General features: G+C 67.8%; 106 protein-coding genes, 1 tRNA gene and 2 pseudogenes (1 of these 109 only partly in view). 51 read left to right on the top strand and 58 right to left on the bottom strand.

Going from position 1 to position 114,608, the window contains the following annotated elements; translation table 11 throughout:
• Nucleotides 1–124 precede the first annotated feature (124 nt).
• A complete protein-coding gene (locus PW843_14340; protein ID MDE1147777.1) occupies nt 125–1,108 on the top strand; it encodes an AraC family transcriptional regulator in 984 nt (327 codons plus the stop codon).
• On the opposite strand, the gene PW843_14335 is transcribed toward PW843_14340, so the two are convergent.
• Nucleotides 1,105–2,013: a LysR family transcriptional regulator gene (locus PW843_14335; protein ID MDE1147776.1), complete on the bottom strand. Its 909-nt coding sequence runs from the start codon at nt 2,011–2,013 to the stop codon at nt 1,105–1,107. The genes PW843_14340 and PW843_14335 overlap by 4 nt on opposite strands.
• 126 nt (nt 2,014–2,139) lie before the next feature.
• On the opposite strand from PW843_14335, the gene PW843_14330 reads away from it, so the two are divergent.
• Both PW843_14330 and PW843_14325 read left to right on the top strand, forming a co-directional pair.
• On the top strand, nt 2,140–3,663 hold the full coding sequence (locus PW843_14330) for an MFS transporter (GenBank protein MDE1147775.1): 1,524 nt from the start codon (nt 2,140–2,142) through the stop codon (nt 3,661–3,663).
• A 122-nt stretch (nt 3,664–3,785) separates the two neighbouring features.
• Entirely contained in the window at nt 3,786–4,784 is a 999-nt protein-coding gene (locus tag PW843_14325) for an MBL fold metallo-hydrolase (GenBank protein ID MDE1147774.1), read from the top strand.
• A gap of 55 nt (nt 4,785–4,839) precedes the next feature.
• On the opposite strand, the gene PW843_14320 is transcribed toward PW843_14325, so the two are convergent.
• The 11 genes from PW843_14320 to eno form a co-directional block, all read right to left on the bottom strand.
• The gene (locus tag PW843_14320) at nt 4,840–6,954 is read right to left on the bottom strand and encodes a S9 family peptidase (protein MDE1147773.1); all 2,115 of its coding nucleotides are present in this window, start codon (nt 6,952–6,954) and stop codon (nt 4,840–4,842) included.
• 106 nt (nt 6,955–7,060) lie between these two features.
• Complete coding sequence (locus tag PW843_14315; GenBank protein MDE1147772.1) at nt 7,061–7,498, bottom strand: hypothetical protein; 438 nt, start codon at nt 7,496–7,498, stop codon at nt 7,061–7,063.
• 2 nt (nt 7,499–7,500) lie between these two features.
• Entirely contained in the window at nt 7,501–7,758 is a 258-nt protein-coding gene (locus PW843_14310) for a type II toxin-antitoxin system Phd/YefM family antitoxin (GenBank protein ID MDE1147771.1), read from the bottom strand.
• Between the two features lie 103 nt (nt 7,759–7,861).
• Nucleotides 7,862–8,323 carry a type II toxin-antitoxin system RatA family toxin gene (locus PW843_14305; protein MDE1147770.1) on the bottom strand — a complete coding sequence of 154 codons (462 nt, stop codon included), beginning with the start codon at nt 8,321–8,323 and terminating at the stop codon, nt 7,862–7,864.
• A 5-nt stretch (nt 8,324–8,328) separates the two neighbouring features.
• Entirely contained in the window at nt 8,329–9,300 is a 972-nt protein-coding gene (lipA, locus tag PW843_14300; protein ID MDE1147769.1) for a lipoyl synthase, read from the bottom strand.
• Nucleotides 9,301–9,575: 275 nt separating this feature from the next.
• Nucleotides 9,576–10,976 (bottom strand): dihydrolipoyl dehydrogenase, encoded by a 1,401-nt coding sequence (gene lpdA, locus PW843_14295; GenBank protein ID MDE1147768.1) that lies wholly within the window; start codon nt 10,974–10,976, stop codon nt 9,576–9,578.
• Between the two features lie 132 nt (nt 10,977–11,108).
• Entirely contained in the window at nt 11,109–12,428 is a 1,320-nt protein-coding gene (locus PW843_14290; protein MDE1147767.1) for a pyruvate dehydrogenase complex dihydrolipoamide acetyltransferase, read from the bottom strand.
• Between the two features lie 102 nt (nt 12,429–12,530).
• Nucleotides 12,531–13,919 (bottom strand): pyruvate dehydrogenase complex E1 component subunit beta, encoded by a 1,389-nt coding sequence (locus PW843_14285; GenBank protein MDE1147766.1) that lies wholly within the window; start codon nt 13,917–13,919, stop codon nt 12,531–12,533.
• Nucleotides 13,920–13,941: 22 nt separating this feature from the next.
• Nucleotides 13,942–14,952, bottom strand: coding sequence for a pyruvate dehydrogenase (acetyl-transferring) E1 component subunit alpha (gene pdhA, locus PW843_14280; protein ID MDE1147765.1), 1,011 nt, complete (start codon nt 14,950–14,952; stop codon nt 13,942–13,944).
• A gap of 166 nt (nt 14,953–15,118) precedes the next feature.
• Nucleotides 15,119–15,499 carry a septum formation initiator family protein gene (locus tag PW843_14275; protein ID MDE1147764.1) on the bottom strand — a complete coding sequence of 127 codons (381 nt, stop codon included), beginning with the start codon at nt 15,497–15,499 and terminating at the stop codon, nt 15,119–15,121.
• A 195-nt stretch (nt 15,500–15,694) separates the two neighbouring features.
• Nucleotides 15,695–16,975 carry a phosphopyruvate hydratase gene (eno, locus tag PW843_14270; protein MDE1147763.1) on the bottom strand — a complete coding sequence of 427 codons (1,281 nt, stop codon included), beginning with the start codon at nt 16,973–16,975 and terminating at the stop codon, nt 15,695–15,697.
• 243 nt (nt 16,976–17,218) lie between these two features.
• Here eno and PW843_14265 point away from each other — a divergent pair, with 243 nt between their 5' ends.
• A complete protein-coding gene (locus PW843_14265) occupies nt 17,219–18,868 on the top strand; it encodes a hypothetical protein (GenBank protein MDE1147762.1) in 1,650 nt (549 codons plus the stop codon).
• Between the two features lie 64 nt (nt 18,869–18,932).
• On the opposite strand, the gene kdsA is transcribed toward PW843_14265, so the two are convergent.
• From kdsA to tpiA, 4 genes are all read right to left on the bottom strand, one after another.
• Nucleotides 18,933–19,772 (bottom strand): 3-deoxy-8-phosphooctulonate synthase, encoded by an 840-nt coding sequence (gene kdsA, locus PW843_14260; protein MDE1147761.1) that lies wholly within the window; start codon nt 19,770–19,772, stop codon nt 18,933–18,935.
• Nucleotides 19,773–19,845: 73 nt separating this feature from the next.
• Nucleotides 19,846–21,477: a CTP synthase gene (locus PW843_14255; GenBank protein ID MDE1147760.1), complete on the bottom strand. Its 1,632-nt coding sequence runs from the start codon at nt 21,475–21,477 to the stop codon at nt 19,846–19,848.
• A gap of 104 nt (nt 21,478–21,581) precedes the next feature.
• The gene (gene secG / locus PW843_14250) at nt 21,582–22,010 is read right to left on the bottom strand and encodes a preprotein translocase subunit SecG (GenBank protein MDE1147759.1); all 429 of its coding nucleotides are present in this window, start codon (nt 22,008–22,010) and stop codon (nt 21,582–21,584) included.
• Nucleotides 22,011–22,136: 126 nt separating this feature from the next.
• Nucleotides 22,137–22,886: a triose-phosphate isomerase gene (gene tpiA, locus PW843_14245; protein MDE1147758.1), complete on the bottom strand. Its 750-nt coding sequence runs from the start codon at nt 22,884–22,886 to the stop codon at nt 22,137–22,139.
• Between the two features lie 317 nt (nt 22,887–23,203).
• Here tpiA and PW843_14240 point away from each other — a divergent pair, with 317 nt between their 5' ends.
• Together PW843_14240 and trpE are read left to right on the top strand one after the other, a co-directional pair.
• The gene (locus tag PW843_14240; GenBank protein ID MDE1147757.1) at nt 23,204–25,087 is read left to right on the top strand and encodes a SurA N-terminal domain-containing protein; all 1,884 of its coding nucleotides are present in this window, start codon (nt 23,204–23,206) and stop codon (nt 25,085–25,087) included.
• Between the two features lie 84 nt (nt 25,088–25,171).
• A pseudogene (gene trpE / locus PW843_14235) lies at nt 25,172–26,699 on the top strand (anthranilate synthase component I).
• Nucleotides 26,700–26,786: 87 nt separating this feature from the next.
• On the opposite strand, the gene PW843_14230 reads toward trpE, so the two are convergent.
• Nucleotides 26,787–28,100 (bottom strand): SGNH/GDSL hydrolase family protein, encoded by a 1,314-nt coding sequence (locus PW843_14230; GenBank protein ID MDE1147756.1) that lies wholly within the window; start codon nt 28,098–28,100, stop codon nt 26,787–26,789.
• Nucleotides 28,101–28,221: 121 nt separating this feature from the next.
• Here PW843_14230 and PW843_14225 point away from each other — a divergent pair, with 121 nt between their 5' ends.
• On the top strand, nt 28,222–29,235 hold the full coding sequence (locus PW843_14225; protein MDE1147755.1) for a LysR substrate-binding domain-containing protein: 1,014 nt from the start codon (nt 28,222–28,224) through the stop codon (nt 29,233–29,235).
• An 11-nt stretch (nt 29,236–29,246) separates the two neighbouring features.
• Here PW843_14225 and PW843_14220 read toward each other — a convergent pair whose 3' ends face one another.
• The 4 genes from PW843_14220 to PW843_14205 all read right to left on the bottom strand — a co-directional run bounded on the left by PW843_14220 (nt 29,247) and on the right by PW843_14205 (nt 31,764).
• Nucleotides 29,247–29,627, bottom strand: coding sequence for a hypothetical protein (locus PW843_14220; GenBank protein MDE1147754.1), 381 nt, complete (start codon nt 29,625–29,627; stop codon nt 29,247–29,249).
• Nucleotides 29,628–29,715: 88 nt separating this feature from the next.
• Nucleotides 29,716–30,255, bottom strand: coding sequence for an NAD(P)H-dependent oxidoreductase (locus tag PW843_14215; protein MDE1147753.1), 540 nt, complete (start codon nt 30,253–30,255; stop codon nt 29,716–29,718).
• Nucleotides 30,256–30,332: 77 nt separating this feature from the next.
• On the bottom strand, nt 30,333–30,536 hold the full coding sequence (locus tag PW843_14210; protein ID MDE1147752.1) for a heavy-metal-associated domain-containing protein: 204 nt from the start codon (nt 30,534–30,536) through the stop codon (nt 30,333–30,335).
• 121 nt (nt 30,537–30,657) lie between these two features.
• Entirely contained in the window at nt 30,658–31,764 is a 1,107-nt protein-coding gene (locus PW843_14205; protein MDE1147751.1) for a divergent polysaccharide deacetylase family protein, read from the bottom strand.
• Nucleotides 31,765–32,023: 259 nt separating this feature from the next.
• Between PW843_14205 and PW843_14200 the strand changes: the two genes are divergently transcribed.
• The 6 genes and pseudogenes from PW843_14200 to lexA all read left to right on the top strand — a co-directional run bounded on the left by PW843_14200 (nt 32,024) and on the right by lexA (nt 37,112).
• Nucleotides 32,024–32,644: an aminodeoxychorismate/anthranilate synthase component II gene (locus PW843_14200; GenBank protein ID MDE1147750.1), complete on the top strand. Its 621-nt coding sequence runs from the start codon at nt 32,024–32,026 to the stop codon at nt 32,642–32,644.
• Nucleotides 32,641–33,702 (top strand): anthranilate phosphoribosyltransferase, encoded by a 1,062-nt coding sequence (trpD, locus tag PW843_14195; protein MDE1147749.1) that lies wholly within the window; start codon nt 32,641–32,643, stop codon nt 33,700–33,702. Before PW843_14200 ends, trpD begins: the two co-directional genes overlap by 4 nt.
• A complete protein-coding gene (trpC, locus tag PW843_14190; protein MDE1147748.1) occupies nt 33,699–34,520 on the top strand; it encodes an indole-3-glycerol phosphate synthase TrpC in 822 nt (273 codons plus the stop codon). The genes trpD and trpC overlap by 4 nt, the downstream gene beginning before the upstream one ends.
• A gap of 5 nt (nt 34,521–34,525) precedes the next feature.
• Entirely contained in the window at nt 34,526–35,017 is a 492-nt protein-coding gene (gene moaC, locus PW843_14185) for a cyclic pyranopterin monophosphate synthase MoaC (protein MDE1147747.1), read from the top strand.
• A 13-nt stretch (nt 35,018–35,030) separates the two neighbouring features.
• Nucleotides 35,031–36,233: a molybdopterin molybdotransferase MoeA gene (locus PW843_14180; protein ID MDE1147746.1), complete on the top strand. Its 1,203-nt coding sequence runs from the start codon at nt 35,031–35,033 to the stop codon at nt 36,231–36,233.
• Between the two features lie 162 nt (nt 36,234–36,395).
• Nucleotides 36,396–37,112 (top strand): annotated as a pseudogene (lexA, locus tag PW843_14175) (transcriptional repressor LexA).
• Between the two features lie 51 nt (nt 37,113–37,163).
• Here the strand turns inward: lexA and PW843_14170 are convergent.
• The gene (locus PW843_14170) at nt 37,164–39,200 is read right to left on the bottom strand and encodes a ComEC/Rec2 family competence protein (GenBank protein MDE1147745.1); all 2,037 of its coding nucleotides are present in this window, start codon (nt 39,198–39,200) and stop codon (nt 37,164–37,166) included.
• A 460-nt stretch (nt 39,201–39,660) separates the two neighbouring features.
• Between PW843_14170 and gltX the strand changes: the two genes are divergently transcribed.
• The 4 genes from gltX (at nt 39,661) to PW843_14150 (ending at nt 43,656) form a co-directional block, all read left to right on the top strand.
• A complete protein-coding gene (gene gltX / locus PW843_14165; protein MDE1147744.1) occupies nt 39,661–41,067 on the top strand; it encodes a glutamate--tRNA ligase in 1,407 nt (468 codons plus the stop codon).
• Nucleotides 41,068–41,179: 112 nt separating this feature from the next.
• Nucleotides 41,180–42,499, top strand: coding sequence for a citrate synthase (gene gltA / locus PW843_14160; protein ID MDE1147743.1), 1,320 nt, complete (start codon nt 41,180–41,182; stop codon nt 42,497–42,499).
• Between the two features lie 27 nt (nt 42,500–42,526).
• Nucleotides 42,527–42,748, top strand: a complete 222-nt coding sequence (locus tag PW843_14155) for a hypothetical protein (GenBank protein ID MDE1147742.1) — start codon at nt 42,527–42,529, stop codon at nt 42,746–42,748.
• A gap of 179 nt (nt 42,749–42,927) precedes the next feature.
• Nucleotides 42,928–43,656 (top strand): 2-phosphosulfolactate phosphatase, encoded by a 729-nt coding sequence (locus PW843_14150; protein ID MDE1147741.1) that lies wholly within the window; start codon nt 42,928–42,930, stop codon nt 43,654–43,656.
• Here PW843_14150 and PW843_14145 read toward each other — a convergent pair.
• Nucleotides 43,634–44,539: a LysR family transcriptional regulator gene (locus PW843_14145; GenBank protein MDE1147740.1), complete on the bottom strand. Its 906-nt coding sequence runs from the start codon at nt 44,537–44,539 to the stop codon at nt 43,634–43,636. The genes PW843_14150 and PW843_14145 overlap by 23 nt on opposite strands.
• A gap of 102 nt (nt 44,540–44,641) precedes the next feature.
• Here PW843_14145 and PW843_14140 point away from each other — a divergent pair, with 102 nt between their 5' ends.
• Entirely contained in the window at nt 44,642–45,529 is an 888-nt protein-coding gene (locus PW843_14140) for an aldo/keto reductase family oxidoreductase (GenBank protein MDE1147739.1), read from the top strand.
• A gap of 165 nt (nt 45,530–45,694) precedes the next feature.
• Here PW843_14140 and PW843_14135 read toward each other — a convergent pair whose 3' ends face one another.
• A complete protein-coding gene (locus tag PW843_14135; protein ID MDE1147738.1) occupies nt 45,695–47,125 on the bottom strand; it encodes a PLP-dependent aminotransferase family protein in 1,431 nt (476 codons plus the stop codon).
• 109 nt (nt 47,126–47,234) lie between these two features.
• On the opposite strand from PW843_14135, the gene PW843_14130 reads away from it, so the two are divergent.
• Nucleotides 47,235–48,143 (top strand): DMT family transporter, encoded by a 909-nt coding sequence (locus PW843_14130; GenBank protein ID MDE1147737.1) that lies wholly within the window; start codon nt 47,235–47,237, stop codon nt 48,141–48,143.
• Here PW843_14130 and PW843_14125 read toward each other — a convergent pair.
• The 16 genes from PW843_14125 to rpsB all read right to left on the bottom strand — a co-directional run bounded on the left by PW843_14125 (nt 48,140) and on the right by rpsB (nt 64,636).
• Complete coding sequence (locus PW843_14125; GenBank protein MDE1147736.1) at nt 48,140–49,309, bottom strand: phage tail sheath C-terminal domain-containing protein; 1,170 nt, start codon at nt 49,307–49,309, stop codon at nt 48,140–48,142. The two genes, PW843_14130 and PW843_14125, sit on opposite strands and share 4 nt — an antisense overlap.
• A 52-nt stretch (nt 49,310–49,361) precedes the next feature.
• Nucleotides 49,362–50,543: a lipid-A-disaccharide synthase gene (gene lpxB, locus PW843_14120; protein ID MDE1147735.1), complete on the bottom strand. Its 1,182-nt coding sequence runs from the start codon at nt 50,541–50,543 to the stop codon at nt 49,362–49,364.
• Nucleotides 50,540–51,370 carry a UDP-2,3-diacylglucosamine diphosphatase LpxI gene (lpxI, locus tag PW843_14115; GenBank protein ID MDE1147734.1) on the bottom strand — a complete coding sequence of 277 codons (831 nt, stop codon included), beginning with the start codon at nt 51,368–51,370 and terminating at the stop codon, nt 50,540–50,542. Before lpxI ends, lpxB begins: the two co-directional genes overlap by 4 nt.
• A complete protein-coding gene (gene lpxA, locus PW843_14110; protein MDE1147733.1) occupies nt 51,370–52,170 on the bottom strand; it encodes an acyl-ACP--UDP-N-acetylglucosamine O-acyltransferase in 801 nt (266 codons plus the stop codon). Before lpxA ends, lpxI begins: the two co-directional genes overlap by 1 nt.
• 12 nt (nt 52,171–52,182) lie before the next feature.
• Nucleotides 52,183–52,677, bottom strand: a complete 495-nt coding sequence (gene fabZ / locus PW843_14105; protein MDE1147732.1) for a 3-hydroxyacyl-ACP dehydratase FabZ — start codon at nt 52,675–52,677, stop codon at nt 52,183–52,185.
• Nucleotides 52,649–53,692, bottom strand: a complete 1,044-nt coding sequence (gene lpxD / locus PW843_14100) for a UDP-3-O-(3-hydroxymyristoyl)glucosamine N-acyltransferase (protein ID MDE1147731.1) — start codon at nt 53,690–53,692, stop codon at nt 52,649–52,651. Before lpxD ends, fabZ begins: the two co-directional genes overlap by 29 nt.
• Nucleotides 53,693–53,747: 55 nt before the next feature.
• Nucleotides 53,748–54,404 carry an OmpH family outer membrane protein gene (locus PW843_14095; GenBank protein ID MDE1147730.1) on the bottom strand — a complete coding sequence of 219 codons (657 nt, stop codon included), beginning with the start codon at nt 54,402–54,404 and terminating at the stop codon, nt 53,748–53,750.
• A 21-nt stretch (nt 54,405–54,425) separates the two neighbouring features.
• Nucleotides 54,426–56,756, bottom strand: a complete 2,331-nt coding sequence (bamA, locus tag PW843_14090; protein MDE1147729.1) for an outer membrane protein assembly factor BamA — start codon at nt 56,754–56,756, stop codon at nt 54,426–54,428.
• 13 nt (nt 56,757–56,769) lie between these two features.
• Nucleotides 56,770–57,912, bottom strand: a complete 1,143-nt coding sequence (rseP, locus tag PW843_14085; protein MDE1147728.1) for an RIP metalloprotease RseP — start codon at nt 57,910–57,912, stop codon at nt 56,770–56,772.
• 202 nt (nt 57,913–58,114) lie between these two features.
• Nucleotides 58,115–59,326, bottom strand: a complete 1,212-nt coding sequence (locus tag PW843_14080; protein ID MDE1147727.1) for a 1-deoxy-D-xylulose-5-phosphate reductoisomerase — start codon at nt 59,324–59,326, stop codon at nt 58,115–58,117.
• Nucleotides 59,317–60,069 carry a phosphatidate cytidylyltransferase gene (locus tag PW843_14075; protein ID MDE1147726.1) on the bottom strand — a complete coding sequence of 251 codons (753 nt, stop codon included), beginning with the start codon at nt 60,067–60,069 and terminating at the stop codon, nt 59,317–59,319. Before PW843_14075 ends, PW843_14080 begins: the two co-directional genes overlap by 10 nt.
• A gap of 119 nt (nt 60,070–60,188) precedes the next feature.
• Complete coding sequence (locus tag PW843_14070; protein MDE1147725.1) at nt 60,189–60,926, bottom strand: isoprenyl transferase; 738 nt, start codon at nt 60,924–60,926, stop codon at nt 60,189–60,191.
• Nucleotides 60,927–60,998: 72 nt separating this feature from the next.
• Complete coding sequence (gene frr / locus PW843_14065; protein MDE1147724.1) at nt 60,999–61,556, bottom strand: ribosome recycling factor; 558 nt, start codon at nt 61,554–61,556, stop codon at nt 60,999–61,001.
• A 2-nt stretch (nt 61,557–61,558) separates the two neighbouring features.
• On the bottom strand, nt 61,559–62,281 hold the full coding sequence (gene pyrH, locus PW843_14060) for a UMP kinase (GenBank protein MDE1147723.1): 723 nt from the start codon (nt 62,279–62,281) through the stop codon (nt 61,559–61,561).
• A gap of 379 nt (nt 62,282–62,660) precedes the next feature.
• Complete coding sequence (gene tsf, locus PW843_14055) at nt 62,661–63,578, bottom strand: translation elongation factor Ts (protein ID MDE1147722.1); 918 nt, start codon at nt 63,576–63,578, stop codon at nt 62,661–62,663.
• A 272-nt stretch (nt 63,579–63,850) separates the two neighbouring features.
• Nucleotides 63,851–64,636, bottom strand: coding sequence for a 30S ribosomal protein S2 (gene rpsB, locus PW843_14050; protein MDE1147721.1), 786 nt, complete (start codon nt 64,634–64,636; stop codon nt 63,851–63,853).
• Between the two features lie 259 nt (nt 64,637–64,895).
• Between rpsB and PW843_14045 the strand changes: the two genes are divergently transcribed.
• Nucleotides 64,896–65,486: a hypothetical protein gene (locus PW843_14045; GenBank protein ID MDE1147720.1), complete on the top strand. Its 591-nt coding sequence runs from the start codon at nt 64,896–64,898 to the stop codon at nt 65,484–65,486.
• 7 nt (nt 65,487–65,493) lie between these two features.
• Here PW843_14045 and PW843_14040 read toward each other — a convergent pair whose 3' ends face one another.
• A complete protein-coding gene (locus tag PW843_14040; GenBank protein MDE1147719.1) occupies nt 65,494–66,399 on the bottom strand; it encodes a LysR family transcriptional regulator in 906 nt (301 codons plus the stop codon).
• Between the two features lie 105 nt (nt 66,400–66,504).
• Between PW843_14040 and PW843_14035 the strand changes: the two genes are divergently transcribed.
• From PW843_14035 to PW843_14025, 3 genes are all read left to right on the top strand, one after another.
• Nucleotides 66,505–67,296: an N-acyl homoserine lactonase family protein gene (locus tag PW843_14035; protein MDE1147718.1), complete on the top strand. Its 792-nt coding sequence runs from the start codon at nt 66,505–66,507 to the stop codon at nt 67,294–67,296.
• 174 nt (nt 67,297–67,470) lie between these two features.
• Nucleotides 67,471–67,725, top strand: a complete 255-nt coding sequence (locus PW843_14030) for an addiction module antitoxin (GenBank protein ID MDE1147717.1) — start codon at nt 67,471–67,473, stop codon at nt 67,723–67,725.
• Between the two features lie 5 nt (nt 67,726–67,730).
• Entirely contained in the window at nt 67,731–68,045 is a 315-nt protein-coding gene (locus tag PW843_14025; protein MDE1147716.1) for a type II toxin-antitoxin system RelE/ParE family toxin, read from the top strand.
• A 52-nt stretch (nt 68,046–68,097) separates the two neighbouring features.
• Here the strand turns inward: PW843_14025 and PW843_14020 are convergent, their stop codons facing one another.
• A complete protein-coding gene (locus PW843_14020) occupies nt 68,098–69,678 on the bottom strand; it encodes an ABC-F family ATP-binding cassette domain-containing protein (GenBank protein ID MDE1147715.1) in 1,581 nt (526 codons plus the stop codon).
• 187 nt (nt 69,679–69,865) lie between these two features.
• On the opposite strand from PW843_14020, the gene PW843_14015 reads away from it, so the two are divergent.
• Nucleotides 69,866–69,955 (top strand) — tRNA-Ser (locus PW843_14015).
• Nucleotides 69,956–70,193: 238 nt separating this feature from the next.
• On the top strand, nt 70,194–71,321 hold the full coding sequence (locus tag PW843_14010) for a membrane dipeptidase (GenBank protein MDE1147714.1): 1,128 nt from the start codon (nt 70,194–70,196) through the stop codon (nt 71,319–71,321).
• Nucleotides 71,322–71,371: 50 nt separating this feature from the next.
• Here PW843_14010 and PW843_14005 read toward each other — a convergent pair whose 3' ends face one another.
• Complete coding sequence (locus tag PW843_14005; protein ID MDE1147713.1) at nt 71,372–72,112, bottom strand: SDR family oxidoreductase; 741 nt, start codon at nt 72,110–72,112, stop codon at nt 71,372–71,374.
• The gene (locus tag PW843_14000) at nt 72,109–73,008 is read right to left on the bottom strand and encodes an SDR family oxidoreductase (GenBank protein ID MDE1147712.1); all 900 of its coding nucleotides are present in this window, start codon (nt 73,006–73,008) and stop codon (nt 72,109–72,111) included. The genes PW843_14005 and PW843_14000 overlap by 4 nt, the downstream gene beginning before the upstream one ends.
• 94 nt (nt 73,009–73,102) lie before the next feature.
• On the opposite strand from PW843_14000, the gene PW843_13995 reads away from it, so the two are divergent.
• From PW843_13995 to PW843_13975, 5 genes are all read left to right on the top strand, one after another.
• Nucleotides 73,103–73,939, top strand: coding sequence for a helix-turn-helix transcriptional regulator (locus PW843_13995; protein ID MDE1147711.1), 837 nt, complete (start codon nt 73,103–73,105; stop codon nt 73,937–73,939).
• Between the two features lie 265 nt (nt 73,940–74,204).
• The gene (locus PW843_13990) at nt 74,205–74,660 is read left to right on the top strand and encodes a MarR family transcriptional regulator (GenBank protein ID MDE1147710.1); all 456 of its coding nucleotides are present in this window, start codon (nt 74,205–74,207) and stop codon (nt 74,658–74,660) included.
• A 28-nt stretch (nt 74,661–74,688) separates the two neighbouring features.
• Nucleotides 74,689–75,246: an isochorismatase family protein gene (locus PW843_13985; GenBank protein ID MDE1147709.1), complete on the top strand. Its 558-nt coding sequence runs from the start codon at nt 74,689–74,691 to the stop codon at nt 75,244–75,246.
• 3 nt (nt 75,247–75,249) lie between these two features.
• Entirely contained in the window at nt 75,250–75,585 is a 336-nt protein-coding gene (locus PW843_13980) for a hypothetical protein (GenBank protein ID MDE1147708.1), read from the top strand.
• Between the two features lie 6 nt (nt 75,586–75,591).
• Complete coding sequence (locus PW843_13975) at nt 75,592–76,857, top strand: MFS transporter (GenBank protein MDE1147707.1); 1,266 nt, start codon at nt 75,592–75,594, stop codon at nt 76,855–76,857.
• Here the strand turns inward: PW843_13975 and PW843_13970 are convergent.
• On the bottom strand, nt 76,854–77,750 hold the full coding sequence (locus PW843_13970) for an SDR family oxidoreductase (protein ID MDE1147706.1): 897 nt from the start codon (nt 77,748–77,750) through the stop codon (nt 76,854–76,856). The genes PW843_13975 and PW843_13970 overlap by 4 nt on opposite strands.
• A gap of 371 nt (nt 77,751–78,121) precedes the next feature.
• On the opposite strand from PW843_13970, the gene PW843_13965 reads away from it, so the two are divergent.
• On the top strand, nt 78,122–78,859 hold the full coding sequence (locus PW843_13965; protein ID MDE1147705.1) for an AraC family transcriptional regulator: 738 nt from the start codon (nt 78,122–78,124) through the stop codon (nt 78,857–78,859).
• Between the two features lie 139 nt (nt 78,860–78,998).
• Here the strand turns inward: PW843_13965 and glsA are convergent, their stop codons facing one another.
• Complete coding sequence (gene glsA, locus PW843_13960; GenBank protein MDE1147704.1) at nt 78,999–80,039, bottom strand: glutaminase A; 1,041 nt, start codon at nt 80,037–80,039, stop codon at nt 78,999–79,001.
• A gap of 195 nt (nt 80,040–80,234) precedes the next feature.
• Here glsA and PW843_13955 point away from each other — a divergent pair, with 195 nt between their 5' ends.
• Both PW843_13955 and PW843_13950 read left to right on the top strand, forming a co-directional pair.
• On the top strand, nt 80,235–81,950 hold the full coding sequence (locus PW843_13955) for a molecular chaperone HscC (GenBank protein MDE1147703.1): 1,716 nt from the start codon (nt 80,235–80,237) through the stop codon (nt 81,948–81,950).
• Between the two features lie 14 nt (nt 81,951–81,964).
• Complete coding sequence (locus PW843_13950) at nt 81,965–83,668, top strand: hypothetical protein (GenBank protein MDE1147702.1); 1,704 nt, start codon at nt 81,965–81,967, stop codon at nt 83,666–83,668.
• Nucleotides 83,669–83,823: 155 nt separating this feature from the next.
• Here PW843_13950 and PW843_13945 read toward each other — a convergent pair whose 3' ends face one another.
• Nucleotides 83,824–84,606 carry an MFS transporter gene (locus PW843_13945; protein ID MDE1147701.1) on the bottom strand — a complete coding sequence of 261 codons (783 nt, stop codon included), beginning with the start codon at nt 84,604–84,606 and terminating at the stop codon, nt 83,824–83,826.
• Here PW843_13945 and PW843_13940 point away from each other — a divergent pair.
• Together PW843_13940 and PW843_13935 are read left to right on the top strand one after the other, a co-directional pair.
• On the top strand, nt 84,578–85,099 hold the full coding sequence (locus PW843_13940; GenBank protein ID MDE1147700.1) for a hypothetical protein: 522 nt from the start codon (nt 84,578–84,580) through the stop codon (nt 85,097–85,099). The two genes, PW843_13945 and PW843_13940, sit on opposite strands and share 29 nt — an antisense overlap.
• Nucleotides 85,100–85,120: 21 nt before the next feature.
• Nucleotides 85,121–85,570, top strand: coding sequence for a helix-turn-helix domain-containing protein (locus tag PW843_13935; protein ID MDE1147699.1), 450 nt, complete (start codon nt 85,121–85,123; stop codon nt 85,568–85,570).
• Between the two features lie 167 nt (nt 85,571–85,737).
• On the opposite strand, the gene PW843_13930 is transcribed toward PW843_13935, so the two are convergent.
• A complete protein-coding gene (locus PW843_13930; GenBank protein ID MDE1147698.1) occupies nt 85,738–86,145 on the bottom strand; it encodes a DUF2000 family protein in 408 nt (135 codons plus the stop codon).
• Between the two features lie 22 nt (nt 86,146–86,167).
• Between PW843_13930 and PW843_13925 the strand changes: the two genes are divergently transcribed.
• Nucleotides 86,168–87,088 carry an AraC family transcriptional regulator gene (locus PW843_13925; protein MDE1147697.1) on the top strand — a complete coding sequence of 307 codons (921 nt, stop codon included), beginning with the start codon at nt 86,168–86,170 and terminating at the stop codon, nt 87,086–87,088.
• On the opposite strand, the gene PW843_13920 is transcribed toward PW843_13925, so the two are convergent.
• Both PW843_13920 and PW843_13915 read right to left on the bottom strand, forming a co-directional pair.
• The gene (locus PW843_13920) at nt 87,064–87,666 is read right to left on the bottom strand and encodes a hypothetical protein (GenBank protein MDE1147696.1); all 603 of its coding nucleotides are present in this window, start codon (nt 87,664–87,666) and stop codon (nt 87,064–87,066) included. The two genes, PW843_13925 and PW843_13920, sit on opposite strands and share 25 nt — an antisense overlap.
• Nucleotides 87,667–87,689: 23 nt before the next feature.
• Nucleotides 87,690–88,316 (bottom strand): LysE family translocator, encoded by a 627-nt coding sequence (locus tag PW843_13915; GenBank protein ID MDE1147695.1) that lies wholly within the window; start codon nt 88,314–88,316, stop codon nt 87,690–87,692.
• A gap of 112 nt (nt 88,317–88,428) precedes the next feature.
• Here PW843_13915 and PW843_13910 point away from each other — a divergent pair, with 112 nt between their 5' ends.
• Entirely contained in the window at nt 88,429–88,827 is a 399-nt protein-coding gene (locus tag PW843_13910) for a DCC1-like thiol-disulfide oxidoreductase family protein (protein ID MDE1147694.1), read from the top strand.
• Nucleotides 88,828–88,861: 34 nt separating this feature from the next.
• Here PW843_13910 and PW843_13905 read toward each other — a convergent pair whose 3' ends face one another.
• From PW843_13905 to PW843_13895, 3 genes are all read right to left on the bottom strand, one after another.
• Nucleotides 88,862–91,090 (bottom strand): molybdopterin-dependent oxidoreductase, encoded by a 2,229-nt coding sequence (locus PW843_13905; GenBank protein ID MDE1147693.1) that lies wholly within the window; start codon nt 91,088–91,090, stop codon nt 88,862–88,864.
• A gap of 118 nt (nt 91,091–91,208) precedes the next feature.
• Complete coding sequence (locus PW843_13900) at nt 91,209–91,601, bottom strand: RidA family protein (protein MDE1147692.1); 393 nt, start codon at nt 91,599–91,601, stop codon at nt 91,209–91,211.
• 123 nt (nt 91,602–91,724) lie between these two features.
• A complete protein-coding gene (locus tag PW843_13895) occupies nt 91,725–92,981 on the bottom strand; it encodes a YdcF family protein (protein ID MDE1147691.1) in 1,257 nt (418 codons plus the stop codon).
• A 185-nt stretch (nt 92,982–93,166) separates the two neighbouring features.
• Between PW843_13895 and PW843_13890 the strand changes: the two genes are divergently transcribed.
• The 3 genes from PW843_13890 (at nt 93,167) to PW843_13880 (ending at nt 97,076) form a co-directional block, all read left to right on the top strand.
• The gene (locus tag PW843_13890; GenBank protein ID MDE1147690.1) at nt 93,167–95,908 is read left to right on the top strand and encodes a M1 family metallopeptidase; all 2,742 of its coding nucleotides are present in this window, start codon (nt 93,167–93,169) and stop codon (nt 95,906–95,908) included.
• 250 nt (nt 95,909–96,158) lie between these two features.
• Nucleotides 96,159–96,527, top strand: coding sequence for a response regulator (locus tag PW843_13885; protein MDE1147689.1), 369 nt, complete (start codon nt 96,159–96,161; stop codon nt 96,525–96,527).
• A gap of 288 nt (nt 96,528–96,815) precedes the next feature.
• Nucleotides 96,816–97,076 (top strand): hypothetical protein, encoded by a 261-nt coding sequence (locus tag PW843_13880; GenBank protein ID MDE1147688.1) that lies wholly within the window; start codon nt 96,816–96,818, stop codon nt 97,074–97,076.
• A 243-nt stretch (nt 97,077–97,319) separates the two neighbouring features.
• On the opposite strand, the gene PW843_13875 is transcribed toward PW843_13880, so the two are convergent.
• The gene (locus tag PW843_13875; protein ID MDE1147687.1) at nt 97,320–97,718 is read right to left on the bottom strand and encodes an acyl-CoA thioesterase; all 399 of its coding nucleotides are present in this window, start codon (nt 97,716–97,718) and stop codon (nt 97,320–97,322) included.
• Nucleotides 97,719–97,853: 135 nt separating this feature from the next.
• Here PW843_13875 and parE point away from each other — a divergent pair, with 135 nt between their 5' ends.
• Entirely contained in the window at nt 97,854–99,842 is a 1,989-nt protein-coding gene (gene parE / locus PW843_13870; protein MDE1147686.1) for a DNA topoisomerase IV subunit B, read from the top strand.
• Between the two features lie 199 nt (nt 99,843–100,041).
• Here the strand turns inward: parE and PW843_13865 are convergent, their stop codons facing one another.
• Nucleotides 100,042–100,182 (bottom strand): hypothetical protein, encoded by a 141-nt coding sequence (locus tag PW843_13865; protein MDE1147685.1) that lies wholly within the window; start codon nt 100,180–100,182, stop codon nt 100,042–100,044.
• Between the two features lie 164 nt (nt 100,183–100,346).
• Complete coding sequence (locus PW843_13860; GenBank protein ID MDE1147684.1) at nt 100,347–101,105, bottom strand: alpha/beta fold hydrolase; 759 nt, start codon at nt 101,103–101,105, stop codon at nt 100,347–100,349.
• A 340-nt stretch (nt 101,106–101,445) separates the two neighbouring features.
• On the opposite strand from PW843_13860, the gene PW843_13855 reads away from it, so the two are divergent.
• The 5 genes from PW843_13855 (at nt 101,446) to PW843_13835 (ending at nt 107,340) form a co-directional block, all read left to right on the top strand.
• A complete protein-coding gene (locus tag PW843_13855; GenBank protein ID MDE1147683.1) occupies nt 101,446–103,095 on the top strand; it encodes a DEAD/DEAH box helicase in 1,650 nt (549 codons plus the stop codon).
• Nucleotides 103,096–103,101: 6 nt separating this feature from the next.
• Nucleotides 103,102–103,344, top strand: coding sequence for an Lrp/AsnC ligand binding domain-containing protein (locus tag PW843_13850; GenBank protein ID MDE1147682.1), 243 nt, complete (start codon nt 103,102–103,104; stop codon nt 103,342–103,344).
• Between the two features lie 199 nt (nt 103,345–103,543).
• On the top strand, nt 103,544–105,814 hold the full coding sequence (gene lptD, locus PW843_13845) for an LPS assembly protein LptD (protein MDE1147681.1): 2,271 nt from the start codon (nt 103,544–103,546) through the stop codon (nt 105,812–105,814).
• Between the two features lie 120 nt (nt 105,815–105,934).
• Nucleotides 105,935–106,480, top strand: coding sequence for a glutathione peroxidase (locus PW843_13840; protein MDE1147680.1), 546 nt, complete (start codon nt 105,935–105,937; stop codon nt 106,478–106,480).
• Between the two features lie 134 nt (nt 106,481–106,614).
• Complete coding sequence (locus tag PW843_13835; protein MDE1147679.1) at nt 106,615–107,340, top strand: hypothetical protein; 726 nt, start codon at nt 106,615–106,617, stop codon at nt 107,338–107,340.
• 6 nt (nt 107,341–107,346) lie between these two features.
• On the opposite strand, the gene PW843_13830 is transcribed toward PW843_13835, so the two are convergent.
• Nucleotides 107,347–109,755: a YdbH domain-containing protein gene (locus PW843_13830; protein ID MDE1147678.1), complete on the bottom strand. Its 2,409-nt coding sequence runs from the start codon at nt 109,753–109,755 to the stop codon at nt 107,347–107,349.
• Between the two features lie 342 nt (nt 109,756–110,097).
• Between PW843_13830 and PW843_13825 the strand changes: the two genes are divergently transcribed.
• The 5 genes from PW843_13825 (at nt 110,098) to flgH (ending at nt 114,173) form a co-directional block, all read left to right on the top strand.
• The gene (locus tag PW843_13825) at nt 110,098–110,574 is read left to right on the top strand and encodes a peptidylprolyl isomerase (protein ID MDE1147677.1); all 477 of its coding nucleotides are present in this window, start codon (nt 110,098–110,100) and stop codon (nt 110,572–110,574) included.
• Between the two features lie 285 nt (nt 110,575–110,859).
• Nucleotides 110,860–111,579: a flagellar basal-body rod protein FlgF gene (gene flgF, locus PW843_13820; GenBank protein ID MDE1147676.1), complete on the top strand. Its 720-nt coding sequence runs from the start codon at nt 110,860–110,862 to the stop codon at nt 111,577–111,579.
• Between the two features lie 26 nt (nt 111,580–111,605).
• Complete coding sequence (flgG, locus tag PW843_13815; protein MDE1147675.1) at nt 111,606–112,391, top strand: flagellar basal-body rod protein FlgG; 786 nt, start codon at nt 111,606–111,608, stop codon at nt 112,389–112,391.
• 25 nt (nt 112,392–112,416) lie between these two features.
• Nucleotides 112,417–113,406, top strand: coding sequence for a flagellar basal body P-ring formation chaperone FlgA (gene flgA, locus PW843_13810; protein MDE1147674.1), 990 nt, complete (start codon nt 112,417–112,419; stop codon nt 113,404–113,406).
• A gap of 11 nt (nt 113,407–113,417) precedes the next feature.
• On the top strand, nt 113,418–114,173 hold the full coding sequence (gene flgH, locus PW843_13805) for a flagellar basal body L-ring protein FlgH (GenBank protein ID MDE1147673.1): 756 nt from the start codon (nt 113,418–113,420) through the stop codon (nt 114,171–114,173).
• Between the two features lie 232 nt (nt 114,174–114,405).
• Here the strand turns inward: flgH and dksA are convergent, their stop codons facing one another.
• Nucleotides 114,406–114,608: the final stretch of an RNA polymerase-binding protein DksA gene (gene dksA / locus PW843_13800; GenBank protein ID MDE1147672.1), read on the bottom strand. The gene runs 217 nt beyond the window's last position; only the last 203 of its 420 coding nucleotides appear in the window; its start codon lies beyond the right edge, outside the window; its stop codon occupies nt 114,406–114,408.

The raw sequence follows: 114,608 nt of genomic DNA, 5'->3' as shown, positions 1-114,608 counted from the left end.
CAAAATCCGCGATACGGCGATATGTTTGCAGGTATGCATCAAATTGTCGCAGGGGGAAACGGCGGGCGCCACAGCTGAACGCCGGATGCTTGAAAGCCCGCCTTTTCGGCGCGATGATTCCGGAATGCACACCGATCCCTTCTCCGACATCCTGAACCTGGCCAACGCCCGCTCCGTCGTATCGGGTACGCTCAGCGCCGGCCGGGGCTGGTCCATCCGTTTCCGGCCACCGGACAAGATCAAGTTCTTCGCCATCGTCGAAGGCGGCTGCTGGCTGCGGGTAGAAGAGGCCGGCGCGGAGCCTGTCCGCGTGGACCCCATCCGCATAGAGCAGGGCGACGTGCTGCTGGTCAGCCGCCGCCCCATCGTGCTGGCCGACGATCCGGTCCTGCCCCCCATCGACGCCACCGATTTCTATGCCGGCCTGCGCGCCGACCCGACCCGGCGCGCGCACCTGGGCGAAGGCGACGGCTTCATGCTGCTGGGCGGGCATGTGGAGATCGACCCCGCCAACGGCGCCTTCCTGGCGGATATCCTGCCCGCCCTGATCCTGGTCCGCGCCTCGGCGCCGGAGGCCACCACCCTGCGCTGGCTGCTGGATGAGCTGGCACGGGAGCGCCGGCAGGGCAAACCCGGATCGGACCTGGCGTCCACACAGCTGGCACAGCTGGTGTTCATCCAGATCCTGCGAACGCAGCTGGAACGATCCAACGCCGCTGCGCATGAGGCGGCGTCGCCCCTGGCCGCCGGCTGGCTGCGCGCCCTGGGCGACGCCCACCTGGCACCGGCCCTGCGCCTGATGCACGGTGAGCCCGGGCGAAGCTGGCAGTTGGCGGAACTGGCCAAGGCCGCCGCCATGTCACGCACCAGTTTCGCCGTGCATTTCAAGGCGGTGGCCGGGGTGGCGCCCTTGACCTACCTGACGGAATGGCGCATGCGCCTGGCCCAGCGCGCCCTGCGGGATGAGACCACGCCGGTGTCCACCCTGGCGCTGAACCTGGGCTACACGTCGGAAAGCGCGTTCAGCAACGCCTTCAAGCGGGTCACCGGCACGGCGCCCAAGCGCTATCGCGCCCTGGCCCGCGCCCCCGAAACACCGGCCACCTAGGCAACCGGCACCGACAGGTCCAGGACCGGCGGCAACAGGCGGGCCGCCAGGAAATCCACGAAGGCCGACACCTTGGGCGCCAGATGCGGGCTGGCCGGCCAGACGGCGCGGAAGACCACCGCCGGGTTGTCGCAATCCGCCAGCACGATACGCAGACGGCCATCGGCCAACAGGCCACGGACGGCGAAATCGGGCACGCAGGCGATGCCCAGCCCTTGAACCGCCACATGCACCAGGGTGTCGATGCTGTTGGCCACCAGGGTCACCGGCAGTTCCGGCCCCACCCCCTCGCCCAATTGCGGCCAGCGCTGCCGCTTGCCGGTGCTGGGAAAGCGGTAGTGCAGACAGGCATGATTCACCAGATCCGCCGGCGTGCGGGGCAGGCCTGTCCGCGCGAAATAATCCGGCGCGCCCACCAGCAGCAGGCGGGTGCTGCCGAGGCGCCGGGCGCGCAGGCGGCTGTCGGTCAGCTCGCCACTGCGCACCACCACGTCGTAGCCCTCCTCGACCACGTCAACGATGCGGTCGGTGAAATCCAGATCCAGGGTGATTTCCGGATAACGCCGCATGAAGTCAGGCAGGATGGGCCGGAACAGTTCCCCCACCAGGGGGAAGCTGACACGCAGCCGGCCGCGCGGCGCGGCCTGCGTATGCGACAGTTCCAGTTCCGCCGCCTCGATCTCCCCCAATATGCGGCGGCAGCGTTCCAGGAACAGCAGCCCCTCCGCCGTCAGGCTCAGGCTGCGGGTGCTGCGGTGGAACAGGCGCACGGCCAGCCGCTCCTCCAGCCGCGCGATGCTCTTACCCACGGCGGAGGCGGAGATGCCCAGCAGCCGGCCGGCGGCCACAAAGCTGCGCGCCTCCGCCACCTGCACGAAGACGGTGAAGGCGCTGACACTGTCCATGGGGCATTCCTTCGCGGATCAAATTCAGGACTGTTTTATCCGTTATGTTCGGAATTAGCGCCTGTTTTTCCGGTATTAGGCCACCCCCTAGGCTAGCGGCGTTCCCTGCCCTTGCCGGATGCCGACATGTCCTTCCCTTCCCGATCCTTCACAAAGTGGCTGATCCTGTTGTCCGCCTGCCTGACGGCGGTGCTGATCCCGCTCTGCTTCACCGGGCCGGCCGTGGCCCTGCCCGCCATCCATGCGGCGCTGGGCGGTGGACCGGTCGCGCTAAACTGGGTGGTCAACGGCTACATCCTGACCTATGGCGGCGCCATGCTGGCGGTGGGCAGCCTGGCCGACACCTATGGCCGCAAGCGCGTCTGGCTGGCCGGCCTGGCGGCCTTCGCCGCCGTCACCACCGCCATCCCTTATGCGCCCAACGTGTTGACCTTGGATTTCCTGCGCCTGGCGCAAGGCCTGGCGGGGTCGGCTGCCTTCGCTGGCGCCATGGCGGCCCTGACCCAGGAATTCAGCGGCCCCGCCCGCACCCGGGTGTTCAGCCTGCTGGGCACCACCTTCGGCCTGGGCCTGGCCTTCGGGCCGTTGCTGGCCGGCGCCCTGGTCCAGGGTTTCGGCTGGCATGCCGTCTTCCAGGTGCCGGCCGCCCTGTCGGTCCTATCCCTGCTGCTGACCTGGATGTGCGCGCACGAGACGCGCGATCCCGGCGCCAGCGGCCTGGACTGGTCGGGCGCCCTGACCTTCACCGGCGCCCTGACCCTGTTCACCCACGCCCTGCTGCAGGCGCCGGAGGACGGCTGGTCCGCCCCCAACGTGGTGGCCGAACTGGTGGCCTCCGCCCTCATGCTGGCCGCCTTCGTGGGCGTGGAGCGGCGGCGGGCACGCCCCATGCTGGACCTCAGCCTGTTCGCCGACTTGCGTTTCGTCGGCGTGCAGTTCCTGGCCGCCAGCCCGGCCTTCGCCTATGTCGTGCTGATCATCCTGCTGCCGGCCCGGTTCATCGGTGTGGAGGGCTACAGCCCCTTGGCCGCCGGGCGCCTGATGATCGCCCTGTCCCTGCCGCTGCTGGTGGTGCCCTTCCTGGCGGCGTTGGCCGCGCGCTGGGTCACCGCCGGCGCGCTGTCCGGCCTGGGCCTGCTGATCGCGGCGGCGGGCCTGCTGTGGCTGGGCGGCAGCCTGTCCGCCGGTGGCGGCGCCTTGGTGCCCATGGCAGCCATCGGGATCGGCATCGGCCTGCCCTGGGGCCTGATGGACGGCCTGGCGGTCGGTGTGGCGCCCAAGGAACGGGCGGGCATGGCGGCCGGCATCTTCAACGCCGTGCGGGTGGCGGGCGACGGCATCGCCATCGCCGTGGCCGGTGCCCTGCTGGCGGCCTTCCTGCACACCGGCCTGGTGCACGCCGGTGCCACCGGCGACCTGACCCTGGCCGCCAACCGCGCGGTGCTGGGCGATCTGGGCCCCCTGGCCGGCACCCTGCCCAGCCCGATGGGCGCGCGGGCGTTGTATGATGGTGCCTTCGCCCGGCTGCTGGACGTGCTGGCCGCCATCGCCGCCGTCACGGCGTTGATCGTCTTCGCGGCCCTGGGCCGGGTGCGGGCCCATGACATGGCGACGGAGGCTGAATTGGTGGAAGAGGCGGTCCAGGCGTGATGCCGCATGATGCTTGAGGCGCATCGCAAGGGGCGTTGCACCCACCTATCGGGTGGCATCATAGTCGGGGCACGGCGGCAACCAAGCCGCCGGCCCGCCTTGCCTTCCCGGAGTTGCCTGACATGACCCCGCGTTCCCTCGCCCTGGCCTTGACGCTGGCCACCAGCCCGCTGACGCTGGCACCCGGCATTGCCCAGGCCGCCGCCCCGCAGGTCAAGACCCAGGCACCCGGTTACTACCGCGTGATGCTGGGCGATTTCGAGATCACGGCCCTGTCGGACGGCATCGGCAGCTTCCCCATGGACACCATGCTGCCCAACGTGGCGCCGGACAAGGTGCGGGCGGCGCTGGCCCGCAACCATCAGGCGACACCGGTGGAAACCTCCATCAACGCCTTCCTGGTCAACACCGGCAGCCAACTGATCCTGGTGGACACCGGCGTGGGCAACAACATCCCCAAGGCCGGCGGCCGCCTGCTGACGGCCCTGAAAGCGGCGGGCTACACGCCCGACCAGGTGGACGCGGTGCTGGTCACCCACCTGCATCCCGACCATGTCGGCGGCCTGACCGGTGCCGACGGCAAACCCGCCTTCGCCAACGCCACCGTCTATATCAGTGCGGAGGAACAGGGCTATTGGCTGAACGCGGCCGCCGAGGCCAAGGTGGCGGAGGGCAAGCGCGGCGGCTTCAAGGTGGCGCATGCCGCCCTGGACCCCTACGCCGCCGCCGGCCGCCTGAAAACCTTTGAAGGGGCCACCACCCTGTTCCCCGGCATCACCACCGTGCCCGCCCACGGCCATACGCCGGGCCACACCTTCTATGCCGCCGAAAGCCAGGGACAGAAGATGCTGTTCTGGGGCGACACCGTGCATGTCGCGGCGGTCCAGTTCGACAACCCGGCCGCCGTCATCGTGTTCGACAGCGACAACAAGGCCGCCGCCGCCGAACGCGCGAGCGTGTTCGCCGACGCCGCCAAACAGGGCTATTGGGTGGCCGCCGCCCACATCTCCTTCCCCGGCATTGGCCATGTGCGGACCAAGGACGCAACCGACGGCAAGGTGGACGCCAAGAGTTATGTCTGGCTGCCGGCGCAGTACAGCGTGGCGGGGCTGACGCCGTAAGGCCGCGCCATCAGGGAAAAAGGGGCCGAGCCCACCAGCCCGGCCCCTTCCCCAATCAGTTCTTCAGGTACTTCGCCAGCCAGCCCTCGACCTCCTCATAGAAGTGACGGCTGTCTTCGGGCTTTGTGATCCAGTGCCAGGCGTCGGGCCAGACCAGCAGGCGGCTGGGGACGTGCTGGTGCTGTAGGGTGGCCCAGGCCTCCAGCGTGTTGCCGATGGGCACGCGGAAGTCGCGTTCGCCCACGCTCATCAGCATGGGCGTCTTCCAGTTGGCGCCGTAGGTGATGGGGCTTTGGTCGCGCCAGACGGGGTTGCCTTCCCAGGGCGGGCCGCCGTTGTTCAGTTCGCGGTTATAGATGCTGTCGCTTTCGCCCCACTGGGTGGTCAGGTCGACCTCGCCGGCGTGGCTGACCAGGCAGCGGTAGCGGGTGGTGGTGGCCTCCAGCCAGTTGGTCAGGTGGCCGCCGTAGCTGGCGCCGCCGGCGCATTGGCGGGTGGCGTCGATGAAGGGGAAGCGCCGGATGGCCTCGTCCGCCGCCTGGTTGATCTCCTCCGCCGGGCCCTTCAGCGGGTCCAGCTTGATGGCCTGGGCGAAGGCCTCGCCAAAACCGGTGGAGCCGGTGTAGTCGGTCATCAGCAGGACGTAACCGCCGGCCGCCAGCAGGTGATAGTTCCAGCGCAGCCCCACCTGGTCGGGGTTGTTGCTGGCCGCCCCACCGTGGATGAAGACGAACAGCGGGTACTTCTTGGCGGGATCGAAGTTGGGCGGCAGCACGATCATGCTGTGGATGGTGCGGCCGGCCGCGTTCACGGTGGTGAAGTGCTGGGGCGGCGCCCAGTCGATGCCGGCGGCGATGGCGGTGTCGATGTTGGTCAGGTTGGTATGGCTGCCCTTCGCCCCATCATGCGCGCCCGGATCGATCTTCACGATTTCCGCCGGGTTCACCGAACTGCCGTACTGCGCCACCAGTTCCAACTTGCCGGACTTGGGCAGCGACAGGGCGGTGTAGCCGCCGATCTTGGGCTGGGCCACCAGCGTGGGCTTACCGCCCTCGGTCGGCACGCTGTACAGGTTCTCCCCCGCCGATTCCGGCGCCAGGAAATAGACCGTGCGGCTGTCGGGGGAGATGGCGAAGTGGCTGGGCTCCCGGTCGAAGTCCTTGGCGACCAGCGTGGCCGCCCCGCCGGCCGGCCACGCTACCTTACTCAGGCGCGACAGGTTGTAGACCTCCGCCGTTTCCGGCGCGTAGGTGAAATAGAGGCTCTTGCCGTCCGGGCTGAAGGCGGCATGGCCGTACTCACCGCCCTGGCCCGTGATCTCCCTGGGCTCCGCGCCACCAGTCGCCGGCATGCGGTAGAGGTGGTGGTGCACGTGGGCGAAGGCGGCGTCCCAGCGCTGCAAGGTCGCCTGGAAGATGATTTCGCCACCATCCGGACTCCAGATCGGGGCCAGGGAGACGCTGCTCTCCCCCTGCACGCCGCTGAAGCCGTCGGTGTGGGCGAAGGCGGTGGGGCTCAGGACATCGCGGGCAACGGCGCCCGGCAGCAGGTCCTGCACCATCACCGTCGGCTGCTTGTCATCCAGCCATTCGTTCCAATAGCGGACGGGGAAATGCTCATAGGTGCGGACGTTGTATTTGCGCGCCTTGTGGTCCGCCGCAATCTTCTTGTTGGCGTCATCATCCGTGGCCCCGGGGAAGACGCGGCTCTCGAACAGGATGGCCTTGCCGTCGGGGCGCCATTGCGGATGGCTGGCGCCGGTGGACAGGGTGGTGACACGGTGCGCCTCGCCGCCCTGGGCCAGGTCCAGGATGTAGATCTGCTCGGCCTCATCCCCCTCGCGCTTGGCGGTGAAGGCGATGCTGCCGCTGTCGGGCGACCAGGCGGCGTCGCTCTCCCCGCCCTTGGTGTTGGTCAGGCGACGGGGTGCGCCGCCGCCGTCGGCCGGCACCAGCCACAGGTCGGTGACGGCCTTGTCCGTCTCGTACGACGGCTCCACCATCGAGAACAGCACCCACTTGCCATTGGGGCTGGTGATGGGCGCGCCGACGCGCTTCATCATCCACAGGGTCTCATGCGTGATCGGCTTTTTCTCAATCGCCTGGGCCGAAGCCCCCAGCGCCCCGAAAGCGCAACCCGCCAACAGCGCGCCCGCCAAGACGCGCGTCACAGAATCCCTCATCTCTACCCCTGCCTGCTTATGTTCCCCGCGTTGGGGGAAGCTTAGCAGGGCGGGCGGGGATCATCAAAATTTAAGCCGGGGTTAAACCAATGACCTATTCGGTACGACGCACCACAGCACTGCGACGCGCCTTCAGTAAGGCACCGAATTTCCGGAGGATGGTTTCCATCAACGCATAAGGCAGCCGCCCGTAAGCGACGCTGGCTGCGTCACCGCCCCGCAAAGGCCGTAGGTCCGGGCCCGGCCAAACGAAGCGGTTAGCTTCTGTCAGCACCACCCAGGACCGACCAGCGTCCAGTCCCAGGCGCTGTTTGGTGCCAGGGGGAATTTCAACGGCATGTTCGGGATCATTGGGCAGTGTGTGGGTAATCGGCAGGACCGTCACCACCTCGTCGCCATCTTCCGTGGTCGTCACAAGAACGACGGCGCAAGGCCGATCCTTGACGCCTTCATCTTGACCGCGCAGGTGTTCCTGCCGCCAAAGATAACTGTAACGCAGCACAAGGCCCTGCGTGGGCTTTGGAAGCGCCACTCTCAGGGAAGCATTTCGGCGTCGAACGCCTTGGTTTCCGGATCAAGACGCGATTTCTCCAGCGCCTCGATATCCGCGTCCGTGAAATCGTCAAGCCCCAGGACCTGCCGGTCGCGGCGCTTGAGGCGAGCATATTCCTCAGTGGAGATCAGAACAGTAAAGTCCCGCCCCTCACGGGTGACGGCCACCGGTTCGCGCAAGGCGATGTCCTGGTAGCGCGTAACGTCACGCTGAAAATCCGCGACCGACACCTTCAGCATCACCGTCACTCCATCCACTCGCTTCGCGCAGCTTATGCGATTTGCGCGGAACCATCAAATGAGCGGACGAGGGCGGCGCGTCAACCAGACCGCATCGGCAACCTCAAACAGCCCCCACCGGCTTCCCCCCCGGCGCACCATACAGCTGGTGCGCCCGGGCCTCGAAGGCGGCGACCATGCGGCGGACGGCTTCGCCGAACAGGGCGCCGATGATCTTTTGCAAGATCAGGTTGCGGAACTCGAAATCCACGTAGAAGTCGATCAGGCAACCCTCGGGGTGCGGCTCGAAAATCCAGTGGTTGTTCAGATGGTGGAAGGGGCCGTCGGTGTATTCCACGTCGATGCGCAAGCCGGGCTCATCCAGCGTCACCTTGGAGGTGAACTTCTCCCGCACCATCTTGAAGCCGATCACCAGATCGGCCCAGATGACGTTGCCCTCGCGGCGGCGGATGCGCGCCGCCACGGCCCAGGGCAGGAATTCCGGGTACTTCTCCACTTCCGCCACCAGGCGGAACAGCTGCTCCGGCGTATACGGCAGGACGCGCTTTTCGGCGTGCGTGGGCATACGGCTTACTCGGCGGCTTCGATAGAGGCCGGGGCGGGCTTGGCCAGGCCCAGCTTGGCCTCGCGGGCCTCGCGCAGCTTCACAAAGTCGTCGCCGGCATGGTGGCTGCTGCGCGTCAGGGGCGAGCTGGAGACCATCAGGAAGCCCTTGCCGCGGGCCAGCGTGGCGTAGCTGGCGAACTCGTCCGGGGTAACGAAGCGGTCCACCGGCGCGTGCTTGGGCGTGGGCGCCAGGTACTGGCCGATGGTGATGAAGTCCCCGTCCGCCGCGCGCAGATCGTCCATCACCTGCCCCACCTCTTCCCGCGTCTCGCCCAGGCCGACCATGATGCCGGACTTGGTGAAGATGCTGGGGTCCAGCTCACGCACCCGCGACAGCAGGGACAGCGAGGTGAAATAGCGGGCCCCCGGCCGGATGGTCGGGTACAGGCGCGGCACGGTTTCCAGATTGTGGTTGAACACGTCGGGACGCGCCTCCACCACCGTTTCGATGCCGCCCGGCTTCTTCATGAAGTCGGGCGTCAGCACCTCGATGGTCACGCCCGGCGCCTGGCGGCGGATGGAGCGGATGGTCTGGGCGAAGTGGGCCGCACCACCGTCGGGCAGGTCGTCACGGTCGACGGAGGTGACGACCACGTGCTGCAGCTTCATGCGGGCCACGGCCTCACCCACATTGTCGGGCTCATGCGGGTCCAGCAGGTCCGGACGGCCGGTCGCCACGTTGCAGAAGGCGCAGGCGCGGGTGCAGACAGCGCCCAGGATCATGAAGGTGGCGTGGCGCTGCTTCCAGCATTCGCCGATGTTGGGGCAGGCCGCCTCCTCACACACCGTGTTCAGCTTCAGGCCGCGCATCAGGTTGCGCGTCTCATTGAACACACCCCCGGCCGGCGCCTTGACGCGCAACCACTCCGGCTTGCGCTGGACGGGGTTGTCCGGGCGGCTCTGCTTTTCGGGATGGCGGATCTTGTCGGCGGTCATGGGCGGCACTGCCTTGGGAAAAGGTGTTCCTGAAACATAAGGGGGCCGGAGCGGAAGGCCAAGTGCGCCGGGCGAACCCCACGCATGCACCCACCCCGCTCCAGCCCCCGATATCAAAACCCTGGCTCCGGGCACCATGCCAACGGCATGAGATTATGCCTCATGCCGTTGTAGGACGCGACCGCGTCCGCCGCAGCTTTCCGGAGAGCGTAGCGGACCGGAAAGCGAGGAAGCCCAAGCGGCCGGATGGCCGCGCCCGGCGCCTGAGGGAACGCTTAATAATGAATGGCGCGGCCGTAGGCGGCCAGCACCGATTCATGCATCATTTCCGACAGGGTCGGGTGGGCGAAGATGGTGTGCATCAGTTCGGCCTCGGTGGTTTCCAAGGTCTTGCCGATGACATAGCCCTGGATCAGCTCCGTCACCTCGGCCCCCACCATGTGGGCGCCCAGCAGCTCGCCGGTCTTGGCGTCGAACACCGTCTTCACCAGGCCCTCGGCCTCACCCAAGGCGATGGCCTTGCCGTTGCCGATGAAGGGGAAGCGGCCGACCTTGACCTCGTAACCGGCCGCCTTGGCCTTGGCTTCGGTCAGGCCGACGCTGGCCACCTGCGGGTTGCAGTAGGTGCAGCCCGGGATGTTCAGTTTGTCCATCGGGTGCACGTCCTTCACCCCGGCGATCTTCTCCACGCAGATCACGCCTTCGTGGCTGGCCTTGTGGGCCAGCCAGGGGGCGCCGGCCACGTCGCCGATGGCGTAGACGCCCGGCTCATCCGTGCGCAAATAGCCGTCGGTCACGATGTGGCCGCGGTCCAGCTTCACCTTGGTGTTTTCCAGCCCGATGTTCTCGGTGTTGGCCTGGATGCCCACAGCGGTGATGACGCGTTCCACCGTCAGGGTTTCCACCTTGCCGCCGATCTCGATATGGGCGGTGACGGTGGTGGCACCCTTGTCCAGCTTGGTGACCTTGCCGCCGGTGATGATCTTCATCCCCTGCTTTTCGAACTGCTTGCGCGCGAAGGCGGAGATTTCCTCATCCTCCACCGGCATGACGCGGTCCATGACCTCCACCACCGTCACTTCGGCGCCCAGGGTGCGGAAGAAGCTGGCGAATTCGATGCCGATGGCGCCGGAGCCCACGACCAGCAGCGACTTCGGCATGGTGTCGGGGACCAGGGCCTCCTTGTACGACCACACGAACTTGCCGTCAGGCTCCAGCCCCGGCAGGGACCGGGCGCGGGCACCGGTGGCGATGATGATGTGCTTGGCCGACAGGGTCTGGCTGGTGCCGTCCTTGGCCGTCACGGTGACCTTGCCGCCACCGGCCAGTTTGCCGGTGCCGTCGAACACCGGCACCTTGTTCTTCTTCAGCAGGCCCTTCACGCCGGCGGACAGCTGGTTCGCCACCTGGCGCGAGCGCTTCACCACCTTGGGCAGGTCGAAGCCGATGGCGCCGGCCGTCAGGCCGTAGGCGTCGGCGTGCTTCATGTAGCCGTAGATCTCGGCGGAGCGCAGCAGCGCCTTGGTCGGGATGCAGCCCCAGTTCAGGCAGATGCCGCCCAGGTGCTCACGCTCCACCACCGCGGCCTTCAGGCCCAGCTGCGCGGCGCGGATGGCGGCGACATAACCGCCGGGGCCGGCGCCCAGGAGCAGCACGTCGAATTCGGTATCGGCCATTTCGGTCTTCCCTTCAAAAGGCGCCGGGCCCGCCCAACCGAGGGGCGCCCGCCCTGCGCTTTTGGTCAAATCACGGGGGGCTAGAAAAGGATGCCCCTGGAAGCCGGGGCGCCAGCTTCCAGGGGAAACGCATCACAGCATCAGGGTGATGGGGTCTTCGATCAGCTTCTTCAGCACCTGCAAGTACTTGGCGCCGACAGCACCGTCGACCGAGCGGTGATCCACCGTCAGCGTCAGGCTCATCACCGTGGCGACGGCGAGCGCGTCGCCCTTCACCACCGGCCGCTTCTCACCGGCACCCACGGACAGGATGCAGCTTTGCGGCGGGTTGATGATGGAGGTGAAGCTCTTGATCCCGAACATGCCCAGGTTGGACACGCTGAAGGTGCCGCCCTGGAATTCCTCGGGCTTCAGCTTGCCTTCCTTGGCCTTGGCGGCCAGGGACTTCACCTCGGCGGAGATGGTGGCCAGGCCCTTCTGGTCGGCGTTCTTCACGATGGGGGTGATCAGGCCGCCATCGGTCGCCACGGCGACGGAGACGTCCACGCCCTCATACTGAAGGATGCCGTCCTCATGCCAGGAGACGTTGGCCTCCGGCACCTTGCGCAGGGCCACGGCCACGGCCTTGATCACGAAATCGTTGACCGAGACCTTCTCGCCCGACTTCTCGTTCAGCTGGGCGCGCAGGGACAGCAGGGCGTCGATCTCGCAATCGACCGACAGGCCGAAGTGCGGGATGGTCTGCCAGGCTTCGGTCAGGCGCTTGGCGATGGTCTTGCGCATGCCGGTGTTGGGCAGGACCTTGTACTTCATGCCCAGCTTGTCGGCCAAAGCCTTGGCGTCGATGCCCTTGGGCGCGGCGGCGGCAGCGACCGGCGCCGGGGCAGCGGCCGGAGCGGCGACGGCGGGGGCCGCGGCTGCCTTGGCGGCCCCACCCTTCAGCGCGGACTCGACGTCGGCCTTGACGATGCGGCCGGACGGGCCAGTGCCGCTGACCTTGGACAGATCCAGGCCCGACTGGGCGGCCATGCGGCGGGCCAGCGGGCTGGCGAACACGCGGTCGCCGGTGTGCGCCGGGGCGGCGGCGGGAGCAGCGGCCGGCGCGGGCGCCGCCTCGCTCTTGGCCGGGGCGGCGGGTGCCGCTTCAGCCTTGGCCGGCGCCGGGGCGGCGGCGGGCTTCGGCGCCGCGTTCAGGGCGTCGGCACTCTCGCCTTCCTCAAGCAGGATGGCGATCTTGGCGTTCACGGGCACGGCGTCGGTGCCCTCGGCCACCAGGATCTTGCCCAGTGTGCCTTCGTCCACGGCCTCCACTTCCATGGTGGCCTTGTCGGTCTCGATCTCGGCGATCACGTCGCCCGCCTTGATCGTGTCGCCTTCCTTCTTCACCCACTTCGCCAGCTTGCCCTCGGTCATCGTGGGCGACAGGGCCGGCATCAGGATATCGATCGGCATGGGTTTGATCTCCCCCAGGGGGCCGGCCGGATGCGGCGGCGCCCCAAATCACGAACGGATGCGGTGGGGGGCGCCCCTAACGGGAGGCGCCCCCCGGCCCGGTTAGCGGTACAGCACGGCCTTGGCGGCGGTGACGACGTCATCCACCTGCGGCAGGGCCAGCTTTTCCAGGTTGGCGGCGTAGGGCATGGGCACGTCCTTGCCGTGCACACGCACCACCGGCGCATCCAGGTAGTCGAAGGCGTGTTCCATCATGATCGCGGACATTTCCGCGCCGATGCCGGCGAAGGGCCAGCCCTCTTCCACCGAGACCAGGCGGTTGGTCTTCTTCACGCTTTCCACGATGGTGTGGACATCCAGCGGACGGATGGAGCGCAGGTTGATGACCTCCGCGCTGATCCCCTGCTCCGCCAGCTTCTCGGCGGCGGCGAGCGCCATGCCCACCTGCAGCGAGAAGGCGGTGATGGTCACGTCCGTGCCGGCGCGTTCGATCTTGGCGCGGCCGATCGGAACGATGAATTCCGGATCGGTCGGCACTTCGAAGTGCTGGCCGTATAGGATCTCGTTCTCCAGGAACACCACGGGGTTCGGGTCGCGGATGGCGGCCTTCAGCAGACCCTTGGCATCGGCCGCGCTATAGGGCGACACCACCTTCAGGCCCGGGATGTGGGCGTACCAGCTGCTGTATTCCTGGCTGTGCTGCGCACCCACGCGGGCGGCGGCACCGTTGGGACCGCGGAACACGATGGGGCAGCCCATCTGGCCACCGGACATGTAGCGCGTCTTGGCGGCGGAGTTGATGATGTGGTCGATGGCCTGCATCGAGAAGTTGAAGGTCATGAACTCCACGATGGGGCGCAGGCCGCCGAAGGCCGCCCCCACCGCCAGGCCGGCGAAGCCGTGCTCGGTGATCGGCGTGTCGATCACGCGGTCGGCGCCGAACTCCTGCAGCAGGCCCTGGGTCACCTTGTAGGCGCCCTGGTATTCCGCCACTTCCTCGCCCATGACGAAGACGTTGGTGTCGCGGCGCATTTCCTCGGCCATGGCGTCGCGCAGGGCCTCGCGCACCGTCATGCTCTGGGTCGATTTGAAGAAGCGGTCCTCGTCGGACGGCGGCGGGGCCACCGGGGCCGACACCGCCGGGGCGGCGGGGACGGTCGCGGGGGCGGCGGCCGGAGCCGGGGCGGCCTCGGCCTTCGGGGCCGGGGCGGCTTCCGCCTTGGGCGCGGTCACGGCGCTGGCGTCCTCGCCCTCACCGGCCAGCAGGGCGATAGCGGTGTTCACGGCCACGGCCTCGGTGCCTTCCGGCACCAGGATCTTGGCCAGCGTGCCTTCGTCGACCGCTTCCACTTCCATGGTGGCCTTGTCGGTTTCGATCTCGGCGATGACGTCACCGGCCTTGATCGTGTCGCCTTCCTTCTTGACCCACTTGGCAAGCTTGCCTTCGGTCATGGTCGGGGACAGGGCCGGCATCAGGATATCGATGGGCATTTCTTAATTCTCCGGCGCGCGATCAGGCTTCGACGAGGATGTCGGTCCACAGCTCCGACACATCGGGTTCGGGGCTGTTGGTCGCGAAGTCGGCGGCATCGGTGACGATGGCCTTCACGTCGCGATCAATGACCTTCAGGCTTTCTTCATCGGCGTAGCTCTTCTCGAACAACCGCGCCTTCAGGTGGTCGATGCAGTCGTATTCCGACCGCATCTTGTTGACCTCTTCCTTGGTGCGGTACTTGGCCGGATCGGACATGGAGTGGCCGCGATAGCGGTAGGTCTTCATCTCCAGGATCATCGGGCCGTTGCCGCCGCGGACATAGGCCACGGCCTCGTCGGCGGCCTTCTTGACCTCCAGCACGTCCATGCCGTTCACTTGGCGGCCCGGGATGCCGTAGGCGCTGCCGCGCAGGTACAGCTCACCGGCCGAGGCGCGCTGCTGCGAGGTGCCCATGGCGTACTTGTTGTTCTCGATGACGTAGATCACCGGAAGCTTCCACAGGGCGGCCATGTTGAAGGACTCATAGACCTGGCCCTGGTTGATGGCGCCGTCGCCCAGGTAGCAGACGTCGATGCAGCCGTCCTTCTTGTACTTGTGCGCGAAACCCAGGCCGGTGCCGATGGGCGTCTGGGCAGCGACGATGCCGTGGCCGCCGTAGAAGTTCTTCTCGCGCGAGAACATGTGCATCGAGCCGCCCTTCCCCTTGGAATAGCCGCCCGCGCGCCCGGTCAGTTCCGCCATCACGCCCCGGCTTTCCATGCCGCAGGCCAGCATGTGGCCGTGGTCACGGTAGCTGGTGATGACGCTGTCGCCCGGCAGCTGTGCTGCCTGCATGCCCACCACCACGGCCTCCTGGCCGATGTACAGGTGGCAGAAACCGCCGATCAGGCCCATGCCATACAGCTGGCCGGCCTTTTCCTCGAAACGGCGGATCAGCAGCATCTGCTTGTAGTATTGGAGGAGTTCCTCCTGGGTCGGCTCCGGCGCTGCGTTCTCAGCGGGCTTGGCACGGCGTCTGGTCGTGGCCACTAGCTTCTCCCTTGGATGCGTGGGCGTGTTTTCCTCGAGGCCGGGTCGGCCGGCACGGGATCACTGCTAACCGCAAGCGCAGCGCAATGCAAGGAGTGTGCACTGCAACATATTGCTTCATAAGGATTATTTAAGATTAACCTGGATCGGGTTAATCGAAGGATTTTCAGCGGTTTAGGTTGTTCTGACCGCCGTCACCCTTGTCTTCCTGCGGGGCAGGCTTGCCCGGAAGAAGGATCACCAAATCATCAGGGCGGGTGAAATCCAGCACCTTGCGCGCCTCTTCCTCCAGCATGTCGGGGTCGAGGTTGTCGGGGCGCAACAGGCGGGCGCGACGCTCCATGGCCTCGCGCTCATCCCGGACCTGGTCCAGGGTGGCCTTGGCCTCCGTCACCTGCGTCTGCAATTGGGTCAACGCCATCAGCCCGCGTTCGCCCTGCACGGTGTGATAGGCGAAATAGGCGACGACGGACGCCCCCACCACAGGTCCAACAACCTGGCGCAGGGCGCGATTCAACGCGGAACGGAAGGAACGGGCACCAATCATGATCCCCATGGTTCCACAAGGGTTCCGCAACCGTCAAATGGAAAGCGGCATCTAGTCTGCGTGCCGCATTAAATTCATCGTATTCCGACGTGCGGCTTCACCGAACTCTACTACAAGGCAAAGAAAAAGGGGTGGAAGCACAGCCCCCACCCCACTTTCAGCCTATACCGGCCGAGGCCGGAACGATGCCCGGATTCAGCCGCGCTTCAGCGCGCCGCGGCCCGGGAACACAGCGGCCAGGTCCAGCGCCTCTTCGATACGAATCAGCTGGTTGTACTTGGCGATCCGGTCGGAACGCGACAGCGAGCCGGTCTTGATCTGGCCGCAGTTGGTGGCGACGGCCAGGTCGGCGATGGTGGAATCCTCGGTCTCGCCCGAGCGGTGCGACATGACGGCGGTGTAGCCGGCACTCTGGGCGATGCGCACGGCCTCCAGCGTCTCGGTCAGGCTACCGATCTGGTTGACCTTGACGAGGATGGAGTTGGCGACCCCCTGCTTGATGCCGTCGGTCAGGCGGAGCGGGTTGGTGACGAACAGATCGTCGCCCACCAGTTGCACCCTGGACCCGATGGCGTCGGTCAGGGCCTTCCAGCCGGCCCAGTCATCCTCGGCCATGCCGTCTTCGATGGAGACGATGGGGTAGCGGCCGGCCAGGTCGGCCCAGTAGCGGACCATGGCTTCGGGGTCCAGGGTCTTGTTCTCGCCGGCCAGCACGTACTTGCCGTCCTTGAAGAACTCGGTGGAGGCGGCGTCCAGCGCCAGCACCACGTCCTCGCCCGGCTTGTAGCCCGCCGCCTCGATGGCCTTCATGATGAAGGACAGGGCGTCGTCGGTGGAAGCGAGGTTGGGGGCGAAGCCGCCCTCGTCACCCACGTTGGTGTTGTGGCCGGCGTCCTTCAGCTTCTTCTTCAGGGCGTGGAAAATCTCGGCCCCGATGCGGATGGCGTCGGCGCAGCTTTCCGCACCCACCGGCATCACCATGAATTCCTGGATGTCGATGGGGTTGTCGGCGTGGGCGCCGCCGTTGATGATGTTCATCATCGGCACCGGCAGGATGCGGGCGTTGGTGCCGCCGACATAGCGGTACAGCGGCAGGTCCAGTTCCTCGGCCGACGCCTTGGCCACGGCCAGCGACACGCCCAGGATGGCGTTGGCGCCCAGGCGGGCCTTGTTGGGCGTGCCGTCCAGTTCGATCATGGCGGTGTCGATCAGCACCTGGTCGGTGGACTCCAGGCCGCCGATGGTGTCGAAGATCTCGGTGTTGATCGATTCGACGGCCTTCAGCACGCCCTTGCCCAGGTACCGGGACTTGTCGCCGTCGCGCAGTTCCACAGCCTCATGCGCACCGGTGGAGGCGCCCGAGGGCACGGCGGCGCGGCCGAAGGCGCCGGATTCCAGCCGAACGTCAACCTCGACCGTCGGGTTCCCCCGGCTGTCGAGAATCTGGCGGCCCTGAATATCGATGATCGCGGACATGGGTTTCTTCCCCTCGGGTGCGTCGTGACGGCGTATGCGTCGTGGCGTGACGGTGCCCGTCATAGCCTTTAGCGGCCACCCCAGGCAAGACGGCAGGCGCCGTATCGCTTATGTCCGTTTGAGGGCCGGGGCTGTAACGCGACACACCGGACGCGGGGCTGGACTCATCCGATAAGGGAAATCTACGTTGCCAGCCCTCCGTGGGAATGAATAATCGCAATATTGCCATTGTGGAGATCACCCTTGCCGCACCCTGCCCCGTGCCGTTTCCCGCGCCTGGTCTGGGCCGCCCTGATCCTGCTTCCAGGGGCCTGCGCCACGGCCCATGACAGCAACGGCGCGATCGGTTTCGGCGCCCCAGACTTCTACGGTCATTTGACGAACCGGGCCGAGGTGCAGGCCCAATCGGTCACGGAAGCGACCACCGTCGAGTTGGCGGTGGACATCGACCCAGCAGGTCGGATCACCACCGTGACGGCCCCGGCGATACGCCACGCCTATGGGATGGATTGGCCACAGAACGCCGAGGCCCCAGCCGTCAAGGCCGCCCTCTCCGCCGCCAGACACTGGCGCTTGCGACCCTTCTTGTACCGGAACCACCCGGTGGCAGCGCAATCCAAGGTCCCGGTGCGGGTCCTGCCACCCGAGCATTGGGACCAACCGGATGCCGCTTTCCCCGATGTGGACGGTTCCAAGCTGCGCATCAGCCTGAGCCGCAGGGTGGGCGGACTGGACCTGGGCGGCGGTTACACGGTCACGGTGGCGGGGGATGGACACCTCGTCTTCGAAAGCGCCGCGCGTCCCGACCTCACCGTATTCAACGGCCGCGCCTTATTGCCGCGTGCCCTGTTCCTGCCCGGCCGGCATGAAGACCGTATCGACCCCGCCATGGTCCAGGCCCTGGTGACGCGATTCCAGGCGGCGCGTTTCTTCGGCCTGGCACCAGAGTACAAAGCCCGGCAGCGCGAGGCATCGACCGTCACCCTTACCGTGGACACCGGCCATGGCAGCAAGACGGTGGTCGACCAGGTTGGCCGGGAGATGGGCTTGCCCCAAGCCGTGAAAGATCTGGAGGACGAGGTGGATCGCGTCGCCGGCACGGCGCGCTGGACCGGGGGAGCACCCGGCCTGGTCGATTGGCTGACTGGCGACGGTTTTGATTTCACGTCGGACACCGCCGCCGTCATCGCCGTCAGCGACTACGGCGGAAATGCCGAGACCACGATCCTACAACTGATGGACCGTGGCCTGGATCTGGAGAAGACGGCGGTGGATGGACCGTCGAAGGCCAATCCCGTGGGCGCCATGCTCATGAGCCAAGCCCTATCCAAGGGGCAAACGGCCGTCTTCACCCGTCTTGCCGCCCTCGGCTGGTTGGCGCGGCTGGCCCCCGGCGAAGCCAACCGCAGTTTCGCCTGGGGCGCCGCCGGCTGTAATGGCCAGTTCGCCCGGATGGTCACGGCGGCGGGCCTGCCAGTTGATGCACCAGCCACAACGCTGGGCGCGGGCGACAACGCGACGGCACTCATAGCGCTGGCGTCCAGTCATCATTGCCGGACGGCGCAAGATCGGCTGGAGACGGCGGCCCAATTGCTGGCGTTGGGCGCCGACCCCAATCGGCGCGACAGCGAGGGCCGTACCGCCTTGTTCCGGATAAATGATTTGGACTTGCTGGAACTGCTGCTGGTGCATGGCGCCGACCCGGCGCTTCAGGACAAAACGGGGCGCGGCGCCGTTCTGTACGCCACGAAAGACGCCGTGACGCTGCGCCTGCTGGAAGCCGGCGCCAAACCGGATGGCCGCGACACCGAAGGCCATATCCTGGCAGAGCGCGCGGCACGGTATGAGATGCCGGCCACCGCCCGCTGGCTGGCGACCCACGGCCAGAAATAAAAACGCCGGCGGCAGGTCACCCCGCCGCCGGCGTCATCACTCAATCTCTAGCCGAAGCGCCCAATCAGAAGATCGGGTTGGCCTTGGCGATACGGTCGATGGCGACCATGGTTTCCAGCAGGGCCGGCAGATCCTTCAGGTGCACCATATTGGGGCCGTCGCTGGGGGCGCAGTCGGGGTTCTCGTGCGTCTCCATGAAGACCGCACCCACGCCCACCGCCAAGGCGGCGCGGGCCAGGACCGGCACGAACTCGCGCTGGCCGCCGCTGGTGGTGCCCTGCCCGCCCGGCTGCTGCACCGAATGGGTGGCGTCCATCACCACCGGATAGCCGGTCTGCGCCATGATGGGCAGGCTGCGCATATCACTGACCAGCGTGTTGTAGCCGAAGCTGGCCCCACGCTCGCACAGCAGGATGTTCTCGTTGCCGGTGGAGGCGATCTTGGCCGCCACGTTCTTCATGTCCCAGGGCGCCAGGAACTGGCCCTTCTTCACGTTGACGACCTTACCGGTCTCACCGGCGGCCAGCAGCAGGTCGGTCTGGCGGCAGAGGAAAGCCGGGATCTGCAGCACGTCCACCGCCTCGGCCACCGGCGCGCACTGTTCGGCCGTGTGCACGTCGGTCAGGACGGGGCAGCCGAACTTCTCACGCACCTCGGCCAGGATGGGCAGGCTCTTGTCCATGCCCAGGCCGCGCGCGGTGCTGACGGAGGTGCGGTTCGCCTTGTCGAAGCTGGTCTTGTAGACCAGGCCGATGCCCAGCTTGCCGGTGATCTCCACCAGGGCGCTGCTCATCTCCATCGCGTGGTCGCGGCTTTCAAGCTGGCAGGGGCCGGCGATCAGGGTGAAGGGCCGGTCGTTCGCCACTTCCAGGGCGCCGATGCGGACGGTGCGGATATCAGTCATGGTACGGCTCCTAAAACCAAAAGGCCGCCGCTACGGTGCGGCGGCCCCTGGGGACTTGTACGGGCGCCCCTGCTTAAACCAGCCGGCTCTGCTCGATGGCGGCACGGATGAAGCTGGTGAACAGCGGGTGCGGCTCGAACGGCTTGGACTTCAGCTCCGGATGGAACTGCACGCCGATGAACCACGGGTGCGACGGGATTTCCACGATCTCGGGCAACTCACCATCCGGCGACAGGCCGGAGAACTTCAGACCCACCTGCTCCAGCTGGTCCTTGTAGGTGATGTTGACCTCATACCGGTGGCGGTGACGCTCCTCGATATGGTTGGCGCCATAGACTTCCGCAACCTTGGTGCCCGGCAGCAACTGGCAGGCATAGGCGCCCAGCCGCATGGTGCCGCCCAGGTCGCCATCGGCGCCGCGCTTCTCGGTGTCGTTGCCGCGCACCCATTCGGTCATCAGGCCGACCACGGGATGCTTGTACTTGTGCCCGAACTCGGACGAGCCGGCGTCGTCCAGGCCCGCCAGGTGGCGGCTGGCCTCGATCACCGCCATCTGCATGCCGAAGCAGATGCCGAAATAGGGCACGTTGCGCTCACGCGCAAACTGGGCCGCGCGGATCTTGCCTTCCGAGCCGCGCTCGCCGAAGCCACCGGGAACCAGGATGCCGTGCACCCCTTCCAGCCGCTGGACAGCGCCGCCACCCTCGAAGATTTCGCTATCGATCCAGTCCAGCTTGACCTTGACGTTGTTGGCGATGCCGCCGTGCGTCAGGGCCTCGGCCAGCGACTTGTAGCTGTCCAGCAGGCTGGTGTACTTGCCGACCACGGCGATGGTGACCTCGCCCTCCGGCTGGCGGACGCGCGCGGCGATCTCCTTCCAGCGGGTCAGGTCCGGCGCCTCATCGGCCGGCAGCCCGAAGTAGCGCAGCACCTGCTCGTCGAAGCCCTGCTCATGATAGCTGACCGGCACGTGGTAGATGGTATCCACGTCCAGGGCCGCGATCACGCGTTCCTGCCGGATGTTGCAGAACAGCGCGATCTTGCGCCGCTCGTTCTCCGGGATCTCACGGTCCGACCGGCACAGCAGGATGGACGGCTGGATGCCGACCGACAGCAGTTCCTTCACCGAGTGCTGGGTGGGCTTGGTCTTCAGCTCACCCGCCGACGGGATGTAGGGCAGCAGGGTCAGGTGGATGAACAGCGCCTTTTCCGAGCCGAGGTCGTTGCTCAGCTGGCGGATGGCCTCCAGGAAGGGTGTGCTTTCGATGTCGCCGACGGTGCCGCCGATCTCACACAGGATGAAATCCTCATCCTTCACGTCGCCCAGGATGAATTCCTTGATGGCGTCGGTGACGTGCGGGATGACCTGCACCGTGGCGCCCAGGTAGTCGCCGCGGCGCTCCTTGGCGATCACGTTGGAATAGATGCGGCCGGTGGTGATGTTGTCCGTCTGCCGGGCCGAAACGCCGGTGAAGCGTTCGTAATGGCCCAGGTCCAGGTCGGTCTCCGCCCCGTCGTCGGTCACGAACACCTCACCATGCTGGTAAGGGCTCATGGTGCCGGGATCGACGTTCAGGTAGGGGTCGAGCTTGCGCAGGCGGACCTTGTAGCCACGGGCCTGGAGCAATGCACCCAGTGCAGCCGACGCCAGTCCCTTGCCCAAGGAAGAGACCACACCGCCGGTGATGAAAATGAAGCGCGTCATGGAAGCCTAGTTTCGCTAAAGCCCGCATGTCGGGCCAACGCGAATGCGCGGGCCCCCGAATTGAAAGAGGCGGCTTTCGCCGCCTCCGTTAGTGTCGCCTGCCTTTACTGGCCGGACGGTACTTTGGGCTCGCCGGAGGCGGGAGCCGGAGCGGCAGGTGCCGTGGAGGGCGCCGGCTGCTGGTCCTGGGCCGCCGGGGCGGCCGGCTGATCGCCGGTGGGCACGGCACCCGGCGCCGCGGGTGCGGGCGTGGCGGGGGCGGAGACCGGGGCGGCCGGCAGCTTGTCGAACACCGAATCGTGACGGGTCTGGGCGCGGTTCAGCAGGGCCAGCACCAGGCTGGTCACCAGGAAGGCGCCGAACAGGATGGAGGTGGTGCGGGTCAGCAGGTTGGCGCTGCCCCGGGCTGTCATGAAGCCGCCCATGGTGCCGCCGCCCATGCCCAGGCCACCGCCTTCGGAGCGCTGGACCAGGACGACACCGACCAGCGCGATGCCGATCAGAATGTGCAAAACCAGGACGACGGTGGACATCTAAGCAGCAACCCTATCCAGCAAGCCAAACGCGGCAATGGCAAAACACGAGATGACCGGCCGCCCCCCAAGGTGGAGGCGGCCGGCCGTCACGGGCATCTCTTTACCTAGTCCGAACCCGGGGCGCTAGCGGCAAGTTTCCGCGATGGCCCAGAATTCGTCCGCCTTCAAACTGGCCCCGCCCACCAGGGCACCGTCCACATCGTCGATGTGAAGCAGGCTGGCCGCGTTCTCAGGCTTAACGGAACCGCCATATAAGATGCGCACGGCGTCCGGTTGATCAACCAGCGTTGCCAGCCGACGCCTGATCATGGAATGCATGGCTGCCACGTCGCGGGGCGTGGGTGTGCGCCCCGTGCCGATGGCCCAGACGGGCTCATACGCCACCACCGTGTTGGCCGCGGTGGCCCCGGTGGGCACAGACTCGTCCACCATGCGGGCGATGACGTCCAGGGCGCGGCCGGCGTCGCGCTCCGCCTCCGTCTCGCCGACGCAGACGATGGCGACCAGCCCCGCCTGGTGGGCGGCGGCGGCCTTGCCCTTCACCTCGGCACTCAACTCACCATGCTGCTGGCGGCGTTCCGAATGGCCGACGATGACATGGGTGCAGCCCAAATCGGCCAGCATGGGCGCGCCGATGTCCCCGGTGTGGGGGCCCGACGCCTTGCCGTGGCAATCCTGGCCGCCCACCGACACCGGCGCGTCGGAGACCGCCTGGGCCACGGTATGCAGCAGGGTGGCCGGCGGACACAGCAGCATGTCGAAGCGGACCTCCCCCGCCCCCAGCATGCGGCCGGCCAGGTCGGCGGCCAACGCCATGCCGTCCTGGCGCAGGCCGTTCATCTTCCAATTACCGACAATGAATTTGCGGCGCATTTCGTTTGTTCTCCCCGAGTTTAACGCACTCAAAAAAGGGAACGTCCGCGCGGGGGCCTTTTATGGTTGGGCGGCCCGCCTTGTCACGCACGTCCCCGTCGTCATGCTGTAACAGTACAAAGAGGGCATTTCCATGATTCCAGCCCCCTAATGGGCGGAGACGGCCGGCGGAACCGCATGCGCGCCGGCGGGCGAACCATCTATTGCCGCCCCCCCTGCCTCCTTCTATGATGCCGCGCCCTGACGGGAGGGTGGGGAGCGGCGCCAAGTGCCCGAACCCCGCCCAAAGTGGCCATTTCGCAAGACGCAGCAGGCACATGCTTCAGTTCATCCGCAAATTCTCGGGCTCGTGGTTTTCCAAGATCCTGTTCGTCGTCCTGATCATCTGTTTCGGGATTTGGGGCGTCGGCCGGGTCGGCACCACGGTCAGTGATCAAGCTGTGGCACGGGTCGGCAGCACCGAAATCTCGCCCGAGGACGTGGACCGCGCCTTCAAGCAGCAGGTCAGCCGCCTGCGCCAGTCCATGGGGCCGGACCTCACCAACGACCAGGCCAAGCAGATGGGCCTGATGCGCAGCGCGCTGCAGGATGAGATCCAGCGCGCGCTGATCAAGGAGGCCACGCACGACTTCGGCCTGCGCGTCTCGGAAGAGGCCGCCGCCCAGAAGATCGCCGACATGCCGGTGTTCAAGGGCAAGACCGGGCAGTTCGATCCCATGATGATGCGGATGCTGCTGGCCCAGAACAACCTGACCGAAGAGCAGGTCGTCGCCGAGGTGCGCGAGGACATGGCCCGCACCGAGGTGACGGAGGCCCTGGCCGCCGGCGTGCAGGTGCCGGCCCAGATGGCCCGCGACATCGTGCGTTACCGGGGTGAGGAACGGGGGGCCGAGACCCTGTTCGTGGCCGACAAGTCCATGCCCGACCCGGGCACCCCGGACCAGAAGGCGCTGGAGGATTTCCATAAGGCCCAGGCCGTCCGCTACACCGCCCCGGAATACCGCGCCCTGACGGTGGCCACCCTGTCCACCGACGCCATCGCCAAGGCCGAGGATGTCAGCGACGACGATCTGAAGAAGGCGTACGAGGCCCGCACGGCCGAGTTCGTGAAGCCCGAACACCGCGACGTGGACCAGGTGCTGGTGGACAGCCAGGAGCAGGCGCAGAAGATCGCCAAGGCCGCCGCGGCCGGCAAGTCGCTGGCCGACGCCGCCAAGGAAGCCGGCGCCACCACCCTGCCCCTGGCCGGCGTGACCAAGGCAGAACTGCCGGCGGAACTGCAGGACGTGGCCTTCAGCCTGCCGCAGGGCAAGGTGTCGGACCCCGTGCACAGCGGCTTCGGCTGGCACGTCATCGCCATCACCAAGATCGTGCCCGGCAGCACCCAGACCCTGGATGAGGTCAAGGCCAAGCTGGTGGAACAGGTGAAGGCCGAGCGCGCCACCGACCAGCTGTACGACCTGTCCAACAAGATGGACGACGCCCTGTCGGGCGGCGCCTCGCTGGATGAGGCCGCCCAGAAGGCGGGTGCGGCGATCGTCAAGATCCCAGCGGTGGACAAGGAAGGCAAGGACCCGGCCGGCAAGCCGGTGACCACGGTGCCGGCCCTGGCCAAGGTGGTGCAGACCGCCTTCACCGTCGCCACCGGTGAGAACAGCAACATGATCGAGGGCGAGCGCAACAAGAGCTACTTCGCCGTGCGCGTCGACAGCATCCAGGCCCCGGCCGTGCGCCCGCTGGACCAGATCAAGGACCAGGTGGTCGCCGACTGGAAGGCGTCCAAGCGCAGCGAGGCCGCACAGGCCAAGGCCAAGGCCATTGTGGAGAAGCTGAAGGCCGGCACCCCGGCCGACCAGGTGGCAAAGGACATGGGCGCCGTCTACACGCGCCAGCCGCCGGTGGGCCGCACCCCGCCCAAGGATGTCGGCATGCCGGCCCAGCTGATCGACACCCTGTTCACCCTGAAGGTGGGTGAGGTCACCAGTGCGGCCGCCACCGACGGCCAGATGGTCGCGCGCCTGGCCGCCGTGGTGGCCATGCCCGAGCCGCTGATGAACCAGCAGACCACCATCGCCCAGAAGCAGCTGCGCGATGGTGTCGCCGGCGATCTCTACTTCCAGTTCATGGATGCCCTGCGCCAGCGCTATCGCATCACCGAGAACCGGACGCTGGTCCAGCGGCTGGAACAGACCCAGCCCTGATCCCGACAGCCCTCACGTGAAGGCGGCCCTGGCAACGGGGCCGCCTTCATCCGCCTTACGAACCATCCCAGGAGTTATCGCCCCGTGACCCCCTTCCCCGATGAGACGGCCTTCGGCACGGCGTATGCCGCGGGCCAGGCACAGGTCGTCTGGACTCGGCTGGTCAGCGATCTGGAAACGCCCGTCGCCGCCATGCTGAAGCTGGCGCAGGGACGGCCCCATTCCTTCCTGCTGGAATCCGTCACCGGCGGGTCCGTGCGCGGCCGCTATTCCCTGATCGGCCTGAAGCCCGACCTCATCTGGAAGACCAAGGGCGCCCACGCCTGGATCAACCGCAACGCCGCGGCCGATCCGGCGACGTTCGAACCGGTGGCATCCGCCCCGCTGAAGGCCCTGGCCGAGGTGCTGGAAGAAAGCCGCATCGACCTGCCGGCGGACCTGCCGCCCATGTCGGCCGGGCTGTTCGGCTATCTGGGTTACGACATGGTCCGGCAGATGGAAAAGCTGCCGGAGAAGCAACCAGGACGCGCTGGGGGTGGAGGACGCCGTCCTCATCCGCCCCACCCTCATGGCCATCTTCGACAGCATCGAGAACGTGGTCACCCTGGTGACGCCGGTGCGGCCCCAGGCCGGCGTGTCGGCGGACGATGCCTACCTGGCCGCCCGGGAGCGCCTGGCCGAGGCCGTGGCCGACCTGGACCGGCCGCTGGCCGTCAGCCATGACGCCCAGGCGGACGTGACGGCCCTGCCCGATCCGTCGTCCAACATCAGCCGCGCCGACTATCACGCCATGGTGGAGAAGGCGAAGGAGTACATCCGCGCCGGCGACATCTTCCAGGTGGTGCCCAGCCAGCGCTTCTCCGTCCCCTTCGCGCTGCCGCCCTTCGCCCTGTATCGGGCGCTGCGCCGCATCAACCCCTCGCCCTTCCTGTTCTTCCTGGATTTCGGCGACATCAGCGTCGTGGGCTCCAGCCCCGAGATCCTGGTGCGGCTGCGCGACGACACCGTCACCATCCGCCCCATCGCCGGCACCCGCCGCCGCGGCAAGACCCCGGCGGAGGACAAGGAGCTTGAGGCCGACCTGCTGGCCGACCCCAAGGAACTGTCCGAGCATCTGATGCTGCTGGACCTGGGCCGCAACGACGTGGGCCGGGTGGCCGAGGTCGGCACCGTCACGGTGACCGAGCGCTATACCATCGAGCATTACTCCCACGTGATGCACATCGTCTCCAACGTCGAGGGCAAGCTGGACAAGTCCCGCTTCGACGCCATCGACGCCCTGGTGGGCGGCTTCCCCGCCGGCACCGTCTCGGGCGCGCCCAAGGTGCGGGCGATGGAGATCATCGAGGAACTGGAGAGTGTGCGCCGCGGCATCTACGGCGGCTGCATCGGCTATTTCGCCGCCAACGGCACCATGGACACCTGCATCGCGCTACGCACCGCCGTCATCAAGGACGGCGTCATGCACGTCCAGGCCGGCGGCGGCGTGGTCGCCGACAGCGATCCGGAAGCCGAGTACCAGGAGACGGTGAACAAGGCCAAGGCCCTGTTCAAGGCCGCCGAGGAGGCCGTGCGCTACGCCCAGGAAAAGCGCTCGACGCGGAATATCTGAAGTCGGTTTGCAATCGATAAAAAAGGGCGGTCCGCTGGGGCCGCCCTTTTTCATTTCACGATGCCTCCAGCCCGGCGTTGCGCTGGACTACTTTGAGGTGTCGCCGTCACCGCTGGACATGGCTTCGACTCCTGGCAGCAGCGCTTCGAGATCGACGGCATCCGCCATCGCTCGGTTACCCTCATCGCCAGGGTGCAGATGGTCGCCGGAATCAAAGCGCGCGGCAATCTGGATCGGATGGGCGGAATCGCGCAAGGCCGCGTCGAAATCGATCACAGCGTCGAATATGCCGCTCCGGCGAATCCAATCGTTCACCCGCTGGCGCAGGGCATCCTTGTCGGGGTGGTAGTAGTTGTCCAGCGGCGTTCCGGGCAATGCGCCCTTGAAGGGCGTCAGCGTGGTGCCGATCACGCGCACGCCTCGCGCATGAGCCTGTTCCACCAGTTGCCGGTAGCCTGCCGTCAGCGCATCCAGCGTGGGGCGTGAGGCATTCGGCGCGAATGCAGTGCCCGGCCAGGAAATGTCGTTGATGCCCAGCATCACGATGACGCTTTGCACGCCAGGCTGGGTCAGCACGTCGCGCTCCAGTCGCGCCATCGCGTTGACACCCATGCCGTCGGACAGCAAGCGCGCGCCGGAGATGCCCGCATTGACGACAGCCACGCCGTGCGGGGCCAGCCGGGCAGCCAGGAAGTCCGGCCAGCGGCTGTCCTGGTCGAGGCTGGCGGTCGCGCCATCGGTGATGGAATCGCCCAGCACCACGACTGCCCGCGCGGCCTGTTCGGTTTCGACCTGGATTCCCGTCAGCAGCGGACGGGCCGTGGTGCTCTGTATCGCATCATCGGCTTTCGCCCATGCCACGCTCGACGTTTGGTCGCCGGGCGCGATCCAGCCCGTCTGGCGGCCGTCCCAATGGAAGGTGCGCACGGGTGTCGCATTCGGCAGATGGATGCTGATCGTGACCTGTGCAAGCGCCGGCACCGGCAAGGCCACGGGATCGCTGACCAGCGACGCACCAGGAAGAATCGTTGCCAGTTCCCGCCCGCCGAAGGTCACCGGCCGCAGGCTGTCAGTGGCGATCGCACCGTTTGCGGCCGGCCGTGCGAGGGTGGCCTTGCCCACAACGATGGGCTCGCGACCGTAGGTGTTGGACAATACGATGCGCAGGCGTTGCCCGCCCAGGCTGATGCGCGCCACCTGGCGCACAGTCTGGTCATGCAGTACCGGCGGGAGGTTGGTGGGAAACAGAAAATCCGATCCCCAGGTCGGTTGCGGGCTGGCCTGCCAAGTTGCCGCCCAAGCGGACGTGGCCGCCATCGCAGGTACGGCGGGCAAGGCTGCGCTTGCCGTAACCGCCAAGGTCAGCATGGCTGAAGCGGAAGCCCTGGAAAGGGACTTCATGGGTTTCCCCTTTAGTGAATTGAAGAACTGTTTGTTGGGGAATTATGAATTGGAGGATTGTGTTGGTGTAGACTGGCCGGCGGAACATCATTTGTGAGTTCATCTCATCAAGGGAATGGTCATGGCCCGCCTGGAAGTGAACCGATCCGGCGAACTGGAAGTGTTCGTGCGGGTCATCGAACTGGGGGGGTTCTCCGCCGCCGCCCGCGTTTGCGGCATGACGCCGTCGGCCGTCAGCAAGCTGGTCGCACGGCTGGAACAGCGCCTGGGTGCGCGGCTGGTAAATCGCTCCACCCGCCAGTTCCAACTCACAGCCGAAGGCTGTGCGTTCTACGAGCGTGGCGTGCGCATCTTGGCCGACCTGGCCGAAGCTGAACGTCGCGCCAGCGAACACACGGCGCCGCGTGGCCGCTTGCGCGTGAACGCCAACGTGCCGTTCGGTCATCACTTCCTGTTACCTCTGGTGCCCGAATTTCTGGAGCGCCATCCCGATGTGACCCTGGATATCGTGCTGACCGACGAAGTCGTCGACATCCTGGAGCAGCGCGCCGACGTGGCCGTGCGTGCCGGCCCTCTGAAAAGCTCGACCCTGGTGGCACGCAAGCTGGGGGCCACGCGCATGGTGATCGTTGGGGCGCCAAGCTACCTGGCACGTCATGGCACGCCCGCCACGCCGGAGGAATTGCTGGCACACAACCGCTTGGGTGCGAACTATGTGCGGGCGCAACCCGGCTGGCCGCTGCGTCATGCGGGCGACGATGTCGTGCTGCCAGTGACCGGCAACGCCCAAGCCAGTGACGGCGAGGCAGTGCACCGGCTGGCCCTGGCAGGACTTGGGCTGGTACGTCTGGCGGCTTTCCAGGTGCGTGACGACATTGCCGCGGGCCGCCTGCTGCCTGTGCTTGAAGACTGCAATCCGGGCGATGCTGAGGAAGTCCACGCTGTCTATGTCGGTCAAGGTGGCTACTTGCCGCTGCGTGTTCGGGCCTTCCTGGACTTTTTGGGCCGAACAGGTGAACATTGGACAAGGCCAGGTGGACACTTGAAATGGACGGTTGCGCAACAGCCCAATAATCTTCAAACGCCGGCAATTACTTATCGTTGCGGCAAAAAAAGCGACAGGGAGAAATCATAGCCCGCCGGCGTTCAGGTCGGCGTGAACTCCGATGGATTGCGCTGGAGCATCGCCTCGAAACGCTCAAACAACAGTTCATCCGTGAAGGTGGCGTAATAACGCCCGTCCAGCTTCTCTTCCCATGGCCCCAGGTCCTCCCCGGAATCCAGGGCGGCCTTCGCTTCATTGAAGAGGTCAACGGCATCACCGAGACCAAAATATTGATAGGCGGCCAAGGCATCCTCCACCTCATCAGGCTCATAGTGCTCAATGGCGTGGAAGACGCCGCCGTTCATGATCAGGCCGTGGAATTCCATCATGAGGTCCAGTGCCCAGTCCCCCGGCTTGAAAGAAGCCAATTCACTTTCGGCGGCGCGGAACCATATGGCGCGTGCCTTGCTCAACTCAGACATAGCCCCCTCCTCCCTGCTTCGTCGCCAAGTTGCCATTTTGGCAACAGTGGCGTCAAGGCGGCATGATCCGGCTTCACGGGTCAGGGCATCAAGCCGCTTGCCCCTGCGCCAACGCCGCCAACGCGCCCCGCAGCGGTTCCGCGAACACTGCATCAGCCGCAATGCCTGCGGCGTCCGCCGTGCTGCCCAGCAGGGGCACGTCGACGCAAGCGTCCTCCACTAGCACGGCGGACATGGTGGTCAGGATTTCGCGCAGGGCCGCCTGGGCATGGGCCGCGCGGGGACTGGCGTTGATCAGGGCGACGCGCTTGCCGGGGAACTCCACCCCGCTGACCAGCCAGTCCAGCGCGTTCTTCATCACGCCGGGCACGCCGTGGGCGTATTCCGGGCAGGCGATCAGCAGGGCGTCCGCCTCCTCCACCGCCGTGCGCAGGTCCTGGGCGATGGGCGGCACCGGACTGCCTTCCTGGCCGGTGTCGTCCAGGTCGGGGTTATAGTGCGGCAGGTTGCCCAGGCCGTCGTAGAGGCGGACCTCCACCCCCTCAGGCGCCAGCAGCTTCACGGCGCGCAGGGCGGCGGTGTTGGTGGAGCCGGCCCGCAGGCTGCCGGATATGGCCAGGATACGCATGGAATTCACACCAGGGCAGGGCGAAACAGGTCACCCGGTCCGATGACGCCCGGACGGGAGGCTGCCTTCCCCCCGACTCAGGCCGGACCGACGAAATCGAAACCCGCGTCCTCGACGGCGGTCCGGACCTGCTCCGCACCGGCGGGGCCCGTCACCGTGACCACGCCGGCACCCAGGTCCACCGCCACCTCGGCACCGGGACTGTTGGCCTGGATGGCCTTGGTCACCGACCGGGCGCAGCCCTGGCAGGTCATGCCGTCGACTCGATACGCGTTGCCCATGGTACGCTCCATTATTGGCAAAACAGTCGGTTTATCTGTGGTTAATGAACAGGTTTTAAGATTCGGACTCTTGGCGGGCCGCCGCCATGCGCCAGGTCACATGCGGCCATAAATCCTGGTGTCATGTCCCGCCCGGCGCCGGAGGCACCACAGCCGTCAGCGGCACCAGGGTGAAGCCCTTGGCCTGCAAGGTCGGCAGCCAGTGTTCCAGCGCCGTCAGGGTCACGTCGTGCGGGTGGCCGATGGCGATGGCCGTGCCGTGGCGGCGGGCCACCTCCTCCGTCCTTTCCAGCATGGCCTGCACCGCCTTGGGCGACTGGTCGTCGTCCAGGAAAACGTCGCGGCTGACGATGGGCAGGTGCAGGCGGGCGGCGATCTCCGGCCCCTTGGTGGTCGGGGCCGTGCGGCTGTCCAGGAACATCAGGCCGCGACGCTGCAGTTCCTCCAGCACGATGGCCAGCTTGCCCTCGTCCGAGGTGAAGCGGCTGCCCATGTGGTTGTTGATGCCGACATAACCGTCGAAGGCGGCCAGGTCGGCCGTCAGCCGCCGCTGTATCTCCTCATCGCTGAGCTTCGTGGTCAGGGCGCCGGGGCCGGGATCCGCGTTGCCCATGGGTTCCATCGGCACGTGCACGATCAGCTCATGACCCGCCGCCTTCGCGGCATGCGTCTGTTCCGCCAGGTCATGGGCATAGGGCAGCCAGGCGGTGGTGACCGGCCCCGGCAGGCGCACGGCGCGGGCGCTGCGCGGCCTGTCCAGGCCCAGATCGTCGATCACCAGCACGATGCGCGGGTGCGGCCCGGTGATGGGCGCCGGCAGGGCGTTGCGCCGCCAGGCGGCGGGGCCGGCCTTGTGCGGTTCCGCCGTAACCGGCGGCTCGGGCTTGGGTTCCACCTGCGCTGGCGGCAGAACCGGCACGGCGGGCGCCTCCGCCACCTGGGGGCTGGCGGCGGCATGCGCCGGCGGATGCGGGGCCGCACCCGGCGGGCGCGGGCCGGTGCCGGGCTTGGCCTCCGGCGCCACGGCGACGGCGGGATGGCGATGGTCCTTGCCGGCGAAATAGGCGCCGGCCAGCACCACGATGGCAGTCAGGCCAACGATGCCGGCCAGTTGGCCGCGGCTGAGCGTGACCTTGGCGGCCTTGCGCTTGCGCGCCGCCGGCCGGCGCTTGGCCGGGCGCGGCTTGGGCCGGCCTTGCGGCGGCGGCGGCGTGACACGGCCGGCCATCAGCGGGGACCTGGAATGCTGCCGGACGCGAAAACGGAAAGGCCCATACCCCGATCTTCCTTAGAATCAGCTGAGAACCAGTACTGCTACAGCGGGCGGCCGCCTGACAACCGGCTAGGGGATATATGCCCACGCTTGTGCCCCTATGCGCCAACCGCACGGGGCGGCCACCCCCATTACGGTTGCCCTGCCCGCGCGGCGCGGACTACTGTAAGCCACCGTTTGTTGTCCAATTAACGCCTTGACCGGGTCCCAGATCATGCTGCTGCTCATCGATAATTACGATAGCTTCACGTACAATCTCGTCCATTACATCGGCGAACTGGGCGCCGATGTCGCGGTCTGGCGTAACAACACCCTCACCGTGGCCGACGCCCTGGCGATGAAGCCCGAGGCCATCGTGCTGTCGCCCGGCCCCTGCGATCCCGACAAGGCCGGCATCTGCCTGCCCCTGATCGCCGCCGCCGCCGAGCAGCGCATCCCCCTGTTCGGCGTCTGCCTGGGCCACCAGGCCATCGGCCAGGCCTTCGGCGGCCGCGTCGTGCGGGCGCCCGTGCCCATGCACGGCAAGGTCAGCCAAGTGTACCATGAGGGCCGGGGCGTCATGGCCGGCCTGCCCACGCCGTTCAACGCCACCCGCTATCATTCCCTGATCGTGGAGCGTGAGACGCTGCCGGCGGAGCTGGAATCCGTGGCGTGGATCCAGGACGGCCGCGACGACGGCATGATCATGGCGCTGCGCCACCGCACCCTGCCCATCCACGGCGTCCAGTTCCATCCCGAGAGCATCGCGTCCGACCATGGCCACACGATCCTGGCGACCTTCCTGGATCTGGCCGGCGTGTCGCGCAGCCCCCGCGTGACCGGCGCCGCCGCATGACCGGCGACATCGGCGACATGAAGGCGCTGCTCGGCCGGGTGGCCGAGGGCAAGTCCCTGTCCGAAGACCAGGCCCTGGCCGCCTTCGACATCATCATGTCCGGCAATGCCACCCCGTCGCAGATGGGGGGCTTCCTGATGGCGCTGCGCGTGCGCGGCGAAACGGTGGATGAGATCGCGGGTGCCGTGCGTGCCCTGCGCGGGCGCGCGGCGCGCATCGACTGCCCCCCCGGCACCATCGACACCTGCGGCACCGGCGGCGACGCCAGCGGCACCTACAACATCTCCACCGCCGTGGCCTTCGTGCTGGCCGCCTGCGGCGTGCCGGTGGCCAAGCACGGCAACCGCGCGCTGTCGTCCAAGTCAGGCGCGGCCGACGTGCTGGGCCAGTTGGGCGTGAATGTGGAGGCGGAGCTTGAGGCCGTGCGCAACGCCCTGTGGCAGGAGGGGATCACCTTCCTGATGGCCACGCGCCACCACGGCGCCATGCGCAACGTCGGCCCGACGCGCGTGGAACTGGGCACCCGCACCATCTTCAACCTGACCGGCCCCCTGTCCAATCCGGCCGACGCCAAGCGCCAGCTGATGGGCGTGTTCGCCGAGCGCTGGGTGGAACCGCTGGCCCAGGTACTGAACCGCCTGGGCACGGACGTCGCCTGGGTGGTGAACGGCGAGGATGGGCTGGATGAAATCACCACCACCGGTGCCACCGCCGTCGCCGAACTGCGGCACGGGACCATCCGTCGTTTCACGGTGACGCCGGAGGATGCCGGCCTGCCCCGCGCCGATGCCGCCGCCTTGAAGGGCGGCGACGCGGTGGAGAACGCGCGTGCACTGCGCGCCGTGCTGGCGGGGGAACGCGGCGCCTACCGTGACATTGTTCTGATCAATGCCGCCGCCGCCTTGATCGTGGCCGACAAGGTCGCCACCCTGCCTGACGGCGTCGCCCAGGCGGCCCACGCCCTGGATGATGGCCGGGCCGCCGCCAAGCTGGCGGCCCTGGTCAGCCACTGCCCGCTGCCCCCGGCGGCGGATGTTAGCGAAGGAGCGCACCCATGACGGGCGCATATGAAGACGTCCTGGCCCGCATCTGCGCCGACAAGCGCGAGCATATCGCGGCGGCCAAGGCCGCCCGTTCCCTGGCCGAGGTGGAAAATGCCGCCCGTGACGCCAGCCCGACGCGGGGTTTCGCCCGCGCGCTGGCGGCCAAGGTGGATGCCGGCCTCTATGCCCTGATCGCGGAGATCAAGAAGGCCAGCCCCAGCAAGGGCCTGATCCGGGCGGATTTCGATCCGCCGGCCCTGGCCCGGGCCTATCAGGCCGGTGGTGCCGCCTGCCTGTCGGTGCTGACCGACGTGCCCTATTTCCAGGGGGCGGATGAATTCCTGGTGGCGGCGCGTGCTGCCTGCGACCTGCCGGTGCTGCGCAAGGACTTCATGCTGGACACCTATCAGGTGGCCGAGGCCCGCGCCCTGGGTGCGGACTGCATCCTGCTGATCATGGCGGCACTGGACGACGCCCAGGCGCTGGAACTGTACGATGCCGCGACCCACTGGGGCATGGATGTGCTGATCGAGGTGCACGACAGGGCGGAGATGGCGCGCGCCCTGGACCTGCCGGGGGGGCTGCTGGGCATCAACAACCGCAACCTGAAGACCCTGACCATCGACCTGGCCACCACCGAGTTGCTGGCCGGCATGGTGCCGCCGGGCCGCCACCTGGTGGCGGAAAGCGGCCTGTACCATCCGCAGGATCTGCTGCGCATGGAGATCGTGGGCGCCCGCCGTTTCCTGGTGGGCGAATCCCTGATGCGCCAGCAGGACGTTGCCGCCGCCACCCGCGCCCTGTTGGGCCTGGACACGGCGCAGGTGGCGTGAACGCCATGTCGGACAAGGCGGGCTTCACCCATTTCGACGCCGCCGGCCGGGCGGTGATGGTCGATGTCTCCGACAAGGCGGAGACGGAACGGGTGGCCACGGCGCGCGGCCTGGTGACCATGAAGCCGGAAACCCTGGCCCTGATCCAGGCCGGGCAGATGGGCAAGGGCGATGTCCTGGGGGTCGCCCGCCTGGCCGGCATCATGGCGGCCAAGCGCACGCCCGACCTGATCCCGCTGTGCCACCCCCTGGCGCTGACCAAGGTGACGGTGGACCTGATCTGCCTGCCCGACCGCGACGCGGTGGAGATCGAGGCCACGGCCAAGCTGAAGGGCCGCACCGGCGTGGAGATGGAGGCGCTGACCGCCGTCAGCGTGGCGGCCCTGACCCTCTATGACATGTGCAAGGCCGTGGACAAGGGCATGGTCATCGGTGACATCCGCCTGATCGCCAAGGATGGGGGCAAAAGCGGCCCCTACCGCGCCGAAACCACGTGAGGCCAACCTATCCATGATTCCCGTCAGCGAGGCCCTGGAGCGCATCCTGTCCCACTTCCAGCCCCTGGGCGGCGAGATGGTGGGCGTGGGGGAGGCCTTGGGCCGCGTGCTGGCGACCGACGTGGTGGCGCGGGTGACCCAGCCGCCGGCGGCCGTGTCGGCCATGGACGGCTGGGCGGTGCGCGGCGCCGATATCGCCGCCCTGCCCGCCACGCTGACCCGCATCGGTGAGGCGCCGGCCGGCCGGCCCTACGCCGGCACGGTCGGGCCCGGCCAGGCGGTGCGCCTGTTCACCGGCAGCGTCATGCCCGCGGGCGCCGACACCGTGGTGCTGCAGGAGGATTGCGACGATCTGGGCGGCGAGGTCCGCGTGCGCGAGGGCACGCCCGGCCGTTGGGTGCGGGCCGCCGGCCTGGACTTCACCGCCGGATCCGTCGGCCTGCGCGCCGGCCGCCGTCTGACCGTGCGCGACGTGGCCCTGGCCGCCGCCATGAACCACCCCTTCCTGACGGTGCGACGGCAGCCGCGCATCGCCATCCTGGCCACGGGCGATGAGGTGGTGATGCCGGGGGAACCGCTGGGCCCCGGCCAGATCGTCAGCAGCAACGGCCTGGCGCTGGCGGCCCTGGTGCGCCGGCACGGCGGCATCCCGGTCAACCTGGGCATCGCCCCCGACAATGCCGACGCCCTGGCCACGCTGAGCCAAGGTGCCGCCGGCACCGACCTGCTGGTCACCACCGGCGGCGCCTCCGTGGGGGAATACGACCTGGTGCGCAAGGTACTGGATGCCCAGGGCCTGGTTCTCGATTTCTGGAAGATCGCCATGCGGCCGGGCAAGCCGCTGATGTTCGGTCGCATGGGCGCCACGCCGGTGCTGGGCCTGCCAGGCAATCCTGTCTCCAGCCTGGTGTGCGCCACCTTGTTCCTGGTGCCGGTGCTGCGCCGCCTGCAAGGGCTGGAGCCGGCGGTGAGGCCCACGGCCCGCGCCGTGCTGGCAGCCCCCCTGCCGGCCAATGATCGGCGGCAGGACTACCTGCGCGCCACCCTGGCCCCCGGCGAAGGCGGCGGCCCGCCCCTGGCGGCCCCGTTCCGGCAGCAGGACAGTTCCATGCTGAGTCGCCTGGCGGCGGCGGATTGCCTGATCATCCGCGCGCCCCACGCCCCGGCCGCGGTGGCGGGCGATGGGGTGGACATCCTGCCGCTGGACGATATTTAGCCCCGCATCCCCCGAGGAACACCGCGAACGCCAAAAAAGCGTCATGGTCTGGTGGTTTTTCATCGCAGGTCCTTGACGCCGGCCGTGAACCAAAATAGAACATGGCAAGTACGTTTCGGGTTTGTTCCATATATAGCGGCTCGACACGCCGAAGGGGGCGATATGCTGACGCGCAAGCAACAGGAGCTTTTGCTGTACATCCACCAGCATCTGGGTGATGGCGGCGTCTCCCCTTCATTCGATGAGATGAAGGATGCCTTGGGCCTGAAATCCAAGTCGGGCATCCACCGCCTGATCACCGGTCTGGAGGAGCGCGGCTTCATCCGCCGCCTGCCCCACCGCGCCCGCGCGCTGGAGGTGCTGCGCCTGCCCGACCAGGTGACGGCGCCGGCGCCCAAGAGGGTCGCCGCTCCGGCGGTCGCGGCGGAGGTGGAGCCCCGCTTCAAGCCCAGCAACGTCATCAAGGGCGAGTTCGGCCTGACCGGGCGCGATCCCGGCGACGCCGTGGGCTCCGTCAGCCTGCCGCTGTACGGCCGCATCGCCGCCGGCCTGCCCATCGAGGCCATGCGCGACAGCGGCAACAGCATCGACATCCCGGTTTCCATGCTGGGCATCGGGGAGCATTACGCGCTCGAGGTCGCCGGCGACAGTATGGTGGAGGCCGGCATCCACGACGGCGACACCGTCATCATCCAGCGCTGCGAGACGGCGGAGAACGGCGCCATCGTCGTGGCCCTGGTGGATGCCGCTGAGGTGACGCTGAAGCGCCTGCGTCGCAAGAACAACTCCATCGCCCTGGAGCCGGCCAACCCCGCCTATGAAACGCGGGTGTTCGGCGCCGACCGGGTGCGGGTGCAGGGCCGGTTGGTGGGCGTTGTTCCGCCGGTACTGAGCCCTCTCTTGTTCTCTTCAGAATCAGCGGCTCTGGGATCAGTCCCAGGGCCGTTTGCTTTCCGGATCATGCACGGTTTCCACGCGGATGGTGCCCCGACCGAAATACAGGGCGTGCGCACCCTTGGCCGCCAGCACATCCGGCCCGATGACGCGCGGGGCGTCACAGCCGGACGCCGGCACGCGGGAGATCACCAGGTCGGCGTTGTCGCAGTCCTCCGCCAGGGCGTCGCGGGTCCAGGCGATGGCGACCAGCCGCCCGTCCGGCCGGGCAAGGTCGCGACGGTCGTCATGGTAGAGGTCGGGATGATAGAGGCATCCCAGGCTGTCGCAACGCAGGCTGCCGTCGTCCGTGCCCACGGTGGGCCAGGTGGGTGGGCGGCCCTCGCCCCCATCGCGCTTGCCCCAGGTTTCCACGCCGAAGCCGCCGCCCCGGTCCGACGACAGCCACAGCTTGCCGCCGCCATCGCGCACCGCCACCATGGTGCCGCCGCCTGACACCACCATGTCCGGCCGGGGGGTGAACGGCACCAGCAGGCAGCCCAGGGCGATGGGAACCAGCCCCCACAGGCGCCAGCGGCGGCGCCATAGCATCAGCCACAGGCCGCCCGCCACCATCAGGCCGAAGGCGCCACCGGACAGGGCGGCGCTGTGCAGGCTGGCGCCGGGCAGCGCCGCCGTGATCCGCGCCGTCCACAGGATGCCCTGGCAGCCCCAGCCGATCATGTCGATGATCCAGCCCTCCAGGTGGAAGGGCATAGCGACATAGGCGACCAGGCACAGCGGCATGATCCACAGTTCGGTGATGGGAATGCCGATCAGGTTGGCCAGCACGCCGTAATTGGCCACCTGCTGGAAGTGGTAGAGGCAGAACGGCATGGTGGCGACGGTGGCCACCACCGAGGTCAGGCACAGCCCGCCCACGAACATCACGGCGCGCCGGACCCAGCCACCGTCCTTGCGCCACCGGGCCATGGGGCCGCGCAGCACCTCGTACGTGCTGATGAGGGCGAGCACGGCGCCGAAACTCATCTGGAAACTGGGGCCCGGCAACTGCTCCGGCTGGTACAGCAGGCACAGGACCCCGGCCACGGCGATGGCGCGGGGGCTGAGGACCGACCGCTCCGCCAGGATGGCCGCCATGGCCAGCGCCGTCATGAGGACGGAGCGCAGGGTGGGCACCTGCGCGCCCACCAGCATCATGTAGCCCAGGGTGGCCAGGATGGCGAAGGCGGCGGCGTACTTCTTGATGGGATGGCGCAGCGCCAGGCCTTCCCACAGCGCCATGGCCGCCCGCGCCAGGAAATAGAACAGCGCCGCCACCAGGCTGATGTGCAGGCCGGAGATCGACAGGATGTGCTGCAGGCCCGAGACCCGCATGGCCTGAAGATCATCGGGTGGAATGCCGGTCTGCTCCCCGTTCAGCAGGGCGATGGCGATCATGGCCGGCGCGCCGGACAGGCGCGCGGCCACGCGTTCGGCGATCAGCTCACGCACCGCCACCACCCGGTCGTTGATCCAGCCCAGGGGGCCGACCGGTGCGGCACTGACCAATTCCGGTGTCTTGAACGCAAACCCGACGGCGCCGATGCCCTGGTAGAAGGCGGAACGGCGGAAATCATAGGCGCCCGGTTCCGGGCTGTCGGGCGGCGGGCGCAGGGCCGCCAGGATGCGCACCCGCGCGCCCGCCGCCGGGGCCGCGTCGCTGGGCCGCAGGCGGATGCGTACGGCCGGCGGCGTCTCCATCACGGCCAGGCGGGGAATGTGGGGATCGGCCAGGGTGACGCGTACACCCCGGTCCAGCCGCTCGATATTGGCCACCCGCCCCTCCACCGGCACGGGGCCGAGCGGGCGTTGCAGGATGGGGGTGGACAGCCAGGTGGTGCGGGCCTGCACGACCGTGAAGCCCGTGCCCAAAGCCAGCAGGCAGGCCAGGAACAGCCGCAGGGGCAGGCGTTCGCCCGCCAGTCGCCAGAGCCCGAAAACCCCCAGGGTGAAGAGCAGCCCGGCCCAGGGCGGCGGTTCCAGCGGCAGGCCGAAGTACAGGGCGATGCCGGCGCCAATGAAGACGGGCACCCAAAGGGCCCAACGTTCCTGCTCATCCACCAAAATGACATACGCTGATGTCACAATGCTGAACAACGCGGCGAGCACACGATGTGTGACGCTCATCACATCTGAAGGCGGTAAGCCGGCGCAGGTTTCGCTCCGCCCAGTAGCCAAATACGGCAGGCCCTCAGCGTCCCAGCCCTCTCCCTGGTAGCTTCCCGGCGTTGGATCCGGGGCCCTGCCAGTTCTGTTCGCGGGGTCCGCCTCAGGGTGCATCTTGGTTCCGGGTGTGCTATCTCAGCGGCTTCGCATCCTGGTGATGCGCCCTTGGCGGCTCTTCCGAACCGCCGGCCCCAATCACCAGCTATCTCGATATTCGCGCCGTGTCGTCAACCTTTGGATGACAGCCGCCCGGGAAATTCCCCGGCGACGTCCCAAGGCAGGGTGACGAAGCGGCGCCTGCCGCCCGCCGGAGAGTGCGTCTGTCATGAGTGTCGTCACCCGTTTCGCCCCGTCCCCCACCGGCTTCCTGCACATCGGCGGCGCCCGTACCGCCCTGTTCAACTGGCTGTACGCCCGCCACCACGGCGGCACCTTCCTGCTGCGCATCGAGGATACCGACCGGGCGCGTTCCACCCAGGCGGCGGTGGACGCCATCATCGACGGCCTGTCCTGGCTGGGCCTGACCTGGGACGGCGACGCCGTCAGCCAGTTCGAGCGGCGCGAGCGCCATGCCGAAGTGGCGCGGACCATGCTGGCCCAGGGCCACGCCTATCATTGCTATTGCTCGCCGGAAGAGCTGGAGACGATGCGGGAGCAGCAGAAGGCCGCCGGCCTGCCCCTGCGCTACGACGGCCGCTGGCGCGACCGCGACGCGTCGGAGGCGCCGGCCGGTGTCGCCCCCGTCATCCGCCTGAAGGCCCCGCGTGAGGGCGAGACCGTGCTGCAGGACAAGGTGCAGGGCGAGGTGCGGGTGCAGAACAGCCAGTTGGACGACATGGTGCTGCTGCGCGCCGACGGTACGCCCACGTACATGCTGTCGGTGGTGGTGGACGACCAGGACATGGGCGTGACCCAGGTGATCCGCGGCGACGACCACCTGACCAACACCTTCCGCCAGCTTCAGATCTATCACGCCATGGGCTGGACGCCGCCGGACTTCGCCCATATCCCGCTGATCCACGGCCCCGATGGCGCCAAGCTCAGCAAGCGCCACGGCGCCTTGGGGGCCGAGGCCTACCGCGACCTGGGCTATCTGCCCGAGGCGCTGCGCAACTACCTGCTGCGCCTGGGCTGGAGCCACGGCGATGACGAGATCATCAGCACCGAGGACGCGCTGGCCTGGTTCAACCTGGAGGGCATCGGCCGGTCGCCCTCGCGCATGGACTACGCCAAGCTGGACAACCTGAACGGCCACTACATCCGCCTGGCCGACGACAACCGCCTGGTGGACCTGATCGGCCCCCGATTGGTCACGGCGCTGGGGCGTGCGTTAAACGACGCCGATCGCGACCTGCTGCGCCGCGCCATGCCGGGCCTGAAGGCGCGGGCCAAGACCCTGGTGGAACTCGGCGCGGGCGCACAGTTTTATATCACCGCCCATCCCCTTCCGCTGGATGAGAAGGCCGCCCAGCTTTTGTCCGGCGAGGCCCGGGCCCAGCTGGCGGTGATCGCCAGCCGGTTTGCCGACGCGTCCGACTGGACCGCGCCGACCCTGGAAGGGATCGTGCGCGCCTTCGCCGAGGAGACGGGCCTGAAGCTGGGCAAAGTCGCCCAGCCGCTGCGCGCCGCCCTCTCGGGATCCACCGTCTCGCCGCCGATTTTCGAGGTGGCGGAAGTGCTGGGCCGGGATGAGACCCTGGCCCGTATCGGCGATGTCGCAGGGGGTGTTTAAGGCCCCCGGCCATCATTGCCTTCGGCGGTGCGGGACACTACACTCCGCACCGCGTCATAAGGATCAATAAGGGGCAGAGGGCCCCGCTCCGTAAGAACAAGGACGTGCCGAAATGAGCGATACGACGACACCGGCGGCCGAAAAGAAAACGGTCACCCTCACCGACAACCAAACCGGTAAGTCTTTTGATTTCCCGGTCATGCACGGCACGACCGGTCCCGACGTGGTCGACATCCGCAAGCTCTACGCCGAGACGGGGTACTTCACCTACGACCCCGGCTTCACCTCCACGGGTAGCTGCGAGTCCAAGATCACTTTCATCGACGGCGACAAGGGTATTTTGCTGCACCGCGGCTACCCGATTGAGCAGCTGGCCGACAAGAGCGACTTCATGGAAGTCTGCTACCTGATGCTGCACGGCGAACTGCCGAACGCCAAGGCGAAGGTCGAGTTCGAACGCTCCATCACCTACCACACCATGGTGCATGAGCAGCTGTCGCAGTTCTTCCGCGGCTTCCGTCGCGACGCGCACCCGATGGCCGTCATGTGCGGCGTGGTCGGCGCCCTGTCCGCCTTCTACCACGACAGCACCGACATCGAGGATCCGCGCCAGCGCATGGTGGCGTCGCACCGCCTGATCGCGAAGATGCCGACCCTGGCCGCCATGGCCTACAAGTACTCGATCGGCCAGCCCTTCGTGTACCCGCGCAACGACCTGGGTTATGCTGAGAACTTCCTCAACATGACCTTCGGCGTCCCCTGCGAGCCGTACAAGATCAACCCGGTCATCGCCAAGGCGATGGACAAGATCTTCATCCTGCACGCCGATCACGAGCAGAACGCCTCCACCTCCACGGTGCGTCTGGCGGGCTCCTCCGGCGCCAACCCGTTCGCCTGTATCGCCGCCGGCATCGCCTGCCTGTGGGGCCCCGCCCATGGCGGCGCCAATGAGGCCGTGCTGAAGATGCTGGCGGAAATCGGCCACAAGGACCGGATCCCCGAGTTCATCGCCCGCGCCAAGGACAAGAACGACAGCTTCCGCCTCATGGGCTTCGGCCACCGGGTCTACAAGAACTACGACCCGCGCGCCAAGGTCATGCAGCAGACCTGCAAGGAAGTCCTGTCCGAACTGGGCATCAAGGACGACCCGCTGCTGGACATCGCGGTGGAGCTGGAGCGCATCGCGCTGGAAGACCCGTACTTCGTCGAGAAGAAGCTGTACCCGAACGTCGACTTCTACTCGGGCATCATCCTGAAGGCCATCGGCTTCCCGACCAGCATGTTCACCGTGCTGTTCGCCCTGGCCCGCACCGTGGGCTGGATCGCCCAGTGGCAGGAAATGATCGCCGACACCTCGCAGAAGATCGGCCGCCCGCGTCAGCTGTACACCGGCGCCACCAGCCGCGACTACGTCCCGGTCGACAAGCGCTAATCGGCTACAGGAAAGGCGGACAGGATTATGGAGCGGGTTTATCCCAGCAATGGCGATAACGGGGCCGGACGCGACCGGTCCCAACCCCGCGCCCGCATCCTGGCCGCCCGATCCCTGGAAGGGCCGCCACCGGCCAACGACAACCCCGTCCCTGCGGGACGCCGGTTGAAGCGTCTGGCCGTGATGGTCTTTGTCACCCTGGGTGCCGTCCTGGGCATCGCGGCCACCGTGGTGTCCATGCTGCACTGAAGGCCGCCGGGTCTCATGATAAGGGAAAGGCCGCCTGGGCAACCGGGCGGCCTTTTTCTTGAGGCCGCGCGTCATATAACAATGCTGTCAATGCCATCACTGCTAGCATACACCCTGGCGCGACTTCGGCAGCGTACGTGCCTTGACACCCTCCGTATGCCCTGATGTCAGGAGTACGCATGCAGACCGTACACAGCGAATGGGGTCTGGCCGGGGTGGAAACCCTACGCAGCCATGTCGGCGTCCTGGTGATCGTCGATGTGTTGTCGTTTTCCACCGCCGTCGATATCGCCGTCGGGCGGGGCGGCATCATTTTCCCCTTTCCCTATGGCGATGCGGAGGCAGCCCACGCGGCAGCGTCGGGCCGCAACGCCATTCTGGCGTCGCCCCGAAACGCTGGTGGTGGCCAGTTCAGCTTGTCACCCCGTTCTCTTCTCGACCTTCAGGCAGGGACGCGGCTGATGCTGCCATCGCCCAACGGGTCGCGCCTATCGCTGGCGGGCGGTACGGTCATCGTGTTGGCCGGATGCCTGCGCAACGCCGCCGCCGTGGCGGTCGAGGCACGACGGCTGGCGAATGGCGCCGACATCGGCGTGATCCCGGCGGGGGAACGCTGGTCCGACGGCAGCCTGCGCCCGGCCATTGAAGACCTACTGGGTGCCGGCGCCATTATCGACGCACTGGATTTGCCCCTGACGCCCGAAGCGCGCGTGGCACGCGACGCCTGGCGTGCCGCCGTCCCTGACTTGGACGCCATCATCCGTGGCTGCCGTTCGGGCCAGGAACTGATCGGCTGGGGTTACGCCGACGATGTGGGCCTAGCCCTGGCTGTCGGGACCAGCGATCTCGCGCCCATCCTGCGCGACGGCGCCTATCAGCCTCCCCCTACCAAGTCCCTTGCGCCCTGACGAAATCGACGAACGCGCGCAACGGCGGCGGCACCAGGCGCCGTCCGGGGTAATAGAGGAACGGCCCGGAGAAGCGCAGCCACCAGGGTTCCAGGACGGGCTCCAGGGCGCCGCTGGCGAAATGGGGGCGCAGCCAATCCTCGAACAGGACGACGATGCCCGTGCCGGCGATGGCGGCATCGACGGCCAGGTCGGTGGCGCCGCCCAGTTCCACCAGCAGGGGCCCGGTGGGTTCCACCAGCACCGTCTCGCCGTCGCGTTCGAACTCCCAAGGGTGGACCGCCCGGCCGGAAAAGCGGCCGCGCAGGCAGGCATGCCGCAACAGGTCGCTGGGATGGTCCGGCCGGCCGCGGCGGTCCAGGTAGGCGGGCGATGCCGCCGCGGCGTAACGCTGGACGCGCGGACCGATGGGGACGGCGATCATGTCCTGCTCCAGCCGGTCATCATAGCGGATGCCGGCGTCGCATCCGGCGGCCAGCACATCGACGAAGCCCTCCTCGGCCATCACCTCCAGCCGGATATCGGGATAGGCCGCCAGGAAGGGCGGGACGATGCGGGGCAGCACCAGCCGCGCCGCACTGACCGGCACATTGAGGCGCAGGGAACCGGCGGGCCGGCCGCGAAAGCCGTCCATCCCATCCAATGCCGCCTCCACCTCCGTCAGGGCGGGACCCAACCGCTCCAGCAGGCGTTCGCCGGCTTCGGTGGGAACGACGCTGCGGGTGGTGCGGTTCAGCAGGCGGACGCCCAACTGGGCCTCCAGCCGGCGCATCGCCTCGCTCAAGGCCGAGGGGCTCATGCCGCTGGCGCGGGCGCCCTCGCGGAAACCGCCGGCGCGCGCCACCACGACGAAGGCGTTCAGGTCACTCAGGTCGGCTTTCATTGTTCGCCTTTCCGCACAGCCCGTACCGATCTTCGCCGATTATCGTGCAGGGCGACAATGGGCATATGAGGCATCCCCCCTAGCCTCCGGAGAGTGATCCCCATGTCCACCCCATCCCATACCGCTCAGCCCGGCACGGCCCTACTGGGCGACCTGACGGTGAAGCGCCTGGGCTACGGCGCCATGCAACTGGCCGGCCCCGGCGTGTTCGGGCCGCCCAAGGACCGCCAGGCCGCCTTGGCCGTGCTGCGCGCCGCGGTCGAGGCCGGCGTGAACCACCTCGACACCAGCGACTTCTATGGCCCGCATATCACCAACCAGCTGATCCGGGAGGCCCTGCACCCCTATACCGACGACCTGGTCATCGTCACCAAGATCGGCGCGCGGCGCGGTGCGGACGGTTCCTGGCTGCCGGCGTTCTCGCGTGAGGAACTGATCCAGGCGGTGCATGACAACCTGCGCAACCTGGGCCTGGACGTGCTGGATGTTGTCAACTTCCGCTGCATGCTTGAGGTCCACCACCCGGTGGAGGGCTCCATCGAGGAACAACTGAGCGTGCTGGCCGACCTGCAGCGCCAGGGCCTGATCCGCCACATCGGGCTCAGCAACGTCACGGCCACCCAGGTGGCGGAGGGGCGCCGCATCGCCCCCATCGTCTGCGTGCAGAACCTGTACAACCTGGCGCATCGTGCCGACGATGCCTTTATCGACGCCCTGGGCCGGGACGGCATCGCCTACGTCCCGTTCTTCCCGCTGGGCGGGTTCACCCCCCTGCAATCCTCCGCCCTGTCCGACGTGGCCGCCCGCCTGAACGCCACGCCGATGCAGGTGGCGCTGGCCTGGCTGCTGCAACGCGCGCCCAACCTGCTGCTGATCCCCGGCACCTCCTCGGTCGCGCACCTGAAGGAGAACCTGGCGGCCGGCCAATTGTCGCTGCCGGCCGATGCCGTCGCGGCGCTGGACCAGGTGGGCGGCATGGCCACCGCCTGAACCGGAAGGTTGGCCCGCGCTTGAATCAGTAGCCCTCAATCGCCGGGCGCCGGCATCCGCCGGCTTGGGCTTCCTCGGTTTCCAGTCCACTACGTTCCCCGGAAACCTGCGGCGGCCCCAGTCGGGGCCTACAGCGGCACGAGCCCAAGCCTCGTGCCGCTGGTGTCACGCTCCCAGCGCGCGGGCCAGCACCTCAAAGATGCGGGGCGCGTCGCACTGGGCGACGTTGAAGCGCAAAAAGCCGTCGGCGCTGCCCGTCAGGCTGAAGACATCGCCCGGGGCCAGCACCACGCCCTGCTCCAGGGCGCGGCGCGCCACAGCGACGGAGGACGCGCCGGGTGGCAGGGCGGCCCACAGGAACATGCCGCCGCGCGGCTCCGTCCAGGGCCGCAGGCCGAGATCCTCCAGCCGCCGCACCGTCCGCGCCATGGCGCCGGCCAAGCGGCCGCGCACCCCGTCCATATGCCGGCGGTAGCTGCCGTCGGTCAGCAGTTGATGGACCAGGCGCGGATTGATGGCGGCGTTGCCGAAGGCCGTGGCCAGCTTCACATCGGCCATGCCCTGTACCCAATCCTCCCGCGCCGCGATGTAGCCGCAGCGGATTGACGCCGACAGGGTCTTGGAAAAGCTGCCGATATGGATCACCCGCTCCAGCCCATCGAAAGCGGCCAGGCGCGGCGACGGCTCCCCCTCGAAATCGCTGAAGATGTCATCCTCGACGATCAGGATGTCGTGGGCGGCCGCACAGGTCAGCAGTTTGTGCGCCACGGGTGCCGCCAGGCTGGCCCCGGTGGGGTTGTGCAGGGCAGCGTTGGTGATGTAGAGGCGGGGCCGGTGGGTGGCGGCGGCTGCCGCGAATGCCGCGACGTCCGGTCCGGTCGGGGTGTAGGGCACCGGCACCGCACGGGCGCGATGGGCCGCCACCACGGCCTTGAAGTTGAAATAACAGGGATCGTCCAGCAGGACGGTGTCGCCCGGTTCCAGCAGATAGCGGCACACCAGGTCGATCGCCTGGCTACCGCTGTCGGTCAGCAGGATTTGGCGGGGTTGCGCCGGGATGCCGCGCGTGGCGAAGCGGTCGGCCAGATGCCGGCGCAAGGGCTCGAATCCCAGCGGCGTGTCGTATTCCAGCAGGGCGGCGGCCGGTGCCCGCGCCAGGGCGCGCAACGCCCGGCGGATGGCGGGATCGGGCATCCAGTCGGCCGGCAGCCAGCCGCAACCCGGCTTCAGCAACCCATCCCCCGGCTCCAGCGCCTGGCGCATCAGCCACAGCGGGTCCACCGCGCGGTCCGGCGGCGGCTCCGTCCCGCCCAGGCCCGTCCCCATCAGCGCCAGGGGTGCCGCCCGCTTGGCGACGTAGAAGCCGGACCCCGGCCGGGCCGCCAGCACGCCTTCCGCCACCAGTCGGTCATACGCCTCCACCACCGTGGATTTGGACACCCCCATCCGGTAGGCCATGGCACGGATGGACGGCGCCTTGGCGCCGGGTGCCAGCAGGCGCCCCTCCACCCGGCCCTGGATATCCGCCATCACGGTTTCCACCAGGGTACGGGCGGTAAGGGTTTCGGGGTCGGGCAACGCCGTCTGTATTGCCATTTGGACCAGCACAGTTTGGTAAAACTGTACTGTACCATACCTTGTGATCCGCCTCACCCCGCCCCAGCATGGGGGCCGCCCAGATGATGACGACGGACGCCTTCCCCAAATGACCGACATGACGGCCCCTGCCCCCCTCCTGCCGACCCGCACCAGCCGACAGACGGCGGCCGGCCTGGCCTATGGCCTGGTGGCGGTCATCATCTTCAGCGGCAGCCTGCCGATCACCAAGATGGCGCTGATCGGGCTGGACGCCGTGTTCGTCAGCCTGGCGCGCGCCGCCCTGGCCGGCATCGGCGCCGTCGTCCTGCTGACGGTGCTACGCCCGCGCCGGCCACGCCGGGCCGACCTGGCCGGCCTGATGGTGGTGGCCTTGGGCGTGGTGCTGGGCTTTCCCCTGCTGACGGCATTGGCCATGCGCTGGATGCCATCGACCCACGCCATCGTGTTCAGCGGCCTGCTGCCCATCGCCACGGCGGTGTTCGGCGCCCTGCGCGGCGGTGACCGGCCCCGGCCGGCGTTTTGGGTGTTCTCCATCGCCGGTGCCGCCGCCATCACCCTCTACGCCGTGGCCCAGGGCGGGGGCGGCCTGGCGCCCGGTGACGGGCTGATGCTGCTGGCCATCACCGTCTGCGGCCTGGCCTATGCGGAGGGCGCCCGCCTGTCCCGCCACCTGGGCGGCTGGCCGGTGATCTGCTGGGCGCTGGTGCTGGCCCTGCCGGTGATGGGGCCGCTGGCCGTCGCCACCATGCCGCAGGACTGGCACGCCGTGCCCCTGCCCGCCTGGCTGGCGCTGGGCTACGTCACCCTGTTCAGCATGCTGATCGGCTTTTTCTTCTGGTACCACGCCCTGTCGCTGGGCGGCACGGCGGCGGTGGGGCAGGTCCAGTTGCTGCAGCCCTTCTTCAGCTTCGGCCTGGCGGCCATCCTGCTGGGCGAGCCCGTGGGCATGTCGCTGCTGGGCACCGCCGCCCTGGTATTGCTGTGCGTGGCCGGCACGAAGCGCTACGCGCGTTAAGCAAGCGCCGCGTCGGCCGTGCGCAGGGTGATGGTCATCAGCAGGAACTCCGCCGGGCGGATGGGGGCGATGCCCACCACGGCACGGCACAGGCCCCGGTCGCGGTCCTCCTGCGTGGTGGTGCTGAGGTCGCAGCGCAGGAAATAACCCTGGTCGGGCCGCGTGCCGGTGAAGGCGCCCTGCTGGCGCAGCCCTTCCAGGAACGCCGTCCCGGTGGTCGTCAGGCGCTTCCACAGATCGGCGCCGTTGGCCTCGACCGCCGCCCAGGCCCAGCCGCGCGCCAGGCTGGTCTCCACATGCAGCGCCAGGCGGCGCAGGGCGATCTGCCGCCATTCGCTGCCCGCACCCGCCAGCGTGCGCCCGCCCCAGGGAACGGCGCCATAGCGGGGAAACACGGCCAGGGCGTTGATGCCGGCCCCGGTCAGCGCCGCCATGTCCGACGTGCCCAGGCGGGCCGACAGGTCCAGGCTGTGCGGGAAGGGAAAATCCGTGCCCGCCGGCGTGTGCCAAAGCCCGGCGTTGCGGTCGTTGGTGGCATAAAGGCCGGCGACGGCGGCGCCCGGACCAACGCGCCGGCGCCCCTCCGGCCGCGTCGGATCAGGCACCATCAGGTCGGGGAAATAGAGGGCCACATTGGCATAGCGCGGGCCGGTCAGCCCCCGCGCCCACTGCAAGGCCGCCGGGATATCGGCCACGTCCCGTGGCAAATCGGCGATCAGGAACAGCCCCCGCCGATCACAATGGTCCGCGACCAGGCCCAGCGCCTCCGCCCCCACGGATGGGGCCAGGGCCCGCAGTTCCGGCAGGTGGACAAGGTCGTAATTCTCCGCCGCGTCCAGCGTGGACAGGCCAGCCATCAACTGGTCCACCGCCGAGGGACCGTCAACCGAGGCCAGCTGGTTCACCACCCAGGCGGCGGTACCGCCCTGGGCGAAGAACTGGGCCACCGCCAGGGCGGTGTCGCTGGTCAGGGCGCCGAACTGGGAGAGGAAAACAGCCAGGCTGGTGACACGGACGGGGCGGCCCACTGGTCCCTGCGCCAAGGGCCCCAGGAAAGCGGGAACACCGCTGGGCAGGCCCTGAACCGCCACCGGTTCCGGCCCCCGCTCCGCGATCGGAACACCCGGGAACGCCACGTCAGGCAACGCCGCCAGTGCTTCCGCCATACCCGCCCCCGATCAGGTGCCGATCCCGACTGTCCGGGATGGCTGCGGTATTCTAATCGTCTTCCCGGGCGCGCGCATGGATGACACGCATTACCACTTCCGCAGCACGCCGACTGGGGGGGGTATCGCCCTGTCCCAGCCAGGCCGCCACCTCGGCCACGCCTTCGATCTGCTCCTGGCGGGCGGCCGGGTCGTCCAGCAGGCGGCCCAGCGCCTCCGCCAGGCGTGAGGGGCGGCATTCGTCCTGCAGCAGTTCCGGCACCAGCATGCGGTTCAGCATGATGTTCACCAGATTGACGAAGCGCACCTTGATCAGCCCGCGATACAGGCGGTAGGTCAGCGGGTGGATGCGATAGGCGATGACCGCCGGCAGGCGGGCCAGCGCCAGTTCCAGCGCCACGGTGCCGGATGCGGCCAGGGCTGCCTCGCTGGCGGCGAAAGCGTCGTACTTGGCCTGGTCGCCCTCAACCACCACCGTCGGCAGGGGCCAGTCCTTCACGGCGTCGCGCACCAGGGCCAGGGTGGCGGGCACCGTGGGCACGGCCGCCACCAGGCGCGGCAGGCGCGGCGCCAGGATTTCCAGCGCGGCCTTGAAGTCGGGCAGCAGCTTGGTGACCTCGCTGCGCCGGCTGCCCGGCAGGATGGTCACGACGCGGCAGTCGCTTTCCAGGTTGTGCTCGACACGGAAACGGTCGGGATCGCCAGCATCCGCGCCGCTTTCCACGATGGGATGGCCGACGAAGCTGCAATCCAGCCCCACCTTCTCGAAATAAGGCGGCTCGAACGGCAGCAGGGCCAGCAGATGGTCCAGGAACTTGGCGATCTTGCCCGCACGGCCCGGCCGCCAGGCCCACACCGTGGGCGCCACGTAATGGATCAGGGGGATGCTGGGGTCGGCCTTCTTCACCTTGCGCGCCACGCGGAAGCAGAAGTCCGGCGCGTCGATGGTGACGACGGCGGCCGGCTTCATCTCCAGGATGGCCTCTTCCGTCTCCTTCATGCGGCGCAGCAGACTGGGCAGCTTGGGCAGCAGTTCGGCCAGGCCGAACAGGGCCAGTTCCTCCATGGGAAACAGGCTTTTCAGGCCCTGGGCCTTCATGCGTTCCCCGCCCACACCGGCGAAGCGGATGGCGCCGGCCGTTTCCTGCTTCAGGGCCAGCATCAGCCGCCCGCCCAGCACGTCGCCCGACGGTTCGCCGGCGACCAGGAAGACCAGCGGCACGTCGTCGTTCATACCGTCTCCGTAACGATGCCGGTGACGAAGAGGCCGGCGGCATCAGCCGCCTTGGCCACCTGGTCCCGGCCCAGGGTCAGGGTGCCGCCCGCCTCCACCGCGATGCCGCGGAAGCCGTGGGCGGCGGCACGTTCCACCGTAGTAACGCCGATGGTGGGCAAATCCAGGCGGATATCCTGCTGCGGCTTGCGCACTTTCACCAGGATGGGGCCAGGGCCGTCGCGGCGCAGGGTGCCACAGCGCTCGATCAGGGCGTCGGTGCCCTCAATGGCCTCGACCCCCAGCACCAGCCCCTGCTGCACCACCACCGACTGGCCCACGTCCAGCAGGCCTAGCGTACGGGCGACGGCGGCACCGTGCGCGATGTCGGCCTCGGCGGCGGCGTCGGGCGCCAGGGCGCCCAGGGGCCCGGCCGGGCTCAGCAAGCCCTGCACCAGATCCTGCACCGCCACGACGTGGAAGCCCTCTTCCTCCAGGGTGGTGACCAGGGCGCGCAGCAGGCCGTCATCGCCCAGCGCCTTGGCACCGATGCGGGCGAAGAACTTGGCGGCGAACCAGTCGGGACGCATCTCCGCCAGACTGGGCCGGCGCACGCGGCCGGCCAGCACGATCTCGCCCACCCCTTCGGCCCGCAGGCGGTCCAGGATGGCGCCGGCGGCACCGATGCGGAATCCGGCCTGGGGGATGTCGACCGGCACGGCAGCACCCTGGCCGTCCAGGGTCACCACGAACAGCGGGCGCCCCACCGCCCGGCAAGTCTCGATCAGGCGCCCCGGCAGGTCACCGCCGCCGGCCAGTATCCCCAGTTTTACGGGGGTGTCCGGCATCAGCGGGGCTGGCACAGCGGGCGCCCGGTGCGGCTGCGGATGAAGGCCAGGACCTCCCCCACCACCGGCGCCGGGTGGGCGCTTTCCACGGCGGCCATGCGGTCCACCAAGGTGCCGGCATCACCGAAGATGCCATCGAAGGCGGTGCGCAGCGCCTGGATATCCTCACGCGAGAAACCGCGGCGGGTCAGCCCCACCAGGTTCAGCCCCGCCAGGTGCGCGCGCTCCCCCTTCACCAGACCGTAGGGAATGACGTCGTTCTCCACGCCCGACATGCCGCCGATCATGGCGTGGGCGCCGATGCGCACCCATTGCAGCACGGCCGACAGGCCGCCCAGGATGGCATGGTCCCCCACCTCGACATGGCCGCCCAGGGTGGCGTTGTTGGCCATGATGACATGGTCGCCGACGATGCAGTCATGGCCCACATGGGTGGACACCATGAACAGGCAATTGTCGCCGATGCGGGTCACCATGCCGCCGCCTTCCGTGCCGATGTTCATCGTCACGTGTTCACGGATGCGGTTGTTGCGGCCGATGATCAGCTGCGACGGCTCCCCCTGGTACTTCAGGTCCTGGGGGACCTGGCCGATGGAGGCGAACGGGAAGATGACCGTGCCGTCGCCCACCTGGGTACGGCCCTCGACCACGACATGGCTTTTCAGTTCAACGCCGTCGCCCAGCGTGACGTGAGGGCCCACCACGCAGAACGGACCGACGCGCACGCCGGCCCCGATCCTGGCGGCCGGGTCGACCACGGCGGTCGGATGGATAAAGGTCTCGGCTACGGAGGCGCTCATCACGAATAAGACCTAGTTTTCCGTCACGATCATGGCGGTATAGATCGACTGGGCGCACAGCTGGCCATCGACCCAGGCCTCGCCCGTGAACTTCCACACGTTGCGGCGGTTCTGGACCTTCTTGACCTTGATCTCGACGCGGTCACCCGGCACCACCGGGCGGCGGAACTTCGCCTCCTCGATGGACATGAAGTAGACCAGCCTGTCTCCGGCCGACTGTCCCAGGCTGTGCATGACCAGCACGGCCGAGGTCTGGGCCATGGCTTCCACGATCATCACGCCCGGCATCACCGGCCGCTTCGGGAAGTGACCGGCAAAAAAAGGTTCGTTGATCGTGACGTTCTTGATGCCCGTGCAGCTCTCACCCGTCACGATGTCGATGACCTTGTCGATCAACAGCATGGGATAACGATGCGGGATCATGTCCATGATCTGCAGGATGTCCAGATCGGGCACCTTCACGGGAACCTTCTGATCTTCAGTCGTCACGTCCGTCACCTTGTCCATTCTTTCCCCGCACCAGGCGCCCGAGGGCGGCCACCTGGCGCAGCCACTGGCGCATGGGAACGGCTGGCGAACCGCCGACCTTCTCCCCGGGTTCCACATCCCGCATGACACCGCTCTGTGCCGCGATCTGCGCGCCCGCGCCTATTTTCAAATGCCCCGTCACACCGGCCTGCGCGGCCAGCACGACATGATGGTCCAACCGCGTACTGCCCGAAATCCCCGCCTGGGCCACGATGACGCAGCCGGCACCGAGTTGGACGTTGTGCCCGATTTGCACCAAATTATCAATCATGCAGCCCCGGCCGATGACCGTATCGGGCCCCGCCCCCCGGTCAACGGTGGCGTTGGCGCCGATTTCCACGTCATCCTCGATGATGACCCGGCCCAGCTGCGGCACACGCACGTGGCCAGCCAGGTCCATGGCGAAGCCGAAACCGTCCTGGCCGATGCGGGCACCGGGGTAGATGGTGACCCGCGAGCCGACGATGCAATGGGTGAGCGAGACATTGGCGCCGATCACGCTGCCGTCGCCGACCACCACCCGGGCGCCGATGGTGGCGTTGGCGGCGATGCGGCAACCGGCGCCGATCACCGCCCCCTCTTCCACCACGGCACCGGCGGCGATGTCGGTACCTTCGCCGATCTGGGCGGTGGGATGCACATGCGCGCCGGCACTGACCGCGCCGGACGGCACCGTGGCCGGATAGAAGGCCTGGGCGCATAGCGCGTAGGCCTTGTACGGGTTGCGGGACAGCAGCAGGGCCGTGCCCGCCGGCGCCTTGGCCGCCAAGGCCGGATGCACCACCACGGCGCCGGCCTGGGTCGCCGCGAAGGCGCCCACGTACTTCTTGTTGTCCAGGAAGCTCAGCTGGCTGGCATCGGCGGCGTCCAGCGCCGCCACATCGCTCAGCACGCGGGTCTCATCTGAACCGGGCGCCACCTCCGCACCGGAAATCCGGGCCAGGTCGGCAAGGGTGAAGGGCCCGGCCCGGTTAAAGAAACGGGGATCGGCCATGGAAGGCACCTTTCAGCAGGCAGCGGTCGCCCGGGCGTACCGCCCGGGGCAAGGATCAATCGGGAATATTGACCGTTATCTGCGGTAAAGTTGCGTTCAAACGCAACAGGACGGTGTTGGTGATGTCCAACCCGTCATCCGCCATATAGATGATGTTCGACCGGGGAATGACCAGGGTGTAGCCATTCTCCCGCGCCACATCGCCCACCACATGCACCATGCTGTCGCGCAACTGGGCACTGGCGGCGGCGAAGGCGTTGTCCAGCTGGCGGCGGCGTTCCTGGGTGCGGCGCTGCACCTCGGCCACCTGCTGTTCGAAATCCTTGCGCTTGGCGTCGAAGTCCTCCTGCCCCAGCTTGGTGCGCTGGCTGGCCAGATCCTTTTCCGCCTGCCGCAGCATCTGTTCCTGCTGTGACAATTCCGCCTGGAATTTCTGGGTCTGGATCGCGTCCTGCTGTTTCACGCTCTGCATGGCGGAGCATTTTTCCAGCAGGAACTGCACATCGACCACGGCGATGCTGGTGACGCCCTTCGCAGGCTGGGCGTCGGCGGCCGGGGCCGCCGGCTTGGACGGCGACGCCTTGGGCGCCGCGGCTTGGGCGCAGGGTGCGGTGAAAACGGAAACCCCAAAACCAAGAACGAGGGCCGCCAGGGCGGCCCTCGCACGAAGGTGTGGGACTGGAAGTGTTGAGAGGCGGCGTCCGGACGCCATCTGGTCCTTGTCCTTCCCCGCTTAGAACTGTGAACCGAAGCTGAAGCGGAACTGCTGGATACGGTCGTAGCTGGTCTTCAGCCACGGGTACGCCAGATCGATACGGATGGGACCGAAGGGCGACTTCCACGACACGCCAACGCCGCTGGAGGCGCGCAGCTTGAACTCATCGTGGAAATCGTCGCCGGCCACCGGCACTTCACCGCTCTGGTCCAGGCTGCCCATGTCGGTGAAGACGTGGAAGTCCACGCCCATTTCCTCCGGCAGGCCCAGCGGGAAGGTCAACTCGGCCGTGCCGCGGAACATGCGCTTGCCGCCCAGGGCGTCGTTGGCGCCGTCGGACGAGAAGGCGCGCGGGCCGACACCGGCCACCTGGAAGCCGCGCAACGTGTCGCCGCCCAGGAAGAAACGGTCCTGAATGCGCACGAACTCGCCGCCCAGGCCCAGGATGTAGCCCACTTCGCCTTCGAACTTCAGCACCACGTCGCTGAAGACCGGGAAGTAAATGCCCGAGGTCAGACGGTTGCGCAGGAAGTGCACGCTGCCGCCCAGGCCCGCCACCTGGTTGGTGATGGTGAAGTAGTAGCCCGAGGTGGGCTTCAGGCGGCTGTCACGCGCGTCGAAGGTCAAGGCCGACTGGATGGACGAGGTCGTCGTCGCACCCACCTGCTCCTGCACGAAACGGGTGGTGTCGTAGGTGATGTCGCTGATGTTGGTGTGAGCCAGGGTATAGGTCACCAACTCGCGCAGGCGGTCGGAAATCGGGAAGCCGGCACGGAAATCGATACCCGTGCTGGACATGTCGTAGCTGTAGGACTCTTCCGTCGTGTTGGCGTTACGGTCGGTCCGGAACAAGTCCACGCCCGCGGCCAGATCCCGGTTCATGAAATAGGGATCGGTGTAGGAGACGGTGAATTCCTTGGAGTAGTAGGACCACATCGTCGAGAAACGGATGTCTTGGCCCGTACCCAGGAAATTGCGCTGGCGGATGGAGAAGTCGATCAAAGCACCTTCGGTGGTGGAGTAACCCAGGCCGACCTGGATTTCACCGGTGCTCTGCTCGCTAAGGTCGACCGTCAGCACCGCCTGGTCCGGCGTGCTGCCCTCGCTCGGCTTGATCTTCACGTCGTCGAAGAAGCCCAGATCCTTCACGCGCTGTTCGGAGCGCTTGACCTTGGACGCGTTGAAGGGGTCGCCTTCGGCCAGCAGCAGCTCACGCCGCACCACCTTGTCCAGGGTGATGAGGTTGCCGTTGATGTCGATGCGCTCCACGAACACGCGCGGGCTGGGGCTGATCTCAAAGTGCAGGTCGACGGTCTGCGTGTCGGGGTGGCGTTCCTCATTGGGATCCACCTGCACGAAGGCGTACTGCTGGTCACCCAGCTTGTCCTGCAGCTTGTTGATCGTGCTTTCGATCTTGTCGGCGTTGAACCACTCGCCTTCCTTGGTCTCGATCACCTCGCGCAGGGGCTCGAGATTGATGTCCTTGATGGCGCTGGTCAGTTCGATCTTGCCGAACTTGTACCGCTTGCCCTCGTCCAGGGCCATGGTGATGAAGAACTTCTCACGGTCCGGCGTCAGTTCCGCCACCGACGACATCACGCGGAAATCGGGATAGCCGTTGCGGAAGTAGAAGCGGCGGATCTGTTCCTTGTCATAGGCCAGGCGATCGGGATCGTAGGTGTCGTCGCTGGACAGGAAGCGCCACCAACGCGATTCCTTCGTCACCATGACGTCACGCAGTTCGCTGTCGTCATAGACGTTGTTGTTGATGAAGCTGATCAGCTGAACGCCCGTCAGCGGCCCTTCATCGATTTCGAAGACCAGATCGACGCGGTTCTGTTCCAGCTGGACGATCTTGGGCTCGATGCGCGCCGCGAAGCGGCCGTTGCGGCGGTAGACGTCCAGCATGCGCTGCACGTCCTGCTGCACACGCGACCGGGTGAACACCAGGCGGGAGCGCAGCTGCACTTCCGACTGCAGATCCTCGGTCTTGACGCGCTTGTTCCCTTCGAACACCACGCGGTTGATGATCGGGTTTTCAACCACGTTCACCACCAGGGTGTCGCCGTCACGGCGCAGGGTCACGTCGGCGAACAGGCCCGTGCCGAACAGGGCCTTGAGCGATTCATCGATCTTGTCCGCGTTGAAGGCATCACCCTGCGACACCGTCAGGTATGAGCGGACCGTGGCCTGCTCAATACGCTGGGTGCCCTCGACACGAATGTCGCGGATAATGCCACCGGACAGGGTCTCCTGAGCCCAGGCACCGGACGAAAGAGCGACAGCTGACGTTGCGGTGGTGCCGGCGATAACCAGGCACAGCGCCGCTACTCTCGAAACCGAACCCAATTATTTCCCCCGGTCAAACTTTGGAAATCAGCGACTTAACGAGACCATCCACACCGAAGTGGATCAGATCATTCCACGTGGCAAAAATCATGAGACTAAGTACCAAAGCCAGGCCAATCCGGAAACCATATTCCTGAGCGCGCTCGCCCAGGGGACGACCCCGTAAAGCCTCAAGCCCGTAGTACATCAGATGCCCCCCATCCAGCATGGGAACGGGGAACAAATTGATCAAACCCAGGTTCACCGACAGGATCGTCATGAACCAGATGATGGGGACCAGACCGCTCTGCGCCACTTGTCCCGACATCTGGGCGATCCTGAGCGGGCCCCCCAATTCTTCCGTGCCGCGGGTGCCGGCAATCATCTGCCCCACGGCCTCCAGCGTGCCCGACACCAGCGTCCAGGTCTCCCGGCCGGCCTGCCACACCGCCGTCAGCGGGTCGCGCCGGTGGTATTCGTCCTGGCCGCGGATCACGCCCAACTGGCCGATCCGGTGCTTGTTGCCGAAGCGATCCTCGGATTCAACGGCCCGGGGCGTGACCTTAAGGTCGAGCGGCGCATTGTCGCGCACAACCTTAACGTCCAGCTCGACGCCGGGGTTCATCGCCACCACCTGCATCAGGTCCTCGAACCGATCAATGGTGTGGCCACCCATCTCCACCACCCGGTCGCCCGCCTGCACGCCGGCCTGGGCCGCGGCGCTGTCGGGCACCACCTGCTGGATGGTGGCGGGGGTAAAGGGCTGGCCGTAGAACATGAACAGCAGCGACAGGACGACGATGGCGAACAGGAAATTCGCCGCCGGCCCCGCCGCCACGATGGCGGCCCGTTGGCCCACGCGCTTGTGGAAGAAGGACACGTCGCGCTCTTCCGGCGTCATCTGGCGGACCTCCTGGCCCGGCCGGCTGGTCGCATCGGCGTCGCCGAACATCTTCACGTACCCGCCCAGCGGGATGATGCTGAACTTCCAGCGCGTACCGGCGCGGTCGTTGAAGCCCCAGATTTCCGGGCCGAACCCGATGGAGAACACTTCCACCCGCACGCCGTTGCGGCGGGCGACGTAGTAGTGACCGAACTCATGCACGAACACGAGGACGGTCAGAACCAGAAGGAAGGTGCCCCCGTAGGTCCCCACGGAATTCACGATCTGATGCATGTCCCAAAACTCCAATAACACCCTCCTCCTTGGCGTCCCGTCCCCCCAGCCCCGGGGGGAAACGGTCGCGCGCCGCATGAAGAAGGCCTGTTCGCCCGATCGCGATGATGGTCCGTGGTGATGAACAAAACGTCACCGCTAGCGCCTTCGCGATCTGGCCGGCAGGCCCGGTCCATCCTTGAACGGCCGGGACCCCCGTTTCCTATCGCGTCTTTATCGCTTCGGCGGCAACACGTCGTGCCACGGTATCGACTTCGCGCACATCGTCCAGTGAATTAAGGCGTGAATGGGGCACGGTCGTCATCGCGTGCTCCACAATGCGCTCGATATCCAGGAAACCGATGCGCCCCTCCAGGAAGGCGGCGACCGCGATCTCATTGGCGGCGTTCAGAACGGTGGCGGTGCAGCCACCGGCGCGCATGGCCTCGCGCGCCAAACGCAGGGCCGGAAACTTTTCCGGATCGGGTGCGAAGAATTCCAGGCTGCCGGCCGTCACCAGGTCCAGCCGCTCCCCCGGCGTGCCGATGCGGTGTGGCCAGCCCAGGGCCACGGCGATGGGTGTGCGCATGTCGGGCGTGCCCAGCTGCGCCAGGACGGAGCCATCGACATACTCCACCAGACTATGCACCACCGACTGCGGATGGACCAGCACGTCGATCTTGTCCTCGGGCATGGCGAACAGGTGGTGGGCCTCGATGATCTCCAGCCCTTTGTTCATCATGGTGGCGCTGTCGACCGAGATCTTGGCGCCCATGTCCCAGGTCGGATGGGCCACCGCCTCCTTCACCGTGGCGCGCGCCATCTCTTCCCGCGTCTTGCGGCGGAAGGGGCCGCCGGACGCCGTCAGGATCAGGCGGCTGACGCCCGCGATGCGTTCAGCGTCGAACACCTGGAAGATGGCGCTGTGCTCGCTGTCCACCGGCAGCAGGGTGGCGCCGTGGCGCTTCACCTCGGCCATCATCAGCGACCCGGCGCAGACCAGCACCTCCTTGTTGGCGAAGGCCACGATGGCGCCGCGACGGGCGGCCGCCAGCGTGGGCTCCATGCCCGCCGCACCGACGATGGCGGCCATCACCCAGTCGGCGGGCCGCGCCGCGGCATCCACCACGGCCTGCGCGCCGGCGGCAACCTCGATGCCGGTGCCGGCCAGCGCGTCCTTCAGGGCGGGATAATAGGCCTCATCCGCCACCACGGCGGCCTTGGCGCGCAGTTCCTTGGCCTGGCGGGCCAGCAGGTCCACGTTCTTGCGGGCGACCAGGGCCTCGACCTGGTACAGCTCGGGCGAACGCCCCACCAGTTCCACCGTGTTGCAGCCCACCGATCCGGTGGAGCCCAGGATGGTCACCGTGCGTGCGGCCGGCACGGCCGCCGGAACAGCCTCCGGCGCGACAGCCTGCAGGGAACTCACCACCATGACCCATTCTCCCCAATGAGGGCATGGAACAGCGCGAACACCGGCGCCGCCATGACCAACCCATCAATACGATCCAACAATCCGCCGTGCCCGGGGATCAGCGAGCCGCTGTCCTTCACGTCGCACCGGCGCTTCATATACGATTCGAACAGGTCGCCGACCTGCCCCACCACGGCGATCACCGCCGCCACCAGGGCGCCGGCCCCGAACGACGAGACGGTGGCCAGCGGCGCCAGGGCCAACCCTACCAAAGCCGCGGCCGCCATGCCGCCTAAAAGCCCGGCCCAGGTCTTCTTCGGGCTTATGCGGGGCGCCAGCTTCGGCCCCCCGATGGCGCGGCCGGCGACATAGGCGCCGATGTCGGTGGCCCAGATGGCCAGCAACAGGAACAGGAACAGCCAGGGCGCCTCCGGTCCGGCGCGGTTGCGCAGCCAGTCCAGCGCCAGGCAACCGCCCCCCACATAGGGCACGATCAGCGCGAAATAAATCGGCGACGGCAGGCGCCCGACCACCGCCCCTTCCCCGGCCGTCTCCACGGCACCCCGGCCATTGCCGCCCGCCGCCGCCCACCACAGCAGGACGGTCTGCGCCGCCAGCAGCACCAGGGCGTACAGCGGCCCGGCGACGATCTCGCCGCTCAGGGTCACCAGGACGGCCAGCAGGCCCATGGCGATGGCCCAGGGCTGGCGCCCCGGCACCACCAGGCGCAGCCACTCCAGCCCGGCGATGACCGCCACGGCCACCAGCAGTACCTGGAAGACGGGTCCGCCCAGCCAGACGGTCCACCAGAACCGGCGGCCCCAGTACCAGGGCGGAAAGAATTCGAGTTTTGAGATCAGCCGGTAGCCTGGCCAACAGCCCTTCAGCGCGTTCCAACCGTTGCCCCATACCGGCGGTCGCGCCGATGGAATTCCTGGATGGCGTCATCCAGATCCTGGCGACCAAAGTCCGGCCACAGCGTTTCCACGAACACCAGCTCCGCATAGGCCATCTGCCACAGCAGGAAGTTGCTGATGCGTTTTTCCCCGCTGGTGCGGATCACCAGGTCCGGATCGGGGATGTCCTGGGTATAGAGCGACGCGCCCAAGCTTTCCACCGTCACCTGATCCGGCGTCAGGCGCCCGGCCTGCACTTCCGTCGCCAGGCGGCGGGCAGCCGACGCGATTTCCTGCCGCGACCCGTAGCTGAGCGCCATCACCAGCGTCAGTCGGGTGTTGTTGCCGGTCAGGTTTTCCGCGTTCTCGATCAGGGTGACGATGTCGGGCGCCAGCCGCGACCGGTCGCCGATGATGCGCAGCCGCACGCCGTTCTTGTGCAGGGTGGCGATCTCGCCCCGCAGATAGAAGCGCAGCAGGTGCATCAGCTCGCTGACCTCCCCCTCCGGCCGGCTCCAGTTCTCGGACGAGAAGCTGAACAGGGTGAGGTAGGAGACGCCGAGCTCACGCGCGGCTTCCAGCACGCGCCGCACCGCCTCGACGCCCTTCTTGTGGCCAGCGGTGCGCGGCAGGCTCCGGCGCGTCGCCCAGCGTCCATTGCCATCCATGATGATGGCGATATGGGTGGGCGGACGGTCGTTCAGGGGCGCTGCTGCACCGGACATGGACACTCTCGGAGACAATCGTGGCAAAGGCGACAAGGGAATTTACGGCGCGCCCGAAGGCGCGCCGGGACCTCAGATTTGGGTGATGTCCTTTTCCTTGGCCGCGAACGCCTCATCGATCTTCTTGATGTGCGTGTCGGTCAGGGTCTGCACCTTGTCCGACCACGTCTTGTGCTCGTCCTCGGACAGGTCACCGTCCTTCTGCAACTTCTTCAGATGGTCCATGCCGTCGCGACGCACGTTGCGCACGGCCACGCGGGCCTGTTCGGCATACTGCTTGGCCACCTTCACCAGTTCCTGGCGGCGCTCCTGGTTCAGATCCGGGATGGGCACGCGGATGGTGTTGCCATCGGCCTGCGGGTTCAGGCCCAGGCCGGCTTCGCGGATGGCCTTGTCCGTGGCCTTGATCATGCCGCGGTCCCAAACCTGCACGATGATCAGGCGGGGTTCCGGCACGCTGACCGTCGCCACCTGGTTCAGGGGCATGGTGGAGCCGTAGGCCTCCACCTGGACCGGGTCCAGCAGGTTGGCCGATGCACGGCCGGTGCGCAGACCGGCGAAATCCTTGCGCAGGCTCTCAATGGCGCCATCCATGCGCCGGCTGATGCCATCAATATCGGGGGCGGCCACGTTCAAGCCTCTTCTTCCGTGATGATCGTGAAATGGCCCCTTCCATCCATGACTTCAGCGAAGGCGCTTTCCTCATGGATGGAAAAGACGAGGATAGGAATGTTGTTCTCACGCGCCAGCGAAATCGCCGTCGCGTCCATGACCTGAAGGTCGTTGGACAACACATGCAGATAGGTCAGCCGCTCCAGCCGCTGGGCCGTGGGATCCTTCTTGGGGTCGGCGGTGTAGACGCCGTCCACCTTGGTGCCCTTCAGCAGGGCGTCGCAATTCATTTCCGAGGCGCGCAGGGCCGCGGCCGTGTCGGTGGTGAAGAAGGGGTTGCCGGTGCCGGCGGCGAAAATCACCACCCGGCCCTTTTCCATGTGACGCACGGCGCGGCGGCGGATGAAGGGCTCGCACACGCTGGCCATGGGGATGGCGGACTGCACCCGGGTGGGCACGCCGATGCGCTCCAGGGCGCTCTGCATCGCCAGGGCGTTCATGACGGTGGCCAGCATGCCCATGTTGTCGGCGGTGGCGCGCTCCATGCCGGACGCGGCGCCGGAGACGCCGCGGAAGATGTTGCCGCCGCCGATGACCAGGCAAACCTCGATGCCCATGGCCAACACGGTCTTCACTTCGTTGGCGACGCGATTGACGACATCCTGGTCAAGGCCGTAGTCACGGCCCCCCATCAGCGCCTCACCCGAAATCTTCAACAGAACGCGTTTGTATCGGGCAGCCACGGGGTCAGGTCCTCTCGCCAGATGATGGGCCCGGCCGGATAGGGCCGGGGCCGGATTGGGAAGCCAGGAGTGTCCGGGTCAGATCCGGGTTAGCTCTACTGCAAACCGGCCCCCGCCGCCAAGCGCGGCGTTGCGGAAGCGGGCATGAGAGAACCCGATAATCGGGCCGGAATCGAGGCAGACGAATAGCGCGGCGCGGAGCGATGCGCCGGCGGCCACTTTAGCATCAGGAAATGTCGGAAAAATCGCCGCCCGCCCCTGCCACGAAGATGACACCGGGCGGACCGGAAGGCGCGCTTGGCAAAGCGCCCCGCACTCAAGAAACCGGCGCGTCCATCGCTGGACGCGCCGGGCACCTTAAACGAACCAGCCGGAAGGCTTAGCGCGCCATCGAGGCCACTTCGGCCGCGAAATCGCTCTCTTCCTTCTCGATGCCGTCGCCCAGCACGAAGCGGACGAAGCCCGTCAGCTTCACCGGGGCGCCGACGGTCTTGGCAGCGTTTTCCACGACCTTGCGGATCTTGGTTTCCTGGTCGATGACGTAGACCTGCTCCAGCAGCACCACTTCCTCGTAGTACTTGCGCAGGCGGCCTTCCACCATCTTGGCGATGATGTCTTCGGCCTTGCCCGAGGCGCGGGCCTGGTCGGCCAGGACGTTGCGCTCACGATCCAGGGCGGCGGTGTCGACGTCGGCGATGTCCAGGGCTTCCGGACGGGCGGCGGCGATGTGCATGGCGATCTGGCGACCCAGTTCCTGCAGCTTGGCCTTGTCGCCGGTCGACTCCAGGGCGACCAGCACGCCGATCTTGCCCAGGCCGCCGGTCAGGGCGTTGTGGACATAGGTGGCGACGACGCCGTCGGTGACCGACAGGCGGGCGGCGCGGCGCAGGTTCATGTTCTCGCCGATGGTGGCGACCAGGTGGGTCAGCTCTTCCGCGACGGTGCGGCCGTTGCCGAAAGCCTGGCCCTTCAGGGACTCGACGTCGGCATCGACCAGCGCCAGCTTGGTCACGCCATTGACCAGCGCCTGGAACAGGTCGTTGCGGGCGACGAAGTCGGTCTCGGCGTTGATTTCGACGGCGGCGCCGACGGTGCCCTCGGAGGAAACGCCCACCAGGCCCTCGGCGGCGACGCGGCCGGCCTTCTTGGCGGCGGCGGCGAGGCCCTTCTTACGCAGCCAGTCGATGGCGCCTTCGACGTCGCCGGCGACTTCGTTCAGCGCCTTCTTGCAGTCCATCATGCCGGCGCCGGTCTTCTCGCGCAGCTCCTTAACGAGCGCAGCCGTAATCTCAGCCATCTTCGCCTCTCTCATCAGATCAGGGCGGACGGTCGTCCGCCGGGGATTTCTGGTCGGCGGACGTAAAATCCGTCCGCACGGGGGAATTCGGGGGCGACATCGCGCCGGGCCGGCGAACCGATATCGGTCAACCAATCAGGCGGCCACCCATATGACAGCCGCCCCGAAGCGGGGCGGACCGTCCACCGGGGCCTGGGAACCCAAACCCCGGACAGCAACGCGGCCGGCCCGGCATCCCAACAGGACACCGGACCGGCCGCAGAGCCATAGACTTAGGCCTCGGCGGCGACTTCTTCCGTGCCCTCGGCGGCCGGGATCTCTTCGACCGGAGCTTCTTCCGAAGCGCCGACGTCGATGCCCGAGGCGGCCATCTCAGCGTGCAGACCGTCCAGCACGGCGCCGGAGATCAGCTCGCAGTACAGCTCGATGGCGCGCAGGGCGTCGTCGTTGCCGGGGATGGGGAAGGTCACGCCATCGGGGTTGCTGTTGCTGTCCAGCACGGCCACCACGGGGATGCCCAGCTTGTTGGCTTCCTGAACGGCCAGCGACTCCTTGTTGGTGTCGATGATGACCAGGATGTCCGGCAGGCCGCCCATCTCCTTGATGCCGCCCAGGGCGCGTTCCAGCTTGTCGCGGTCGCGCGTGCGGTTCAGCAGTTCCTTCTTGGTCAGGCCGGCGATCTGGCCGCCCAGCAGCTCATCCATCTCGCGCAGGCGCTTGATCGACTGGGAGATGGTCTTCCAGTTGGTCAGCATGCCGCCCAGCCAGCGGTGGTTGACGTAGTACTGGCCGCAACGGCCGGCAGCCTCGGCAACCTTTTCCTGGGCCTGGCGCTTGGTGCCGACGAACAGGACGCGGCCACCGCCGGCGACCACGTCACGCACGGCCTGCATGGAGCGGTGCAGCATGGGCACCGACTGTTCCAGGTCGATGATGTGCACGCCGTTGCGCACGCCGAAGATGTACGGGGCCATCTTCGGGTTCCAGCGACGGGTGTGGTGACCGAAATGCACGCCGGCTTCCAGCAGCTGGCGCATGGTAAAGGAGGGCATAGCCATGAAACGGAACCTTTCTCCGGTTTGGCCTCCGTGGGCAATGTCCCGGACCTTGCGGTACCCGGAACACCGGAAGCGGACCACCCCCTTGATAATAGGGGCACCCCGCAAGCCCACGTGTGGGATTGACGATGGGCGGTGTGATACCCCGCCGCCGGGGCGATTTCAACCCCGAAGCAGCCCCCGTCCCTTGCGGCAACCTATGGGGTCCCCCGCGCCCGGCGCTTGGCAGCACAGGGCCCCCAAGCCTATGGTGCGGCCCATGTTCGCCCTCGCCCCCTCATCGCCCCCGATTGCGCCCGCGCTTGCCGAGACCCAGGCCCTGCTGGATCTGGCCTACGCCGACCTGGGATGCCCCGCCCCGCGCCTCGCTGGGCTGGCGGCCGACGCCCTGCCCGCCGTCGTGCGCCCGCGCCTGGACCACATCGATGGCATGACCGCCGCCCTGGCCCGCCACGCCGGCGGCCCGGTCAGCGTCAATGTCCAGGCGCGCACCCGCGATCGGGATGCCGGCGCCGATCAACTACGCCGCCGGGTCATCCTGGCGGCGCACGCCACCGGCGCCCCCCTGGCCCTGGGACTGCTGACCGTGGACCTGGCGGCCCTGCCCCCGGCCGTGGCGGCGGAGGCGCTGGCCGAAAAGACGCCCTTCGGCACCCTGCTGGCGGAGGCCAGCCTGCCTTTCCTCAGCCGTCCGCAGGCGTTCTTCCAGTTGACGGCCGACGTCCCATTGTCCGGATTCCTGGGCGGCGCGGCGGGTGAGCCGCTTTATGGTCGCCTGGCGTATCTGGCGCTGACCAGACCGGACGCGGAACGGCTGGTGGCCCGCGTCGTAGAAATCCTGCGGCCCTGACGGGGGCTTAGAGCAAACCCGGCAACTGGTCCCCCAGCAGGCCCAGGAACATGCGCACCTTGGGCGGCACGTGCGGGGCGGTCGGATACAGCGCGTGCAGGTCGAAACCCGGCACCGTATGACCGGGCAGCAGCGGCACCAGCCGGCCCGCCGCCAGGTCGGCATCGCACACCGGCGCCTGCAGCACGCCGATGCCGGCGCCGCCCAGCAGCAGGGCATGCACCGGCCGCCAATGGCCAAGGCTCATGACGATGCGCACGGGCGCGGTGGCGGACTTGCCGTCCGGTGCCACCAGGGGCAGCCGGCCGCTGGCGAACAGGCCGCTGACCCGCACGAAGGGATGATCGGCCAGGGCCGCCGGCACCGTCGGCGCCCCGTGGCGGGCGATGTAGTCGGGTGCCGCCACCAGCTGGCGGCGGACATGGCCCAGGGGCTTGGCGACAAAGCCACCCTCCCCGCCATCCCCAAGTCGCAATGAGACGTCCACGCCCTCCGTCACCGGATCGACGAACCGGTCGTTCAACACCAGGTCGATCTCCAGGTCCGGATGCAGGGCCCGCAAGCGCAGCAGGATGGGTGGCAGCAGCACCTCCCCCACGCCATGAGGGGCCGCGATGCGCAGCGCGCCGCGCAAGGGCCGGTCGTCCTGGCCGACCGCGGCCACAGCCTCGGCCACCGCCGCCAGCGCCTGGCGGCTGCGCTCATAAAAGGCGGCACCGGCGTCGGTCATGGACAGGGAACGCGTGCTCCGCCGGAGCAGCCGGGCGCCCAGATGGGCCTCCAGCTTCTCGATCCGCTCGCTGACCGCCGGCTGGCCCAAGCCAAGGTCGCGGGCGGCGGCCGACAGGCTGCCCCGCTCCACCACCCGCACATAGACACGCATCGCCGCCAACAGATCCATGGCCGCGATCATATCGGTTTTCCCGATGAAAGAAATCAGGTTCAGCCATCTACCGGCCCTAATGCCGATGGATGAAACAGGGGGCCGCCGCCCCCCCCTTGCGCTTGAGGAAAAGCGATGAGCGATATCCGCCTCTACATGTTCCAGTCCGGCACCCAGCGCTGCAAGGCGCACGACATCCGCATGAACCAGGGCGATGGCGCCAGTTATGAGATACCGGTGCCCTGGTTCCTGCTTACCCACCCACAGGGCAACGTCGTTCTGGACGGCGGTTTGGCGGCCGAGGGGTTGGCGAACCCGCGCGCCTATTGGGGCGACGCGGTGGACCAGTACCAGCCGGTGATGACGCCGTCCCAGGGCTGCGTCGCCCAGCTGGCAGCCTTAGGCTTGGCGCCGGCGGACATCCGTTACGTGGCGCTGTCGCACCTGCATTCCGACCACACCGGCGCCATCGGCCGCTTCCCCGGCGCCACCCACATCGTGCAGCGGCGGGAGCATGAATACGCCTTCGCCCCCGATTGGTTCGCCGCCGGTGCCTATGCCCGGCGGGACTTCGACCGCCCCGACCTGGACTGGCGCTTTCTGGAGGGGGAAGCCACGGACGGCCACGACGTGCTGGGCGACGGTACCCTGCGCCTGGTGTTCACCCCCGGCCATTCGGTGGGCCACCAATCCTTCCTGGTCACCCTGCCCCGCAGCGGCGCCTTCCTGCTGGCGGTCGACGCCGTCTACACCTTGGACCATTGGCATGAGAAAGCGCTGCCGGGCTTCCTGGCGTCGGCGGTGGACACCGTGCGCTCCGTCCGCAAACTACACGCCGTGATGGAGCGCACCGGCGCCACCCTGGTGCCAGGGCACGACCCCGATGTCTGGCCCCGCTTCAGGCTGGCGCCGGGCTATTACGACTGACGCAGGAAATCCGCGATCAAGCCGGCGATGGTGTCGGGCGCATCTTCCAAACTATAGTGACCGACGCCGGGCAGACGGTGGACAGGGGCGGATGGGAACAACGTACTGAACAGCGACTTGCCCCGTATTCATCTTTGATTATATTGAAGATGCTTCTTGCGCCAGGAATCGCCCATGTCCCGAACAACGACAATGACGGTCCGCCTAAGCGGCGTGTTGAGCGACTTCGTCGCGACCAACACGGGTGAAGACGGCGCGTACGAAAATATCAGCGAGTACATTCGCGACCTCATCCGCCGAGACAAGGAGCGGGTGGAGCGGGAAACGTTTGACCGACTGAAAGCGGAACTCCAGCATGCCTTCCAGGCGCCTGAGTCCTCTTACCATCCCCTGGCCGCAGACGAGATCATCAGACGCAATCGGGGTTAAGGCGCATGACAACCGTGCGCATTAACGAGGCGGCTGGCCATCGCCTGGACGAGGTTTATCGTTATACGCGGGATCGCTGGGGAACTGAGCAAGCGAACCGATATATCACCGGCCTGTTCGACGCCTTCAATCGCATCGCGGACCATGGGGTGAGATCGCGCCCCATCCCTGCCGACTTTGGCGTGGATGGTTATTTCTTCCGCCATGAACATCACTTCGTTTATTGGCGCAGGCTGTCGAACGGCGATATCGGCATCATCACGATCTTGCATGAACGGATGCATCGCATTGAGCGCTTCCGCGAGGATTTCGGACCGTAATCGGCACATCGACGCACGCGGCCAGCCACCCCTCTGATCCGAACCGCCGCGCTTACCCCAACGCCACCCGCCGGGTGATGCCGATGGCCTCCAGGAAGGCATCGTCGTGGCTGACCACCAGCAGCGCGCCGTCATAGGCGCGCAAGGCCGCCTCCATCACCTCGATGGCGGCGATGTCCAAATGGTTGGTGGGCTCATCCAGGATCAGCAGGGGCGGCGTCGCCCTGCCACCCAGCACACAGGCCAGACCGGCACGCACGCGCTCACCACCGCTGAGGCCGGCAACCGTTCGTAGCCCGGCGTCGGCGCGAAACCGGAAGCGGGCCAGCGCGGCACGGCAGGTGTTCTCATCCTCCGCCGGATTCAGGCGGCGGAAGTTGTCACGGATGGTGGCGCCTGCTTCCAGCAACGCCGCCTGCTGGTCCAGCAGCACATGCGGCGCCAGCAGGCGCACCTGGCCGGCCCAGGGGGCCAGGCCGCCGGTGACCAGCGCCAGCAGCGTGGACTTGCCGGCACCGTTGGGGCCGGTGACGGCGATGCGTTCCGGCCCGGTCATGTTCAGCGAGAAATCACGGATGACGGGGCGGCCCGGTTCATGCCCCGCCGTCACACCCTCCAGCCGCAGCACGGTCTTGTGCGGCGGCAGGCCGGTGGGCGCCAGGGTGATGGACAACGGTGCCAAGACCTCCACCCGCGCCCGCGCTGCCGTCACGGTTTCGGCCGCCTGCGTCCGGCGGTCGTCGGCCAGGCGGGCGTTGGCGCCGCCGGTACGCTCCCCCTGCTCCTGCCGCCGACCCAGCAGGATGCGCGGCATACCGCCCGCGGCCCCATGGCGGCGACCGGCAGCGTCGCGGCGAGCCTGGCGTTCCAAGGATTCCTGGGCATCGCGCGCCGCGTCGGCCACCCGCTTTTCAGCCTCGGCCAGGTCATGCTGTGCTGCGGCCAAATCCAGCGCCCGGCGCTCGCGATAGTGGGCCCAGTTCCCGCCATAGACCGTGGCGCCCAGCGTGGTCAGTTCCACGATGGCGTCCACCGCCCCCAGCAGTTCACGGTCATGGCTGGCGATGACAGCACCCCCCGTCCAGCCGGCCAGCACGTCCAGCACCGCCTGGCGGCCCGCGCGGTCCAGATTGTTGGTGGGTTCGTCCAGCAACAGGAAGTCAGGTTCCGCGAACAGCAGGGCCGCCAGGGCGGCGCGCGTCCGCTGTCCGCCCGATAGCGCCGCCAGCGGCGTTTCCGGCGCCACGTCCAGGCGCAACCGCGCCAGGGCGGACGACAGCCGCGCCTCCAGCGTCCAGTCGGCCGCCGCCAAATCATCGGCCGTGGCCAAGCCGGCCTCGGCCCGGCGCAACAGGGCCAAGGCATCCGTGACACCGAACAGGTCGGCCACCGTCGCATCGGGTTCACCCGGCATCGCCTGGCGCATCACCCCTAGGCGGCCGGTGGCCGCCACGGCACCCGCTTGCGGTGGCAGGCTGCCGGCCATCAGTGCCAGCAACGTGCTTTTGCCAGCGCCGTTACGGCCGATCAGGCCGGTGCGCACAGGCCCGAATGTCAGGGAGAGATGGGAGAAAAGCGGCCGGCCGTCAGGCGTGGACCAGCTGAGATCGGACAGGGTGATGGTGGCAGGCATGATGGATTTCCCCGAGGACGGAACGAAGCGGCGTCGCGGTCGGGTTGAAATCCATGTGCCTAATCCTGTCGCTGTGATCGAAGCCGACTTTAGCCGCGACGGGGCGGACGTGCAAGACGCCCCCTCCAATCACACTTGATCTGGGGTGCCCCGACCGGATATGTGGAGCGGCGGGCGCGATGAAGTCGGAAGAGTGGCCGAGTGGTTTAAGGCAACGGTCTTGAAAACCGTCGAAGGTGCAAGCCTTCCGTGGGTTCGAATCCCACCTCTTCCGCCATTTCCGCTGTATCAGCGCAGCGTCAATCTCCCTCGGGCGATTCCCCGCACCGCCGCCGCCTGTGAGGACGGCCGCATGTCCTTTTGCCTGTTTCAACCCGTTGCGGCGGCGTAGCTGGCATTTCCCGAAATTCCGCCTGTTCCCCGCCACCTTGAGCGTTAGTCTTTTGCAATGCGAAGGCTGACGAAGGCGGCCATCCCTTGGATGGAAAGCCGCCAGGCAGAAGGAAGAACAGATAATGAAACCAGCCCCTCAAATCGGCCATTCCCCCATCCTGGGCAGGCGCCAAATCCTCGCCGGCCTCTCCGCCGTAGCCGGTATCGCCCTGATGCGGCCGGCAACGCCGGCCTGGGCGGCCGAGGAAATCGATCCCCGGGTGGCGGAGATCGTGCGGGGCACCATCGCCATCGACACGCACAACCATGTCGACGTGCCGCTGACCGCAGCGGAACAGCCCGGCCGCGACCTGGATCTGGCGGGGGAGATGAAACGGTCCGGCCTGTCGGCCATCGGCATGACCTTCGCCCTGGACTACCAGTCCATCATCCAGCCGGGCCAGGCCTATGACCGTTTCATCAACGGGCTGACCGCCATGGACGCGCAGCTGTCGCACAACGGCATGACGCGGTCCCTGACCCTGGCGGATCTGCGCGCCGCCCACGCCCAGGGGCAGCCCACCGTCGTGCAGTCGGTGGAGGGCGCGCACTTCCTGGACGGCAAGGTGGAACGGGTGGCCGAGGCCCATGGCCGGGGCCTGCGGCTGTTCGGCCTGCTGCACGACAGCGACGCCAACCCGCCGCTGGGCGATGTCTACACCAACCCGCCCAAGTTCGGGGGGCTGACCCCGCTGGGCGCCGACGTGATCCGCGAATGCAACCGCCTGGGCATCCTGATCGACCTGGCGCATTGCAGCGCCGAAACGGTGGCCGGCGCCCTTAAGGTGACGACCAAGCCGGTGGTGTTCTCCCACACCGGGCTCGATACCCAACTGGGCGGTGACGCCAAGATGGCGGCCATGATGCGCTCCCGGTTGCTGAGCCCCGACCATGCCCGCGCGGTCGCGGATGCCGGCGGCGTGGTCGGGGTGTGGAACCATCTGGCAGCGTCGGTGCCGGAGTACGCCCGGAACATCCGCGCCATGGTGGACGCCATCGGCATCGACCATGTCTGCATCGGCACGGACACCAAGCTGATCCCCGGCACCGGCAACGGCGGCCAGGGCACCAACCACATCTGGCCGGACATGAAGGCCGGCTTTTTTTACGCCGTGGCCGACGCCCTGCTGAAGGTGGGGTTCAACGCCGAGGAGATCGGCAAGATCGGCGGCGGCAACTTCTGTCGCGTGTTCGGCGCCGCCACGGCTTGATGCCGGTGACCCGACGACGGCGGCCCGGTGAAACGCCGGGCCGCCCGCCATCAGACCAGACCGCCGCCGCCGTCCACCGGCAGGATCTGGCCGGTGATGTAGCCGTTCAGCATCAGGTAGATGTAGGCTGCCGCCGCCTCATCCGGCGTGGCGCAGCGGGGCAGCGGCAGGCCCGCCACGAAACCCTGGCGGCGTTCCTCCGGCATGAACTGCCTTATCACCTCGGTCAGCACCAGGCCGGGACTGACGGCGTTGACCCGCACCGGCGCCAGGTCGATGGCCAGCCCCTTGGCCAGATGTTCAATCGCGCCCCCGATGGCGGTGGCCAAGGGCATGCCCTTGGCCGGGCGCTGGGACATCACGCCACCGGTCAGGGTGATGGACCCGTCGGCCGCGATGGTCCGGCAGGCGTGCTTCACGGCGGCCAAGGCTCCCCAGAAACGCACCGTGAAACCGTCACGCATGAGTTCCAAGTCCACGTCCCGCGCCGGGGCGAACATGCTGGTGCCCCAGTCGCCCGCCGTGAGGACCAGATGGTCGAAATCGCCAAGCCCGGTGAAGAAGGCGGCCACGCCGGCCTCATCCCGCAGGTTGACGGCCTTGCCCGTGGCCCCCGGCAGGCGGGCGGCGGCGGCCTGCACCCGGCCTGCGTCGCTGGAGGCGATCACCGCCTCCGCCCCCAAGCCGAGCGCCTGCGCCGCCACGGCGAAACCGATGCCGGACGAACCGCCGATCACGACGACCCGCTTGCCCGCCAGCGACATCATCGGCTGCGTTGAGGTACCGCTCACAACGCACCTCCAAAATAGGCGGGATGGTCCAGGTCGGTCAGCAGTTCCGGCTGCGTCGGCTGCCAGTTCAGCCGAACCCGGGTGCGCTCACTGGACGCCGGCGCGTCGATGCCCGCGAACACCGCGAAGGCTCCAAAATGCCGCGGCGCCTCTTCCGGGGTGATGGAAACCACCGGCAGGTCCAGGCGACGACCGATCACCTGCGCGATCTCCTTCAGCGCCACTCCCTCTTCCGCAATGGCATGGAAAGGGCCGCCCTGGGCGCCGGCCTCCAGCGCCAGGCGGAAGACACGGGCCGCGTCCAGCCGGTGCACGGCCGGCCAACGGTTCTGACCGTCGCCGATATAAGCCGACACGCCCGTCCGCCGCGCGATGGCGATGAGGCCGGGCACGAAGCCGTGGTCGCCATGGCCATGCACCGTCGGCGCCAGACGCACGGTGGTCACCCGTAGACCCTGCCCAGCCAGTTCGGCCGCGACCTCTTCACACACCCGGGGGAAGCGGGTGGTCGCGGGGTCGCGCACGTCCGCTTCCGTCGCCAACCGGCCGGGCGCCAACAGCGCCACACCGGAGGTGATGATGAAAGGGTGGCCGCTGCCCCGCAGCGCATCGCTGATCGCCCGGATGGCGCGCGCCTCATCCTCACAATTCTCCGCGAATTTGGAGAAGTCGTGGTTGAAGGCCAGGTGGATGACGCCGTCGGCCTGCGCAGCGCCGCTTTTCAGGATGTCCAGGTCGGCCAGGGTGCCGCGCAGCACCTCGGCCCCGCCGGCACGCAGCGCGTCCGCACCCTGGTCCGATCGGCTGAGGCCCAGCACCTGATGCCCGGCGGCGATCAGATCCCTCACGACCACCGACCCGATCCAGCCGGTGGCACCCGTCACGAATACCCGCATGGGGAAAGTCTCCAACGTTTCGATGGAGACAAAAATCGTCGCGCGCCTTATCCTGTTAAAGTAGTGACTTTATCATGTTATAATGGCTACCTGGATGAGTGACCACGCCACCACCGAGAACCCTCTCAGCGCCTATCTGAAGGACCGCCGGGCCAAGCTGGACCCGATGGCGCTGGGTTTCGCCGGCGGTCGGCGGCGCACGCCGGGACTGCGACGCGAGGAAGTGGCCCAGCGCGCCAACATCAGCCCCACCTGGTACACCTGGCTGGAGCAGGGCCGCGGCGGTGCGCCATCCGCCGATGTGCTGGACCGCATCGCCCGCGCCCTGATGCTGACGGATGTGGAGCGGGAACATGTGTTCCTGCTGGGCCTGGGCCGCCCGCCGGAGGTGCGCTACCGCAAGCACGACGATGTCACCCCCCGGCTGCAACGCGTGCTGGACGCGCTGAACCCCAGCCCGGCCGTGATCAAGACCGCCACCTGGGACGTCGTCGCCTGGAACCGGGCGGCGACGATCATCCTGAACGACTATGCCGCCCTGTCGGCGGAGCAGCGCAACGTCCTGCGTTTCCTGTTCCTGGAGCCGCGGGTGCGCGCGGCCCACGCCGACTGGCTGAACGTGGCGCGCTTCGTCGTGGGCGCCTTCCGGGCGGAAACGGCGCGCGCCGGCGCGGCGGCGGCGGTGGAACCCCTGGTCGAGGAACTGAGCCGCCTCAGCCCGGAGTTCAAGGCGCTGTGGGATGACAAGGACGTGCATGCCCCGGCTGGCGGCATCAAGCACCTGAACCACCCGCTCCATGGCCCCCTGGCCTTCGAATATTCCTCATTCGCGGTCGACGGCCGGCCGGACCTCAGCCTGGTGATCTACAACCCGCCGACGCCGGTCGACCGGGAGCGCATCCGGGAATTGGTGGATGCAGCCCCTGTTTGAGCGGATCTCATCCGAGATGAGAATCTTAAGTGCTATCAATTTGATATTATTATAGAATTTTTTAACAGCGCACAGCCGCGACCATTCGGCGCCCGGAGATCATGGCCGCTCAATAGTCATTCATTTTCAACTCACTACGGGACGATCTTCACTTTAATGGGCCTTGCGTACGCCAAGGTTGGCTGGGTCGCGGCGCCCATAGATATACAGGTAAACTGAAAAGATCGTATTTACAGTTTACCTGTATATCTGTAGAACCGTCACCATGATCGACCGCCCCGACAATCCCCAGGACACCAGTCCCGCCGCCGCCGTGGCGGCGGAGTTACGCGCCCTGGTGGGCAAGCTGCGCCGGCGCCTGCGCGAACAGGCCAGCCCCGGCGACTTCACCCCGTCCCAGATATCCGTGCTGCAACGGCTGGAACGGCAGGGCCCCGCCACCGTGTCCAGCCTGGCCCGTGCCGAAGGCATGCGCCCGCAATCCATGAGCGCCACCGTGGCCCCCCTGGAGGCCGCCGGCCTGCTGTCCGGCGCCCCGGACCCCAACGACGGCCGCCAGACCCTGCTGTCGCTGACCGACCATTGCCGCCGCCTGCTGGCGGATGGACGCGCCGCCCGCCAGGACTGGCTGACCCGCACCCTGCAAAGCCGGCTGTCGGTGGCGGAGCAGCACCAGGTGGCGGTCGCCATCGAGCTGTTGAAACGGCTGGCGGGCGAGTGATCGTTCCCTGGCCAACAAGGACGCCCCCATGCCCCTGACCACGCTTGATCCCAACACCGCCCTAATCGTCATCGACCTACAAAATGGCATCGTCGGCATCCCCACCGTCCACCCCATCGGCCCGGTGGTGGAGCGCACCGTGGCACTTCTGGCCGCCTTCCGGACGCGCGGCCTGCCGGTGGTGCTGGTCAACGTCGCCGGCGGCGCGCCGGGCCGCACCGAACGCCTCCGCCGGCAAGAGACCTTCCCCGATGGCTGGACTGACCTCATTCCCGAACTGGACCGGCAGCCGGACGACATCGTGGTGACCAAACACACCTGGGGCGCCTTCGCCAGCACCGACCTGGAGGTGCAGCTGAAGGCGCTGGGCGTCACCCAGGTGGTCGTGACCGGTGTCGCCACCGGCACGGGCGTGGAATCCACCGCGCGCCAAGCCTATGAGGCCGGCTTTCATGTCACCCTGGCGCTGGACGCCATGACCGACACCCGGGCGGCGGCGCACGACTACAGCGTCGCCAACGTGTTTCCGAAATTGGGCGAGACCGGCACGACGGCCGACATCCTCCGCCTGCTGGAAAGGAACTGATCCATGCCCTGGCTGCACCTGGTCGCGTACTTCTTCGGCGGCGCCTTCCTGTCCAACGCCGTGCCGCATTTCGTCGCCGGCACGCTGGGGCGCCCCTTCCAGAGCCCCTTTGCCAAGCCGCCGGGGCGTGGCCTGTCGTCATCCCGCGTCAATGTGCTGTGGGGCTGGGCCAACCTGATGGTCGCCTACCTCCTCACCCTGCATGTTGGTGATTTCCGGTTGGCGGATGGCGGCCATGCCGCGGCATTTGGCGCCGGCCTCCTGGCGATCGGCCTGCTGTCGGCGCATCATTTCGGCCCGCTGCATGGCGGCGACCTCAAGGATGCCGGAAACGCCTGACCCCTCATGACAGTGTCTTTAAGACTGCCTCACGCCTTCCAGTCGCTGCGCAACCACAACTACCGGCTCTGGGCTGGCGGTGCCCTGGTTTCCAACATCGGCACCTGGATGCAGCGCACGGCCCAGGACTGGCTGGTGCTGACGGAACTGACGCATCACAACGCCTCGGCCGTGGGTGTGGTGATGGCGCTGCAGTTCGGGCCGCAGCTGCTGTTCCTGCCCTTCACCGGCTATGCCGCCGACCATTTCAACCAGCGCCGGCTGCTGGTGGCGACCCAGGCGGCCATGGGCCTGTTCGCCCTGATCCTGGGGCTGCTGACCGTCACAGGGCTGGTGCAGCTGTGGCATGTCTATGTGCTGGCGGCCCTGTCAGGCGTGGCGGCGGCGTTCGATGCGCCCGTGCGCCAGACCTTCGTCTCCGAACTGGTGGGCGACGGCGAATTGCCCAACGCCATCGCCCTGAACGCCACCACATTCAACGCCGCGCGCATGGTGGGGCCGGCGGTGGCAGGCGTGGTGATCGGCGCCTGGGGCACCGGCTGGGCCTTCCTGATCAACGGCGCCTCCTTCATCGGCGTGATCCTGTCGCTGGCCCTGCTGCGCACCGCCGATTTGCGCCCCAACCCGCGTGCCCAGCGGGGTCCCGGTGGTTTCATCAGCGGCTTCACCGAAGGTTTCCGCTATGCCTGGAAGCGGCCGGACCTGAAGGGCATCCTGCTGATGCTGTTCCTGATCGGCACCTTCGGCCTGAACTTCCCCATCTTCATCTCCACCATGGCGGTGCGCGTTTTCCACGCCGACGCCCAGGGCTACAGCCTGCTGTCGTCGATGATGGCGGTGGGCACCATTTCCGGCGCCCTGCTGGCGGCGGGGCGCAAGCAGCCCAACATGCGGACGCTGCTGGTGGGGGCCGGCGTGTTCGGGCTGGGCTGCGGCCTGGCGGCGCTCGCCCCCAGCTACTGGCTGTTCGCGGCCGCCCTGGTGGTGACGGGGGTGGCGGCCCTGACCTTCACCAACACCACCAACGCCCTGATGCAGCTATCGACCGAGCCGCACATGCGCGGCCGGGTGCTGGCGCTGCGTGTCGGCGTGGCCCTGGGCGGCACCCCCATCGGCGCGCCCATCGTCGGCTGGGTGGCGGACAACCTGGGCCCGCGCTGGGCCCTGGGCATCGGCGCCCTGTCCGGCCTGGCCGCCGCCCTGGTGGCCATCCCGCTGCTGGCGCGGCGGGTGTCCCACGGCGCCGAAGCGCCGCGGGCCCCCTCACCTTAGCCGCCGAAATAGGCCGGGCGGTCCAGATCGGCCAGCAGGCCGATCTGCGTCGGCTGCCAACCCAGTTGCGCCCGCGTCCACTCACTGGAAACCGGTGCGTCGATGGCGGCGAAGTGGCTGAACCAGCCGAAGTGGGCACCCGCTTCCTCCCGCGACAGGCTGACGACCGGCAGGCCCAGACGGCGACCGATGATGCCGGCGATCTCACGGAAGGGCACACCCTCGCCCTCCGTCGCATGATAGCGGGCACCGGCCGCCCCCTTCTCCAGCGCCAGGCGGTACAGGCGGGCGGCATCCAGCCGGTGCACGCCCGGCCAGCGATTGTCGCCATCACCGATATAGGCGGCGACACCCTTCTCCCGCGCCAGGTTGATCAGGATGTGCATGAAGCCATGGTCGCCGTCGCCGTGCACCGACGGCGGCAGGCGCACGATGCGCACGTTCAGTCCCTGGGCCATCAGGTCGGCCGCCGCCTCCTCCGTCGCCACGCGCGGGATGGGGTGGGTCTTCAGGGTGGGGACGATGTCCTCGGTCGACACCGCGCCGGGGTTCAGCAGCGCGGTGCCGGAGGTGATCAGCAGCGGCCGGCCGGTCCCGGCCAGCCCCGCGCCCAGTGCAGCGATGACCTTGCGGTCGGTGGCGCAGTTCTCCGCGAACTTGGTGAAGTCATGGATGAAGGCGGTGTGGATGACGGCGTCGGCCGCCGCCGCCCCCTGGCGCAGGCTGTCCAGATCCTCCAGGCTGCCGCGGTGCACCGCCGCACCGCTGGCCGCCACCGCCGCGGCCGAGGCGTCGGACCGGGCGAGGCCCAGCACCTGATGCCCAGCGGCCAGCAATTCCGGCACCACGGCGGAACCGACGAAGCCCGATGCCCCGGTAACGAAAACGCGCATGATGAAGTCCTTGATCGCTTAAGGGAAAATGCGTGGGGGTGGCTTCACAGGCACCCCGCCCCCAAACGCTAGGCGATTGCCGCCATACGATCTATGCGATAGCGTCCGCATTATCTTCGCGATCGTCCGGAATTGCCCTCAAGGAGGCCCCATGGATCCCTTGTCCGATGTGCTGGCCCTGCTGCGCCCGCGCAGCTACCGCTGTGGCGGCTTCGACATGGGCGGCGATTGGTCCATGCGCTACGACATGCCGATGGGGCACGGCGGCGTGCGGGGGATCAAATGCTACGCCATCGCCTCGGGCGAGGCCTGGCTGGCGGTGGAGGGCGGGAGCGAACCGGTGCTGCTGAGCGCTGGGAGATTGTTTCCTGTTGCCGCGCGGCCTGCCCTTCGTCCTGGCCAGCGACCTCAGCCTGCCGCCGACCGACGCCATGACGGTGTTCGGCGGCAACCCCAACGGCAGCATCGTCGTCCACAATGGCGGCGGCAAGTCGGTGGGCGTGGGCGGGCATTTCGTCCTGGACGGCGTCCACGCCGACATCCTGCTGGGCATGCTGCCCCCCATCGTCCACATTCGGGATGAGGCGGCCAGGGCCACCCTGCGCTGGGCCATGGACAGCATGATGCGCGAACTGCGCGAACCCCGGCCCGGCGCCCTGCTGATCGCCCAGCAGCTGGCCTACATGATGCTGGTGCAGGCCCTGCGCCTGCATGTGGCGGACGGGCGGCAGGGCGGCGTCGGCTGGCTGTTCGCCCTGGCGGACCGCCAGATGTGCGCCGCCATCACCGCCCTGCACGGCGATCCGGCCCGCCGCTGGACCTTGCAGGAACTGGCGGGGAAGGCCGGCATGTCGCGCTCCACCTTCGCCCAGCGGTTCAAGGACATGGTGGGCCTGTCGCCCATGGATTACCTGACCCGCTGGCGCATGACCCTGGCCGCCAACCGGCTGGCCAGCACGACGGACCCCATTTCCGTCATCGCCCTGTCGCTGGGCTATGAATCGGAAAGCGCCTTCAGCACCGCGTTCAAGCGGGTGATGGGCACGTCCCCCCGGCAGTACGGCCAGACGGCTGGGAAGGACATGCCCTCCCTGGCGATCGCTAGCTAGAATTCCCTCAAACGCCGGGCGTCGCCATCCGGCGACTTGGCTCATCCTCGATTTTCAGTCCGCTGACGCTCCCCGAAAATCTCCGGCGGCCGCAGTCGCGGCCTACAACCACGTGAGGCTATGCCTCCCATGGTTGATCTTAGCGCGCCGTGGAGGCGAACAGGTTCAGGCCCAGCGCCTCGGCGATGGACTGCACCGCCAGTTGGCCGCGCACGCTGTTGCCGGCGGCATCCAGGGGGGATGAGTAGACGCCGATGGCCAGCTTGCCCGGCGCCACCGCCAGAATGCCGCCGCCGACACCGCTCTTGCCCGGCAGGCCCACCTTGAACAGCCATTCACCGGTGGTGTTGTAGAGGCCGGCGGTGGCCATGACGGCCAGCACCCGGGCGCCGGTGGCGGCATCGACCACCGCCTGGTGGCTGACGGGGTTGGTGCCGCCGTTGGCCAGGGTGGCGCCCATGGTGGCCAGGTCCACCGCACTGACGTCGTAGGAACATTCACGGGTGTAGAGGTCCACCGTCGCCATCGGGTCGGCGTACAAATGGTCGTAACTCTGCAGCAGCAGGGCGATGGCCTGGTTGTGCTGGTTGCCGGACATTTCCGACCGGTAGACATCCTGGTTCAGGGCCAGCGGATGGCCGGCGAAGGCCGACGCCGTGTCCAGCACCGTCTTCCACTTCGCGTCCAGCGTCGCCCCCGGCACCAGGCTGGCGGTGGCGATGGCGCCGGCGTTGACCAACGGGTTACCGGGCGGCGGGCTGCCGGTCAGCTTGTCGTTGTTCAGTTCCACCGCCAGCACGGAATTGAAGGGCTGGCCGGTGGCGTTGACGCCGATCTTGGCCTCGATGGCTTCCGCCCCCTGGTCCTTCAGCACGCGGGCCAGGGTGAAGACCTTGGCGATGGATTCCACCGGGAAGGCATGGCCGGCGTCACCCGCCTTGAACACCCGGCCATCGGCCGTGACCACGGCGATGCCGTACAGCTTGGGATCGGCCTTGGCCAGATAGGGGATGTAGCTGGCGTTCTGGCCGTCGGTCACGCCCTTGAACTTGGCATAGGCCTGGTCTACCGCCTGCTGGATCGCCTGATCGCCGGGCAGCGGCGCATTGTCGCGCGCGGCGGCGACACCATGCAAGCTCAGCAGTACCAGCGCCGCGCCGGCCCAACGTGACAATCCCATCCCCATCATCCCCGTCCCTTTCATCGGTATCACCCCAATCTAGTGACCCCACCACAGGACGCCACGGTTATTGTCGACCGCGTATGTCTTCCCAGGGCGACACCTCATCAGTAGAACTGTCGGTACGGAACCTGTCGGTACGGAACCTGTCGGTACGGAACCTGTCGGTACGGAACATGGCCGTGCAGCGGTGGCATGGGGGTTGGGTTGATCGTCGGCATTGATTTGGGCACCACCAATTCGGCGGTGGCGGTTTGGCGGGACGGCAAGGCGGACCTGATCCCCAACAGCCTGGGGCACCGGCTGACCCCCTCGGCCATCAGTGTGGATGAGGATGGCCGCATGCTGGTGGGCCTGCCGGCGCGCGAACGCCAGGCCACGCACCCCGCCCAGACGGCCACCGCCTTCAAGCGCTTCATGGGTTCCAAGCGCATAACCCGGCTGGGCAAGCGCGATTTCCTGCCGGAGGAACTGTCGGCCCTGGTGCTGAAGGCGCTGAAGGCGGACGCGGAGGCCTATCTAGGCGAACCGGTAACGGAGGCCGTCATCACCGTCCCCGCCTATTTCAACGACCGCCAGCGCAAGGCCACCCGCCGCGCCGGCGAACTGGCCGGCCTGAAGGTGGAGCGGCTGCTGAACGAACCGACGGCGGCGGCGCTGGCCTACGGCATCCACCAGCTGGGCAATGAGACGCAGTTCCTGGTGTTCGACCTGGGCGGCGGCACCTTCGACGTTTCCATCCTGGAGATCTTCGAAGGCGTGATCGAGGTGCGCGCCACCTCCGGCGACAACCGCCTGGGCGGCGAGGATTTCAACGAGCTGATCGTGGATGAACTGCGCCAGCGCTTCGCCGCCGACTGGGGCCGCGACGCGCGCGGCGACGACGGGCTGTATCAGCGCCTGCGCGCCGCCGCCGAACGGGCGCGCCGCGCCCTCAGCGAACAGGCCACCGCCCCCGTCCGCATCGTCTGGAAGGACAAGACCTACGAGCACGAGATCACGGCCGAGGGCTTCGAGGCGCAGGCCAAGGGCCTGCTGGACCGGCTGCGCGACCCGGTGCTGCGTGCCCTGCGCGACGGACAGCTGGAAACCCGGTCGCTGGGGGAGATCGTGCTGGTGGGCGGGGCCACGCGCATGCCGGTGGTGCGGCGCGCCGTCACCCGCATGTTCGGCCGCTTCCCCCAGCATTCCGTCCATCCGGACGAGGCGGTGGCCCTGGGCGCGGCGATCCAGGCCGGCCTGAAGGCCCGCGACGCCGCCCTGAACGAGGTGGTCGTCACCGATGTCTGCCCCTATTCCCTGGGCGTGGACGTGGCGCAGCGCAACAGCGACGGCAGCCTGCGCACGGGCATCTTCTCCCCCGTCCTGGAGCGCAACACCGTCATCCCCGCCAGCCGCATCAAAAGCTTCCACACCCTGCAGAACGACCAGAAGGCGGTGGCCTTCTCCATCTACCAGGGGGAATCGCGCGAGGTGTCCGACAACATCCTGCTGGGCCAGATCAGCATTCCCGTGCCGCCGCGACCGGCGGGCACGGTGACGGTGGATTGCCGGTTCACCTACGACATCAACGGCTTGCTGGAAGTGGATGTGGAGGTCGCCGAGACCGGTGAGCGCCGCAATCTGGTGATCATGGATGAGGAAGCGGCCAAACCCGCCGACCTGGAGACGCGCCGCCAGGCGCTGGCCGCCCTGAAGGTCCATCCGCGCGATGCGGAGGCCAACCGCGCGGCCCTGGCCCGGGCGGCCCGCTGCTACGAGGATTTCCTGGGCGACAGGCGCGATTACGTGGCCCGGTTGATGTCGGAGTTCGAGAGCGTCCTGCTAAGGCAGGACCCACGCACCGTCGAGGCCGCCCGCCAGACGCTGACCGAAGCGTTGGACCAGCTGGAAGGCGAGACGTTCCTGTGATGGACGGAACCGGCATGCCCACTCCCTGGCATGTTCTGGGCCTGGCGGGGCCCACCGGCGATGTGCGCGCCATCCGGCGCGCCTATGCGCAGATGTTGAAGACCACCAATCCCGAGGACGACCCCGATGGCTTCCAGGCCCTGCGCCAGGCCTATGACCACGCGCTGGCCCATGCCCGCAACGGCGCGGTGCCGCCGGAAACCTCCCCTGCGCCTTCCCCGGATGAGGATAACTCCGCGCCCGAACCGTCCGCCGCGCAGAAAGCTTACACCGAAGCCCAGGCGGCGTTCGCCGACCATGCCCCCCTGTGCAACGCCCTGGGCGCCCTGATCACCGCGCAGGACGCGCCATCCCCCGACACACTGCGCACGGCCTTGCGGGCGGTGCTGGACTCCCCGGCCCTGGCCTATATCGACATCCAGAACCGGACGGAGGAATGGCTGGCCCGGCTGCTGCTGTCCGCCATGCCGCGGTCCGACACGCTGGTGCCCGTCGCGGTGGCGCATTTCCAGTGGGACAAGCGCGCCGGCGGGCGGGAATCGGCCCTGTTGGCCAACGTTGCCGGACGCAATCGCGACTTGGCGTTCCTGGCCAAGCTGCAGGACAAGCAGCACATCCATGCCAAGGCCTACCGCCTGCTGCAGGCCTCGCCGGCCGTGCGCGACCCCTTGCTGCGCCTGGCCATCCCCGACCTGCTGAAGGACGTGCGCGCCCTGTTGGCGCTGATCCGTGGCACCTATCCCTCGTTGCTGGCCAACTTCGACCCGCAGGTGCTGGCCCAGTGGGATGCTTTCCTGAAGCGCGACCCCATCAGTGCCGGCCTGTGGTGGGTGTTATTGGCCGCGCCGCCGGCGTTGGCCGTATACTTTTGGGCCGTCGCCATCATGCGCCCCTCGGAACGGCAGGCGATCCCGCCGGAACTGTTGTTGCTGGTCCCCGCGACCGCGATCGCCGGCCTGTTCTACCATTTCGCCATCCTGGCCCCCGGCCGCTGGATCGCGAAGCGACAAGCCCGCACCCCCCTGGGCCTGCGGCTGGGATGGCTGCCGGCCGCGGCACTGCTGACCCTGCTGGCCACCGCCCTGCCCCTCACGCCGCCGTTCGTCATCGGGACCGGAGCCACCGGCCTGGTCCTGATCTGGTGGGCGACCCTCAGCAACTTCATCCGGCCTGTGCGCGACCGTCGCACCCTGGTCCGCCTTTTCCTGGCGGTCCTGGTCAATTATGCCCCGCTGGCGCTTTGGCTGGCCTGGACCGCGCCGCTGTCCCCCAACGCGCCCCTGCAACTGACGGCCATGATGCTGACAGGGGTGGCCACGGTGGTGGGGGCCGCCCCCCTGGCCGACTTCTGGTCCGCAGGATTGTCCGCCAAGGCCAAGCAGACGGCCCTGGGTGCCCTGGGCCTGGGCGCGCTCGCCACCGCCGGCCTGCTGGGCGCCGCACTCCACCTGCCCGGGCTGGCGCCCTGGGGCATGACCCTGCTTGCCTGCCTTTACGCGCTGGATCGGATCCCGTCCGTCTTCCTGCCCGTGCGTTTCATCAAGGCCCGCTATTACGGCCTGTACGGCATCGGCATCGTGCTGCAACTGACCGGCCCTCTGATCGACGGCATCAGTGAGGCGCAGAGCATACATTTGTTCGGTGGCCTGGCGCTGGTCGCCGGCATCTGCGCCACCGCCAGCCGTCTCATGACCCGGCGCCCGTCACGGCGCCAGTGACGCCCCCAGCCGGTCCATCAGGATGTTGGTGCCATGTTCGCGCGCGCCGGCGTCGTCATACCATCCAGGAAGACGCCCTGCTCCGTCACCTTCAGCAACGCCACGCGATCAGCCCCGACGTGCCCTTCATCGTTCCCCGTTGATATTCCACGTTCTTATTCCCAGGCCACCGCCCACAGCACCAAGGCGGCGGCGCTGAGGCCGGCGCCCAGCAGACAGACGCCCGGCCAGCCGGCGGCGGCGTAGGCCATGGTGGCGGAAAGCGCGCCGGCGGCACTGCCCAGAGAGTAGAAAACCATATAGCCCCCCACCAGGCGGCTACGCGCCTCGGGCCGAAGGGGGAAGATCAGGCTTTGGTTGGTGACGTGCACCGCCTGAATGGCCAGGTCCAGCAACAGGATGCCCAGTACCAGCGCCGCCAGCACCCAGGCACCTGAGAACCAGCCCAGCACCGCGATGGGGCCCCAGGCCAGCAGCATCAGGACCAGGGCGACCCCGGTGGTGCGCCGGGCCAACCCCCGGTCCGCCAGTTGGCCGGCCCGTCCCGCCGACAGCGCCCCCGCCAGGCCGGCCAGGCCGAACAGGCCGGTGACGCTGTGCGGCAGCGACCAGGGCGGGCCGCTGAGTGGCAGCACCAGCGGCGCCCACAGCACATTGAAGGTGGCGAAGATCAGGAAGGCGAAGGCGGCCCGCAGACGCAGCACCCGCTCTTCCCGGAACAGCAGGACCATGGATCGCAACAGGGCGGGATAGGACAGGCCCCCAGGCCCCGCCGGCGCACGCGGGGGCAGGACGCGGGCCAGCACCAGCGCCATGCCCAGGGTGAGGCCGGACAGGGTCAGATAAACCAGGCGCCAGCCGCCGAGATCGGCCAGCACACCGGCGAAGATGCGCGCCGACAGGATGCCCGTGACCACCCCACCGGTGACGATGCCCACCACCCCGCCCCTGCTGCCCCGGCGCCGCCAGGGCGGCGGCGAACGCCACCAATACCTGGATGACCACGGCCAGCAGGCCCACCGCCACCAGGCCCGCGAACAGCACCGCGCCGGATGGCGCGCAGGCGACCACCACCAGCGCGATCGCCGATACCAGTCCCTGCCCCACCACCAGCCGCCGCCGGTCCACCAGGTCACCCAAGGGCACGATGAAGACCAGGCCCAGGGCATAGCCCACCTGAGTCCAGGTGACGACCGCGCCGATATGGGCCGGCAACAGCGCCAGATCACGCGCCATGGCATCCAGCAGGGGATGGGCGACGTAGATGTGCGCGACGCTCAGCCCACAGGCGGCGGCGATGGCCAAGACAACCCGCGCCGGCAGTCCTTCCGTCTCCACCGTCCGTTCCAGCACCGCCATCGTCCCCTCCCATCCCGTATATGGTTCTATAATGGAACCTATTGCGTGGTGGGTCGTCCAGTTCTATTTTAGAACCTAATCGCTGGAGACCTCATGAAACGACGCAGCCTGACCGAAGATCCCTGCCCGGTGGCGCGCGCCCTGGACGTCATCGGCGACTGGTGGTCGCTGCTGATCGTGCGCGATGCCCTGGAGGGGCCCCGCCGTTTTGGGGATTTCCAAAGGAACCTGGGCATTTCCAAGGGCATCCTGGCCGCCCGCCTGCGCGACCTGGTGACCCTCGGCATTCTGGAAAGCCGGCCCCCCGCCGACGGCGGCACCCACCAGGACTACGCCCTGACGGCCAAGGGCCGCGCCCTGTTCCCGGTGATCGTGGGTTTGCGCCAGTGGGGGGAGGATCATTGCTACGCCCCGGATGAGGCGTATTCCCGGCTGGTGGACAGCCATACCGGCCAGCCGGTCGGCCGGCTGGAGGTGCGGCGCGCCGACGGAAAGGCACTGGCGTGCACGGATGCCCTGGTCCGGCACCCGGCCAAGGATTGATACCAGGGGCACAAATTTTGACTTGTGCCCCTGGAGGCCGGCGACGGCCGGCCCCGGAGTGAGCACCGCAGGGCTTCACCGAGGATAGCCAAGCCAGCGGATGCTGGCGCCCGGCGCCTGAGGGGGCCTTTGATCGGTCACGATCAAAGGCCGCGCGTATGCCCCCCTCACGGGTGCATGCGGGCGCCCTTGGTGACCTTGTCCACCAGCTTCTTGTCGGCGCGCAGGCCCAGGCCCACGACGCGCGCGTCCTCCGGTCCGAAGTCGGCGAAGACGGCGCGGTTGGCGGCGTCGTGGCCGGTGCGGAACATCTCCTCGATATAAAGCGAGGCGCGCAAGCCCCGCTCCAGCGTACGGCGGTGAATGGCGGCCAGCGTGGCGGCGTCGGCCGCCAGCACGATGACGGGCTGCACCGACAGCGGGTTGTAGACCGTGCCGGAACGGTCGCGGTAGGCTTCGCCGACGATTTCCGGGAATTGGGCAACGATGCCGCTGGTCAAAAAGGCGGTGACGTTCAGCGCCTGCCAGGCGGCCAGGTCATCGCGCAGGACGAGGGCGATTTTGGTGTCGAACATCGGGAAAGGTTCCTCAGGCATCATGGATTTCCCGGATCTAGGCGGTGCGACCGGCGCCGGTCTTGGACGTTCGTGCGCGCCGACCCCGAGTTCAGAACTGGCGGACGGCGTCACCGCCGCCCCGGCCTTCCCAGGCATCGAGCGCATCGCGGCGCGCTTTCACGGGGACGTCTTCAGCCCCCATCGCCACGACACCTACGCGCTGGGTGTCACGACACATGGCGTGCAGACCTTCCGCTATCGCGGCCAGCAGCGGCACAGCCTGCCCGGCAACGTCATCATCCTGCACCCGGACGAGGAACATGACGGCGGCGCCGGCACCGATGAGGCCTTGCGCTACCGCATGCTGTACCTGGAACCGTCGCTGCTGCGCCGCTGCCTGGATGGACAAGGCCGGCCGGGCGCGGCATTGCCTTTTGTCGGCCAGCCGGTGCTGGACGATCCGGATCTGCGCCAGGTGCTGGCGGGCGCGCTGGGTTCCCTGGACGACGGGCTGGATGAATTGGCGGTGGACGACTTGCTGGACCGCATCGCCCAGGGCCTGGCCCGGCACGACGGTGGCGGCCTGAACACCCCCGGCCTGATCGCCTGGCGGCAGGCGCACCAGGCGCGGGACTACCTGGAGGCCAACGCCCTGGGCCCGGTGCGGTCGGAGGATCTGGAGGCGGTGACCGGGCTGGACCGCTTTGCCCTGGCCCGGCATTTCCGCGCCCTGTTCGCCACCAGCCCGCACCGCTTCCTACTGATGCGTCGGCTACAGCACGCCAAATCGATGATCGCGCAAGGGGAGCCGCTGGCGGAGATCGCGGCCGCCGCCGGCTTCGCCGACCAGAGCCATCTGAACCGCCATTTCAAGAAGGCCTTCGGCATGACGCCCGGCCGCTGGCAGGCGCTGCTGGCCGCCGGGCGGGTCGGCGCCTATCTGTCCGCCACCCGACCGTAGCGCGTCGCCGACAGGGTGTTGGACACGGCGGACACCTTGGTGTCCTTGAACCCGGCCGCCCGCATCCAGACCCGCACCGGCCCTTCGCCGAAGGCCGCCTTCGGCCCCTTGCCGTGCACCACCCACAGGGGTGCGCCGGCGACCAAGTCGCGGTGGGCGGCGACCGCGCGCTCAAGGTCCCCCTCGCCCGCCACCACAGCCACCAGCATCCGCGCCACCGCCGGCGTGGTTGCCATGGCGCCGGCCACCGCTTCCGTCAAAGCCGGATCGTCGAGCGGCCCCAAGACCAGCGCTGGCGTCGCCGGCCCCACGCCCAGCTTCTGCGCCAGGCTGGGCGGCGGCATGGTCATCTTGCGCGCCCAGCGCGCCGCCTGTTCCGCCCCCAGGGTCAGCGTGACCGGACCGTGCGGCGTGGCGAATGCCAGATCGTCGCCCTCAACCCTGACCGCCTCGACGGTGGCCAGCGGAATGGTCCGCCGGACGGCACCCCGCAAGATCAATTCGCGGCTTTCCAGCAGGGCCTTCACCTCCCCGCCGCCCTCGGGGGAAACACATGAGCAGATCGCTTCCAGGCCCATGATCCCCCCATTCTTGACGATACCTAGCGCTGGGCCGTCGCCAGCTTGACGGCCAGGCCGACGAACACCAATGCGGCCACGCGGTTGAGGACGGTCTGCGCGCCGCTGGACCGCGCCAGCCAGCGGTTGAGGCCACCGGCCAGTACGGCGATGCTGGAAAAACAGACGAAGGCGATGGCCACGAACACCGCCCCCAACAGGAAGATCTGGGCCACGAAGCCGCCACGCTCTGGTGCGGTGAACTGTGGCAGGAAGGCCAGGAAGAAGATGGCCACCTTGGGGTTGGTCACGTTCATGACGATGCCGCGGGCGTACAGCCTGGAATACCGGTCCGCCCCCGCCTTGGCCGCCCCCAGGCTTTCCGGCGCCGCGCGGAAGGATTTGTAGGCCAGGTACAGCAGATAGGCCGCCCCCACCGCCTTCAGCACGGTGAAAGCCATCTGCGATTGCTGGAAGATCACCGCCACGCCCAGCGCCACGGCGGTGGTGTGCACCACCAGGCCGCTGCACAGGCCCAGGGTCACGGCGACACCCGTGCGCCAGCCGCGCGCCGCCGATAGGGTCAGCACGAACAGATTGTCCGGCCCCGGCACGAAGGCCAGCACGGCCGACGCGGTGATGAAGGTCAGCAGGGTCTCATAAGGGATCATGGGGCGATCGTCCCGGCGGGAATAAGATGGCGGCCCAATCTTTCCAGACTTTCACGGGCATGGCCACCGCCCGCTATAGTGTCATCAAACACGCAGATGACGAGGCCAGCCCTTGGCGCCCGAACCCCACCCGCCCTTGCCGCGACTGACCGTCTGGTACAACACCAAGTGCCCCGTCTGTAACGCCGGCATCGACTGGCAGAACAACCGGCTGGTGCGGGCGGCCCGCGCCGGCCTGATCGAGTTCCGCGACATCAACCTGGAGCCGGACGCGCTCAGCCGCTACGGCGCCAGCCTGGAAGACATCCGCCGCCGCCTGCACGGCCTGGACGCGGACGGCCACCTTTACACCGGTGCCGATTGCGCCATCGCCATCTGGCGCCGCACGCCGGGCGATGCCTGGCTGGCCGCCCTGCTGGGCTCGTGGGCCCTGCGCCCGCTGACCCGCCTGGCCTACGACCGCTTCGCCGACGTGCTGTACGCCTGGAACCGGCGGAAGGGGCACTGGTGATGAAATGGCAATGTAATTGCGTTGCCGGGGCGAATTACTGATAGGCCACTGTGGCTGCCAGCGTCACCGGCACGCCGCTCAGCACGGCATTGCCGGACAGCGGATCGCGCAGGTTTTCGTCCAGCAGGGCGTTCAGGTTGGCGCCGGGGCGCTGGCTGGCCAGACCAAGACGGGCACCGTCGGTGTCGTGCCCCCAGCCGTGGGGCAGGCTGACGACACCGGGCATCATGTCGGCGCTGACGGCCACCTGCACCTCGATGGCCCGGTCGGCGCGGGACAGGCGGGCACAGCCGCCATGAACGACGCCGTGGCGACGGGCGTCATCCGGGTGCACCAGCAGGGTGCAGCGGAACGGTCCCTTGGCCAGGACGGGCAGGTTGTGCATCCAGCTGTTGTTGGAACGCAGGTCGCGCCGGCCGATGATCACCAGTTCCGGCGCCGGCTGTTCCAACTGCACCACGGCGCGGGCCAGGTCCGCCACCAGGATCCCGGGCGCCAGCTCGATACAGCCGCTGGGGGTGCGCAGCACCTCCGGTATGCGGGGTTGCAGGGCACCCAGGTCGATGCCACCCACGCTGTCCTTCACCTTGGCGAGGGTCAGTCCCTCCGGCCTACGGCCGAAGCCGTCGCCGTAGGGTCCGCCGCGCAGGGCCAAGTCCAACAGGCGTTCCGGTCCGGTCCAGCGCGACACGGCGGCCAGGACGGCGGCAGTGTTCTCCCCCGCCCAGCGCCCCACCTCCGCCGTCACCATGGCATCATCCAGGGCGGCCGGATCGGCATGCGCCCCCTTGCCCTCGGCGATGGCCGCCAGCTTCAGCAGCACCTGCCATTCCGCCATGATGCCGTCCGGCCGGGGCAGCAGCGGCCCGCTGTAGCGGGCATGGTTGCGATAGGACAGCTGGGGAAAGGCCACGTCGTAGTGGCTGTCCTGGAAGGGCGACACGCCGGGCAGGATGACGTCGGCGTGGCGCGTCGTCTCATTCAGATAGATATCGACACTGACCATCAGGTCCAACTGATCCAGCGCCCGGGCCAGGCGATCCCCGTTGGGGGAGGAGAGCACGGGATTGCCGGCCACGGTGAACAGGGCCCGCACCTGACCCTGGCCCGGCGTCTCGATCTCCTCCGCCAGGCAGCCCACGGGCAGCTCGCCATACACCTCGGGCGCGTTCGACACGCGAGAGTGGCGGCGGCCCAAGGGTACGCCCCGGCCTTTGCCCCCCGCCCCCACCGTGTTGGCGGCGAAGGCGGCGGCCTTGGGGAACAGGGCGCCGCCGGGCGCGTCCAGATTGCCGGTCAGGATGTTGACGGCGTCCACCAGCCAACTGGCCAGCGTGCCGAAGGCCTGGGTGCAGGTGCCGATGCGGCCGTACAGCACCGCCGGGGCCGTGCCCGCCAGGTCGCGCGCCAGCCTCCGGATGGTCTCGGCCGGGATGGCGGTATGGGCGGCGGCCCGCTCGGGCGTGAAGGGTGCCACGGCCGCGCGCAGTTCCTCCAACCCCGCCACGTGGTCGGCCAGGCGGCCCAGCCGCACCAGTTGCTCACCGAACAGCGTGTGCACCAGGGCCGCCAGCAGGAAGACATCGCTGCCCGGACGGATGAAGTGATGCGCGTCGGCCAGCATGGCCGTTTCCGTCCGCCGGGGGTCGATCACCACCAGCCGGCCGCCACGCGCCTTCAAATCCTGGACCTTGCCGCGGAAGTCCGGCACCGTCCACAGGCTGCCGTTGGACGCCATGGGGTTGCCGCCAAGGATGACCATGAGCTTGGTGCGCTCGATATCCGGCACGGGAATGCTCAGCCAATGGCCGAACATCAGGCCACTGGACAACTGCTTGGGCATCTGGTCCAGGGTGGAGGCGGAGTAGATGTTGCGCGTGCCCAGCGCCCGGCTCAGCAGGGGCGTGTAGAGCAGCAGGCCCATCTTGTGGGCGGCGGGGTTGCCGATGTAGGTCGCCGCCGCGTCGCGGCCGTGGATTTCCAGTAGGCGCCTCAGCCGCCGCTCGATCTCGGCGAACGCTTCCCCGTACGTCGCTTCGACGAAGCGGCCGTCACGCTTGATCAGCGGCGTGCGCAGCCGGTCCGGATCCTCGTGCAAATCCTTGAGCGCCACCCCTTTGGGGCAGATATAGCCATGGCTGAACACATCGGCGTCATGCCCCCGGATGCGGGTGACGGCGCCGTCCACCAGCGTGATCTCCAAGCCGCAGCACGCCTCGCACAGGGGGCAGATGCGGTGGGCGACGGTTTCGGTACCAGTCACGGGGCGGGCCTCCCAGATTTTCTTTCTTATGGCCCAACTATCGGTGGTGACGGGGACGGTTGTCCAGACCGGCGTACAAGGCGAAACGCCCGGTCCGTCAGAACCGGGCGTTCTCAGCTCACTCCGCCAACGATGCGGTGGCGGAGATTTCGACCAGCAGGTCGGGGGAGATCAGCGGGCCCACCTGCACGATGGTGGTGGCAGGCCGGGCGGTGCCGAAGACGGCGCCGTGGGCGCGGCCCACATCCTGCCAGGTGGCCATGTCCGTCAGATAGATGCGGGTCTCGACCACATGTTCCGGCCCGGCACCCAGTTCGGCCAGGGCGGCCACGATGCGCTCCAGGATCACCTTGGCCTGGCCGCCGGCATCACCCTGGGCGAAGGCCTTGCCATCCGGACCGCCGCTGGCGGTGGTGCCCGACACGAAGATCAGGTCGCCGGCCTTCACCGCGCGTGAATAGCCGATGGCCTCACCCCAGGCGGAGGCCACTTCAACCTTTTGCCGTCCCATTCTCTGTTCCTTTTCGATCGCAGGCAGACGCGCCGGCGCAGTTTAATTGCGCGACGCAGCATAGCCGGCGAAACAAAACCAGCCAGCGCATGGACAGCAAGGCAGCCGCGCGCGGAACGGCGTTCAGGGATCCAGCGGGTCACCCGCGTCCAGCTTCAGAGCCGACAGGGTGGGCAGGTAGGCCACGTCGAAGGGCGACACCCGTTCCAGCGCGGTGAAGGGGATGGCGCCCTGATCCTCCTGGTTGCGGGTGGCGAAGCGGTCCTCGGTGATATAGCCGCTCTGGCTCATGTCGGTGACGATCAGGGCCTTACGGTCCATGGGCATGCCATAACGATAGATCAACCGGTCGGCGTTGCGCACGTTGGTGGTGGTGTGGCGGGCGTGCGGTTCCACCAGGATGGCGTCGGCCGGCACGCCATAGTCCTGGACCAGGGCCTTCTTCATCTCCAGCGCCTCGTTATACGGCGTCTGGTTGGGATGGACATAGCCGCCGCTGACGATGATGACCGGCGCCTTGCCCTCATGGAACCGCTTGGCCGCCAGTTGCACCCGCAACAGCCCCGGGGCCGACAGCGGCACGCCCGCCGTCTCCGGCCCATAGCCGGGCACGACCAAGGCGGTGTAGGGATATTTGGCCCAGGCGATGGACTTGATGCGCGCCACGGCGGCCTTGTTCTCCCCCGCCTCTAGCGGTTCCAGCCGCCCGGCCTCGTCCCGGCGGTTGATCTGCAGCAGCAACAGGGCGAAGACCTCGGTGGGTTCGAAGAACGGCCCGCCGTCCTGCAGGCCATCCGCCAGCACGGACGCCGTGGATTTCACCAGCGTGCCGTAGGCGGGGGTAGCCACGTCATAGGCCGGGCCGTCGATGGCGGGGCCACGCGGCTTCTCCCCTGAGCCGTAGACCGCCAGGATGTGGTGGGCCACCGCCGCCGACCGGGTCCAGGCGCGCACCAGCACGTCGTCGCTTGTCCCTGGCTCGGCCGGGTACAACCCGCTGGCGTCCAGGGCCGCGGCCAGGCGCGCGGCCGCCGCCGGATGGGCCTTCAGCGCCAAGCCCAAGGCCTGGGCGGCCTGGGCCACCTGCTCATCCGACCAATCGAAGGTGCGGACGTAGCAGGCGGTGTCTTCGGCGCAGGTCGCAACCGCCGCCCGGGCCGCCGCCTGGCGTTCGGCCGCCAGGCGGCGCAGGTCCGGTGATGTGGCCACGGCGGCCATGGCCTCGGCATCGCGCGACAGCAGGCTGAGACCGTAGAACAGCTTGTCGCGCAGCGGCTGCTGGTAGACCAGGGGCTTGGCCACCGGCCCCGCCGCCAGCGCCATCGGCGCCGCCCCCAGAAACCCGACCGCGACCACCGCCGCCCGCATCCAAGACCGCATGCCGAAAACCTTTCCCCATCAATCGCGTGTCAGCAGAGAAGTAGCCCAAACCGGGCCCGCCCGCCCAGTGTCTCGCGCCATCCTCAGGTGATATTGCGCGCGATGGATGGACACGGTCATAGTGCCCATCGCCATTTCGGATCAGGGTCCTCATTTCCGGGGCCGCCTCAGGAACGCCAACCACCGTGCCGCGCCCCATCCGCCTTTACGTCCTGATCCTGGCGTTGCTGACCGTCCTGTCCGGTTGGTGCGCCCCGGCGCTGGCGGCACCCGCCAAAAGCGCGCCTGTGAAACCAGCGGAAACCGCGGCGGAGACCGTGCCCGGCCTGCGCCTGCCGGACACCGCGCGGCCGCTGCGCTATCGCCTGAACCTCAGCATCGATCCGGACCAGGAGGATTTCGCCGGCCAGGTGGAAATCCGCATCTACCTGGCCAAGGCGGCCGACCATGTCTGGCTGAACGGCAAGGGCCTGGACATGCGCTCGTCCGAGGTGGTGACGGCCACGGGCGAGCATCTGCCGGCGAATTGGGAGCAGGTGACACCCGAGGGCGTCGCGCGGCTCAGCTTCGACCGGCCCTTGCCGCCGCAGATCCTGACCCTGCGCTTCGACTACACCGCCCCCTTCGACCCGTCGCTGGACGGCCTGTACCGGGTCAGCGAGGCCGGCCTGAACTATGCCTTCAGCCAGTTCGAGGCCATCAGCGCCCGCCAGGCCTGGCCCTGCTTCGACGAGCCGCGGTTCAAGACGCCCTACGACATTACGCTGACGGTGAAGCACGGCGACGAGGCCGTGACCAATACCCTGCCCATCGCGGACCAGACGCTGGCCGACGGCCGGCGGCGCCTGACCTTCGGCCCGACCCGGCCGCTGCCGACATATCTGCTGGCCTTCGCCGTGGGCCCGCTGGACATCGTGCAGGGCCCCACCATCCCGGCGTCCGGCGCGCGGCGCAAGCCGGTGCCTGTGCGCGGCGTGGCCACCCACGGCAAGGGGCCGCAACTGGCCTACGCCCTGTCGGTGACGCCGGGCCTGTTCCTGACGCTGGAACGCTATTTCGGCATCCCCTACGCCTACGGCAAGCTGGACCTGATCGCCGCCCCCGACTTCGACGCCGTGGGCATGGAGAACGCCGGCGCCATCCTGTACAGCGAGCAGCGCCTGCTGGTGGCGCCGGACGACACGGTGGACGCGCGCCGCCGCTTCCTGGTGCTGCACGCCCATGAACTGGCCCACCAATGGTTCGGCGACCTGGTGACGCCCGCCGGCTGGGACGACATCTGGCTGAACGAGGCCTTCGCCAGCTGGATGGCGCCCAAGGCGGTGGACAGCTGGCAGCCGCGCATGCTGACCGCCCGGGTGGTGGAGCAGGAGGCGCTGGAGGCCATGGACCTGGACGCCCTGGCCAGCACCCGCGCCATCCGCCAGCCCATCGTCACCACCGGCGACGTCGAAACCGCCTTCGACAACATCACCTACCGCAAGGGGGCGGGCGTGCTGGCCATGGTGGAGGCTTATGTGAGCCCCGCCGCCTTCCGCAAGGCGGTGACCACGCACCTGCGCCGGCACCTGGATGGCACCGCCACGACGGACGACTTTTTTGGCGCGCTGGCCGACACGGTGCACGACGCCGCCATCGTCGATGCCCTGCGATCCTTCATCAACCTGCCGGGCGTGCCCCGCCTGGCCGTGGGGTGGAGTTGCCCCCGCACCGGGCTGCAGGTCATGGCGACGCAGCAGCGCTACCGCCCCTTGGGCTCGGAAGCCGAAACAGCGCAGCGCTGGACCATCCCCGCCTGCGTGCGGCCGGGCAGCAGCAGCACCCCGTCCTGCCTGATGGTGGCGGGGCCGCGCCAGACCTTCCCCCTGCACCAATCCGCCTGCCCCGCCGTGCTGGTGCCCAATGCCGGCGGCAGCGGTTATTACCGCCTGGCGCTGACGGCGGAGCATTGGCGCCGTCTGCTGGGGCAATTGCCCCGGCTACCGGCGGCGGAACAGCTGGCCCTGCTGGAAAGCCTGTGGGGCGAGGTCATGGCCGGCCACCAGCCCGCGTCGCTGTACGTCGCCGCCGCCATCGGCGTCGCCGGGGTGCCGGCCTGGGACGTGGCCAGCAGCCCCTTCCCCCACCTGAAGCAATTGCTGGACCGCAGCGCGTCGGACGGTGATCGCGCGGCCCTGCGCCAAACCCTGCTCAGGGCGTGGACGCCGGTGATGGACCGCGTCGGCGTACTACCCGGGCGCCTGGACCGCGTGGCGCCAGAAAACACCGCCCTGCTACGCGACCGGCTGGTCGCCTTCATGGCGCTGGACCTGCGCGACCCGAATGTGCGGTCGCAGTTGATGGCGACGGCGCTGCGGTCGGAGGGCGCGCCCAATCCGGCGGGCGAGGCATCGCCGACGGAGGTGGAGGCCACCGCCATGGCGGTCATGGCGCAGGAACGGGGCCGCCCCTATGTGGACGGCCTGTTGGCCTTGCTGAAAACCTCGACGGATGCGGAACGGCGGGAAATGGCGGTGGACGCCCTGAACCGCGTCACCGATCCGGACCTGGCGGGCGAGATCCGCAACCTGGTGTTCGCGCATGTCCTGAACCTGAACGAGGTCAACATGTTGGTGCGGGGACAGGGCCGCGAACCCACCCATCTGCCGGCCTACTGGTCCTGGGTGCAGGACAATATCGCCCACCTGCGGGCGGCCGAATCCCCCACCACCCTGGGCGCGCTGATGGTGCCGCTGGGCGGGCTGTGCACCATGGCGGCGGCCGATCAGGTGGATCACCTGTTCCGTCCGCTGGCCGGCGACCTGGAGGGTGGCGAGCGCGCGGTGGACCAGACGGTGGAGCGCATCCGGCTCTGCGCCGCCCAAAACGCCGGCCCGCCATCCCCCGCCCGGACCCCGGCCGGCCCCCTACCTGCACCAATGCAGTAATCCTGAAAGTATCGGCCATTTGGTCGATCGGTCATCTGGACGAATTGTTGGCACCGCCCGCATGTTGTAGGTACGATATGCATCAGGGCGTAGGAAAAGGCCGGTCCCGCGCCCCCTAAACTTCCAAAAAGATCGGCCTTGGGGCCGGCTCCAGGAGGCATGCGGGGATGTCACCGGAATCAGGGGAGCCATGAGTCAGGTAGAAATCTCGCGCGAATCAGAGGGTTCCGATGAGTCTGCGGTCCGTCTGATGATAGTGGAGGATGATGCGCTGGTTGCCCTGGGCATCCGCCTGACGGTGGAGGATTTGGGCTATCACGTTTGCGGCATCGCGGCGTCGGAACCGGAGGCCATCGCGCTGGCCAACGCATCACAGCCCAACCTTGCCCTGATGGACATTCGCCTGAAGGGCACGGTGGACGGAATCGACACCGCGCGGCGACTCCGGAACGAATTCAACCTGCGCTCCGTGTTCCTGTCGGCCTACACCGACGAACAGACGATGGCCCGGGCCAGCCTGACCTATCCTTTAGGCTTCGTGCAAAAGCCCTATTCCGCCGGCCAGTTGAAGTCGGCGCTGGACTTGGCGTTGCGGCGGCTTGCCGCACCCAAGGAATAAGGCCGAATCCCCGTTGAGCGGCATCCATCCCGGGCCCAAAAAGGTCTAGGACAAATTGTTTGTTGGAATGCGTTCCGGTCTGGCGTGTTATCAAGGCGGTGGCATTTCCGCTTTGGTTAATGCGCGAGGCCGGTCGTTACGTGTCGGCCGGTCATTTTGCCTTAATTCCGCCGGAAGATGCTGCAAAACCATTGTCGTGGTTCGGGGTTCCCCCACGGGTCGCCCAGAACCACGACGTCAAGACGTACGGGCCACACCGTGCGTAAAGACGCATAGAAGGAGAGGAATATGCGCTTTAAAGCCCTGATGCTCGCCCCGGTCCTGCTGGTTGGCCTCGCCGCCTGCGACAAGCACGACGCCCCGCCCCCGCCGAAGACCGAAGCTCCGGCGGCCGCGCCCGCCGCGCCGGCCGAAGCGCCCGCCGTTCCCGCTGACAACAGCGCCACCCCCGCCCCGGATGCCACCGCGCCGGCCCCGGCGGACAACGCCACCCCGCCGGCCCCGACCACGCCGGAGCCCTCTTCGTCTGACACGCCCAAGGGCAACTGACGTCAGCGTCGGGGCTTTCGCCTGACGGGCCATCGGTCCGCCTGGTGATCGGTTACAAGGTTACGGGCCCGTTCCTTCGCCGGAACGGGCCCGTTTCTTTTGCTTAAATGTCCCCCTCAAGCGCCGGGCGCCCGCATCCGCGGGCTGGCTTCCTCAGTTCAAGGGCGCTGTCGGCGCCCTTGAACTTCCGGCGGCCCCAGTCGGGGCCTAAGCGGCACGAGTCAGAATCTCGTGCCGCTGGCATCAATCCTCGACCGACACCGGCCGTGGCCGGCCATCCTCGCCAATGGCGACGTAGGTGAACACGCCCTCGGTCACCTGCACCGCCTCGCCCGTGGCGCCGCGGCGCACCCAGGTGTCGATGCGCACCCGGATGGAGGTGCGGCCGACGGCGATGATCTCGGTGTAGCAGTTCAACTCGTCGCCCACGGCCACGGGGCGATAGAACTTCATCGCCTCCACGCCCACGGTGGCGACCTTGCCGCGCGCCCGGCGGATGGCCTTGGCGGCCCCGGCCAAATCCATCTGCGACAGGACCCAGCCGCCGAAAATATCGCCGTTGGCGTTGGTGTCGGCCGGCATCGCGAAGGTGCGCAGCGCCGGGGCGGCGGAAAAGTCGGGAATGGGCCTCTGGTCGCTCATGTCATGCTCCTGGGCGGGCCTTCCCCTCCATGTGGCGGGGCGCCGCGTCCATCCTTACAAAATGTGGTGGTTATGGGACCGCGTCACCCGCCCATGTTCCTTGAACTGCGGCGGCGGCCAAACCTATAATGGGGCATGAGCGACCTTTTCCAAAATACCGCCCGCAAGCAGGACAGCTATTCCGCCCAGGACATCGAGGTCCTGGAGGGGCTGGAACCTGTCCGCCGCCGCCCCGGCATGTACATCGGCGGCACGGACGAACGTGCCCTGCACCATCTGGTGGCCGAGGTGCTGGACAATGCCATGGACGAGGCGGTGGCGGGCCATGCCTCCCGCATCGACCTGGACCTGAGCGCCGACGGGGTAGTGACCATCCGCGACAACGGTCGCGGCATCCCGGTGGACGATCACCCGAAATACCCGGGCAAGTCGGCGCTGGAGGTCATCCTCACGACCCTGCACTCCGGCGGCAAGTTCAGCGGCAAGGCCTATGAGACGTCCGGCGGCCTGCACGGCGTCGGCCTGTCGGTGGTGACCGCCCTGACCGACCAGCTGACGGTGGAGGTGGCGCGCGACCGCACGCTCTACACCCAGAGCTACAGCCGCGGCGCCCCCCTGGGCCCGTTGGTCAACGCCGGCCCGGTGAACAACCGGCGCGGCACGCTGGTGCGTTTCCACCCCGACGCCCAGATCTTCGGCGAAGGCGCGCATTTCAAACCGGAGCGCCTGTACCGCATGGCGCGGTCCAAGGCCTATCTGTTCCGGGGCGTGGAGATCCGCTGGAGTTGCGACCCGTCCATGCTGACGGCCGACAGCGCCATCCCGGCGACGGAGACGCTGCACTTCCCCAACGGACTGCTGGACTATCTGGTCTCCTCCCTCAAGGATCGGCGCACCGTCACCCCCACCCCCTTCGCCGGCCAGGCCGAATTCCCCAACCGGGCCGGCCGCGTGGAATGGGCCGTCGCCTGGCCCGAGGATGACGAGGGTTTCAGCCATACCTACTGCAACACCGTGCCCACCCCCCAGGGCGGCACGCATGAGCAGGGCCTGCGCCAGGCGCTGACCCGTGCCTTGAAGGGCTACAGTGAGCTGGTGGGCAACCGCCGCGGCCCGTCCCTGACGGCCGAGGACGTGGTGGACGGCGCCACCATCCTGCTGTCCCTCTTCATCCGCGAACCTCAGTTCCAGGGCCAGACCAAGGAAAAGCTGGTGAGTGCCGAGGCCGTGCGCCTGACTGAAGCCGCCATCAAGGACCATTTCGACCATTGGCTGTCGGCCGCCCCCGACGCCGCCAAGGGCCTGCTGGACCGCCTGATCGAGAAGGCGGATGAGCGGGCGCGCCGCCGTGCGGCCAAGGACATGGCGCGCAAGACGCCCACCCGCCGCCTGCGCCTGCCCGGCAAGCTGGCCGACTGCTCGCGCCAGAGTGCCGAGGGCACGGAGATCTTCATCGTTGAGGGCGACAGCGCCGGCGGCAGCGCCAAGCAGGCACGCAACCGCGAGACCCAGGCCATCCTGCCGTTGCGCGGCAAGATCCTGAACGTGGCCTCGGCCAGCATCGACAAGCTGCGCGGCAACCAGGAACTGAGCGACCTGGTGCAGGCCATGGGCTGCGGCGCCGGCAAGGACTTCTCCGCGGAGCGCCTGCGCTATGAGCGCATCGTCATCATGACGGACGCCGACGTGGACGGCGCCCACATCGCCTCATTGCTCATGACCTTCTTCTATCGGGAGATGCCGGCGCTGATCGAGAAGGGCCATTTGTTCCTGGCCCTGCCCCCGCTCTACCGCCTGTCCCAGGGCAACAACGTCCGCTACGCCCGCGACGACGCCCATAAGGACGAGTTGATGGCCACCGTGTTCAAGGCCAACCAGAAGCTTGAGATCAGCCGCTTCAAAGGCCTGGGCGAAATGCAGCCTTCACAGTTGAAGGAAACCACCATGGATCCGACGCGCCGCACCCTGCTGCGCGTGACGGTGCCGGACCTGCGCGACCCGGAGCAGAAGGACGATGCGGAGAACACCGCCTCATTGGTGGAAAGCCTGATGGGCCGCAAGCCGGAACTGCGCTTCAAGTTCATCCAGGAAAACGCTCGCTTCGCGCAGGACCTGGACGTCTGACAAACGTTCAGGTTCCCCGATCCCATGAAAAAAGCCGCCGGGCAGCACCTGGCGGCTTTTTTCATGTGCGGCGTCCTGGACACCTGCCCAACGGACAACGCTTAACTTTCACCCCCCGCCCCGCTCCTGACAGGCGGCAACTTGGGACGGCACCGTCCCAAGCCGCTTGCTTCAGGAATTGGGTGAAGCCCGATCCGGCTCAGTGGCCGTGGCCACCGTGACCATGGTCGTCATGACCATGGCCGTGATGACTGTTGGCCTCGGCCGGCTTCACGGCGGCGATGGACAGCGCGGCGAGCAGGCTGAGGCCGAGGAAAGCAGCGATGCCGATGGTGACCATGGGTGTCATCCTTCAAATCAAGAGGCGGTTGCGCCAACAAGGGAAGCCTAGACCAGTTTTCGCGGGGAGCGCAACCGGCTGGTGACATTGTCGTGTCATCTATACTGATGATGGGCACTGACTGGACCAAAACAAGGGTGCCGCACCCCAAGTTCCCGCCGTTCTCAGGACTGCGACAAGGCGTCCCCTGCGGGGTTTCCCGTCAGCCAGTCACGCATCAGGGCGGTGGTGACCTCCGGCTGTTCCAGCGGCGCCAGGTGGCCGCAGCGTTCCACCACCGCCAGCCGGGCGTGGGGCAGCAGGGACGCCATCTCCTCCGCCCATGCCAGCGGCGTCACCGCGTCCTCCCGCCCGACAACGACCAGCGTGGGGCAGCGGATGGCGGCCAGGTCCGGGCGGCCGTCGGGCCGCCCCAGGATGGCGGTCTGCTGGCGGATGAACGCGTCGCGCCCCACCCGCTCGGCCATGGCCATCACTTCATCGGCGATGGCGGGATCATCCTGGTGGTCCGGATGCAGCAGCGACGGCAGCAGGCGCGGCGTCACGCCCCGGAACTTGCCGGTCTTGGCCAGCGCCAGCAGGCCGCGCCGCCGCCGCTGTTGCTCCGCGCTGTCCGGCCGGGCGGAGGTGTCCAGCAAGGCCAGCCGATCCACCCGGTGCCCCGCCTGGCGCATCACCTCCAGCGCCACGTAGCCGCCCATGGACAGGGCCGCCAGGCTGAACCCGTCGGGCGCGTCGGCCAGCACGGCCGCCGCCAGGGCCGCCATCGACTCGGCGGCGGTGATTTCCGCCACCCGGATGTCGGCGACGTCCGCCAGATGCGTGATTTGGTGCCGCCACAGGGCGGCATCGCACAGCAGGCCCGGCAACAGGATCAAAGTCGGCTTTTTTGCGGCGCGCACCGCTGACACAATAGTTGACATTAAAGGAAATCCTTGCCCTTACGGGCTGGAATTGATATCGAACGCGCGACCCTAGATCATGCGGCGGTTTCCGCCAAGCCGACGCATGGCTGTTCGACGGGACGCGCAAAGCCGCTGATCGGCCCGCAACCGTCTCTGTTTCTTGAGCGATGGCCCCCCGGGAGCGAAGCTTCCGGGACCGATACCTCGGGAACTAGGTTGCGTAAGGTCATGTATGGGATGGCGGCCCTGCGGACCCGACTATGCCTGACGCCATTCGGAAGACATGGCCCAAGGGTGGCAGGCCCTTGGCCGATCTTCCCGGCGCCAACGACGAACACCTCACAGAATATAAGGTCGCATGCTTTTCTCGGAAATTGGGCTAGGCCCGGAAGTCCTTCGCGCGGTTGAAGACGCGGGCTATAGCCAGCCGACCCCGATTCAGGAAAAGGCGATTCCCTGGGTGTTGCAGGGTCGCGACGTGCTGGGCTGCGCCCAGACGGGCACGGGCAAGACCGCCTCGTTCACGCTGCCGATGATCGACATCCTGGCATCGGGCCGCGCCCGCGCCCGCATGCCGCGTTCGCTGATCCTGGAGCCGACGCGTGAGCTGGCGGCACAGGTGGCCGAGAATTTCGAGGTCTACGGCAAGTACCATAAGCTGAACATGGCGCTGCTGATCGGCGGCGAATCGTTCGGCGACCAGATCAAGAAGCTGGAACGCGGCGTCGACGTCCTGATCGCCACGCCCGGCCGCATGATGGATCTGTTCGACCGTGGCAACATCCTGCTGTCGGACATCAAGATCCTGGTGATCGATGAAGCCGACCGCATGCTGGACATGGGCTTCATCCCGGATATCGAGCGCATCGTCGGCCTGCTGCCCAAGATGCGGCAGACGCTGTTCTTCTCCGCCACCATGCCGCCGGAGATCAAGCGCCTGGCCGACGCCTTCCTGATGAACCCGCGTGAGATCACCGTGGCCCCGCCGGCGTCGCCCGCCGCCACCGTGACCCAGGCCGTGGCCCTGGTCCGCCAGGACGACAAGCGCGAGGCGCTGCGCCACCTGCTGCGGACGGAGGACGTGAAGAACGCCTTCATCTTCTGCAACCGCAAGCGCGACGTCGCCGTGCTGCACCAGTCGCTGACCAAGCACGGCTTCAACGCCGGCGCCCTGCATGGCGACCTGGTTCAGTCCAAGCGCACCGAGACGCTGGAAGCGTTCCGCCAGGGCCAGATCGACCTGCTGTGCTGCAGCGACGTGGCCGCGCGCGGCATCGACATCGCCGGCGTCAGCCACGTGTTCAATTTCGACGTGCCCCACCACGCCGACGACTACGTCCACCGCATCGGCCGTACCGGCCGTGCCGGCAAGACCGGCCGCGCCTTCATGCTGTCCACGCCGGACGATAGCCGTACGCTGGCCGCCATCGAGAAGCTGATCGGCAAGGAAATCCCGCGCATCATGATTGATGGCCTGGAAACGCCCGTTCCGTCGGAAACCGAAGGCGAGGGCACTGGCCGCCGCCGCCGGGGCAGCCGTGACACCGGCGGCCGCAGCGATCGCAGCCGGAGCAGCCGCAGCCGTGGCGGTGCCACCGCCGAAGCGCCGCGCGAGGCTCAGGCCGCCCCCGAGGCCCAGCCCGAGGCCGCCGCGCCGCAGGAGCAAGCCACCCCGCAGGAACGGGCTGCCCCCCAGGAACGTGCGGAAGGCCGCCGGCCCGAGCGGAGCGAACGCAGCCGCGATCGCAGCGATCGTGGCGGCAACGAGCGTGGCGGCCGCCGCGATGAGCGGAGCCGCAACGACACCCCCCGGGAAGCCCGCGAGGCGCGCGACACCCGCCCGCCGCGCAACGACGACCGGGGCGAGCCGCGCCGCCGTTGGCGTGACGATGATGACGGCCCCACCGTCGTCGGCTTCGGCGAGGACGTGCCGGCCTTCATGCTGCGCATCGCGCGCCCGGCCAACCGGACGCCCGAGCCCACGGGAACCGACACGTCGGAGGCCTGACCGCCCATGCAAACCATCTTCGTGCAGATCAAGTGCGAACTGGGCAAGGCGTACGACGTGGCCGATTCGGCCGTCCAATCCCTGGAAGAGGTGTCCGAGGTGCACTCCATCTCCGGTCAATATGACCTGATGATGAAGTGCTACCTCAGCGATGGGGCCGACATCGGCCACTTCGTGACCCAGCGCCTGCAAACCCTGCCGGGCGTCAAGGACACCTTCACCATCATCACCTTCAAAGCCTTCACCTGAGGCTTTTTTTACCCCGCCCCGGTCCTGCGACCACCATCCCCCGACGATATCGGGGTACGTCGTCGTGGAACGGCCCAACCCCCGTGTTGACTTGGCACACGGCATGGGCAAGAAGGTGATCCATGAAGCGGAGCAAGGACATCGGCCTGAAGTTGGCCCAAAGCGAAATCCCAGGCGTTTGGCTGGGGAGTGTCGCTCGTTGAGCGCGCGTCGGCGCGTGATCGGCGCGGCGCTGATGGTCGGCCTTTTGTCGACCACAGCCTTGGCGTCCAGGGCCCTGGCCCAGCAGGCCCCGTCCCCCGTGGCCCCGACGTCCCAGGCAAAGCCGGTTGCGGCCCCCGCGCCGGCGCCGGCGCCGGCGGGCAAGGAACAACCGCCGGTGCTGCTTGAGGCCGATCAGGTCGATACCGATAACGACCTGGGCATCACCACCGCCACCGGCAACGTGCAGCTGTCCCAGGGCGGCCACGTGGTGCTGGCCGACACCATCAGTTACAGCGAACGGTCCAACGTCATCACCGCCAGCGGTCATGTCGTCATGGTCCAGCCGGACGGCGAGGTCATGTTCGGCGACTACGCTGAACTGACGGAGGACCAGAAGCAGGCCTTCGTCGATCAGGCGCGCATGCTGCTGCAGGATAACAGCCGCATGGCGGGCTATCAGGCCGAGCGCATCGACGGCCGCTATACCCGCATCACCCGCGGCACCTACAGCCCCTGCAAATTGTGCGAGGACGACCCCACGCGGTCGCCCACCTGGCAGATCCGGGCCAAGCAGGTGACGCACGACGCCACGTCGCACGACATCTATTTCCGCGACGCGACCATGGAAATCGGCGGCGTGCCGATGTTCTACATGCCGACCTTCTCCATGCCCGATCCCACCGTGGACCGGCGCAGCGGCTTCCTGACGCCCAGCATCGGCTACAACAGCAACCTCGGCACCTTCGCCCGCATCCGGTATTATTACGACATCTCGCCGGACAAGGACCTGTTGATCGACCTGACGCCCAGCACGTCCGATGGATTGCTGGCCGGCGGCAAGTACCGCGAACGCTTTACCAACGGCTTCCTGGACATCCAGGGTGCGGCCACCTACGCCCCCTACACGGCGCAAGCAGGCGATCCGTACAAGCTGCAGGGCTATGTGCAGGGCCGGGCCCAGTTCGACATCAGCGACGCCTGGCGGTGGGGTTTTGACGTCAACCGCACCACCGACGACAATTTCCTGCTGCGCTACAGCTATAGCTCGGAGCAGTTGCTGACCAGCCGGGTTTATGCCGAACGGTTCGACGGGCGCGACTATTTCAACGCCGGCATCTACGCCTTCCAGGATTTGCGGCCCTCCAACACCCTGGAAGAGCCGATCGCCCTGCCGCTGCTGACCTACAGCGCGATGGGCGAACCGGGCGAGACCTTCGGGGGCCGCTGGTCCTACGATGCCCAGATGCTGGACCTGTATCGCGAACAGGGTACCCGTTCCCGCCGCGCCTCGCAGGTTGGCGGGTGGCAGGGCGACTACATCAACGGCCTGGGCATGGTCACCACCGTGAACGCCCTGCTGCGCACCGACGCCTATTCCATCGCCAACTTTGAGAACACGACGACGGACCAGCGCGAATCCTACAACCGCGTCCGTATCTTCCCCCAGGGCCAGATCATGACCCGGCTGCCCTTCGTGCGCCAGGACGGGACCGTGTCGGAGATGATCGAACCCGTCGTGGCGTTCACCGCCGCGCCCAACATCCATAACAGCAACGACATCCCGAACGAGGACAGCGAGGATATCGAGTTCGATTCCACCAACCTGTTCCGGATGAGCCGTTATCCCGGCGTCGACCTGCTGGATGGTGGGCAACGCGTGACCTACGGCGTGCGCGCCGGCGTCTACGGCAGCGGCGGCGGCAGCAGCACGCTGTTCGTCGGCCAAAGCTACCGCCTGCAGCACGACACCGATTTCGCCGTGAATTCGGGCCTGTATAGCCGCCAGTCCGATATCGTCGGCCGCCTGGAACTGACCCCCAGCCAGTGGATGGACATCAGCTACGGCTTCCGCCTGGATCCCGATACCGGCGCCCAGCGCATGCACGACTTCACCGGATCGTTCGGCCCATCCGTCTTCCGCCTGTCGGGCAGCTACCTGTACATCAGCAAAGAGGAATTGCCGACCGGCACCTCGGCCGACACCACCACCAACCTGCAGGAACTGACCGGCGGCATCAGTTCGTCGTTCGCGCAGTACTACACGCTGGCGCTCAACACCCGCTACGACCTGGCGGATGGCGGCGGCCCGGTGACCACCAGCATCACCGGCACCTACCAGGACGACTGCTACACCTTCCAGCTGATCCTGGAGCGCGACTACACGCAGCGCATCGGCATCCCGTCCGGTAACCGCATCTTCTTCCGCATGATCTTTAACAAGCTTGGCATGTTCGTCAGCCCGGCTTTCTCCGGTACGTCGCACTAAGAATCTGGCCGGGTTCCCAACCGGGGCCCGGCCAGCATCCCCCAAGGGAGGAATTCCATGCCCGCTTCCCTGCCCCCTCAATTCCCGACCAGCCGCCGGACCCTGCTTCAGACTATGGCGATGCTTGCCTTTGCCGGCGGCGCCCTTGCCGCCCGCCGTGCCGGCGCTGCCTTGCCCAGTTCCGCCGCCGGATCGGCCTACGACTATACCTTCACCTCCATCGACGGCGCCCCGCTGCCGCTCAGCGCCTTCAAGGGCAAGGCCATCCTGGTGGTGAACACCGCCTCGCTCTGCGGCTTCACCCCGCAGTACAAGGGGCTGGAGGCGCTCTACACCGCCTACAAGGACAAGGGCCTGGTGGTGCTGGGCGTGCCCGCCAACGACTTCCACGACCAGGAACCGGGCAGCAACCAGGAGATCAAGCACTTCTGCGACGCCAACTTCGCCGTCGATTTCCCCATGACGGAAAAGGCGGTCGTCACCGGCGACCAGGCCCACCCCTTCTACAAGTGGGTGAGTGCGGCCAAGGGCGCGCCCAAGTGGAACTTCCACAAGTACCTGATCAGCCCCGACGGCGCCCTGATCGCCGCCTTCCCCAGCAAGGTGGAACCGGAATCGCCCGAACTGAAGGCGGCGATCGACGCGGCCCTGCCCCATAACGGGTAAAGGGCTCGTTTAGGTTTAGGGCCCGCTTGAGTTTGGGGAACGGCCCCGCTAGGGTCAGCCCGGGAGAGGCAATCTCCCGGGCTTTTTAATTACTTGGTTCCCCTTTCAACCTCCGCATGGGTGTTGGCGCCGCGATGAGTTATGGCCTTTACGATTACAGCCGCCGCGCCCGCCGCCGCTTCTGGACACGCCTGGTCCAGTTCGCGCTGTTCCTCGCCGTCGTGGGCGTGGCCTGCGCCTTCAGCTATGAGGTGGGACAGGAACAGCTGATCCGCCGGGAACAGAACCTGCAGACGCAGTTGAGCCAGGCCCAGACGGGCAAGGAAGAGGTGGAACGCAAGGTGGCGCAACTGCAGGCCGCCCTGCAGACGGCCGAGGTCCGGGTCAGCGAGTTGCAGGTGCGCTATGACCGCGATGTGCCCAACGGCGACCTGGGCCGCCTGAAGGACCTGCTGGCCAAGAAGATGGTGGAGGGCGTGGACGCCGGCCGCCTGGCGCTGATCATCGAGCAGACGGGCACCCCGCGTTCCTGCGGCAAGGCGGAAACCAAGCGTTTCGTGCTGTCCACCCCGCTGTACAAGGGGCCCAACACCTCCGCCGGATTCTCCGATGGCGCCATCACCGTGTCGGGCGAAGGCGCCACCACGCGCAGCCCGGACGGGGCGCCGCAGGCCTGGTTCGACCCCGCCAAGCCGGTGACCCTGAAGTTCACCGACAAGAGCGGCAAGGAAACCCAAACCACCGGCATGCTGCCACTGCAGCATTCCGTCATCATCGACGACACGGAATACCGGTTCAAGATCAGCCCCGGTTCCCGTTCCTTCGTCGATGTGGTGGGCGATCACTGCCCCTTTCCGTAACCGTCCTTAACGCGTTCCCGTCGCGGCGGTGGGTGGCAGCAGATCCCCCCCGTCCAATTCCAGGTCCAAATCCACCGGATAGCCGCCGTAGAATCCGGCGTTGACACCCCGCACCAGCAGGCGCGCCCGCAAATCCGGTCCCACCGGGCCCGTCGGCAGCAGGGACAGGGCCTGATAATCGAAATCCGCGAGCGCGCGGGTGATCAGCGCCACATTGCCGTTGTGCGCGGGGTTCAGCACCACCGGTAGACCGGCCTCGCCCGCGTCGCCGGCGGCGTAAGCGATGCGGCCCGGCTTGTCCGCCGCCAGCGCGCCGAAGGTGATCACCGGCGTCAGGCCATCGAAACGCCCCAGCAGACGCCCCGCCAAGGTTCCCGTCAGCCCATACCCCGCCGCCGTCCAGCGCGGCAACGCCTGGGCCAAATCCACCCCCGAAACGTCGGCGCCGAAACCGCCGTTGCCTTCCGGTGTCAGGTGGGCATGGCCGCCGGCCCAGGCCAGGTCGCCGCCCTGCAGCACCAGTTGCCCGCCCGCCACCTGCAGGTCCAAACCGACATCGCCGACGGTGAAGCCGGCCCGCACGGTCTTGGCCGACAGGTGTTGCCCGGGCGGGCTGTGCAGGGGAAACAGGCTGTCCAGCGCCAGTTGCCCGTTCAAGCCCTGCACCGTCAGGTTCGGGGCCGCCAGGCTGACATCGTCCAGGCGCAGGTCGCCGCTACCCTCCAGATCGCGATGGACCAGGGTCAGGCGCAGGCTGCCCGTCACCGTGCCATCCCCCCGGACGGGTCCCGGGATGCCCGGCAACAGGGTGCCCAGATCCGGCACGTCCGCCAGCGACAGGGGCGACAGCGCCACGGTGGCGTCGCCCTTCACCTTGGCGCCGTCCCATTGCCCCGACAGGCCGAGGGACAGGGGCGTCCCCACCCCCTTGGCCTGGCCCGACAGGGTCATGGCCGCCACCGGATCGCCGGTGACGCTGAGTGCCAGCGCCAGGGGCGCCAGACCGGGGATTTGCAGCCGCCCCTGGTCCAGGGTCACGCGCCAGGGTGCGGCCCGGTTGGCGCGGTCCACGTCGGCGGACAGGCGTGCCCCCTCCAGCCGGGCACCCAGCAGCGACGGCGCCTCAAGCGCTGTGGCGGTCGCATCCAGCGCCACCATGCCGGCGCCATCCCAATCGGCGGTGGCGCGCAAATCGGTGCTACCGCCGGCGACCAGCGGGGCCGAGGCCGGACCCCAGCGCCCCACCACCGCCCCTTGCAGGTCGGCGTGGCCCCGACCGTCGCGCCAGTTGATGCCCAGATGACCATCGGCGCCCGGATCCCAGCCCAGGCTGATCGGCGTGCCCTGGCCGTCACGCAGGCGCCCGCCGATCTGGGCCGGTCCCGCCAGATCCACGCGCCACCCCCGGTCGGCATCGCCATCCAGCCGGCCGGACAGGCTCAGGAAGGCGGCCATCAGCGGCAGTTCCGCCGCAGTCGCGTCATTGGCCGACAGGGTGAAGGCCAGCGGCGCCCCCGGTGCCGGCCGGTTCAGGGCCAGCGTTCCCTGCCCGGCCCAATCGCCAGCACCCACCACCTTGGCACGCAAGCCCCAGACGGCCGCCGTCACACCGGCATCCATCCAGGGGCCTCCGCTGTCCAGCGACAGGTGCGATGACGGGGTGTCGGCCGTGAGGGTGACGGACCAGCGACCGGGCGCGCCCTGCCAGGCCAGGCTGCCCGACAGCGGACCCAGGGCATCGGCGACGTGCCAGCCCTTGGCCGTCACATCCGCCTTGGCGCCGTCGCCGGCCAGGGTCAGCGTACCGCTCAATGCCGCCCCGTCCAGCCGCACACCGGTATCCGTCACCGTGACATCGACATCCAGCGGCGGCAGCGTGCCATGAGACAGCGCCGCCGGTATCAATCCCGAAGGCGGGGTCAGCGTGGCGTGCCCGCGCCAGCCCGCCCCATCCCCATGATCCAACACTGCATGCAAGTCCAGGGGCAGCGACCAATCCCCCACCGCCATCTGCAAGCCGGTAAGCTCCAGCCGCCGCGCCGGCAGAGCCGACAGCCGCGCCAGCGCGGTACTTCCCTGGCGCGCCGCATCCAGGTTGACGTTGGACAGCGCCAGGCTGGCCAACTCATCGCCCCAGGGCAGCCAGCCGGCGAAGTCCAGCCGTGCCGTCTCCACCTCCAGCCCGGGCGCCAGGCGAATACCCGCCTCCGCCCAGCCCCAGCCGGCACGGCGCACCGTCACCTGCGCTTGCGTGTAGCCGGCATCCGCCAGTGCCGCCACCAGCCGCCGCTCCGCCATGCCCGGCAAGAACAGCCGGCCGGCAAGGGCGACACCACCCAGGCCGGCGACCACCAGCACCGCCGCCGGCAACCAGCGGCGATAGTCCGAATGCAGGACCGGAAACGCCTTCGGCAAGGTCCAGCGCCGCCGCGGCGGCCGGGATGGCGGGCGCATGCCAGGCGGGGGCCGTAGCGGCGGTATCGGCGGCGTGGTCATGGGGCGAAACGGTCCCTTCCCGGTCCGGCGGCGCGGCCGGGCCCGTGGCAGTAAAGTGGCGCGGCCCGGCGCGGGCGGCAAGAATGCCCCCTTTTACGGACCTTAACGCCTCCCTCATGCAAATGGCCGGCCGTTTTGCCGGAAAGTAAGGGCCGCCCCGCCACAAGGGCGGTTCAAATCGGCCGGCGGGGGCGCTATGGTCCGCCGACCGGCAAAGCCGGATACGGATGCGCCCTTCCATCAAAGAACGAGTTCCCTAAAATGGATCTTGAGAACACCCTGTATCTCGACCTGCCGGCCGGCCGCGTCGTCATCACCCTGCGTCCCGACCTGGCCCCGAACCACGTGGCCCGGATCAAGGAACTGGCCCGCGACGGCTTCTACGACGGCCTGGCCTTCCATCGCGTGATCGAAGGCTTCATGGCCCAGGGCGGCTGCCCCGTCGGCGACGGCACCAGCGGTTCGGGCAAGAAGCTGAAGGCGGAATTCTCGGCGGAGCCGCACGTGCGCGGCGTCTGCTCCATGGCCCGCGCCATGAACCCGGACAGCGCCGACAGCCAGTTCTTCATCTGCTTCGACGACGCCACCTTCCTGGACCGGCAGTACACCGTCTGGGGCGTGGTGAGCGAAGGCATGGAGCATGTGGACGCCATCAAGAAGGGCAACCGCCGCGACAACGGCAGCGTCACCGATCCCGACCGCATCGTGAAGATGCAGGTCGCGGCCGACGCCACCTGACCCTTACAAGCGTTAGGTGGGTGCCTATGCATCCACCCACAAAGGATAGCCGCCGCGTCCCCCTGGGGCGCGGCGGTTTCCATTTCCGCCGGGTCCTGTTTGCCGGGTTGGGAATGCCTGCTTCGGCAGAAACTGCCGCAAGGGAAGCCTCTGCCCGGCCCTACCCACCCCCCAATCACCTAAGTTATTGATTTTCCATAGACTCAACAGTTGGCACGCCCCCTGCATATAGGGACACGACTAACACGCAGCCGGCAAAGATCGGCAGCACCGTTCGAGGCGAACATGGAAAACCCGATTTACATCGCGCTGTCCCGACAGGAAGCGCTGTCCCGGCAGATGGACGTGGTGGCGAACAACATCGCCAACATGAACACCACGGGGTACAAGCAGCAGCGCGTGTTGTTCCAGGAATACATGGAGAAGCCCGGCCGCGGTGAGCGTGTCTCCTTCACGCAGGATTACGGCCTGATGCGCGACACCCGCGCCGGCGTCATGCAATCCACCAACAACACGCTGGACGTGGCGCTGAAGGGCGACGGCTACTTCACGGTAGAGACGCTGTCGGGCCCCCGCTACACCCGGGCCGGCAACTTCCAGATCAACGACCGCCGTGAACTGGTGGACCAGAACGGCCTGCCGGTGCTGGACCGCAACGACAACCGCATCACCATCCCCGACAACATCAGCGACCTGAAGATCCAGGGCGACGGCACCGTCATGGCCGATCGCGCCCAGCTGGCGCAGTTGAAGGTCGTCAACTTCGACGACCAGCAGAAGATGCAGACCCTGGGCGGCGGCCTGCTGACCACCACCCAGACGCCCCAGGCGGTCACCAACCCGCAGGTGATCCAGGGCGCGCTGGAAGGCTCCAACGTCCAGGCGATCGTGGAGTCCACGAACATGATCGAGGTCCTGCGCCAGTACCAGCTGAACCAGAAGATGATCGAGGAAGAACACGATCGCATCCGCAACGCGATCACCCACCTGACCAAAGCCTCGTGACGCCGAAGAAGTAGGAGCAACAGATCATGCGCAGCCTCTCCATCGCCGCCACGGGCATGCAGGCCCAACAGACCAACGTCGAAGTCATCTCGCAGAACATCGCGAACATGACCACGACCGGTTACAAGCGCCAGAACGCGGAATTCCAGGACCTGCTGTACCAGAACATGCGCCGCGTCGGCTCCAACTCCTCCGACGCCGGCACCATCGTCCCCACCGGCATCCAGCTGGGCGGCGGCGTGAAGACGGCGGCCGTGTACCGCATCAACGAGCAGGGCAACATCAACGTCACCGGCAACAGCCTGGACCTGGCGGTTAACGGCAACGGCTACTTCCAGATCACCCTGCCCAGCGGCCAGATCGCCTATACCCGCGACGGTTCCTTCCAGCTGAACGCCAACAGCCAGATCGTCACCTCCGACGGTTACCTGCTGAACCCCGGCCTGACCGTGCCGCAGAACGCCGTGGACATCACGGTCGACGCCTCGGGCCAGGTGCAGGCCAAGATCGATGGCCAGGTGACCCCCGCCATCGTCGGCCAGCTGAACCTGGCGAACTTCCCCAACCCCGCCGGCCTGGAAGCCGTGGGCGACAACCTGCTGCTGGAAACCCCGGCGTCGGGCCAGCCGGTCACCGCCGTCCCCGGCTCCACCGGTTTCGGCCGCATCACCCAGAACGCGCTGGAAACCTCCAACGTCAACGTCGTGACCGAGATCACCAACCTGATCCAGGCGCAGCGCGCTTACGAAATGAACTCGCGCGTCGTCACCACGACCGACCAGATGCTGCAGTCCATCACGAACATGAAGTGATGAGTGCGGGCTTAGGAGAATTGCGATGAAAGCGTTGGCCACCTTCCTGCTGAGCGGCAGCATCCTGCTGGGAACCGGACTGGTCCCCGGCCTGGCCGCCGCCGCGGACCTGCACGGCGACGTGAACGTGAACGCGGAGAACATCCGCCTGGGCGACCTGTTCGACGCGCTGGGCCCGGAACAAGCCAACATCGTCGTCGGCCAGGCGCCGTCTCCCGGCCATCGCATCACCTATGACGCCTCCATCCTCCAGCGTCTGGCCAGCAACAACGGTGTCGATTGGCAGGCCAAGGGCAATGAGCGGGTGGTGGTCAGCCGTCCCTCGGTGGACATCACCGCCGACCAGATCCAGGAGGCGCTGGCCAAGGCCCTGGTCGATGCCGGCGCGCCGCGCGGCATGGACGTGGTGCTGGACAATCCCGGCACCGTGCTGCGCCTGCCGGCCAACAGCGACAGCAGCATCGCCTTCACCAACGTGAATTATGACGCCGCCCGCGGCCGCGCCACCGCCGACCTGGTGGTCCCCGCCACGGGTGAGCCGGTCATCCGCCAGAGCTTCGGCGCCCGCGTCGTCGCCATGGTGACCCTGCCCGTGCTGAACCGCCGCGTGGCCCCGGGCGACACCATCGCCGCGAGCGACGTGGAATGGACCAAGATCCCGCGCAACCGCATCAGCGGCGACGTGGTGACCGAGGCCCGCGACCTGATCGGCCTGACCGTGCGCCACGGCGCCAGCCCCTATCAGCCGGTGCGTACCGATGAGGTGCGCGCCCCCGTGGTGGTCACCCGCGGCGCCCTGGTCACCATGATGCTGCAGTCCGGCAACATGACCCTGACGGTCCAGGGCCGGGCTCAGGCCGAAGGCGGCATGAACGAAGTCATCCGCGTCACCAACACCGCCAGCAACCGGACCATCGACGCCCGCGTGGCCGGTCCGGACCTTGTCATCGTGCAGCCCGCGGCGCAGGCACCGAACCTGACCGCCGCGCATGCCACCCGTACCGCCTTGAATTGAGGAGAGACATCATGCCTGTGCCTTCCAACATCCGCGCTCTCCTCATCGCCACCGCCGCCACCCTGGCCCTGGGCGGGTGCGGTGCTGCCGACCGCATCGCCAACATCGGCAAGGCGCCGGACATGAGCAACATCCAGAACCCGACGGCGGAGAAGGGCTATCAGCCGGTACGCATGCCCATGCCGACGCCGCCGGCGCTGGAACGCCAGGCCAACTCCCTCTGGCGTCCGGGCGCCCGCGCCTTCTTCAAGGACCAGCGCGCCAGCCAGACGGGCGACATCCTGACCATCGCCATCTCGATCGACGACAGCGCCGCCGTCTCCAATGAGACCACGCGGTCGCGCAACAACACGACGGCCATGGGCGTGCCCAACTTCTTCGGCCTGGAAAGCCAGATCCCCAAGGTCCTGAACTCCGCCACGTCGGCCAGCAGCCTGGTCAGCACCAGCGGCACCAGCTCGTCCGACGGCAAGGGTGCCATCGCGCGGTCGGAAAAGATCGCGCTGAAGGTCGCCGCCCTCATCACCCAGGTACTGCCCAACGGCAACCTGGTGATCCAGGGCAAGCAGGAAGTGCGGGTGAACTACGAACTGCGCGAACTGACCATCCAGGGCATCATCCGGCCCGAGGACATCGACAACACCAACTCGATCTCCTACGAGAAGATCGCGGAAGCGCGCATCTCCTACGGTGGCCGCGGCCAGATCACCGATGTGCAGCAGGAACGTTATGGCCAGCAGCTGCTGGACGTCCTCCTGCCCTTCTAAGCCATCACCATCCTGGTACCCCGCGGCCGTTTCGCCTCCGGCCGCGGGCTTCTACTCCGCGCGGTCTAGTCAACCGCCGGAACCTTCCCCTCGGTCTAGTCAACCGATCGGAAATCGCCCCTTGTCCACGGGGCTTGGTGTGGACGTTTTGTTTACCTCGAAAACTGAAAAGGGCCGGCTGCGATCCGCAACCGGCCCTTCTTTTATGGACACGCCAGAAACGTGATCCGCGTCAGTCGTCGCGCTGCGTGCGCTCCATCCGCTCATGCCGTTCCTGGGCTTCGACGGACAGCGTGGCGATGGGACGGGCCTCCAGCCGGCGGACGCCGATGGGCTCCCCCGTCTCTTCGCAGTAGCCGTATTCACCCAGTTCGATTCGCTCCAGCGCCTCATCGATCTTGCTGATCAACTTGCGTTCCCGATCCCGGGTGCGCA

This window comes from Azospirillaceae bacterium (genome assembly GCA_028283825.1).
In the GTDB taxonomy this organism is placed as follows: Bacteria; Pseudomonadota; Alphaproteobacteria; order Azospirillales; family Azospirillaceae; genus Nitrospirillum.
This window is presented reverse-complemented; position numbering and strand designations above follow the sequence as displayed.

Coding starts and splice junctions, on each gene's coding strand:
- PW843_13865 (MDE1147685.1), bottom strand. CDS start 100,182: ATGGTCACCATCGGCATCGCTGCTTTCCTCGGCCTCAGCCTGCTCGCC.
- lpxB (MDE1147735.1), bottom strand. CDS start 50,543: ATGAACGACGACGTGCCGCTGGTCTTCCTGGTCGCCGGCGAACCGTCG.
- PW843_13920 (MDE1147696.1), bottom strand. CDS start 87,666: ATGGGCCTGGAAGCGATCTGCTCATGTGTTTCCCCCGAGGGCGGCGGG.
- PW843_14040 (MDE1147719.1), bottom strand. CDS start 66,399: ATGATCGCGGCCATGGATCTGTTGGCGGCGATGCGTGTCTATGTGCGG.
- PW843_14010 (MDE1147714.1), top strand. CDS start 70,194: ATGAAACCAGCCCCTCAAATCGGCCATTCCCCCATCCTGGGCAGGCGC.
- PW843_13980 (MDE1147708.1), top strand. CDS start 75,250: ATGCCCTGGCTGCACCTGGTCGCGTACTTCTTCGGCGGCGCCTTCCTG.
- PW843_13835 (MDE1147679.1), top strand. CDS start 106,615: ATGAGTTATGGCCTTTACGATTACAGCCGCCGCGCCCGCCGCCGCTTC.
- PW843_14330 (MDE1147775.1), top strand. CDS start 2,140: ATGTCCTTCCCTTCCCGATCCTTCACAAAGTGGCTGATCCTGTTGTCC.
- PW843_14230 (MDE1147756.1), bottom strand. CDS start 28,100: ATGAAGTCCCTTTCCAGGGCTTCCGCTTCAGCCATGCTGACCTTGGCG.
- PW843_14080 (MDE1147727.1), bottom strand. CDS start 59,326: ATGGTGGTGAGTTCCCTGCAGGCTGTCGCGCCGGAGGCTGTTCCGGCG.
- lpxI (MDE1147734.1), bottom strand. CDS start 51,370: ATGCCGGACACCCCCGTAAAACTGGGGATACTGGCCGGCGGCGGTGAC.
- PW843_14240 (MDE1147757.1), top strand. CDS start 23,204: ATGCTTCAGTTCATCCGCAAATTCTCGGGCTCGTGGTTTTCCAAGATC.
- PW843_13930 (MDE1147698.1), bottom strand. CDS start 86,145: ATGTTCGACACCAAAATCGCCCTCGTCCTGCGCGATGACCTGGCCGCC.
- PW843_14290 (MDE1147767.1), bottom strand. CDS start 12,428: ATGCCGATCGATATCCTGATGCCGGCCCTGTCGCCCACGATGACCGAG.
- PW843_14285 (MDE1147766.1), bottom strand. CDS start 13,919: ATGCCCATCGATATCCTGATGCCGGCCCTGTCCCCGACCATGACCGAA.
- PW843_14030 (MDE1147717.1), top strand. CDS start 67,471: ATGTCCCGAACAACGACAATGACGGTCCGCCTAAGCGGCGTGTTGAGC.
- PW843_13915 (MDE1147695.1), bottom strand. CDS start 88,316: ATGATCCCTTATGAGACCCTGCTGACCTTCATCACCGCGTCGGCCGTG.
- gltA (MDE1147743.1), top strand. CDS start 41,180: ATGAGCGATACGACGACACCGGCGGCCGAAAAGAAAACGGTCACCCTC.
- PW843_13840 (MDE1147680.1), top strand. CDS start 105,935: ATGCTTGCCTTTGCCGGCGGCGCCCTTGCCGCCCGCCGTGCCGGCGCT.
- PW843_13875 (MDE1147687.1), bottom strand. CDS start 97,718: ATGAGCGACCAGAGGCCCATTCCCGACTTTTCCGCCGCCCCGGCGCTG.
- PW843_14095 (MDE1147730.1), bottom strand. CDS start 54,404: ATGGCGTCCGGACGCCGCCTCTCAACACTTCCAGTCCCACACCTTCGT.
- PW843_14220 (MDE1147754.1), bottom strand. CDS start 29,627: ATGTCTGAGTTGAGCAAGGCACGCGCCATATGGTTCCGCGCCGCCGAA.
- PW843_13895 (MDE1147691.1), bottom strand. CDS start 92,981: ATGCGGTCTTGGATGCGGGCGGCGGTGGTCGCGGTCGGGTTTCTGGGG.
- PW843_14145 (MDE1147740.1), bottom strand. CDS start 44,539: ATGAAAGCCGACCTGAGTGACCTGAACGCCTTCGTCGTGGTGGCGCGC.
- rpsB (MDE1147721.1), bottom strand. CDS start 64,636: ATGGCTATGCCCTCCTTTACCATGCGCCAGCTGCTGGAAGCCGGCGTG.
- PW843_14205 (MDE1147751.1), bottom strand. CDS start 31,764: ATGGCCGGCCGTGTCACGCCGCCGCCGCCGCAAGGCCGGCCCAAGCCG.
- PW843_13900 (MDE1147692.1), bottom strand. CDS start 91,601: ATGGGACGGCAAAAGGTTGAAGTGGCCTCCGCCTGGGGTGAGGCCATC.
- PW843_13825 (MDE1147677.1), top strand. CDS start 110,098: ATGGATCTTGAGAACACCCTGTATCTCGACCTGCCGGCCGGCCGCGTC.
- PW843_14070 (MDE1147725.1), bottom strand. CDS start 60,926: ATGTCCGGTGCAGCAGCGCCCCTGAACGACCGTCCGCCCACCCATATC.
- PW843_13950 (MDE1147702.1), top strand. CDS start 81,965: ATGCCCACTCCCTGGCATGTTCTGGGCCTGGCGGGGCCCACCGGCGAT.
- PW843_13860 (MDE1147684.1), bottom strand. CDS start 101,105: ATGTCAACTATTGTGTCAGCGGTGCGCGCCGCAAAAAAGCCGACTTTG.
- PW843_14305 (MDE1147770.1), bottom strand. CDS start 8,323: ATGCCCACGCACGCCGAAAAGCGCGTCCTGCCGTATACGCCGGAGCAG.
- PW843_14325 (MDE1147774.1), top strand. CDS start 3,786: ATGACCCCGCGTTCCCTCGCCCTGGCCTTGACGCTGGCCACCAGCCCG.
- glsA (MDE1147704.1), bottom strand. CDS start 80,039: ATGGGATTGTCACGTTGGGCCGGCGCGGCGCTGGTACTGCTGAGCTTG.
- PW843_14025 (MDE1147716.1), top strand. CDS start 67,731: ATGACAACCGTGCGCATTAACGAGGCGGCTGGCCATCGCCTGGACGAG.
- fabZ (MDE1147732.1), bottom strand. CDS start 52,677: ATGGACAAGGTGACGGACGTGACGACTGAAGATCAGAAGGTTCCCGTG.
- PW843_14215 (MDE1147753.1), bottom strand. CDS start 30,255: ATGCGTATCCTGGCCATATCCGGCAGCCTGCGGGCCGGCTCCACCAAC.
- PW843_13970 (MDE1147706.1), bottom strand. CDS start 77,750: ATGCGCGTTTTCGTTACCGGGGCATCGGGCTTCGTCGGTTCCGCCGTG.
- PW843_14135 (MDE1147738.1), bottom strand. CDS start 47,125: ATGGCAATACAGACGGCGTTGCCCGACCCCGAAACCCTTACCGCCCGT.
- moaC (MDE1147747.1), top strand. CDS start 34,526: ATGTCGGACAAGGCGGGCTTCACCCATTTCGACGCCGCCGGCCGGGCG.
- PW843_14180 (MDE1147746.1), top strand. CDS start 35,031: ATGATTCCCGTCAGCGAGGCCCTGGAGCGCATCCTGTCCCACTTCCAG.
- PW843_14020 (MDE1147715.1), bottom strand. CDS start 69,678: ATGCCTGCCACCATCACCCTGTCCGATCTCAGCTGGTCCACGCCTGAC.
- PW843_13985 (MDE1147709.1), top strand. CDS start 74,689: ATGCCCCTGACCACGCTTGATCCCAACACCGCCCTAATCGTCATCGAC.
- secG (MDE1147759.1), bottom strand. CDS start 22,010: ATGTCCACCGTCGTCCTGGTTTTGCACATTCTGATCGGCATCGCGCTG.
- PW843_14340 (MDE1147777.1), top strand. CDS start 125: ATGCACACCGATCCCTTCTCCGACATCCTGAACCTGGCCAACGCCCGC.
- PW843_14155 (MDE1147742.1), top strand. CDS start 42,527: ATGGAGCGGGTTTATCCCAGCAATGGCGATAACGGGGCCGGACGCGAC.
- PW843_14045 (MDE1147720.1), top strand. CDS start 64,896: ATGTTCGCCCTCGCCCCCTCATCGCCCCCGATTGCGCCCGCGCTTGCC.
- PW843_13955 (MDE1147703.1), top strand. CDS start 80,235: ATGGGGGTTGGGTTGATCGTCGGCATTGATTTGGGCACCACCAATTCG.
- gltX (MDE1147744.1), top strand. CDS start 39,661: ATGAGTGTCGTCACCCGTTTCGCCCCGTCCCCCACCGGCTTCCTGCAC.
- PW843_14125 (MDE1147736.1), bottom strand. CDS start 49,309: ATGGCGGAAGCACTGGCGGCGTTGCCTGACGTGGCGTTCCCGGGTGTT.
- PW843_14210 (MDE1147752.1), bottom strand. CDS start 30,536: ATGGGCAACGCGTATCGAGTCGACGGCATGACCTGCCAGGGCTGCGCC.
- lpdA (MDE1147768.1), bottom strand. CDS start 10,976: ATGGCCGATACCGAATTCGACGTGCTGCTCCTGGGCGCCGGCCCCGGC.
- PW843_14140 (MDE1147739.1), top strand. CDS start 44,642: ATGTCCACCCCATCCCATACCGCTCAGCCCGGCACGGCCCTACTGGGC.
- PW843_14225 (MDE1147755.1), top strand. CDS start 28,222: ATGGCCCGCCTGGAAGTGAACCGATCCGGCGAACTGGAAGTGTTCGTG.
- trpD (MDE1147749.1), top strand. CDS start 32,641: ATGACCGGCGACATCGGCGACATGAAGGCGCTGCTCGGCCGGGTGGCC.
- tpiA (MDE1147758.1), bottom strand. CDS start 22,886: ATGCGCCGCAAATTCATTGTCGGTAATTGGAAGATGAACGGCCTGCGC.
- flgF (MDE1147676.1), top strand. CDS start 110,860: ATGGAAAACCCGATTTACATCGCGCTGTCCCGACAGGAAGCGCTGTCC.
- lpxA (MDE1147733.1), bottom strand. CDS start 52,170: ATGAGCGCCTCCGTAGCCGAGACCTTTATCCATCCGACCGCCGTGGTC.
- PW843_14130 (MDE1147737.1), top strand. CDS start 47,235: ATGACCGACATGACGGCCCCTGCCCCCCTCCTGCCGACCCGCACCAGC.
- kdsA (MDE1147761.1), bottom strand. CDS start 19,772: ATGACTGATATCCGCACCGTCCGCATCGGCGCCCTGGAAGTGGCGAAC.
- flgG (MDE1147675.1), top strand. CDS start 111,606: ATGCGCAGCCTCTCCATCGCCGCCACGGGCATGCAGGCCCAACAGACC.
- PW843_13925 (MDE1147697.1), top strand. CDS start 86,168: ATGGATTTCCCGGATCTAGGCGGTGCGACCGGCGCCGGTCTTGGACGT.
- PW843_13935 (MDE1147699.1), top strand. CDS start 85,121: ATGAAACGACGCAGCCTGACCGAAGATCCCTGCCCGGTGGCGCGCGCC.
- PW843_13855 (MDE1147683.1), top strand. CDS start 101,446: ATGCTTTTCTCGGAAATTGGGCTAGGCCCGGAAGTCCTTCGCGCGGTT.
- PW843_13885 (MDE1147689.1), top strand. CDS start 96,159: ATGATAGTGGAGGATGATGCGCTGGTTGCCCTGGGCATCCGCCTGACG.
- PW843_14200 (MDE1147750.1), top strand. CDS start 32,024: ATGCTGCTGCTCATCGATAATTACGATAGCTTCACGTACAATCTCGTC.
- trpC (MDE1147748.1), top strand. CDS start 33,699: ATGACGGGCGCATATGAAGACGTCCTGGCCCGCATCTGCGCCGACAAG.
- flgA (MDE1147674.1), top strand. CDS start 112,417: ATGAAAGCGTTGGCCACCTTCCTGCTGAGCGGCAGCATCCTGCTGGGA.
- PW843_13995 (MDE1147711.1), top strand. CDS start 73,103: ATGAGTGACCACGCCACCACCGAGAACCCTCTCAGCGCCTATCTGAAG.
- flgH (MDE1147673.1), top strand. CDS start 113,418: ATGCCTGTGCCTTCCAACATCCGCGCTCTCCTCATCGCCACCGCCGCC.
- PW843_13850 (MDE1147682.1), top strand. CDS start 103,102: ATGCAAACCATCTTCGTGCAGATCAAGTGCGAACTGGGCAAGGCGTAC.
- PW843_14275 (MDE1147764.1), bottom strand. CDS start 15,499: ATGATTGGTGCCCGTTCCTTCCGTTCCGCGTTGAATCGCGCCCTGCGC.
- PW843_14335 (MDE1147776.1), bottom strand. CDS start 2,013: ATGGACAGTGTCAGCGCCTTCACCGTCTTCGTGCAGGTGGCGGAGGCG.
- PW843_13990 (MDE1147710.1), top strand. CDS start 74,205: ATGATCGACCGCCCCGACAATCCCCAGGACACCAGTCCCGCCGCCGCC.
- PW843_14000 (MDE1147712.1), bottom strand. CDS start 73,008: ATGCGGGTATTCGTGACGGGTGCCACCGGCTGGATCGGGTCGGTGGTC.
- PW843_13975 (MDE1147707.1), top strand. CDS start 75,592: ATGACAGTGTCTTTAAGACTGCCTCACGCCTTCCAGTCGCTGCGCAAC.
- tsf (MDE1147722.1), bottom strand. CDS start 63,578: ATGGCTGAGATTACGGCTGCGCTCGTTAAGGAGCTGCGCGAGAAGACC.
- rseP (MDE1147728.1), bottom strand. CDS start 57,912: ATGCATCAGATCGTGAATTCCGTGGGGACCTACGGGGGCACCTTCCTT.
- PW843_13880 (MDE1147688.1), top strand. CDS start 96,816: ATGCGCTTTAAAGCCCTGATGCTCGCCCCGGTCCTGCTGGTTGGCCTC.
- eno (MDE1147763.1), bottom strand. CDS start 16,975: ATGTCCGCGATCATCGATATTCAGGGCCGCCAGATTCTCGACAGCCGG.
- parE (MDE1147686.1), top strand. CDS start 97,854: ATGAGCGACCTTTTCCAAAATACCGCCCGCAAGCAGGACAGCTATTCC.
- PW843_14310 (MDE1147771.1), bottom strand. CDS start 7,758: ATGCTGAAGGTGTCGGTCGCGGATTTTCAGCGTGACGTTACGCGCTAC.
- PW843_14035 (MDE1147718.1), top strand. CDS start 66,505: ATGAGCGATATCCGCCTCTACATGTTCCAGTCCGGCACCCAGCGCTGC.
- lpxD (MDE1147731.1), bottom strand. CDS start 53,692: ATGGCCGATCCCCGTTTCTTTAACCGGGCCGGGCCCTTCACCCTTGCC.
- PW843_14255 (MDE1147760.1), bottom strand. CDS start 21,477: ATGACGCGCTTCATTTTCATCACCGGCGGTGTGGTCTCTTCCTTGGGC.
- PW843_14150 (MDE1147741.1), top strand. CDS start 42,928: ATGCAGACCGTACACAGCGAATGGGGTCTGGCCGGGGTGGAAACCCTA.
- lipA (MDE1147769.1), bottom strand. CDS start 9,300: ATGACCGCCGACAAGATCCGCCATCCCGAAAAGCAGAGCCGCCCGGAC.